This window comes from Streptomyces sp. NPDC050423, from assembly GCF_040655445.1.
Classification (GTDB): domain Bacteria; phylum Actinomycetota; class Actinomycetes; order Streptomycetales; family Streptomycetaceae; genus Streptomyces.
In genome coordinates this window covers 115,344-230,686 of the sequence record NZ_JBFAJY010000001.1, presented here as the reverse complement: position 1 = coordinate 230,686, position 115,343 = coordinate 115,344, and the positions used below count along the sequence as shown (strand labels likewise).

Genomic DNA, 115,343 nt, shown 5'->3' with positions numbered 1-115,343 from the left:
CGTGCCCCTCGGCCTCGATCCGGCGGACGGTGTCGGGGTGCTTCTTCACATGGTTCTTGCCCAGCAGGAAGAAGGTCGCGTGGACCTTCTCCTTCTTGAGGATGTCCAGCAGGTGGGGCGTGTCCTCGGCCGGACCCGCGTCGAACGTCAGGGCTATGCACTTGGCCTTGCGGCAGTCCACCGGGCCGAACGACCCCTTGGAGTCCGAGCCGGCGTCGGCGCGGGCGGAGCCGGGGGCGGTGGTCTCCATCGAGCAGCCGCTGAGCGTCAGGGTGAGGGCTGTCACAAGGGCGACGGCCAACCCCGCACCGATCGACTTCGTCCTACTGGGCAAGGCAGGTCACTCCCTCGTGGCTGAGCGGCGCACACGGCGTGCGTCCGGGAGGACTATACACAGCACGTATACATGCGGTGTATAGAGGGGCTGTCTGTCTCTCCCGAAGGCTTGATGCCTGGTCAGGGGTGTGGAACGGGAAGAACCCGGCGACGGGGTGCGTCACCGGGCTCTCCTGTGGGAACGGCCTGCCGGGCGGCTTCCGGCGAGCCGGCTCAGCCGTTGGCCAGCGCCTGTACGCGGTCGAGGGCGCCGTTGAAGTGACTGTGGTCGCCGACCGTGGGGCCGGTCGAGGTGTACTGCCACATCGTGTAGAAGCCCCAGCCGGCCGGGAGCGCGCCGACCGTGCTGTCGTAGCGGGCCACCCAGAGCGGGTTGGTGGTGCCGAAGCCCGCGTTGTTGCCCGTGCAGGTCTGCCACCAGCTCGTCGCGGTGTAGATGACCGCGTCGCGTCCGGTGCGCGCCTTGTAGGTGTTCACGAAGTCGCGGATCCAGGAGACCATCGCGGCCGGGGTCTTGCCGAAGCACTGGTCGCCGTACGGATTCCACTCGATGTCGAGTGCGCCCGGCAGTGTCTTGCCGTCCCTGGACCAGCCGCCGCCGTGGTCGACGAAGTAGTTGGCCTGGACGGCACCGCTCGTGGTGTTCGGGGTGGCGAAGTGGTACGAGCCGCGGATCATGCCGACGTTGTACGAACCGTTGTACTGCTGGGCGAAGTCCTCGTTGGTGTAGTACGTGCCCTCCGTGGCCTTGACGTAGGCCCACTTGACGCCGCTGCTCCAGAGGGCCGCCCAGTTCACGGCGTTCTGGTGACCGCTGACGTCCACGCCCTCGGTCTGGGCGGCGAGGGTGCCGGCCGGCAGTCCGCCCCGGCCGTCGTGGGCGGCGACGCCCATGCCCATGGTGGCGGAACCCCGGGCGGGCTTCGTGGGACTTCCGGTGGCCGGGTTTCCCGTGGCGCCGGCGGCGCCGGGCAGGGCTATGAGGAGGGAGAGTGCTGCGAGCAGAGTTCCCGCGGCTGCGAGGCGCGAGCGGCGGACTGCTGTGGAGCCGGATCTGTGCACGGGCATTGCGTGCCTCCGAGGCTTCAGTGGGGGGATCTGCTGACTCAGGGACCGGCGAACCCACCCCTGATGGAACGACATGGTGTGAACATGCCATGCATGACGCTACGCACGTAGACCCGCACTGCGGAAGGGGGCCTGGGCGGTGCCGTTGGTCTACTCCTACGAAATACTGGCGGAGCTGCGGCGATGACCAGCGGTGAAAGAAACTTTCAGCGGCAGGAAAGCTCATGAGGGGTGTTGACGTGCACGGGAGCGAAAGAGGGAGTGAACCCGGCGTAGCCGGGGGGAGTGGTGTGGACCACGAATTCCTTGCCCTGGAGCTGGAGTTGGCGGTCTTCCTGCGTCGCGCTCGGGCGAATTCCGGCGAAATGGCGCGCGAGGTGCACCCGGAGCTGGAGGCGGCCGCCTACGGACTCTTCGTGCGCCTGGAGTCGGCGGGCCGGCAGCGGGCCACGGACCTCGCCTCGTACTTCGGGGTCGGCAAGGCCACCATGAGCCGTCAACTGCGCGCCCTGGAGGGTCTCGGGCTGGTGGCGCGCGAGCCCGATCCGGCCGACGGGCGGGCCTTCCTCGTCCATCTCACCGACGAGGGTCTCGACCGCTTCCGGCACGTCCGTGACGCGCGCCGGGACCGGTACGTGCGCAAGCTCGCGGACTGGGACCGGGCCGAGGTGGCGGAACTGGCCCGCCTGCTGCACCACTTGAACGCCCGCGCGGAGGACTGACGGCGGCGCGCCCCCCGGGCGGGCCTCACAGCTCCGCGTAGACCGCCGTCGCGTCGTCGTGCGTCTTGCCCCGGCGCAGCCGCGTGCGGTCCGTGTCCGCGTCCTCCAGGGCCCGGACCCGGTCGATCAGCCCCTGCGGGCCCTCCTTGCGCAGGACCCCGAGGCAGGCCGTCCAGTCGCCCTCGCCGAACATCTCCGTCCAGCGGCTCGCGCCGTCCGTCATCGCGGCCACCGCCCGCACCTCGGCGCGGGGCGTGCGCCCTGTCACCGCCCGGTGCGCCACGGCCGGATCGGCGGCGGCGGTGAAGAAGCCGCCCTCCTTGTTCCGGAACCCGTCGGCGATGGCCTCGGAGGCGAGCGAGCCCGGCGGCAGCCGGTCGAGCCGGTCGTCCAGCAGGGCGCGGACGGTCCCGTCGGGCGATTCGAGAAGCAGGACGGAATCGGAGAGGATCAGGTGTTCGATCCCGGTTCCGTCCCAACGCACCAGGACGACGGTTGCCTGCGGTGTGCGTACGTGAGAAAGGTCACACAGGGAACGGTGCGTGTCGGCGGTGCGCCGGATGGACTCGGCCAGGATCTCCCGCAGGGTCAGATCCCGTCGCGAACCCGACAGTTCGACCAGGGCGCCGCCCAGCCGGGCGGTGAACCACGGGACCGAGTGCACACAACCGTCGTCCCCCGGTGGCGGAGTGACCCCGTCGAGCAGCACCAGCCCCCCGCCCTGGCCGGAAGCGGGCAGCACGGCGGCGGCCCAGTCCTCGTTCGAGCGCCCGGGGATGCCGGCGGCGGTGGCGAGCTCCATACGCATGCAGTCAGTCTGCACGACGCCTTCACGAGGCCTGCACGGGGCGGGGGTCGCCCCGTACCAGCAGGTCAGGAGGGCGGCTGGAGCGGAAGTAATCACTCCGTCAGGTGTGCGGGCGGGCATCCTGCCAAAGCCTGCCCGGAAGTTCCAGCCAGGCGTCCAGGTGTGCCGTCGGGGCCGCGCGGGGAGACTTGTTCGTCAACTCAGGAGTGTTGTTCACTCGTTCGAGTGGCGGAGCGGTTGATGCGCGCCCCCCTCTCAAACGCACTGGAATGGTCAGAAGCCGTACCAGGGGTCGGGGCGCTCCTTCAAGTGGCCGTGCGTCACCTCTGCTTCAAGGCGGACGAGTCAAGATTGCGAGCACCGGTGCAGAAGAAGCGGCCTCGGAGCAAGGGCGGCAAGAACAGCGGTTCCGAGGTGGCGCCTTCGGCGCCGGCTGAAGGCGGGCGCCGCGTGCGCGTACGCAGTCGGCTGGTCGCGGGAGTCGCGGTCGTCGGGATCACCGTCATAGCCGCGGGGGCCCCGGCAGCTCTCAGCGCCTCCTCCGATCTGACCGACTCGCAGCGGCTGGTCACCCTCGCGGAGCTGAACCAGCAGGCCATCGCGCTGGCGCACTCCCTCGCGGACGAGCGCGACGAGGTCACCGCGTACATCGCGGCGGGCCGGAAGGGAAAGCCCGGCGGGACCGGCGCCACCGGGAGCCGGAGCGCCCGCGTCGACCAGCAGGTGGACGAGATCCGGGACGCGGCCCCCGAAGTCCTGCGCCGCGACCTCTCCACCATCCCCTCGCTGCGCCGCGACGCCGTCAGCGGCAAGGGGTCCGCGCTGGAGGCCCATCAGTCGTACTCCGAGGTCATCGCCAAGCTCCACGGCCTCGCCGACGAGCTCGCGGAGAAGACCCCGCCGCGCGCCGCCGGGTCGGGCCGCGCCCCGCTCGCGCTCGGGCAGGCCACCGAGCACGCCTCGGCCACCCGGGGGCTGCTGCTCGCCGCGCTCGCCGTCCCGCGCAAGGAGCCGGTGACGCAGACCGACCCGTTCACCGGGCTGCCCGTCCAGACCCAGGACGAGGGCGCCACCAAGGACGACCGCACCCGTGACGAGCTGAGCGCCGCCGCCCAGCAGTCCCGGGTCGGCGAGCTCTCCTCGCTCGCCGACTTCGACCAGGCGGCCGGGGCCACCGCCCGCGACAAGCTCGCCTCCACCGTCACCGGCCCCGAGGTCAACAGCGCGGAGAAGTACCTCGCCGAGCTCACCGACCGCCCCGAGCTCTCCGACTCCGACCAGAAGGTCGACAGCAAGAAGGCCGGATCGGCGCTCTCCGCCCGGATCGACCGGATGCGAAGCGTCGAGTCCGCGCTCGGCACCGCCCAGGTCCACCGGCTGGAGCAGCTGCGCGACGACGACGTCACCGCGCTCGAACTGCGGATCGCGCTGCTCGGCGGCTGTCTGCTGATCGCCGTCGGCGTCTCCACCGCCGTGGCCCGCACCCTCACCCAGCCGCTCGCCGTGCTGCGGATCGGCGCCGCCCGGCTCGCGGCGGAACCGGACACCGCCGAACCGGTCCGCTACACCGGCCGCAACGACGAGTTCGCCCAGGCCGTACGGTCCATCAACACCCTGCACGGCCGGCTGTACGGACTGCTGCACGAGTTCAACGGACGGTTCGACAGCCTGGAGAGCGAGCGCGCCGAGCTGATCGCAGGCCGCGAGGCACTCACCGTCCAGCGTGCCGAACTCCAGGTCCACACCGCCGATCTGACGGCCCAGCTGGAGAAGCTGAAGAACACCGTCCACCACACCTTCGTCAACCTCTCGCTGCGCAACCTCGGCCTCGTCGAGCGCCAGCTCGGGGTCATCGAGTCGCTGGAGGACCGCGAGCAGGACCCGGACCGGCTCGCCACCCTCTTCAAGCTCGACCACATGGCCACGGTCATGCGCCGCCACAGCGAGAACATGCTCGTCCTCGCGGGCGCCGAGCACGGGCACGCGCACCCGGGACCGATTCCGCTGGTCGACGTCCTGCGCGCGGCGGTCAGCGAGATCGAGCGGTACGAGCGGGTCACCATCCAGTCCCTGCCGCCGCACGCCCAGATCGCCGGATTCGCCGCCGACGACCTCAGCCACCTCGTCGCCGAACTCCTGGAGAACGCCACCTCCTTCTCGCCGCCCGACTCCCATGTCGAGCTCTCCGGCTGGCTGCTGGAGACCGGCGAGGTGATGCTCTCCGTGCAGGACGTGGGCATCGGCATGTCGTCCGTGCGGATGGGTGAGCTCAACACCCGGCTGGGTGACCCGTCGCTCTTCGAGGCGGGCGAACAGAACGCGGACGGAGCCGGTCTCGGCCTCCAGGTGACGTCGCTGCTGGCGGCGCGCCACGCCGTACGGGTCCAGCTGCGCGAGCAGAAGGGCAGCGGGGTGACCGCGGTCGTCGTGCTGCCCAAGGCCCTGCTGCCGAAGGCGCCGCCGGCCGCCACCCCGCCGCCGGTCACCGCACACGGCGACGCACCCGCCCTGAACCTGCCGGGATCCGTCGCCGAGGCCAACTCCAACGCACTGCCGAGCCGCACCCTGGCGCTGCCCGGCGACCCGCTGATCGCGGCGGCCGAACAGACGATCGCCGAGTCCGGGGTCGCCGACGCGCGCTCCGCCGAGAGCCGTCCCCAGGCCGTACCCGACCACGCACCCCCCGCCGCACCCGAGCCGGAGCCGGAGGCCGCACCCGAGCCGGAGCCGGAGGCCGCGCCGGAGCCGGAGGCCGCGCCGGAGCCGGAGGCCTCGCCCGAGCAGCCCGCCCGCCAGGAACAGCCGTCCGGCCCCGGGCAGCCCCCGGAGTCCGAGGCCGAGACCACGATGCAGGTCAGGCTGCCCCGGGTACCCGAGTTCGACGACGTACCCGGGGCCATCCACGCCCCCGCCTCCGAGGACGCCCCCGCGCCCGCGCCGATGGCGTCCGGCCCGTACGCCATCGGCCCCGACCGCCACGAGCGCGCCGCCGACGAGGGCCCGCAGCCGGGGGGCATCCCGTCGCCCACCATTCCGTCGCCGACCACCCCGGCACCCACCTCACCGGCCCCCGCCCCCGTCACCACCTCCGTGGCCGACGCCGTGCCCGGCCCGCGCCACCCGGAGCCCGAGAGGATCACCGACAAGGGACTGCCCAAGCGCACCCCCAAGGTCGTCACGCCCACCGCTGCCCCCGCGGCCGACCGCAAGGGCAGCGTGGACAAGGACGCGCTGCGCCGCCGGCTGGGCGGCTTCCACCAGGGCGCGAGGGACGGGCGCAGGGATGTCGAGGCGGAGATCGCCGAATCGTCCGCCACGCCGGAGTCCGCCGTTCCGGCCGGCCGCACCGCCCGTACAGGCCACACTGAGGCGGCCGACCGTACCGACGGTCGAACCGATGAGACGGGGGACACAGTCGAGGAGGCACGCAGTTGACTGCGCCCAGCACATTCGGGCTGAGCACCGAGGCCCGGAACCTTCAGTGGTTGCTCAGCAATCTGGTGGATGAGGTGCCAGGGGTTCACTCGGTCACCGTCGTCTCGTCCGACGGCCTGATGCTCCTCTCCTCCGACCCCGGCCACCAGAGTGCCCCGACGGCGGCTCGGAAGGAGGGCCCCCGGGGCTCCAGCGCCGACCTGGCGACCATCGTCTCCGGTATCGGCAGCCTCACCATCGGCGCCGCGAAGCTGATGGAGGGCGGCGGCGTCAAGCAGACCATGGTCGCCATGGAGGAAGGCAGCGTCTTCGTCATGTCGATCAGTGACGGCTCACTCCTCGGTGTGCACGCCACCCCCGACTGCGACATGAGCGTCATCGCCTACCACATGGCGCTCTTCGTCGGCCGTGCCGGCCACGTACTCACCCCCGAACTCCGCAGTGAGCTGCGCAAATCGATGGAGAGCGCCCAGTGACCCCAGCCGCCGCAGAACCCGCCCGCAGGCTCCCCGTCCGGGGAGCGGAGAAACGGCCCGCAAGGGTCCGCCCGTACTCGCTCACCGGTGGCCGCACCCGGTTCGGCCACGTCCTGCTCGTCGAGACGTTCGTGGCCGCACTCGAAGCACCCGACGAGCGTCGCGAACTGACCAACGGCAACCTCGCCTCGCGCGTCATGCCGGAGCTCCGGGCCATCGTCGAGATCTGCCGCCGGATGCGTACCGTCGCGGAGATCTCCGCGCTGCTGAAGATGCCGCTCGGCGTGGTCCGGGTGCTGCTCAGCGACTTGGCCGACCAGGGAAAGATCCGCGTCTACGGAACCGGGCACGGCACCGGCCAGCCCGACCGCGCACTGCTCGAAAGGGTTCTCAATGGACTCCGCCGTCTCTGAGTCGCCGCTCTTCGCCCCGCGCCGGCCGGGGCCCAGGGACCAGGCCGACGAAGGCCTGCAGGCCTGGCAGCTGGACCACACCAGGGCCCCGATCGCCACGAAGATAGTGGTCGCGGGCGGCTTCGGCGTGGGCAAGACGACCTTCGTGGGCTCGGTCTCCGAGATCACCCCGCTGAAGACCGAAGCGATGATGACCCGGGCCAGCGAGGAGACCGACGACCTCAGCGCGACGCCGGACAAGCTCACCACGACCGTCGCCATGGACTTCGGCCGTCTCACCCTCGACGACGACCTCGTGCTGTACGTCTTCGGCACACCGGGTCAGCAGCGCTTCTGGTTCATGTGGGACGACCTGGTGCGCGGCGCGATCGGGGCGGTCGTGATGGCCGACACCCGGCGGCTCGCCGACTGCTTCCCGGCCCTCGACTACTTCGAGAGCTGCGGACTGCCGTACATCGTGGCCGTCAACCACTTCGAGGGAACGCCGGGGTTCGAGGCCCAGGACGTCAGGGAGGCCCTGACCGTACCTCCGCACGTGCCGGTTGTGATCATGGACGCGCGTAACAGGATCACCGTCGTCGAGGCGCTGTTGGCCCTGGTGGGCCACGCGCTCGACGCAACCCCGCACTAGGGCGTGTTTCGAGAGTCCCGCCCTGCCCGGCGGCGTCCGGCACGCACGCTCGCCGCGTTGTCGGGATCGCACGCACCAGACACCGCCGGGCCCGCCCTTCGGGCGGACGGCGCTACTTTCGAAACACGCCCTAGCTCGCACGTCACACACAACGGAGAACCGCGATGCGGAAGATACTCATAGTCGGAGCCGGTCAGTCCGGGCTCCAGCTCGCCCTGGGACTGCAGTCCAGAGGGTACGAAGTCACCCTGATGTCCAACCGCACCGCCGACGAGATCCGTTCGGGCCGGGTCATGTCGACCCAGTGCATGTTCCACACCGCGCTCCAGTACGAGCGGGACTACCAGCTCAACTTCTGGGAGTCCCAGGCCCCGCGCATCGAGGGCCTCGGCGTCTCGGTCGCCGCGCCGGACTCCTCGCGCGCCGTCGACTGGGTCGGCAAGCTGGACGGCTTCGCCCAGTCCGTGGACCAGCGCGTGAAGATGGCCGGCTGGATGGACACCTTCGCCCAGCGCGGCGGACAGCTCGTCATCCACGGCGCGGCCGTCTCGGACCTGGACTACTTCTCCCGCACGTACGACCTGGTGATGGTGTCGGCGGGCAAGGGCGAGCTGGTCTCCATGTTCGGCCGGGACGCCTCCCGTTCGCCGTTCGACGCCCCGCAGCGCGCCCTGGCCGTCGCGTACGTCCACGGCATGGGCCCGCGCCCCGAGCACCCGGAGTTCGACGCGGTCCGCTGCAACCTGGTCCCGGGCGTCGGTGAGCTGTTCGTGATGCCGACCCTGACCACGTCCGGCCGCGCCGACATCCTGTTCTGGGAAGGCGTCCCGGGCGGACCGATCGACGCCTTCCAGGGCATCAAGGACCCCTCGGAGCACCTCGCCAAGACGCTGGAGCTGATGGAGCGGTTCACCCCGTGGGAGTACGCACGCGCCACGAAGGTCGAACTGACCGACGCCAACGGCACCCTGGCGGGCCGTTACGCCCCGACCGTGCGCAAGCCGATCGGCCGGCTGCCCGGCGGCGGTCTGGTGCTCGGCGTCGCGGACGTGGTCGTCGCCAACGACCCGGTCACCGGGCAGGGTTCCAACTCGGCCTCCAAGTGCGCGAACGCCTACCTGGACTCGATCGTCGAGCACGGCGACGGCGAGTTCGACGCGGCGTGGATGCAGTCCACGTTCGACCGATACTGGGAGACCGCCCAGCACGTCACGAAGTGGACGAACGCCATGCTCGGCGCCCCGCCGGAGCACGTGCTGAACCTGATCGGTGCCGCCGGCCAGCTCCAGCCGGTCGCCGACCGCTTCGCCAACGGGTTCAACGACCCGGCGGACTTCGACAACTTCTTCTTCGAGCCGGAGAAGACGAACGCGTACCTGGCCTCGGTCGCGGGTCCGGCCGCCTGAGCGCCCCGTACCGCCTGAACGAACCGGCCGGGCCGGGCCCGTCGCCATCGACGGCGGTCCCCGGCCCGGCCGGCGCGCGTGCGGCGGGCCGCTACCCGGTGGGGGCCGTGGAGACGCTGTAGCCCTCGTCGGAGCCCCCGGAGGCCCGCTGGGGGAGCTCCGGCGGCTTGTACGTACGCAGCGGGGGACTCTCCGGGTCCGGCCGGACAGCGCCCAGCAGCGGATTCGACGCGAGCGGGGAGACCTTCACCCGGGACCCCGGCCGGGGCGCCTGCACCACCAGGCCGTTGCCGATGTACAGCGCCACATGCGTGGCCTTCGGGAAGTAGATCACCAGATCACCCGGGCGCAGCGCGTTCACCGGGACCTTCCGGAGCTGCCGCCACTGCTCCTGCGAGGTCCGCGGAATGGGGCGTCCGGCGTTCGCCCAGGCCTGCGAGGTGAGTCCGGAGCAGTCGAACGAGCCGGGCCCCTCGGCGCCCCACACGTACGGCTTGCCGATCTGCCGGACCGCGTACCGGACCGCGTCGCCGCCCTCCTCGGACGGCGGCCGGGTCGAGGACAGGGAGCCCGAGGCGGCCAGCGCGGCCTGGGCCGCGGCCGTGCCCTTCTGTTCGAGGCCGGACAACTCGGCGAGCCGGCCGGCGGAGAGCGTGGCGAGCATCGCCTCGACCCCCTTGAGGCGCTCGTTCACCGCGTCGCGTTCCTTCTTCTGCCGTGCGGCCAGCACCTGTTGCCGGTCGAGCACCTTGCGGGATTCCCTCGCCAGCTCGTCGGCACGCTTCTCGGCGCCGGTGAGCCGCTTCACGGCCGCCACCCGCCCGGCGGCCAGCCGCTGGATGACCTGTCCCTGGTCCAGGGCCTGCCCGGGGTCGCGGGACAGCAGCAGTCGCAGGTACGAGGAGAAGTCGGAACGGCCCTGGTACTGCTCGCGGGCCAGCCGCCCGGCGGCGTCGCGGCCGCGGGAGAGCGAGAGCCGGGCGGTGACGAGGGCGGAGTCCAGCTTCTCCGCCTCCGCCTTCCGCTTCTTCAGCTCGGCCGCCGTCCCGTTGTAGGTCTCGGTGGCCTCCTCGGCCTCCTGGTACAGCTTCTGGAGCTCGCTCAGCAGCGCGGCGGGACTGCCGGCGGCCGCTTCCGGGGCGGCGGCGCCCGCGGTGCCGGGGTCCGCGGGTACGGGGGAGGGGGCGGCCACGGCGGCGGCCGGTGAGGTCACGACGACGGCTGCCAGCGCCGTCGTACAGATGGAGCGCAAGACGCTGCCCGGCACGACATCACCTCCGATAGCGGGGTGAATCGTCGGACTACCCCATAAGTGAGCGCAATTCCTCCATACGCTCACCTGCCGTCAGGTGATTCAAGGACCGAGCGGCGTGGCGGCGGCCCGATCCCCCGGAAGGCGGCGGAGATCCGCCGCCCCCGGCCCTGCGGTCAGTCGACCGGGAACGCGTAGAACACCCGGCCGCGCCGGACGACGGCGCTCTTCCCGGAGGCCAGCACCTGGTACTTGGTGGTGGCCGTCGCGCCCTTCGGGTCCTGCTCCCCGATGTCCTGGAACTTCCACAGCCGCCGCCCGTCGGCCGCCGAGAACGCGGTGACCTGGCCGGAGCTCGCCGCGAGCAGGGTCCCGCCGGTGCCGCTGACGGTGATCGCGGGAGTCACGTCGGTGCGCGGCCCCTCCGTCGACCGCAGCCAGCGCAGCCGCCCGGTCTCCCGGTCGACCGCTCCGACCTCCTGGTTGCTGTTGGTGGTGTGCAGCAGCGCGCCGGCCTCGACCGAGTTCCCGAAGTGGGAGCCGCGGCTGCCGTTGAGCGTCCACTTCGGCTTTCCGTCGGACGTCCCGAAGGCCCGGAGGTCGTCACCGACCGCCGCGTACAGCAGGCCGTCCGCATCGCCCACGGCCGCACCGCCGGGCGTGACGCCGCCGAACGACTCGGTCCACTTCGCCTTTCCGGTCTTCCGGTCGAAGCTGCGGAACCTGCCCTTGCCCTTGGCCGCCTTCACGTCCGCCGGGGTGAGCGACAGCTGGCTCTGCCGTACGACGATGTCGTCCGGCCGCACCGCGATCAGCCGGTACACCGGCGCGGCCGGGCCGCGGCCGTTGGGCACGGAGGTGCGCCACAGCTCCTTGCGCTGCTCGATGTCGTACCCGAACAGGAAGGACGTGACGACCTGCTTGTCCTTCCCGCGCTTCTTGCCCTTCTTCGGCTTGGGGGCCTTCACGGTGGTCCTGGTGGAGCCGGTGAACCAGACGGTCGAACCGGACGCGCCTACGAGCTCGGGCACCGTCAGGTGCGGAGCGCCTTCGAACTCGTCGGCGTACGCCACCCGGTGGGCCATCCGGCCGTCCTTCGCCGACAGCCACAGGAACTCGGCCGGACCCGCGATGAAGCAGAACTCCTTGCCGGCCGGCAGGGCGGCCTGGCCCTTGGCCCCGTCAGGGCTCTCCCAGACCCGGCGGCCGGTGCGCAGGTCGAGCGCGGAGGCATGGGTCTCGTCGGTCACCACCAGCAGCCGGTCGTTCCAGACGGCGGCGGTGAGGGGGAAGGGTTCGGACTCCGGGTGCGTATGGATCCAGCGCGGCTGCGGGGGCAGTCCGGCGATGACGGGCCGGCTGGTGCTCGGGGAGGGCTTGGCGTCGTCCGCGGACTTCGCGTCGTCGCCCGGCCCGAGCGCCAGCACTCCGCCGCCCCCGACGAGGAGTCCGGCGGCCCCGGCCGCGGCCGCGATCAGCACGGTCCGGCGGTCGGCCGCGGCGTGCTTGGGAGGGGCCGGGAGCGGGAGCGGGACGGCGGGAAGGAGCGCCGCGGGAGCGGGCACGGGCAGGGCCCGGGGAGCCGGTGGGCCGGCGGGGAGGGCGGCCGGGGGGCCGGGCAGCTCACGCGGCATCTCACGCGGCATCGAGAGCTGGGCCGTCGCCAGATCGGGCCGCGGGGCGCGGTGGTCGATGATCCCGAACTGGGCGGTCCGGGTGTCCCGGCCGGGCGCGGGGGCCTCGGACCCGGGGCCGGGCACCACGGCGTCCTGCACGTCCGGGGCGTCGGCGGCGGGGGCGCCCGCCGAGTCCTCGACGACGGGCGGTGCGGCCTCCAGCGCCTGGGCGCGTACGCCCTGTCCGGCCACGGCCGCCGACAGCGGAACCGGCAGCCACTGGCCGCCCTTCGCGAGCCCCGCCGCGCCCTCCAGGGCCAGTTCCGCGGCCACCGCACCCGCCGTCGGCCGGCCGGCCGGGTCCTTCGCCAGGCAGCGGGCGACCAGATCGCGCAACGCGTCCGGCACAGCGGTCAGTTCCGGGTCGGTGTGGGCGATCCGCTCGGCGGCCTCCGCCGCCGGGCCGTCCGCCAGCGGGGTACTGCCGGTCGCCGCGTACGCGAGCAGCAGGCCCAGCACGAAGAGGTCGGAGGCCGGACCGGGCTCCCTGCCCTCGACCTGCTCCGGGGTCAGATAGCCGAGCCGGACGGAGAGCTGCCCGCCCGGCCGCGCCTCGGCGTCGGCCGCCGCACCCAGCGGGCCGAAGGCGGTGAGCCGCGGCCCGTCCGCGGCCAGCAGCACCGTCCTGGGGGCGAGACCCTGGAGCACGGCCCCGGTGGCGTGCACCCGGGAGAGGGTCTCGGCGACGCCCGCGCCCAGTATCCGCACGGCACGCTCGGGGAGCGGCCCGGCGGTCTCGATCGCCTCGGCGAGGGTCACCGCCGGCACGTACTCCGAGGCCGTCCACAGCAGGTCGTCGTCCCCGGCCCCGTCCGTACGGGTGTCGAGCCGCGCCGCCACCCAGCCGCCGGCCAGCCGGTCCGCGGTCCGGGCCTCCGCCTGGAAGCGCCGCCGGAAGGCGGGCAGCGCGGCCAGGGCGGGCCTCGCCGCGGTGATCACGGCGAGTTCCCGCGGGGCCGTGCCGCGCGCCAGGTACTGCACCGCCGCGGCTGTCTCACGCAGCCGTGCCAGCGTCGTGTACGGGCCGAAGCGGCGTGGATCGTCCTGACGCAGCGCTTCCATGGCGCACCCCCTGTGTGACCTTCCTCGGACCGGATCGTCGATCTTACGGTCTCCCCCGAGACAGGGAGCATCGCCCCGATTCACCCCATATGCGTCATCCCGGTTTCGACCAGGGCCACTTGGGGCTGTGGCGCTCACGGCCGCCGGGGGCGTACTCGTACACCCAGCCGCGCTGGATCCCCAGCCGCTTGGTGTGTCCGGCCGGGACCCGCCGGTACGCGTACACGGTGGCCGGCCCGCCGTCGGCGTCCGGGACCGGAACCTCGTACCACTTGGGCGGGTGGCCGGTCGCGCCGACGAGTACGGGCAGGACCCGCCCGTCCAGCGGGCCGCCGGTGAAGGGGGTGTTCTCGCTTCTCACCGCCCCAGTCTGACCGATCAGCCCGGGGGCAGCAGATGTGCGGCCTCGCCGACCACCGGGATCAGCCGGTCCGCCAGCCGGCCGGCCGGGCCCGCCGCGGTCTCCAGGGGCAGCAGCTCGGCCACGGCGGCGGCGGTCGCCGGATCCGTGGCCGCGGTGACCGCGAGGAGTCCGATGAACTGGTCGACGAGCCAGTCGCGCAGCTCGGAGGCGGCGGGCTGCTTCTCCTCGTCCAGCCAGATCAGCGAGGCGGCCTCGACGGCCGCGATCCAGGTGCGCACCATCATCCGCAGCCGAGGTCCGGGATCAGTGCCCGCGCCCCGGCCCAGGTGCAGGAGTATCTGGTCGGCCGCCGCCCGCCGTACCTCGTCGACGATCGTGCCCGTACGGGACGTCTCCGCGACACTGCCGCCGCGCAGCAGTGCGCTGAAGCCGGCGTCGTGCTGGTCGACGAAGGCGAGATAGCGGTCCAGGACCCGCGTCACCCGTTCCGTGGGCGGGCCCACGGCCGGTTCCGCGAAGCACAGGATCAGTTCCTCGGCGGCGGACCTGAGCGCCGCCTCGTACAACTGCTGCCGTCCGCCGGGGAAGTAGCGGTAGACCAGCGGCCGGGACACCCCGGCCACCGTCGCGACCTCGTCGAGCGAGACCTCGTCGGGGGCCCGGTGCGCGAAGAGGGTGAGCGCCGCACCGAGGAGCTGGGTGCGCCGCTCCTCGACGCTGAGCCTTCGGTACGCGCGGTTCGGCGGCGCGGCTGCGGCAGGGGTCATACCGGCCAGCGTAACGACCTGGTGCGCGATAGGGAGCCCGCTCTCTGTCGCGCACCAGGTCGTAAGCGCTGGTGCCGTGTCCGGGGCCGTCAGGCGAGCAGGCCCGAGCTCTTCCACAGCCTGCGTCCCACCCCGTTGAGGACCCCGATGTCGTCGAAGAAGTCGGTCAGCCGCTTGGCGCCCGACTGCATGACCTCGGCCCGGTGCCCGCTCGCCCGCACCTGGGCCACGGCCTCCTCGGGGTTCAGGCCGACGTTCCCGTACACCTGCGGATTGACGAAGCAGACGGAGAAGACGCGGGCCGCCTGGCCGCAGCTGACCCGGGTGAGCTCGCGCTCCCAGCGGGGCGCGGTCACCATCTGGCGGCGCAGTTCCTCGCGGGCGTACCGGACGTGCCGGGCCTCCTCGACCACGTGGATGCGGGTCACGCCGCGCACCAGGGTCTGGACGCGCTCGTCGGGAAAGGTGAGCCGCTGCATCCAGTCGAGGATCTCCTCGCCGAGCAGGGTGGCCGCGAACGAACCGGGTGTGGTGGAGACGGTCTTCAGCACCCGGGCGAGGTTGTGGTACCGGCGCGGGACCGGGTAGCAGGGCGCCCCGCCCCAGGTGATCATCCGGCCGAACATCATCGAGTGCCGGCACTCGTCGGCTATCTCGGTGAGCGCGTAGCGGACGTGGTTGCTGGTCACCGGCTTGTCGTAGATGTGCCGCACCAGCAGCTGCATGAGGATGATCTCGAACCAGATGCCGAGCGAGGCCAGCGAGGCCGACTCGTGCCGGGCCAGGTCCTGCCGCTGCTCCTGCGACATCCTCCGCCACATCGGGGTGTCGTAGAGGGAGACCAGCTCGGGCGGCCAGAACCACTTGCCGTCCTCGGCCGCCGCGTCCCAGTCGAGCTCCTTGTCGGGGTCGAAGGAGTGCTTGGCCGAGGCCTCCAGCAGTCGTTCGGCGATCTGCTCGCGGTCCCGGAGCGGGCCGAGTGCGTCGCGGAGCAGCTGTACATCGTGTTCGGTCACGGACGTCATGGCTGGAGGCACCTCGCACATGGGTTACCGGTGGTCATCTCTTATGAGACCGTCTGTCAGTAAGCCCGTCAATCCCCTGCACGCGACTTGTTGACCCGGCGTCTACCAACGTGTGAACCTGCCAACTGAACCAATCGACCGGTGACTTGTCGGAGCATGCGAGGCGAAGGAGCCGTCCATGTCGACCCACGACCTCTACACCACCGCCCCCGACCAGCCGCTGTGGACGGTGCCCGCCTCGGGCGCCGCCCGCTTCAGCTGGGATTACGACGACGGCCGCGAGCGCCTTCTCGCCCTGTACCAGAAGGGCAAGGACAAGCAGTGGGACGGCAACAAGCGCATCGACTGGAGCCTGGAGGTCGACCCCACCGACCCGCTCGGCACCCCCGACGAGGCCCTCACCCTGTACGGCACCCCGCACTGGGCGAAGATGACGGAGAAGGACCGGGGCGAGCTGCGCAAGCACTACACCTCCTGGCAGTTCAGCCAGTTCCTCCACGGTGAGCAGGGCGCGATGGTCTGCGCGGCCCGGATCGTGGAGTCCGTCCCCGATCTGGACGCCAAGTTCTACTCCGCGACCCAGACCATGGACGAGGCCCGGCACGCGGAGATCTACGGCCGGTTCCTGCACGAGAAGATCGGGATGCTGTACCCGGTCAACGACAACCTCCAGGGCCTGCTCGGCGACACCCTGCGCGACTCCCGCTGGGACATGCCCTACCTCGGCATGCAGGTCCTCATCGAGGGCCTGGCCCTGGCCGCCTTCGGCATGATCCGCGACACCACGACCAAGCCGCTGCCCAAGCAGATACTCGCCTATGTCATGCAGGACGAGGCCCGCCACGTGGCCTTCGGCCGGATGGCGCTGCGCGACTACTACAAGCAGCTGAGCGACGTGGAACTGCGCGAGCGCGAGGAGTTCGTCATCGAGGGCTGCTACCTGATGCGTGACCGGCTCAGCGGAGTGGAGGTGCTGGAGAACTTCGGCATCGCCAAGCAGGAGGCCAAGGAGCTCTCCGAGCACTCCGAGTTCCTCCAGCTCTTCCGCAAGCTGCTGTTCAGCCGCATCGTCCCGTGCGTCAAGGACATCGGGCTGTGGGGCGAGCGGCTGCAGAAGGCGTACGTCGACATGGGCGTCCTCGAACTCGGTGACTCCAGCCTGGACCTGCTCATGGCCCAGGACGAGGAGATAGCCGAACAGCTGGACCGGGACCGCTTCGAGGCCGAGGAACAGGCGCGGGTGGCGGAGGTCGCGGAGGCGATCGCGGACGGCGGGGCGGAGCCGCAGGCTTCCTGAGCGGGGGCGACGGGGCGGGGAGCGCTGAGTAGGGTCGGCCGCATGCGTGAGACCGATGATGCCGCCGGTCCGGTCGCCGCCGGGCCGCCGGCGGACCACCCGGACCGGCGGCGGCTCGCCCGCCGGGCCGCCTACAAGTCCGTGTCCACCCACCTGTCGCTGCTGAGCGACCGCGGGCTGGGTGACGCCGTCCGCGCGGCCACCCCGCTCGGATCCGGGATGGGCGGCAGGCCGGCGGAGCTGGAGGTGTGCGGGACCAGGGTCTTCGTCAAACGGGTGCCGCTGACGGACCTCGAACTGCGCCCGGAGAACGTGCGGTCGACGGCCAACCTCTTCGGGCTGCCGACGTTCTACCAGTACGGGGTGGGCTCGGCCGGATTCGGGGCCTGGCGCGAGCTGGCCGCGCACACGATCACCACCGGCTGGGTCCTCGGTGACGCGTACGGGGACTTTCCGCTGATGTACCACTGGCGGGTCCTGCCGGACTCCGCTCCGCAGGGGTTCGCCGACGAGTTCGGGGGCATCGACGGGGCGGTCGCCCACTGGGACGGCTCCCCGGCCGTACGCGCCCGGCTGGACGCGGTCGGCCGGTCCTCGGCGAGCCTGGTGCTCTTCCTGGAACATGTGCCGCGGACCCTCGCGGCCTGGCTGGGCGACCGCCGGGCGGCGGCCAGGGAGGGCGGGGAGGGCCCGCCGTACGCGTGGCTGGACGAGACCCTGGCCCGTGGGGCGGAGTTCATGAGTTCGCGCGGGTTCGTGCACTTCGACGCCCACTTCCGCAACATCCTGACCGACGGCAGCTCGATCCGCTTCGCGGACTTCGGCCTGGCCCTGAGCTCCGCGTTCGAACTCTCCCCGGAGGAGTCCGCGTTCCTGGCCGGGCACCTCGCGTACGACCGCCACTACGTCGCCGGCCATCTGGTCCGCCACCACCTGTTCGACGGCGTGTGCGACGCCGCCTTCCTGCGCGGCTGGATCGCGGGCGACCGCTCCGGGGGCGTCCCGCCCGGGGCCGCCGCGGTCCTCGACCGGCACGCGGCGCCCGCCCTCGTCCTGGACGGCTTCCACCGCCGCCTGCTGACCGTGAGCAAACGGACGCCGTACCCGGCGGCCGGGATCGACGGGGCCGCGGCTGCGTCGGCCGCCGGCGATACCCCACCCCTGCCCCGGAATCCGGGGGCTGTCCACAGGGGCTGATCATTCATGGCGCCAGGATCCCATTCATGCCCGGCGGTCGCGTCCCGGCCCGAAAACGGCTGTACGCCCCGGACCGCCGGCGGAAGGATGGCGCCATGGCCTCAACCACTGTCGAAGCGGATCTCGCCGCCGCCCGCCGCAGTCTCGAAGGACTGGCGCTCGGGGACGCGTTCGGGGAGCGGTGGTTTCCGCTCCTCCGGGAGCCCCGGCAGGCGTACAACGAGGTCAGGGCGCGTCGGATGCCCCCGGAACCCAGGTGGAACTGGACCGATGACACCGCCCTGGCCCGTGCGCTTCAGCGGGCACTCGATGAGCGCGGGGAGGTCGAGCAGGACCGGCTCGCGCTCCTCTTCGCCCTGGCCTTCGACGCCGACCAGGCCCGGGGGTACGGCCACGGCATGCACATGCTCCTGCCCGAGCTGCTGACGTCACCGGGCGACTGGCGGACGCTGGCCCCCCGGCTGTTCGAGGGCGGCAGCCTCGGCAACGGTGCGGCGATGCGGGTCGCACCGCTCGGCGCACGGTTCCACCGGGACGTCGGCCACGCTGCCGGACAGGCCGTGTTGCAGGCGGAGGTCACCCACGCCCACCCCGAGGGGATCGCGGGCGCCGTGGCGGTCGCGGTCGCCGCGGCACTCGCGGTACGGGGCGCGTTCACGCTGGACGCGGTCGTCGCGCTGACCCCCGCGGGGCCGGTGCGCGACGGGCTGGAGCGGGCCGTCGAGGTGCCGTTCGACACCGAGCCGTGGCGGGCCGCCGACCTGCTCGGCAACGGACAGCGCATCCGCGCCGACGACACGGTGCCGTTCGCCCTGTGGACCGCCGCCCGGCACCCGGACGACCTGGAGGCGGCGCTCTGGGCAACGGCCGAGGGGTTCGGGGACGTCGACACCACCTGTGCCATCACCGGCGGGATCGTCGGCGCCGCCGTCGGCGTCGACGGTGTGCCAGCCGAATGGCTCCGGCGCCGTGAGCCGCTGGACTGAACCGGACCGGCCCCGGGGTTCGAATGAGTGGCGCGATCACCAGCACCATCCCGATGTGCGCCTGGGGAGACGGCAACACCGCGTCCTTCGTCGCCGTCGTCACGCCCGAGACCGCGCTCCAGGACCCCGAGAAGGTCGACCTCGAAAAGGCGGCGCTGGACACCGCCCGGGTCCGGGCCGAGTCGCGCAAGCCGATCGGCGCCGCCCAGGCCGGCTGACCAGCTCGTCGCGCCGGGCCCCGGGCACCCGCCCGGAAGCCGTCACGCGCTCAGTCTCCCAGCGCCGCCTCCATGACGGAACGGGCGATCGGCGCGGCACTGCCGCCGCCGCTGATGTCGGCCCGGTCGGCGGCGGCGTCCTCGACGACCACGGCGACCGCGACGGCCGGCCGGGCGGAGTCCTGCGCCTGCGCCCAGGAGATGAACCAGGCATACGGCGTACCGGTGTTGTCGATGCCGTGCTGCGCCGTGCCGGTCTTGCCGCCGACCGTGGCCCCGTCGATGGCGGCGTTGGTGCCGGTGCCGTCCTCCACCACGTCGGTCATCATCCGGCGCAGCCGCATCGCCGTCTGCGGGTTCATCGCCCGGTGGTAGGAGTGCGACCCCGTGGTGCGGACGGTGGAGCCGCTGTGCGTGGTCGTACGGTCCACCAGGTGCGGGTACATGAGTTCGCCGCCGTTCGCCACGGCCGAGGCCACCATCGCCATCTGCAGCGGGGTCGCCGTGGTGTCGAACTGGCCGATCGAGGAGAGGGCCAGCTGATCGTCGCTCATGTCGGTGTCGAAGTTGCTCTTCGCCACCCCGGACGGGATCTTCAGCCCCGTGTCGTTGAAGCCGAACCTGCCGACCGCGTCCACCATGCCGTCCAGGCCGACCTGGACCCCGAGGTGGGCCATCACGGTGTTGCAGGAGACCCGGATCGCCTCGGCCAGGGACGCCTTGGCGCAGCCGCTCGCCTCGTTGGGGAGCGTGGTCGAGGTGCCCGGCAGGACGTAGGGGGATGGGGTGTCGGTCGGGGCGTCCGGGTCGGTGACGACCTCGGCGTCCAGCGCGGCCGCCGCCGTCACGATCTTGAACGTGGAGCCGGGCGGATACGTCTGGCGGATGGCCCGGTTGAGCATCGGCTGACTCCGGTCCGAATTGAGCTGCCGCCAGGCGTCGGTGACGGACGAACCGGTACCGGACAGCCGCCCCGGATCGTACGAGGGGGTCGAGACCAGCGCCAGGATCTTGCCGGTCGTCGGCTCGACGGCCGCGACCGCGCCCCGCCGGCCGCCGAGCCCCTCGTACGCGGCGCGCTGCATGGAGTCCTTGATCGTGGTGACGACGTCGCCGCCGGGCTGCCGGCTGCGGGTGATCTCGTTCCAGAAGGGGAGCGGGGCGAGCATCGGGTCGGTGCCGGAGAGGACCGGGTCCTCGGCGTTCTCGATCAGGGTGGTGCCGTACGTCTGCGAGGCGTATCCGGTCACCGGCGCGTACAGCGCGCCGTGGCGGTAGGTGCGCTCGTACGCGAGCTGCTCGCCGGTGTTCTTGGAGCCGGTGACGGATCTGCCGTCGACCAGGATGTTGCCGCGCGGCTGGTCGTAACGGTCGATCGTGTTCCGGCGGTTGGCGGGGTTGTCGTCGAGGGAGGAGGCATCGAAGACCTGGACGCGGGCGGCGTTCAGCAGCAGCGCCACGAGCAGCAGCAGACAGAACGCGGCGGCGCGCCGGATGTAGCGGATCACGGCCGGGCCTCCCGCGCGGTCGGCGCGTACGGGATCACAGCTCGTCCTCCAGGATGGGGGCGATGACTCCGGTCTCCACCTGGTCGGGGTGGGGTCTGCGGGCCAGGTCGCTGATCCGGATCAGCAGCGCCACGATGATCCAGTTGGTGACCACGGACGAACCACCCTGGGCGAGGAACGGCATCGCCATGCCCGTCAGCGGGATCAGCCCCATCACCCCGCCCGCGATCACGAACACCTGGAGCGCCAGGATCGAGGCGAGGCCGATCGAGAGCAGCCGTCCGAACGAGTCGCGCAGGGCGAGCCCGGCCCGGTAGCCGCGCGCCACCAGCAGCGCGTACAGCATGAAGACCGCCGTCAGCCCGGTCAGGCCGAGTTCCTCGCCCGCCGTCGCCAGGATGAAGTCGGACTTGGCGGCGAAGCCGATGAGGATGGAGTGCCCGAGCCCGAGCCCGGTGCCGAGCATCCCGCCGGCCGCGAAGGCGAACAGCGACTGGGCGAGCTGGCCGGCCCCCCGGCCCGCGTCGATGGAGGCGAACGGGTCGATCCAGTCCCGCACCCGGCTGTGCACATGCGGTTCGAAGGAGCCGACGACGAACGCGCCGACGGCGGCGAGCAGCAGTCCGACGGCGATCCAGCCGGTGCGGCCGGTCGCCACGTACAGCATGATCACGAACAGGCCGAAGAAGAGCAGCGAGGTGCCCAGGTCGCGTTCCAGGACCAGCACTCCGACGCTGAACAGCCAGATCGCCACGATCGGGCCGAGCACCCGGCCGGTGGGGAGCTGGAGCTTCCAGATCTTGCGGCCGGTGTACGCGAGGGCGTTGCGGTTCGCCGCGAGGTAGGCGGCGAAGAACACGGCGAGCAGGATCTTGGCGAACTCGCCCGGCTGGAAGGAGAATCCGCCGACCCTGATCCAGATCTTGGCGCCGTTCACGGCGGGGAAGAAGATCGGCACGATCATCAGGACGAGGGCCGTGGTGACCGAGAGGTACGCGTACCGCTGGAGCACCCGGTGGTCGCGCAGGAACACCACCACCGCGATGAAGAACGCGACGCCGAGCGTGGACCAGACCAACTGGGTGGGGGCGGCCTGGTCCTTCGGGGTCTCCAGGTCGAGCCGGTAGATCAGCACCAGGCCGAGGCCGTTGAGCAGGACGGCGATGGGCAGCAGCAGCGGATCGGCGTACGGGGCGCGGAAGCGGACGGCGAGATGGGCGAGCAGTGCGAGCAGCCCGAGGCCGCCGCCGTACCCGGCGACATCGGGCGGGACCGCGTCGTTCCTGGCCAGACCGACGGCGGCGTAGCCGTAGACGGAGATGAGGACCGCCCCGATGAGGAGCGAGAGTTCCACGCCGCGCCGCTTGGGCAGGCGCAGCTCGGGCGGGGGTGCGTCCGCTGTCGTTGCGGTCATGCCACGCAACGTAGCAAGAGGCGGGGGTTATTTCCCTTATGTGTTAGTGCGGAGGTTCGTGGGGTTCCGGTGGCGGGCCGTCAGGACCGGGGGCCGAGCGGCGGATCCTCCTCGCGGTGTACGTACTCCGGGAGCGTCAGCCGGGCCACCGCCCCGCCGTCCGCCGCGTTCTCGAAGACCAGCCGGGCGCCCATCACCCGGGCCTGCCCGGCGGCGATGGTCAGTCCGAGGCCGTGTCCCCTGCTGCCGCCCTCGGTGCGGAAGCGCTGCGGACCTCCCGCGGTCAGGTACTCCGGGAAGCCCCCGCCGTGATCGCGTACGGTCACCACCGGCCCGTCGACCGTCAGTACGACCGGCGGGCGGCCGTGCCGGTGCGCGTTGCTGATCAGATTGCCGAGCACCCGCTCCAGCCGCCGTCTGTCCGTCTCGACGCGTACCGGCGGCCCGTCCCGGACGACCGACACCTCGGTGCCGGTGCCCGAGGCGGACGCCACTCGCTCGACGAGCGGGGCCAGTTCGTGCACATCCAGATCGACCTGCTCGCTACGGGTGTCGAGCCGGGAGATCTCCAGCAGGTCCTCGGTGAGGGCGCGCATCGTCCGGACCCGGTCCTGCACCAGCTCGGAGGGGCGGCCCGGCGCCAGCAGTTCGGCGGCGGCCGACAGGCCGGTCAGCGGGGTGCGCAGCTCGTGCGCCACATCGGCGGTGAAGCGCTGCTCGGTCAGCAGCTTGCGCTGGAGCGTCGAGGCCATCGTGTCCAGCGCACCGGCGACGATCGCCACCTCGTCCTGCCGGCGCGCGGGCCCGGCCGTACGGGGGTCGTCGACGCGGGCGTCGAGATCGCCGGCCCCGATCCGGCGGGCCACCCGCGCGGTCTGGTGGAGCCGCCGGGTGACCCGGGTGACGGCGAACCCGCCGGCCAGCAGCGTCGCGCCGATCGCCAGCAGCGAGGAGCCGATGATCGCCCCGTCCAGGCCGTTGATCGTGCGGGCGCTCTGGCTGTAGTCGATCCGTGTCGCCAGCGCGTGGCCGTCGGCCGGGGCGGCGGCCCACATCGTCGGCCGGCCGAAGTGGTCGGCGACCATGGTGCCCCGCTCCCCGCCGGCCGCCAGGGCGCGCAGCGACTCGGGCAGCCCCGGCGGGTCGAGCCCGGAGCGCGGCGGGAGTGCCTCGCCCGCCTCGTAGGCGGCGGTGACGTCCGCCAGCCGGGTCAGTGCCTTCTCGCGGGCGTGGCCGACCGTCTGGCGGGTGACCGCGGTGTGCACCAGCACGCCCAGCAGGGCGGCGAGCACGCAGCACATCACGGTGATGAATACCGCGGACTTCCAGGTCAGTGAGGCGGTCCAGACGGGCATCCGCAGCCTGCGCGGGTCCCACGAGGCCCTCGGCGGCCGGCGGCTCACCGGCGATCCGCGGACACGGCGGCCGAGGGCGCCGCGGTGGGTTCGGCGGTCGGCCGTGCGGTGGGCGGCGGCGTCGGCGCGGCGGAGGGCAGTTCGCTGGGCCGCGCGGAGGGCCGCGCGCCCGGCGGCTGCCGCCGGCCGGGCTCCGGCTGTGGGGTCATGCGCAGGATCCCGTCCTGGGTGGGCAGCATGGCGCGCTGCCTGCTGTCCCAGGACCAGGCCGTGCGGTACTCGTACCCGGTGATGGCCGACGGCGCCCGCATGATCAGGTCCCGGCCGGCCAGCTCCACGCTGATCACCGCGTCCGAGGTGGACATGATCCGGGTCAGCCCGCCCGGCTCCGGCATGTAGACCCGTACGGAGAGCTGGCGGTCGGCCAGCTTGACGGCGAGGACCAGTTCGTCCCTGCCGTCGCCCGTCAGGTCGCGGTAGTACGGCGCGAGCACCGGGCAGTCGTCCGGCGCGGTCCGGCAGGCGTTGATCGCGCGGACCGTCGAGGCCGGGAGTTCGTCCGTACCGCTGGAGCGGTCGGGGCGGGCCCTCAGCCCCGCCTGCACCACCGCCACCGGGTCCAGCCGGCGCACATCGCCGCCCGGGACGGTGATGCCGGGGATGTGCGCGGTCTCGCCCTCGCCGTAGTCGTACGGAGCGGCGGAGGCGGGCGGCAGCTCCGGCCAGAGGTGGGCCGGCCCGATGGCGGCCGGGGTCGGTCCGGTGCTCTTCAGCCCGCCACCGGTGCCGCATCCGGCCAGCAGGGCGGCGCCGGCCAGCAGGGCCGCCGCTCGGGGCCCCGCCCGGTGCTGCGGACGCATGGTTCTCTCCGTTCCCGAGGTCCGTCGAGCCGGCGGGCACGGGCTCGCGCAGGCCCCGGCTCCGTAGACCTTATTCGGAAGGAAGTCTCTTATGCGTATTTAGTGCTGATACGGGTTCTGGCCCTGGCCCTGCGCTCCCGGCGTGAAGCCCGGCTGCTGCTGCGACTGCCCGAACGGGTTGCCGTCCTGCGACGCCAGGTGCTGGGCCAGCAGCTGTTCGGCCTGCTCCTTGGGGATCTTCTGCTCACCACCGCAGAACGTGCACTGGGTGGCGTACTTCACCGAGAAGGGGAACAGCGGCACGAAGAACAGCGTGAACTTCGTGACCCGCTTGCGCAGGGTGTGCGCGGAGGGATTCCCGCACCAGCCGCAGACCATCGTCATGACGGCCAGTTGGTAGAGATAGCCTCGCGTGCCGAAAATGATCATGTTGTGGGTCCCTTCCCCGGATTCCCCGTGAGCGCCCGGCGGCAGAGCGCCAGCAGCTTCTCGTCCTCGTATGTGTCATGGCTGCCGTAGCCGCCGTCCATCGCGTTGTGGCGGCGTACGGAGGCGAGCTCGGCGCGCAGCACATGCACCGCGTTCGACCCCGCACCAGCGGCCCCCATCCGCGCCAGGCATCCGGCCACCCGAACCCTGACATGGCGGTTCTGCTCCCAGGCCGCCAGGAGCACCGGAACGGACTCCCCGGCCCGACCGGAAACCTCCCACAGAGCGATCGCCGCGTCCACCCGCAGCCACAGCTCCTCGTGCCCCAGCAGCGCCCGCAGCCGCGGCGCGGTCACCTCCGCCCGCGCACCGAGCCGGCCCAGCGCGCTCGCCGCCGCCCGCCGCTCGTGCGCGTGCTCCGCCTGGAGCCCCTCGATCAGCACGGGCAGCACGGCGTCGGCGTCCCCGTCGACCGCCCAGAGCGCCTCGGCGGCCTCCGTGGCCGCCGCGGTGCCGGGACGCCGGATCAGTGCCCGCAGCTCCGGCACGGCACAGTGCGCCGCGGGCCCGAACGAGCCGAGCGCCCGCAGCGCCGCCGTGCGCAGCCACTCACCGCGGTACTCCGGAGCCCCGCGCAGCACCCGCAGCACCTCCGGCGCCGCCTCGCCCGCCCGCAGCGCGGTCAGCCCGGCCAGCAGCGGGCTCGCCCGGTCGTACGCGCCCTCGTCGAGGCCCACCTCGCCGAGCCTGCGCCGCAGCGCACCGGCCAGTGGACGGGCCGCCGGCCCCAGATAGCCGATGGCGAACCCCACGTCGTGCGGCACCTCGGGCCGCTCCAGCGCCGCGGCCAGTGCGGGCACGGCGCGGGCGTCGCCCAGCCGGGACAGCGCCTTCACCGCGCTGCCGAGCCCCGGCGGCCCGCTCGCCCACTCCTTCACCCAGGCCCCCGGATCCGCCGCGACCCGGGCCGCCAGCGCGTCCGCGGCCGGTGCGGCCAGGCCGAACAGCTCCTCCAGGACGTGCGAGGCGGCCTCGGCCAGCCTCGGCTCGGCCGCGCCGAGCTGCTCCCCGACCAGCCGCACCAGCTCCCCGTAGGAGCCGCGCCAGGCCCGGATCAGCCCGCTGCTCATCCGGACCGCGTCGATGCGCTGCCAGCGGTCGGGGCTGCACAGCTGATCGGTCAGCAGCGCCGTCCGCTCGGCGACCCGGTCGTCGAGGCCGACATGCAGGGTCCGCAGCAGATCGGCCGTCCAGGGTGCCGCGCGACCCGCGCTCTCCTCGGCCGACAGCGCCCGCAGCTGCCCCACCAGGGTCGCCGGCGCGGCCCGCTCCTCGACCCCGGCCGGCTCCGGCTCACTGTGCGCCCCGGCCGGCCGCGGCCCCGGCTCCGCGGCCACGGGCGAGGAGCGCAGCTGCCGCAGCAGCCCCGCCACCACTCGCACCACATCGCCCGGCAACGCCTGCGGGGCGCACCGTGCCAGCTGGGCCAGCGCCGCCAGTCGCAGCCCCGGCGGATACGCCTCGGCGGCCAGCCGGCTCAGCCAGTCGGCGATCTGGTCGGTCAGCGGCCGGTGGCGCAGGGCCACCCGCCCCGCCGCCTCGACCAGCGCGAGCCGCACCTCGTCGTCCCGCTCGACCGCCAGCCGGTCCCGCAGCAGCGTCAGGACCCGTGCGGGGTGGCCGTGCAGGGTGGCCAGCGCCAGCGGGGCGGAGACCCGTACGCCCGGGTCGTCGTCGGCCATCAGGGCGAAGAACACCCCGGCGCCCGCGGTGACGGCGGCCGCCGCCATCGCGTAGTTCGCCGCGCCCTCGATCTCCTCCTCGTCGATCTCGTCCTCGTCGTCCTCGTCGAGGTCGATGCCGCCGATGCTGGTGAGCAGCTCGACGATGCCTCCACGGTCCGGGACCGCCGGATCCACGACGAGCTCGAAGAGGAAGGGAATGCAGGCGAGGGTGCACGCGTAGACGTCACCCTGGTGGTGCACGGCCCCGTACATCCCGTCCAGCGCTCCCTCGCGCTCCGCCGGATCGGCGGACGCGAGGCCCTGGAGCAGGCCGGGCACATCATCGGCAGGCCCGTAGGCATGCTCCATCGAGGCCCAGTCGACCTCGTCGATCCCCGCGAACACGTCATCGCCTCCCCACGCGTCACCACGAAGCAGTGTCTGCGCAGAGTGTGCACCACCGCTCTGACAATCCACCCGCCACATGCGGCCTTTTGCCTTTGGGCATGACAACAAAGGCGGCGGTGAGGTATGCCCCGGGGCGGGAGGGCCCGGCGGCTATGCCGTGTCCGGAATCGGACGCCCCCGGCCCGGTTCGTTGAGCGGCCCGAGCAGATCCCCGTACCGGCCCAGCCGCTCCGCCATGTCACCGGCCAGGAAGACCAGCTCCCCGGGATCGCGGCACTCCCCGATCTCCGCCCAGGTGACCGGCGCGGAGACGGAGGGCTCGGCCCGCGCGCGCAGGGTGTAGGGGGTGGCGGTCGTCTTGGCCGCGGCGTTCTGGCTGAAATCGACAAATACCTTTCCCGGCCGGAGCGCCCGCCTCATCCGGTGCACCACCAGATCCGGAAGCTCCAGCTCCGCCTGAATGGCCAGCCCCTTCGCGTACGCCGACACCCGCTCGGACGCCGCGGGCTCCAGCGGGACGAGCAGATGCAGCCCCTTGGACCCGGACGTCTTCCCGTAGGCCTCCAGCCCGTCCGCCGCCAGGCGTTCCCGCAGCCAGAGGGCGACCTCGCAGCACTCCACGACACTCGCGGGCGGCCCGGGATCCAGGTCGAACACCAGCCGGTCGGCCACCCCCGGCGTACCGGCCCGCCACTGCGGGGTGTGGAACTCCACCACCAGGTTGGCCGCCCACATCAGTGAGGCGAGATCCCCCACGACGATCTGCCGGGCACCCTCGTCCTCGTGGTGCGGCACCGTGGCCGTCCGTACCCAGGACGGCGTACCGGGGGGCGGGTTCTTGGTGAAGAAACGCTGTCCGTCCGGCCCGTCCGGGTAGCGCAGGAAGGACACGGGCCGCTCCCGCAGATGCGCCAGCAGCGCGTCTGCGGCCGTGGCCGCGTAGTAGTGCAGCACCTCGCCCTTGGTGGTGCCGGTGGCCGGATACAGCACCTTGTCCAGATTGCTGAGCGTCAGGCGCCGCCCCTCCACTTCAGTGATCGGCGACATACGATAAGAATCACATGCAAAACGGATCCATAGGCATATAAGGGTTGTAAGGGGTGACCGGTGAGGTCCATCTGGAACGGCGCCATCTCCTTCGGGCTGGTCAGCATCCCGGTCAAGCTGATCAACGCCACCGAGAACCACTCGGTCTCCTTCCGCCAGATCCACGTCACCGACGGCGGCCGGGTCCGCTACCGCAAGGTGTGCGAGCTGGACGGGGAAGAGGTGGCCGCGGCCGAGATCGGCAAGGCCTACGAGGACGCCGACGGCTCGATGATCCCGATCACCGACGAGGACCTCGGCTCACTGCCGCTGCCGACGGCCAGGACGATCGAGATCGTGGCCTTCGTGCCGGCCGATTCGATCGACCCGCTCCAGATGGAAGCGGCCTACTACCTCTCCGCCAACGGGGTCCCGGCCGCCAAGCCGTACACCCTGCTGCGCGAGGCGCTGAAGCGGAGCCGGAAGGTCGCCGTCGCGAAGTACGCGCTGCGCGGGCGCGAGCGCCTCGGGATGCTGCGGGTCGTCGATGACGTGATCGCGATGCACGGCCTGCTCTGGCCGGACGAGATCCGGGCCCCCGAAGGGGTCGCCCCGGACGCCGACGTGAAGGTGCGTGACGCCGAACTCGACCTGGCCGACGCCCTGATGGCCACGCTCGGCGAGGCCGACATGGACTCGCTGCGTGACGACTACCGGGAGGCGGTCGAGGAGCTCGTCGCCGCCAAGGCCGCCGGTGAGGTGCCGCGGACGGCGGAGCCCGAGGACTCCGGCGGGAAGGTGCTCGACCTGGTCGCGGCCCTGGAGAGCAGCGTCCGGGCCGCGAAGGAGGCCCGGGGGGACGAGCCGGAGGGGGACGGCGAGGAGGCGCCGGTCGCCGAGGTCACCTCGATCGCGGACCGCAAGGGTGCCGCCCGCGGCGCCCCGGCCGGCAAGTCCGGCTCGCGTGCGTCGTCCGGATCGGGTTCGGGTTCCGGTTCGGGTTCCGGCTCCGGAGCCCGGAAGCCCACCGGCTCGTCGCCCAGGTCGTCCGGGACGAAGAAGTCCACGGGGGCCGGGAAGACGGCCGCGAAGAAGAGCACACCGAGCGGCGGGACGGGCTCGAAGAAGACGACTGGCTCGAAGAAGACGACTGCGAAGAGCACCGCCGCCGGGAAGAAGACGGCGGCGAAGACGGCGGCGGCGAAGAAGCGGAGTGGCACGAAGAGCGCCGCGCGCAAGCGCGCCTCGGCCTGACCGCCGGCCCCGGCCGCACCCCTGCCCGCGGCCGGACCCGGGCCCCGGCCCCCGTCGGAGCGCCGCGGGACGGTCCGCCGGTCCGCCCGGCTCCGCCGCATCATGCCTGGGTGAGCCCGGGGCCACCGGGCCGGCAGCGGAGCTGAGCGGCTCCGGACCGCCGAACGGCCGCCACGGGGCTCGCGCCCCGGGACGGCCGTTCGGTCCGCTCCCGCGTACCGCGTCACTGGTCCGAGATCAGTGCCTGCGGTAGGAACTCACGTAACCGGGGGCCGGGGTGCCGACACCCGTCACGTCGTCGTAGCCCCGGACCGCCGACAGCGAGGCGTCCTTGCCCAGGCTCCGCACCGAGGTTCGCAGACCGTCCGCCGCGTCGTAGCCATTGGCGAAGTCCACCCGGGCGACGGCCAGATCATGGCCCTTGCCCAGCGGGTGGTCCGTCACGTCGTGGTACGCCTTCGACTGGTAGCGGGCGTAGATCGCCGGGTTGGCGAAGCCGATGGGCCGGCCGTGCTGCGCCTGCTGTGCCAGGGCCTGGACACCGGCGATGACCGGCGCCGCCAGCGACGTGCCGCCGATGCGGTACTCGTCGTAGCCCAGCGATCCGTCGGGCAGCGTCTGGGTCTGGCCGACCAGGAAGCCGGTGTTCGGGTCGGCGACGGCCGCGATGTCCGGAGCCGTACGCATCCGGGTCTTCCCGTTCGCCTTCGCCAGCGAGTCCGGCACGATGCCGCGCTGGTAGGACGGCTGCTTCACGGTGGCGCTGGTGCCGCCGCCCGCGCCCGAGGTGTACGCGCCGGGGAAGCCGGTCCAGCTCTTCCCGTCCGCGGCCAGGGGGGCGTTCGTGGTGCCCCAGCCGGTCTCCCACTTGTAGGTGTCGTGCTTGCCGACGGCCAGCGACGTACCGCCGACCGAGGTCACCCAGGCGGAGTTCGAGGGGACGTCGATCTGCTTGGTACCGGTGGACGCGACGTTGTCGCCGTCGTCGCCGGAGGAGAAGTAGAAGCCGATGCCCTCGATCGCGCCCATCTTGAACACCTGGTCGTAGGCGAGCGCCAGATCAGGGGTCTGGTTGGCCTCGACGTCGCCCCACGAGTTGGAGACGATGTCCGCGAGCCGGTGGTCGACGACCTTGTTCAGCGAGTCCAGCAGATCGTCGTCGTAGCAGGACGCGCCGCCCACGTACACGATGTCCGCGGCGGGCGCGACGGCGTGCACGGCCTCGACGTCGAGGGTCTCCTCGCCGTACCAGCCGGAGGCCCCGCACTCCTCGGTCCTCGTGTAGTCGTCCGGCAGCACCTGGCTGAGCTGCCCGCGCTTGTACCGTGCGTCGCCGTTGCGCTTCGCGTACTCGGCGGCGTCCTTCGCGATGGTGGGGGAGGCGTACGCGTCGGTGATGGCGACGGTCACACCCTTGCCGGTGAAGCTCCCGGCCCCGTAAGCGGCGCGCAGCTGCTTGCCGGTGTAGCCCTTGACCGCGTACGGCACCTTGGAGCCGTACGCGCTCGGCAGGGTGGAGGCGGTCTTCGAGCCGAAGTACGACGAGGACGGGCCGGAGTTGCGGAACACCTCGTCCGGCGGCGGCAGCACCTCGTCGTGGCTGGACTTGTGCGGTGCGTTGTCCAGGCCCGAGACGGCGAGCACGTCGCCGCTCAGCGCGGCCGGCACCGATGCGGTGGAGGCCGGCGCGCGGTAGGTGTGGCCGCCCTTGCGGTAGTTGCGCAGCTGGGTGCCGAACGCCTTCTCGGTACGGGACACTTCACCGGTCGCCGACACATAGTGCTGGTTGGCGCCGGTGACGGTCAGCCCGGCGGCCTTCAGCCACTCGCTGACCCGGTCGATCTGCTGCTGGGTGGCCCCGAACCGCGCCTGCGCCTGCGCGGCGCTCAGGTACTTCCCGTACGAAGGCGACTGCGGGTCGGAGACGGCGGCCGCGTAGGCGGCCAGCCCCTTCGCGTCCCGTCCGGCGAGGTGGACCCGGACGGCGACCTTTCCGCTGTCGGCCGTGGCTCCCTGGTCGGCCGTGGCGGTGGCCCAGGCCGGCTTGGTGCCCTGGAGTGCGTCCCGGCCGGCCGGTGCGGAGTCGGCGCTTGCGTTGGGTATCCCGAGGGCGAGCGCACCGGCGAGCAGTGGCAGTGTCACTGCCATGCTCAGCCCGGCGCGTCGTCCGGCGCGGCTGATTCTCAAAGTAACCCCCTGCGATGTGGGTCTCGCGTGCGGAGCATGTGCCGAATGATGTGCACATGTAATCCGACACTCTGGCGAGAAACGCCTCATGTACGGGGCATGCGTTTCCCAAGAATCTGCCAAGTGGACGCGCGTAGAGGCTGGTTCGCACCGAACCGCCGAGGATCGGGCACCCCGCCCGAAGACTCCCGGTAGATCCGGGAAGCTCCGGATGTCCCTGGACGGGCTGGAGGGGCTGGAGGGGCTGGAGGGGCTGGAGGGGCTGGGCGGGCTGCCCGGCTGTCAGGTGCCCGGTGCGTGCGGTGGAATGCGGCAGAACGGCTTCCGGCTGTGAGATCTTGCCCGTCTCGCAGCCGGAAGCCGTTTCGCTCCGGCCTCATTTCGCTCCGCCTCTCCCGAACGAAATCGAATTCGTGGAGAAAAGTGAGTCCTTTCCCAGGGGTTTTCGGCCGTCCTGGAGAACTCTGATTCGTGATCCGGCGGAATCGTTCGTTCAGGCGGAAGGTGTTTTGCGGGAGAGGAATACGGAAGCCAGCACGGCGGCCGCGAACGATACGCCGGCCACCACCCACAGGCCGGTGTGAATACCGACGGTGAAACCCGAGGCGATGGCATCGGTCACCCCGGGCGGCGAGGGGCGGCCGCTGCCGCTGCTGCCGCTGCGGGCCACGTCCACCACCGCCGTGGCGATCTGCGGCGGGACATGGGCGTCGGCCAGGGTCCGCGGCAGCGCCCCGACGAAGCGGACGGCCAGCACGGCGCCCAGCACCGCCGTCGCCAGCACCGAACCGACCTGCCGGAACGCGGTGACCGCGTTCGACGCGGAACCCATCTGGGCGGGCTCGACCACGGCGAACGCGGCCGCGGTCGACGGTGCGACCACCAGCCCGCTGCCCAGACCCACCAGCGCCAGGCCCACGGCCGTGACCAGGTACGCGCTGTCCGGCTCCTGGCGGACCAGCAGCACCGCCGCGACCGACGCGATCAGCGAACCGGCGGCCAGCAGCCGGCCGGGGCCGATCTTCCCGGAGATCTTCTGGGCCACCAGCGTCGACAGCACGAAGAAGACCATCGCCGGCAGCAGCCGTACGCCCGTGCTCAGCGCCGTGACGTTCTGGACCCGCTGGAGGAAGAGCACCTCGAGGAAGACCACGCCGACGAACGTGAACAGCGCGGACGCCGCCACCAGCAGCGTCGCGGACACCCGGATCGAGCCCATCATCCGTACGTCCAGCATCGGCACGGCCACCTGCCGCTCCACCCGTACCAGGGCGAACAGCGAGACGGCGGCGACCACCAGCGAGGTCAGCACGACCGGGTCGTCGTAGCCGGCCCGGCCGCCCGCCGCGATCCCGTACACCAGCGTCCCGAGACCCAGCACCGAGAGGAACTGGCCACGCAGGTCCAGCGGCCTGTTTGGCACCTTGGACTCGGAGACCGCGTACAGCGTCACCGCCACCGTGACCACGGCGACCGGGGTGTTGACCAGGTAGACCGCCTGCCAGTCGAAGGCGTCCAGCAACGCCCCGCCGAGCAGCGGGCCGACGGCCAGACCGATGCCGGAGACCGACACCCACACCGTGATGTACCGCAGCATGCGCGGCAGATCGACGAAGAACGTGGTGGTGATGATGGCCAGTGAGGTCGGCAGCACCAGCGCGCCGCCGATCCCGCTGACGGCCCGGCCCACGAGCACCTGGGGGAAGGTGCCGGCCGTCGCCACGATCAGCGAGCCGACCGCGAGTGTGACCACGCCGATGACGAACACCCGACGCCGTCCGTACCGTTCGCCCAGGGCCCCGCCCGACAGCACACACGCTGCCACGACCAGGGTGTACGTGCTGGACACCCAGCTCAGGTCCGCCGGGGCGATGTTCATGTCGACCTGGAGGGCGCGCAGCGTCGAGATCGCCGACGTCACCTCGATGAACGACATGAACAGACCGAGGCAGGCGGCGGTCAGGATCAGCTTGCCGTGCGGGATGACCGGCTTCGCTGGCGCGGCGGGGGCCGCGGTCTCCGTCTCCGCGCTCATCACTTGCCCCGCTTCTCGGCGATGCGCCGCGTGGCGTCGTCCCACGACAGCGGGAGCTCGCTCCGGGCGGCGCCGTAGAAGACGAAGGTCGAGCGGTCCATCGTCGGAATCAGCTTCGCGACCACCTTCGCGTGCGGGTCGCTGCGGGAGAAGGTCTCCAGCGACTCCTGGTCCTGCCACGCGGACAGCGTCCAGAACGTCTTCTTGAACGGTTCGGCGCGCAGCGACGCGCCGATGGTGCCGGGCGCGGAACGGACCTGCTTCCACACCACCAGCGACAGCAGGAAGAACCGCGGCACGTGGAGCAGCGACTTCACCTCGAACTTCGATGCCATGACCACGGCCTCGCCGGAGTCGGGGGACTCGGTGGCAGCGGCCCCGGGCATCCAGGGAATGGTGGGCATGGGGGATATCTCCTCTTCGGCGTGGAGCGCGTGATCACAGCAGGGAATACCCGCTACCCACATGAGACACGCGCGACGTCCATCCGGACATGTGGTGGTGCACAACCGCTCGGGAGTGGCGGGGTTGGCCTGTTCGTGCCCCTGGTGTCCGGTACCCGTTGATCCGGACACCCCCTTTGGGGGCCATCGACGCATTCGATGGATCACCCGTGTTCGGCGATGCGGTGATTGACCCTTCCCCATGGCCCGAATTACTTTCCTTGCACGTCGCAGCCAGCCGGCTCAAATCGGAGCGATGCACCAACGACCGAATGCTTTCGGAGGGTTCGCCCTCGCGCTCCAGCGGCCGTCGCCCATAGCGACTCCTTCCCTTTTCCGGAGAACTGCCCGAACCCGAGGGGCCACCCTTCATGACAACTCGTGTCGCCGTGATCGGAGCCGGTATATCCGGCCTTTCCGCCGCCTACCATCTGCCGGACGATGTCGATGTCACCGTGTACGAGAAGGAGAACCGGCCCGGTGGGCACGCCCTGACCGTGGAGGTCGAGGAGGACGGCGGCACCATCGGGATCGACACCGCCTTCGTGGTCTTCAACTCCCGCACGTACCCCCAGCTGACCGCCTTCTTCCAGGAGGTGGGGGCCACCGCGCTGGACCACACCGGCGGCTTCGACTTCTTCGACCTCGACCGGGGACTCGACTACGGCACCGCCGAGTTCGAGCTCGCCGAGGAGGAGATCGCCCGGCGCTACCCGGCCGACTTCATGCCCTTGTGGCGGGACGCCGAACGCTTCCACAAGGAGGCGCCCCGCGACTTCCTGCGCAAGCGCACCGACATGGCGCTCGGGGAGTACCTGGACCGGGGCGGCTACTCCGACGCCTTCAAGTACGGATACGTGGTGCTGCTCGCCACCGCCGTCTGGTCGGTGCCCGCCGAACTGATCTGGGAGATGCCGGCCACCACCGTCATCGCCTTCTTCATGTCGCACGACCCCGGCGGCCTCGGTGGCCGCTCCGTCGCCTGGAAGACCGTCTCCGGCGGCAGCATCGAGTACGTGCGCCGCGTCGTCGGAGCCCTCAACGGCACGGTGCGCACCTCCAGCCCCGTCACCCGCATCCGGGAGGAGGACGGCGAGAACGCCGGAGTCGTCGTCACCACGGCCGACGGCGAGGAGCGTTACGACTACGCCGTCGTCGCCTCGCACGCCGACCAGACACTCGCCCTGCTCGACAGCCCCACCCCGCTCCAGGCCGACATCCTGGGCAAGGTCCGCTACAGCTCCACGAAGGCGGTACTGCACACCGACCCCTCCAGCATGCCGCCGGACCGCTCCCGCTGGCAGAGCTGGAACTACGGTCTCAAGACCGTCGACGGCACCCCGCGCACCTGGGTCGCGTACTACATGAACTCCCTTCAGGGCTTCACCGCCCGGAAGGACTACTTCGTGACCCTCGACTCGCCGATCGTTCCGCGCGAGGAGACGGTCATCCGCGAGATCCCCTTCACCCACCCGATCATCGACCTCGACGTGCGCTCCATGCAGCGCACCATCTACGCGGTCAACGACACGGGGCGGGTCAAGCTCGCCGGATCGTACTTCCACTCCCCGAAGATCGGCCACGACCTGATCGGCTCGCACGAAGCCGGATACGTCTCGGGGCTCAAGGCCGCCGAGTCCATCGCCCGCGACATCAAGAAGTGAGGGAACTCCCATGCAGCGTGTCACCGCTCTGGAAGCACAGGCCTGGCTGGTCGAGAAGCTCGCCGTCCGGCTCGGTGTGGAGAAGGACCTGGTCGACGTCGAGCGTTACTTCGACGAATTCGACCTCGACTCCACCGAGGCACTGATTCTCGCGGGCGAACTGGAGAAGTGGCTCGGCTTCGAACTGGAGGCGACGGCGCTCTGGTACCACCCGACCATCGCCGCCCTGTCCGAGCACATAGCCGAGGAGAACGCCCGCCATGCCGAAGCGGCCTGACCCCTCAGCCGGCCGCCCGGTACTGACCCCGCTGACCTCCCCGGGCACCGGGGCGGCCCGCCGGCTCTACGCCGTCCACCCGGGGGCGCTGGCGCCCGCCGCCTGGCAGCCGCTCGCCGAGCGGCTGCCGGCGGACACCGCACTGTCCCTGCTCGACCTGGGCAACATCCCGGCCTTCTTCACGGCGGCCTTCGACCCCCGGGCCGAACCCGCCACCGTGACCGAACTGGCCGGCCGCTGCCTCGCCGAGATCGACGCGTCGGCACCCGGCGACGCGCCGTTCTCGCTGGTCGGCTGGTCCTTCGGCGGCGTGGTGGCGTTCGAGATCGCCGCCCGGCTCGAAGCCGAGGGCCGCGCCGGGCAGCTGGACGAGCTCGTGCTGCTCGACAGCATCGCACCGGTCCCCGCCTTCAAACGCACCGACGAGGTGCTGGAACCCCGGATGCTGCTCGACTGGTTCGCGATGTACCTCGGTGCCAAGCGGGACCGCCCGTTCACCGTGAGCGTGCCTCCGGTCGCGGCGGCCGAGGACGGGCTGCCCGTCGTACTGGCGGCGGCCACCGCGCAGGGCCTGCTGCCGGCCGACACCGAACTCGCCGGACTGCGGAAGCTGTACACCGCCTACCACGGCGGCCTGACCCGCAACAACCGCTGCACCGCCCCGTACGAACCGGCCGCGCTGGACCGGTCGATCACCCTCGTCAAGCCCGAACGGTCGCTGCTTCCTGACAGCGGCGACCTCGGCTGGAGCCTGCTCAGCAACCGCCCCGTACGACGCCTGGCGGTCGCGGGCGATCACTACACGATGCTCCAGGACCCGCGTACCGCAGCCGTGCTGTCCGGACGGCCGGCCGATTCCGCCGTCGCCTGACCGACCACCGCACCAGCGCTGCCCCGCCACCCGGCGCATCTGACCGAGAGGACCGTCGTGCACTACTCACGTCTGGCCGAAACCCCCATCGCCATCGTCGGGCTGGCCGGCCTGTTCCCCAAGTCCCGTAACGTGCGCGAGTTCTGGCGCAACATCGTGGACGGGAACGACTGCATCGAGGACGTTCCGTCCAGCCACTGGAACACCGACGACTACTACGATCCGGACCCCACCGCCGAGGACAAGACCTATGCCCGGCGCGGTGGCTTCCTCCCGGAGACCCCGTTCAACCCCATGGAGTTCGGCCTGCCGCCGAACACCCTGGAGGTCACGGACATCCTCCAGCTGCTCTCCCTGACCGTCGCCCGCGATGTGCTGCGCGACGCCGGAACCGAGGGCTCGGGCTGGTACGACCCCTCGCGCACCGGTGTCATCCTCGGTGTGACCGGGGCCAACTCGCTCACGCAGCCGCTCTCCGCGCGCCTCCAGACCCCGGTGATCAAGGAGGTCGTGCGCAGCGTCGGACTCAGCGAAGCCGAAGCGGACGAGATCGCGCGCCGCTTCAAGAAGGCGTACATCCCCTGGGAGGAGAACTCCTTCCCCGGGATGCTCGGCAACGTCGTCGCCGGACGCATCGCCAACCGCTTCGACCTCGGCGGCACCAACTGCACCGTCGACGCCGCGTGCGCCAGCTCGCTCGCCGCGACCAAGCTCGCCGTCAGCGAGCTCATCGAGGGCCGTGCCGACCTCATGCTCACCGGCGGCTGCGACGCCGAGAACACGATCCTCATGTACATGTGCTTCAGTAAGACCCCGGCGTTCTCGAAGACCCAGGTCATCCGGCCCTTCGACGCCTCGGCGGACGGCACCCTGATCGGCGAGGGCATCGGCATGCTCGCCCTCAAGCGGCTCGCCGACGCGGAGCGCGACGGCGACCGCATCTACTCCGTACTGCGGGGCATCGGAACCTCCAGCGACGGCCGCTTCAAGAGCATCTACGCCCCGCGCGCCGAAGGACAGCAGCTCGCGCTGCGCCGCGCGTACGAGGACGCGGCCCTGCCCGTCGGCGCCATCGAACTGTTCGAGGCCCACGGCACGGGCACCGCGGTCGGCGACCACACCGAGCTGTCCGCGCTCGGCTCCTTCGTCACCGGTGACCAGGCCGAGGACGCCCCCGCGGACCTGGGCTACGCGGCCGTCGGCAGCGTGAAGTCGCAGATCGGCCACACCAAGGCGGCCGCCGGCGCGGCCGGGCTGATCAAGCTGTCCCTCGCCCTGCACCAGAAGGTCCTGCCGCCCACCATCAACGTCGACAAGCCCAGCGAGGCCGTCGACCCGGCGAGCACCCCCTTCTACGTGAGCTCCGAGGCCCGCCCCTGGGTCCTCGACCCGGCCCGCGACCGGCGCCGCGCCGCCGTCTCCTCGTTCGGCTTCGGCGGCACCAACTTCCACATGGTGCTGGAGGAGCACGACGGCGCCGAGCCGCCCAAGGTGCTCGGCCCGACCGCCCGCACCGGCATCTGGCACGCCGCCGACCCCGAGGCCCTCGCCCGCTCCCTTGAGCGCGGCGCCGCGGCCGACCCGGTCGGCTGGGTCCCGGCGGGCGACGCCCGCATCGGCATCGTGGCCCGTGACGACGAGGAGTTCGAGGAGCTGCGCACCGTGGCCGTCGGGCTGCTGCGCGCCAAGCCGGACGCCGCGTCCTGGCAGCACCCCAAGGGCATCACCTACCGCCGCGCCGCCCTGCCCCCGGGCGTGAAGACGGCTGCCGTCTTCGCCGGCCAGGGCAGCCAGTACGTCGGCATGGGCCGCCGCGCCGCCCTGACGCTCCCCTCGGTACTCGCGGCCTACGACAAGGCCAACCAGCTCACCGGGGGCGCCGAGACACTCGGCAGGACCGTCTTCCCGCCGCCCGCCTTCACCGACGAGGTGCGCAAGGAGCAGGAGGAGCGGCTGCGCCGCACGGAGTTCGCGCAGCCCGCGATCGGCGCGCTGTCGGCGGGCCAGTTCGCCTGGTTCAAGGAGCTCGGCTTCACCCCCGACGGCACGATCGGCCACTCCTTCGGCGAACTCACCGCCCTCTGGGCGGCGGGCGCGCTGGACGACGACCGGTTCGCCGAGCTCGCCCGCGCCCGCGGCCTCGCCATGGCGCCGCCGGCCGGCGCCACCGGCTTCGACCCGGGCGCCATGGCCGCGGTCCGTGCCGAACAGGCCGCCGTCCAGGAGCTCGTCGCCGGCTACCGCGACGTGAGCGTCTGCAACGTCAACGCCCCCGGCCAGATCGTGGTCGGCGGCCCCACCGCCGAGATCGACCGCCTGGTGGCCGACGCCTCGGGCCGCGGCGTCCACGCGAAGCGCCTTCCGGTCTCCGCCGCGTTCCACACCCGCTTCGTCGCCCACGCCGCGGACGCCTTCCGCGAGGCCGTCGACCGCGTCGGACTCGGCACCCCGACCGTCCCCGTGTACGCCAACACCGCGGGCGCGACGTACGGCACCGACCCGGCCGCCAACGGCCGCACCCTCGTCGACCAGCTCCTCCAGCCCGTCGACTTCGCCGCCCGCATCGAGCAGATGTACGCCGACGGGTACCGCGTCTTCGTCGAGTTCGGGCCCAAGCGGGTGCTGTCGGACCTCATCGGCCACATCCTGGAGGGCCGTGACGACGTCGTGTCGCTCGCGGTCGACGGCGGCCCCGCCAAGGACAGCGAGGTGGCCCTCAAGCGGGCGGTCGTCGAGCTCGCCGTGCTCGGCCTGCCGGTCACGGGCATCGACGACCACACGGAGCCCGAGCTGGTCGTACCGGCCCGCAAGGGCCTGACGATTCCGCTGCGCGGCATCAACTACGTGACGGAAGCGCGCCGTTCGGCATACGAGGAGGCCCTGGCCGAGCCCGCGGTGACACAGCGGGCCGCGGCTCCGGTCCCGGCTCCGGCGGCCGTCGCCCCCGCCGATGCCGAGCTGAGCGACGTGGTGCGGGAGGGGCTCGGCCTTCAGGCGGAGATCCTCGACTCGCACGTCACGACGATCCGGCAGGCGGTCCAGTCCCTGGAGGACTCGGTCCGCTCCGGGGCCCACCCCGACACGGACGCCGCCCTGCGCCTGATCCAGGAGCACGGCACGTCCATCACCTCAAGCCACGAGCGCGCCACCCGGCTGCTGATCGACGCCCTGCGAGGCACCGAGGCGCCCCCGGCGGAGGCCGCGCCGGCGCCGGTGGAGGTTGCTGCGGTGGCTCAGGTGGCTCCGGTCGAGGTGGCTCCGGTGGCTGAGGTTGCTCCGGTTGTGGCTGCTCCGGCCGCTCCGGTTGCTCCGGTTGTGGTCGAGGAGCCCGCGCCTGCTGCGGTGGTCGTTGACAGCGCGGTGATGGAGGCGCTGTTGGGTGTGGTGGCGGAGAAGACGGGTTATCCGGCGGAGATGCTGGAGCCGGGTATGGATCTTGAGGCGGATTTGGGGATCGACTCGATCAAGCGGGTTCAGATTCTCGGTGCGTTGCAGGAGCGGTTCCCGGTGTCGGGTGACGTTGACCCGGAGCGGTTGGGTGAGCTGCGGACGCTGGATGACGTGGCCGGTTTCCTGAGCTCGGCTGCCGCGCCTGCTGTTGCCGCCGCGCCTGCTGTTCCCGTTGCTTCTGCTCCGGTTGTGGTCGAGGAGCCTGTCGCAGTTCCTGCCGCCGCTGCTGTCGATGGCGCGGTGATGGAGGCGCTGTTGGGTGTGGTGGCGGAGAAGACGGGTTATCCGGCGGAGATGCTGGAGCCGGGTATGGATCTTGAGGCGGATTTGGGGATCGACTCGATCAAGCGGGTCCAGATTCTCGGTGCGTTGCAGGAGCGGTTCCCGGTGTCGGGTGACGTTGACCCGGAGCGGTTGGGTGAGCTGCGGACGCTCGATGACGTGGCCGGTTTCCTGAGCTCGGCTGCCGCGCCTGCTGTTGCTGCCGCGCCTGCTGTTCCCGTTGCTTCTGCTCCGGTTGTGGTCGAGGAGCCTGCCGCCGCTGCTGTCGATGGCGCGGTGATGGAGGCGCTGTTGGGTGTGGTGGCGGAGAAGACGGGTTATCCGGCGGAGATGCTGGAGCCGGGTATGGATCTTGAGGCGGATTTGGGGATCGACTCGATCAAGCGGGTCCAGATTCTCGGTGCGTTGCAGGAGCGGTTCCCGGTGTCGGGTGACGTTGACCCGGAGCGGTTGGGTGAGCTGCGGACGCTCGATGACGTGGCCGGTTTCCTGAGCTCGGCTGCCGCGCCTGCTGCTCCCGTTGCTTCTGCTCCGGTTGTGGTCGAGGAGCCTGCCGCCGCTGCTGTCGATGGCGCGGTGATGGAGGCGCTCCTGGGCGTCGTGGCGGAGAAGACGGGTTATCCGGCGGAGATGCTGGAGCCCGGCATGGATCTTGAGGCGGATCTTGGCATCGACTCGATCAAGCGGGTCCAGATCCTCGGCGCGTTGCAGGAGCGGTTCCCCGTCTCGGGTGACGTCGACCCGGAGCGGTTGGGTGAGCTGCGCACCCTCGACGACGTCGCCGGTTTCCTGAGCGCTGCCGCCGCACCCGTTCCCGCTGCTGCCACCGCGAGCGCACCCGCCTCCGTCCCCGCCGCTTCCCAGGCGCCCCTGGTGGTGGACTACCCGAGTGCTCCCGGAGTCGGGCGGACCTTCGCCTCGGTGCGGGAACTGCCCGCGCCCTACCGGGTCGTGGAGGCCTACGCGGACCACCGGACCGCGCTCGTCGTGGACGACGGGTCGGCGCTGGCCAGGCCGGTGATCGGTGCGCTGCGTGCCGACGGCTGGCGGGTCGAGGTCGTGGGGCTGCCCGGTGAGGTGGCGACCACGGAGGCCGTCGACGCGGTTCAGCAGCTGCGGACATGGGACGCGGCCGAGCTGGCCCGTGCGGTGACCACCACGCGCATCGACCTGGTCGTGCAGCTGGTGGCCGCCACCGGACAGGAGTGGGCCGACGCGGCACAGCGGCTGGCGCACACCGTACTCGTGGCGAAGCAGACACAGCCCGCACTGAAGGCGGCCGCCGCGGCCGGCAACAGAGCCGGCTTCGTGGCCCTGACCCAGCTCGACGGGGCCAACGGATACCGCGGGAGCGAGTCCGGGTCGGCGCTGCTGGGCGGGGTCTCCGGACTGGTGAAGACCCTGGGCATCGAGGTGCCGGAACTCTTCACCCGTACCGTCGACTTCGCACCGGGTCTGGACGACCGGACGGTCGCCGACCGCTTCCTGGGCGAGATCGGCGACCTGGCCACGGACCTCGCGGACGTCGCCCATGACGCCCACGGGCGCCGCACGGTCGTCCCCTCGGCCGAGGCCCCCGCCGGGCACCTGGCCGTCGTACCCGAGATCGATGCCAGCGACCTGCTCGTGGTCACCGGCGGGGCCCGCGGCATCACGGCGGACTGCCTCCAGGCGCTGGTCGACGCACGGCCGGCGGGGCTGCTGCTCCTGGGCCGCAGCGAGGTGGCGCCGGAGCCCGAGTGGGCGGCCGGACTGGAAGGCGCCGGGCTCAAGGGCGCGATCGCCAAGCGGATCGCCGCCACCGGCGAGAAGCCCACCCCGCGCGGGGTCGAGGCGGTCTACCGGGAGGTGGCCGGCAGCCGGGAGATCACCGAGAACCTGCGGCGGCTGCGGGCGAGCGGCGCCACCGTCGAGTACGTCGTCGTCGACATCACCGACGCCGCCGCCGTACGGGCCGCGCTGGCACCGTACGCGGGCCGGGTCACCGGAGTGGTGCACGGTGCCGGTGTGCTGGCCGACCGGCTGATCGTGGAGAAGACCGCGGAGGAGGTGCACCGCGTCCTGGGGACGAAGATCCTCGGCCTCGGCCATGTGCTGGACGCGCTGCGCGGCACCGCGAACCTGCGTCACCTGGTGTTCTTCTCGTCCGTCGCCGGCTTCTTCGGCAACCGGGGCCAGTCGGACTACGCGGTCGCCAACGAGGCGCTCAACCGGCTCGCCGTCCGGCTGAAGCACGAACTGCCCTCGGCACGGGTGACCTCGGTCAACTGGGGTGCCTGGGACGGCGGGATGGTCACCGACGACCTGCGCAGGATGTTCGCCTCGCGCGGTGTGGAGCTCGTCCCGGTACGGACCGGGGCCGGTATCTTCGCCGAGCAGTTCACCGCGGCGCGCGGCCACGACACGGTCATCGTCGCCGGTCCGCTGAAGCCGCTGTCCGCCCCGCCCGCCGCGGGACCGGGCACCCCGGTCTCGCTGCTCGCGGACCGCGATCTGGCGGAGCTGGCGGCGGACGCCCTGCTGAGCGACCACACGATCGACGGTAAGAAGGTGCTGCCCGCCACCGCGGCGCTCGGCGCCCTGATCGGTGCGGCCGAGACGGCGCGCGGGAAGACGGTCACCGAGGTGAGCGGCTTCCGGGTCTTCAAGGGAGTCGTCCTGGACGGAGAGGGCGAGGCCCCCTCGCGGCTGCGGCTGTTCCTGGAGCCCGGCCGGGACTCCCGGCCGGACACGGTGGACGTCCTGGCGTCCGCGGTGGACGGTGCCGGGCAGAGCCGGCCCGCGTACGGCGCCAACCTGGTCACGAGCGACGCCGGAGCCGGCCTCGCGGACCGTACGGACCTGGCCGGTACCGCCCGCGGGGCGAGCGGCACGGACGCGGGACCGCTGTACCGCAACGGCACGCTCTTCCACGGACCGAGCCTGCGCGGCATCCGCCGCGTCCTGTCATCGGACGCGCGGGGCCTGCTGCTGAGCGCCCGGCTCACCGACGGCCGCCCGGCGCGCGGTGCGTACCACGGAACGCTCCACAGCCCGGTGCTGGCCGATCTGCTGCTCCAGGCCGCGCTGGTCTGGGTCCGGCAGCACCGGAGCCGGGCGTGCCTGCCGATGGAGATCGCCCGGACCCGCTTCTTCGCCGAGATCCCCAGCGACCAGGAGTTCCTGATCGCCGTGGAGAACATCGAGGAGGTCAGTACCGGCATCACCTGCTCGGTCACCGCACTCGACCGGGAGGGTCGTGTGCTCCAGGTCATGGACGGGGTGTCGGTGGTGGAGGACCCGCAACTGGAGGGCAAGTTCGGGCAGCCCGTGCAGGTCGCTGCCGGCACCGTCTCGGTCTGACACCCCGGCCGGTGCTCCCTCTCCCCCCGCCCCTCACCGGGCGCCCGGCCGGGACGCCCCTCACGGGGCTCCCGACCGGCCCCATTCGGACAATCGGAGGCTGACCCCTCATGGGCAAGTACGCGATCGTCGGCCTGGCCTGCCTCTTCCCCGGCGCCGGGACCCCCGACGACTACTGGCGGAACCTGATCGGCGGCGTGGACTCACGCACCGACGGAGGCAGCCGGATCTTCGGGCACTCCCCACAGGCAAGGGAGACCGACCCCGAGGACAGGCACCGCATCTACTGCCTCCGGGGCGGATTCCTCGACGAGCACGACGCGAGCTCCGCGTCCGCGGGTTCTCCGTCCGCGGAGACCGGCGGACCGTCCGCCGGGACTGCCGGGAGCGGCGGCCCGGGGGTCCTCCGTGAACCGAATGGATACCTTCTCCCGCCCGACTACCTGGCCGGTCTCGACCGCTCGTTCCACTGGGCGCTCGGAGTGGCCAGGGACGCTCTGGCCGACGCAGGCCAATCCCCCGTGGCCGCGGACGGTCGGAGCGGGCGGAGGACCGGGGTGGTGTTCGGGAACTACCCGTTCCCCACCCCGGCCTCCGGCCGGCTCGTGGGAGAACTGTGGGACACGGCGGTCGCCGAGGGGCTCGTGGACGCGGGCTTCCCGGACGGCGCCGGTACCGCCCCGCCGGCCGGCGGCGACAGCGCCGCCGGTCAGGGGGACGGCTCAGCAGACGGCACGGCCGCCGCCCACAACCTGTGGGCGGGCGGCATGCCCGCCCAGGTGGTGGCAGCGGCGCTCGGTCTGGAGGGGCCGCGGCTCACCCTGGACGCGGCCTGCTCGTCCGCGCTGTACGCGCTCAAGCTGGCCTGCCTCCACCTGGAGACCGGCCGCGCGGACGTGATGCTCGCCGGAGGCGTCTGCGCCCCCGACCCCACCGTCGTCCACCTGTCCTTCTCCGATCTGCGGGCCTACCCGCAGGACGGGTTCAGCCAGCCCTTCGACGCCCGCTCCCGGGGCATCGTCACCGGCCAGGGCGCCGCGATGATCGCCGTGAAGCGGCTGGCAGACGCCGAGCGCGACGGCGACCGGGTGTACGCGGTCATCGACGCGGTCGCCCTGACCAACGACGGCCCCGGCAAGCACATGCTGGCGCCGAACGCCGCCGGCCAGCAGGCCGCGTACGAGCTGGCCTACCGCGAGGCGGGCGTCGACCCGTCCGCGATCCAGTACCTGGAGTGCCACGCCACCGGCACCCCGCTCGGCGACAGCACCGAACTCGGCAGTGTGGAGGAGTTCTTCGGGCGCGGTCCGCTGCTGGGGTCGGTGAAGGCCAACCTCGGCCACCTGCTGACGGTGGCCGGCATGAGCAGCCTCATCAAGGTGGTCCTGTCGCTCGCGCACGGCACCATCCCTCCCACCATCGGCGTCGAGGAACCGCTGCCCGGCACGGTCGCCGACCGTGTCGTACGCGAACTGCGGCCCTGGCCCGAACCGGCAGCCGGAAACCCGCGCCGCGCCGGCGTATCGGCCTTCGGCTTCGGCGGTACGAACGCACACGTGGTGCTCTCCGCACCGGACGGCACGGACGGCGCGGACGACAGCGCGAAGGCGCAGCCCCCGGCCGACACCCCGCCCCCCACCGACCCGCCCCCCACCGACCCGCCCGCCCTCGCCGTCATCGGCATGGGTGCCCACTTCGGCTCCTTCACCACCCTGGACGCCTTCGAACGCGCCGGATACGAGGGGCTCGACGCCGTACGCGAGCTGCCCGAGCAGCGGTGGCGCGGCTTCGAGACCGTCACCGGCGGGCCGCTCGACCGGGCCGGGCTCGCCAAGGACGGGGTGCCCCGGGCCGCGTACATCGAGGAGTTCGAGGTCGACGCGACCTCGTACCGCATTCCGCCCAAGGAACTGGACCACTTCAACCAGCAGCACCTGCTGATGATGCGGGTAGCCGAGGAGGCACTGCTCGACGCTGGTTACGCACGGCCCCGCCCCGGCCGCGGAGCCGGCGGGAGCCCGCGCCGGGTCGGCGTGGTCCTCGGCATGGAGATGGAGCCCAGCGCGCACGGCCACGGCTCCCGGTACGAACTGGGCCGCAAGCTCACCGAGTGGTGCGCGAGCGCCGGTGTGCGGCCCTCGCCCGAGCAACTGGCCGCGCTCACCCGCGCCGCCCGCAACGGCATCCACGACTCCATCGAGCCCAACGAGGTCCTCAGCTACATCGGCAACATCATGGCCAGCCGGGTCTCCTCGCTGTGGAACCTCAACGGCCCCTCCTTCACCCTCTCCTCCGACAGCGCGGTCGGCGTCGACGCCCTCGACGTCGCCCGGCTCCTGCTGATGGACCCCACGGTCGAGGCGGTCCTCGTCGGAGCCGTCGACCTGGCCGCCGGACCGGAGAGCACCCTCGCCCGCGAACTGCTGGAACCCGGCACCGTCACCGGCGGACTCCGCGTCCTCGGCGAGGGCGCCGGAGCGGTCGTCGTGACCCGGCCCGAATCGGTGCCGGAGGAACGGACCGTGTACGCCACGGTCTCGGCCCTCGCCGTCCGCCACTCGGCGGGCGTCGCCCCGGGTGTGGACGCCGAGCTGGTCACCGCCGCCGCCGAGGACGCGCTCACCGCCGCCGGGCTCACCCCCGGCGAGGTCGAACTCGTCGAGACGGGGGCGGCGGACCCCGCCACCCTCGAAGGACTCGCCCGCACCTGGACCGCCGACCGGTCCGGCGGTGAGCTGCGGACCGCCGTGTCCGGTGTCCACGGCTCCATCGGTGACAGCGGCTGCGCCTCGGCGCTCGCCTCCGTCATCCGGGCCGCCCTCTGCCTGCACCACGGCTACTTCCCGGTCGCGCCCGCGGGCGTCGACACCGAACGGCTCGGCGGCTCCGCGTTCTTCCTCGCCGCCGACTCCCGGCCCTGGCTGCGGGCCCGCCGCGACGGACGGCGGGCGGCCTCCGTCAGCGTCACCGGTACGTCAGGCAGCCACGCGCACGTCGTCCTCACCGGCGGCCAGGTGCGCGGCGAGGTCGCCGAGACGGACTGGGCCAGGTCCGGCGGCGGACTCGTCGTTCCCGTCGGCGCGGACGACATCGCCGGGCTGCTGCGCCGGCTCGGTGAGCTGCGCACGGCCCTGGACGGCGACTGGGCGGCCCTCGCCGAGGACCGGCCCGCGCCCCTCAAGGCGGTGCTCGTCGCGGAGAACACCGAGGGACTGGCCCGGCAGATCGACCAGGCACTCAAGGACCTGCCCGGTGTGTGGGAGTCCGGCGGCGAGTGGCTCTCCCCGTCCGGCAGCTACTTCACCGCCCGGCCGCTGGGCGCGGAGGGGAAGGTGGCCCTGGTCTTCCCGGGGGCGTTCAACTCGTACCTGGGGCTCGGACATTCGCTCTTCCGCTCGTTCCCCGGCCTGCTGCCGCGCTTCGAGGCCCAGGCCGAGCTCCCCGCCGAACTGCTGCGCAGCGCCTCCCTGTACCCGCGCTCGCTCGCCCCGATGGGGCGCCGGGACCTGATGCGGCGGGAGGCCGAACTCGTCGAGGACATCCCGCTGATGCTGGCGGCCGGCACGAGTTACGCGCTGCTCTCGACGGACCTGGTGCGCGAGGTGCTGGGCATCGCGGTGGACGGCGCGTTCGGCTACAGCCTCGGTGAGAGCAGCATGCTCTTCGCCACCGGCGGCTGGATCAAGAGCGCGCGCGGCGACGAGAAGATCAGCGCCTCGCCGCTCTTCGACGACATGCTGCGCGGCCCCAAGCGGACCGTGCGCGAACTGTGGGGACTCGGCGACGACGTGCCCGACAGCGCGGTCTGGTCCACCCATGTGCTCCTCGCCCCGGCGGCGGACGTACGGGCTGTCGTCCAGCGCTTCGAGCGGGTCTTCATCACGCACGTCAACACCCCGCTGGAGGTGGTCGTCGCCGGTGACCCGGGCCAGTGCAAGGAGGTCATCGCCGAACTGGCCTGCCGCAGCGCCCGCTCCCCGGCCAACCACGTCATGCACTGCTCCGTGGTCGACGGGGTGCTGACCGACCTCGCCGACCTCAACCGCTATCCGACGGGCGACGTCGGGGACCTGGTGCTCTACAGCAGCCGGCACTACGCACCGGTGACCGACTTCGACGCGGACACCGTCGCCGGGAACATCGCCGTGACGCTGCGCGAGACGGTGGACTTCCCGAGGCTGGTGCGACGCGCCTACGAGGACGGCTTCCGCTGCTTCATCGAGGTCGGGCCCAGCAGTACGTGTGCGCGCTGGATCCACGAGACGCTCGGGGACGAGCCCCATCTCGCGGTCTCCGTCGACCGGCGGGGCGCCCGCGGCGCGACGGACATCGCCCGCCTGGTGGCCCGGCTCGCCTCCCACGGCGTCCCGGTCGACCTCGCCCCGTTCGCACCGCCCGCCGCGCCCTCGGGCACCCGGGGCACTCTGGGGCTGCGCACCTTCACCGTCGGCGGGGCCCCCGTCCCGCCGCTGGTCGCCGAGGGCGCGGCGGCCACGATCGCCGGACTGCCCGAAGAACCGGCCGGCCCCGTCGCCGCCGATCCCGTCGCTGCCGTCACCGTGGCGCCCGTCGCGACCGCGACCGTGACCGTCACCGCGACGCCCACCGCCTCCGCCACCGCGACGGCCACCGTCACCACCGCCGAGGTGCCCGTCGCCGCACTCGGCGCCTCCTTCGCCGCGGGCGCGTCGACCGCAGCCGCTCCCGCCGGATCCGGGCTGCCCCTGGCTCCCGCCACTCCCGCCCCCGCAACTGCAGGGGGCGCCGAAACCGCCACGGAATGGGACTCCGCGATGTCGATCCGCCCCGCCGCCCCACCGTCCGCATCAGCAATCGAGCTGGAGCGGGAGCCCATCACGATGATCCCGGCCACCGCCGCGACCGCGCCGCCGGCCTCGCCGTCGCAGGAGCCACCGCGCCCGGCCATCTTCGGGACGCCGCTGCCCGCCCGTCCCGCCCGGACCGCCGAGGAGACGACCCTCACCCTGGTACGCGGGCTCCGCAGCGAGATGCTGGAGGCGCACCAGGAGGTGCTGGACGCCCAGCAGGCCCTGCGCGAACAGCTCGCGGCACTGCTGGCCGTCTCGACCCCCGCCGCGCCCGCCGCCGCCGCCCCCGCCGCACCCCGGCCGCCCAAGCCCGAAGGGGTCATCTGGGACGAGCACGACCTGCTGGAGTTCGCCACCGGCAGGATCGGCAACGTCTTCGGGGAGCGGTACGCCGAGATCGACGCCTTCCGCCGCCGGGTGCGGCTCCCCGCGCCCCCGTACCACTTCGCGACACGGGTCACCGCGCTGGAGGCCGAACCCGGGGAGTTCAAGCCCTCGTTCATCCGTACCGAGTACGACGTGCCGGTCGACGCCTGGTACGCCGTGGACGGACAGGTCCCGCCCGCGGTCACCATCGAGGCCGGACAGTGCGACCTGCTCCTGATCAGCTATCTCGGAGCGGACTTCACCAACCGCGGCGACCGCGTGTACCGCCTCCTCGACAGCAGCCTCAGCTTCGTCGGCGACCTCCCCCAGGTCGGTCAGACCCTGCGCTACGACATCTGGATCGACCAGTTCGTGCGGCAGGGCGACACGATGCTGTTCTTCTTCCACTACGACTGCTACGCCGACGGCGAGCTGATCCTCAAGCTGAACAACGCCTGCGCCGGGTTCTTCACCGACGAGGAGCTGGAGAGTTCCCTCGGGATCATCCAGGGCAAGGCCGTACCGCCCGCGAAGAACGCCGCCTTCTCCGGATCCAGCTCCTTCAAGCCGCTGGCGCCCACCGCCCGTACCTCACTCACCTCCCAGGACCTGGCGCTGCTCGCCGAGGGACGGCTCGACGAGGTCTTCGGCCCCGGCCACCGCAAGCCCGAGGGGACCAACAGCTCGCTCCGGCTGCCCACCGAGCAACTGCGCATGGCCGACGAGGTGACCCTGCTCGACCGCAAGGGCGGTGCGCACGGCCTCGGACGGATCGAGGCGGTCAAGCACCTCGTGCCGGACGGCTGGTACTTCACCTCCCACTTCCCGGACGACCCGGTCCTGGCCGGCTCGCTGGTCGCGGAGGGCGCCGTACAGCTGCTGGAGACGTACGCGTTCTCCCTGGGCCTGCACCTGTCCCTGCCCGACGCCCGGTTCCAGCCCGTTCCCGGGCTGAAGACCGAGGTGAAGGTGCGCGGCCAGATCACTCCGGACACCGAGCGCATCGAGTACCGGATCGACATCACCGACCTGACCCTGCTGCCCCGCCCCGCGATCACCGCTGACGTGATCGTGCTGCGCGACGGCAAGCCGTCGATCAGCGTCACCGGACTCGGTATCCGGCTGGTGGAGAAGGCGGGCACGCCCTACCGCCCGGAGGCCGGCGGCAAGGTGCCGCACTTCCTGGGACGGCTGAGCCCCGCCACCGGTGAGCGGGCCCTGCTCAGCGAGTTCCACATGGCGCACGCGGCCAAGGGCGACCTGGCCACCGCGATGGGACCGGAGTTCGAGGTCTACGCCGACAGCCGGGCCCCGTACATCCCCAACGGCGACTTCCTCTTCGTCGACCGGGTGATGGCACTCGAAGGCACCCGCGGGGTGCTCAAGCGCGGGGCCGTCATGGTCACCGAGTACGACTCCCCGCAGGACGCCTGGTACTACGGCGACAACGGCTCGCCCTCCATGCCCAACTGCATATACATGGAGTCCAGCCTCCAGGCGGCCATCCTGCTCGGCTACTACCTGGGCGCCACGCTGCCCTTCCCCGAGGAGCAGTTCAGCATCCGCAACCTCGACGGCCGCGCCACCCTCGTCAAGGACATCGACCTGCGGGGCAAGACCATCCAGCACCGCTCGACGCTGCTCTCCAGCGACCAGATGCCCGGGTCGATCCTGCAGAACTACCGCTACGAACTCTCCGCCGACGGCGAGGTGTTCTACACCGGGGAATCGCTCTTCGGCTACTTCAACGCCAAGGCCCTGGAGAACCAGGTCGGCCTGGACAAGGGCAAGCACGTCCTGCCGTGGCTCGACCAGCAGCCGGCCAGGCCCGCCGGGATCCGCCGGGTCGAACTCGCCGCCCACCGGGCCGCCGAGGACGCACGCGGCGGACCCCGGCTGGCCGGCGGCCACCTCGACCTCGCCGAGTGGGTCGACATCCTGCCCGGCGGCGGCAAGCACGGCCAGGGCTATCTGCGGGGCCACCGCTCCATCGAAGCCGACGAGTGGTACTTCTCCTGCCACTTCCACCGCGACCCGGTGATGCCCGGCTCCCTGGGCGTCGAGGCCCTGCTCCAGGGGCTCCAGGTCTACGCGGTCGAGACGGGGCTCACCGACGGGCTCGTCAACCCCCGCTTCGCGATGCTGTCCGGCACCGAGACGACCTGGTCCTACCGCGGCCAGATCCTGCGCGACGACCCCGACATGGAGTTCGACGTGCACGTCAAGGAGGTGCGCCGTACCCCGGGCCGGATCGTGCTGCTCGGCGACGCGAACGTCTGGAAGTCCACCCTGCGGATCTACCAGCTGGGCGGCATCGGCATCGAGATCCACCACGACGGGGCCTGAGCCCGCCGGGTGGCCGCCGACCGGGCGGCCACCCGACAGCCTCTGAGCCCCCGCCCGAGGAATCGAGATCCACCACGACCGGGCCCGAGGCCTCGTCCGACCCGACAGGAGACCCAGCATGACCAGCGACCACCAACGGCCCAGGTGGACCGGGACCGCGGCGCCCGCGGTCGGTGACACCGGGGTGCACGAAGCCCTGATGCGGCTCGGGGAACCCGTCTACATCGTGCGCGGGCCCTACGGGCTGGGCGCGGTGACCGGCGGCGCGGTCGTGGCCGGCGGCGAGCACGAGATCGTCGCCACCGCGCCCCCGCTCGGGCCCGAACGGCTCGGCAGCGCCGCGTTCCTGGCCGCGCACGGCCTGCGCCAGGCCTACATGAGCGGGGCCATGGCCAACGGCATCGCCTCCGCCGACATGGTCATCGCGATGGCGCGGGCCGGGCTGCTCGGCTCGTACGGCGCGGCCGGGCTCCTCCCGGAGGCGATCGAGAAGGCGCTGATCCGCTTCCGGGACGAGATCCCCGGACTTCCGTACGCCTGCAACCTCATCCACAGCCCCAGCGAGGAACGGCTGGAGCGCACGGCCGTCGACCTCTTCCTGAAGTACCGGGTGCCCTGTGTGGAGGCGTCCGCCTTCCTCACGCTCACCCCGCACATCGTGCGCTACCGGCTCGCCGGTCTCCGCGCCGGCGGCCCGCACGGTGTCATCGCCGAGCACAAGGTCATCGCCAAGGTGTCCCGGCCCGAGCTGGCCGAGCTCTTCATGCGCCCGGCGCCCGAGGCGATGGTGCGTGCCCTGGTCGAGGAGGGCGCCGTCACCGAGGAGCAGGCCCGGCTCTCGAAGCTCGTCCCGGTCGCCGGCGACATCACCGTCGAGGCCGACTCCGGCGGGCACACCGACCGCCGTCCGCTGCCCGCGCTGCTGCCCGTCATCATGCGCCAGCGCGACGCGGTCATGCAGGAGCACGGCTACCCGGAGCGCGTCCGGGTCGGCGCCGCGGGCGGCATCGGCTCGCCCGAGGCGGCGGCCGGCGCCTTCGCGATGGGCGCGGACTACATCGTCACCGGATCGGTCAACCAGTCCTGCCTGGAGGCGGGCACCTCGCCGCGGGTCAAGCAGATGCTCGCGCAGGCGGGCATCGCCGACTTCGAGATGGCGCCCGCGGCCGACATGTTCGAGATGGGCGTCGAGCTCCAGGTGCTCAAGCACGGCACGTTCTTCCCGATGCGGGCCAAGCAGCTGTACGAGCTCTACCGCGCCCACGACGGCATCGAGGAGATCCCGGCGGCGGTGCGCGAACGCGTCGAGAAACAGATCTTCCGCCGCCCCCTGGACAGCGTCTGGGAGGAGACCGTCGAGTACTTCACGCGCCGCGACCCCGACCAGCTCGCCCGCGCCGCCGACCACCCCAAGCGGCGGGCCGCGCTGATCTTCCGCTGGTACCTCGGGATGGCGTCGCGCTGGGCGAAGACCGGCGAGGCGGACCGGGCCGTCGACTACCAGATCTGGTGCGGCCCCGCGATGGGCAGCTTCAACGCCTGGGTCCGCGGCACGTACCTGGCGGCGCCCGAGCACCGCCGGGTCGCGGACGTGGCACGGCAGATCATGACGGGCGCCGCCTTCCACCAGCGGCTCTCCGCGCTGCGCGGTGCGGGCGTCACCTTCCCGACGGGCCTCGGCACCCGCCCGTCCCCCGAGGACACGGCGGCTGTCGGCCCGGTGGCCGGGGCACGCCCATGACCACCACGCCACTGGCCGCCGGAGAAGGACCGGCACCCTCGCGCGACACCGCCGCCCCCACGCACCGGCTGAGGGTGCTGCCCGGCGGCGGCGAGGGCGCGGTCCCCTACCCGCGGGCCGAACGGCTGGACGCCGCGCTGGGCGACCCGTGGCTCACGGACAACCCGTACGGGTTCGCCGCCGGCGTCGCACGGGACGCCGCCGAGGAGTACCCGGCCGAGGCCGAGGCCCGGCTGCGCGCGGCCGGTCTCCACCTCGGCTACCTGCCCAGAGCGCTGGGCGGGACGCTCCACTCGCTGGAGGACACCCAGATCCTGGTCCGGGTCGCCGCCCGCCGCGACGTCAACGTCATGCCGGCCACGATGTTCAGCATCTCCGCCGTCATGACGGTGCTGGCCGCGGGCACGCCCGAACAGCACCGGACCGTCGCCGGCTGGGTGCGCGACGGGCGCACCGTCGCGTTCGGGCTCTCGGAGGAGCAGGCCGGCAGCGACGTGCTGGCCAACACCTGCCGCCTGGACGACGACCGCAGGCTCACCGGCACCAAGTGGCTGGTGGGCCGCGGCTCCAGCGCCGAGGCGGCGGTCGTCGTGGCCCGCACTGCGGAGCGGGGGCCCGCGGCCTTCACCGCCGTGCTGCTCGGCCCCGAGGAGCTGGCGCACAGCGGTGTGCGGCGGCTGCCGCCGAGGCGGACGACCGGCATGCGCGGCATGGACTTCGCGGACCTGGAGTTCACCGGCGTCCCGGTGCCCCCGAGCGCCGTCGTCGGCACGGTCGGCAGCGGCCTCGCCGGGGCGATGCGGGCCCAGCAGGTGGTCCGGCTGATGAGCACCGCGGGCTGCCTGGCCACCGCCGACACGGCGCTGCGCACCGCCCTGCGCTTCGCCCGCACCCACCGCACCGGCGGGGTGCCGGTCGCCGACACTCCGTACGGCTCCCGTGAAATCGCCCTGGCCGCAGCGGAGTTGTGCACCGCCGACCTCACCGCCCTCGTCGCCGCCCGCGCCATCCATGTGGCGCCCGGCGCGTTCGCGCTGGCCTCCTCCGTCGTCAAGCACGTCGCCACCCGGCTCACCGCCGCCTCCACCGCCCGCTGCCGCGCCATGGCGGGGGCGCGGGCCGTCCTGCGGGAGGGACCCGGAGCCGTCCTGGACAAGGCGGTCCGGGACAACGGGATGGTCGAGGTCATCGACACCAGCCTGCTCGGCAACCTCCGTGCCATCGCGATGCACCTGCCGTCCTACGCGGCCGCGTACGGCGACGGCACACCCCCGGAGCCCGGCGGACGCGAGTCCGCGGAACGCCGGCGACGGCTCGACGCGGTCCTCGCCCTCGGTGACGACTCCTGCCTGCCGCCGCTCGACCCGGCCGCGCTCGACCTCGGCGTGCGGGCCAAGGACGACATCCTGCTGGGCTTCGCCGAGTACGCCGGGGAGATCGCCGCCGAGCTGGGCCGACGGGGCGACACGGCCGCCGCCGCCTCGGTGACCGGGCTGCGGGCGGACCTGGCGGCCACCCTCGGGACCGCGGTGGAGGTGCAGCGGGACCGGGCACGCTCGCCGAAGGCGGCTCCCGACAGCCTCGATCTCGCGGACCGCCTCTGCCTGCTGTACGCGGCCGGCACGGCGGCCCTGACCTGGTGGTTCCACCGCGACCTGCCCGGCCTCTACGGCGACCAGGACCGGGGCGGCACCGCCTGGCTCAACCCCGTGCTCACGCTGGCCCGTTCGCTGGCCGCAGGACACGACCCCCGCCGGGCCGGCCCGGACCTCGCACCCCTCGGCCGTCTGGTCACCGCGCTCGACACCGAGCGGCGGCTCTTCACCGCACTGCCGGTCCGGCTGTGCGACAGCTCCCCGAACGGGGAACCACGGCTTCCGGAGGATGACAGGACATGACTGATCTCCATGCGCTGATGGCCGATCTGGAACGCCACCTCGGCGATCCCCACGACCCCTCCGGCCCCATGCCGTTCTCCCGCGTCCTCGAACTCGACGAACGCCAGGAGTACCCGCACGAGTTCGTCAACACGGTCGCCTGCTGGGGCCTGTACGACTGGATGGTGCCCGCCGCCCACGGCGGAAAGGCGGTCAACGTCGAGGACGGCTTCAACCTCTACCGGCTCGTCGCCCGGCGCGATCCGACCTCGGCCACCGCGATGGTCCTGGCCAGCATCAGCTACATGCCGGTGTGGATCGGCGGCACCCCGCGCCAGCGGCAGCACTTCGCCGATGTGATCAGGGGCGGCGGAAAGCTCGCCTGGGGCCTCTCCGAGCGGAACCACGGCAGCGACATCCTCGCCAACGAGACCACCGCCCGGCGCACCGAGGGCGGCTGGCTGCTCAACGGCGAGAAGTGGACCATCGGCAACGCCACCGTCGCGGACGCCGTGATGGTCTTCGCCCGCACCTCGGAGAAGGGCGGGCCCGGCGGATACTCCATCTTCGCGGTGGAGAAGGCGGGCCTCGCGGCAGGCCAGCTGGAGCACCTCCCGGACGAGCCGCTGCACGGGCTGCGGGGCCTGGACATGAGCGGTGTCAGGCTGCGCGACTGCTTCGTACCGGACTCGGCCCTCATCGGCGGCCGGGGCAAGGGCCTCGAAGTGTCCCTGAAGAGCGGTCAGCTGGTGCGGATCGCGATCTCCGGTATCGCGATGAGCTGTGTCGACACCGCCCTGCGCACCACACTGGACTTCGCCGTGGAGCGGAAGATCTTCGGCGGACCGGTCTCCGAGATCCCGTACTCGCAGCGCCAGCTCGTGGAGAGCTACGCGGACCTGCTGATCGCCGACGCGCTGACCCTCGGTGCCGTACGGAGCCTCCAGCTGAGTCCGGACCAGGCCAGCGTCTGGTCGTCCGTGGTGAAGTACTTCATCCCCACCTTCCTCTCGCAGTCGATCGGCCGGCTCGCCGTCGTCCTGGGGGCCCGCCACTATCTGCGGTCCCACCCCCGGCACGGGATCTTCCAGAAGGTCATGCGGGACTTCGTGATCTCCGACTTCGCCGACGGCAACACCGTGGTGAACCTGAAGAACATCGCCCTGCAACTGGAACGGCTGCTCGCCAACGCCGTCGAGCAGGTCCCCGAGGTGGTGGCCGGTGCGACCGCACGGACCGCGCCCCTCTTCGACCCGGCCCACCCCATGGAGCCGTACCGGCCGTCCGAGCAGCAGCTGTTCAGCCGGGGCGTGGACGACCCGGTGGTCGCGCTGCGCCCGGCGGTCGGCGAACTGCGCCTGGCGGCGGCCGTCGCCTCCGGACCCGACGCGGCCCGGCTGGCCGGCGCGGCCGACGCGGCCGGGCTGATCGTCGGGGAACTGGACCGGCTCGCCGAGGAGCACCGCAAGCTCAGCGCCGAGCTCGGCAAGGCCGTCGCCCAGTCGGCCGAGCTCTTCGACCTGGCCAAGCAGTACACGACGGTGTCCGCCGCGGCGGCCGTCGTCCACCTCTACCTCAACGGGCGGGACAGCATCGCCCCGGAACTGCGCTCCCCGGCCGTACTGCTGGTCTGCCTGGAGCGGCTGCTCAAGCAGTTCCGGCCCACCGAGCGGGCCGCGGGCCCCGCGGAGATCGCCGAGGTCGCGGACGCGATGCTGCACGCGCACCGCGAGGGCCGGCTCTTCTCCTTCCGCGCCTTCCCCGTGAACGGGTGAACCCACGATGGAGACAGCACCCATGGCCCCCGGGGGACAGCATCCCGATCCGCTCGCGGACAGCGCCGAGGTATGGCTGCTCGCGGAGGAGGACGTGGAGCGGTTCGCCGCCGCGACGGGCGGCGCCGAACTCCTCACCGACGAAGAACGCGCCCGGCACGACCGGCTGCTGTTCCCGGCCGCCCGGCTCCGCTTCCTGGGCGCCAGGCTGCTGTCCCGCCAGGTCCTGTCGCTGTACACGGACGCGCCGCCCGGCTCCTGGCGGTTCCGCACCGGCAAGTACGGCCGGCCGCAGGTCGAGGGCGCCAGCTGGGGACTCGACTTCAACATCACCCACACCAACGGGCTGATCGCCGCCATCGTCGTACGCGGCCGGATCGCCGGAGTGGACGCGGAGACCACCCCGGCCCGGCCCGAGGCGATGCAGTTCGCCCCCAAGGTCTTCACCCCGCTGGAGAACGAGGTGCTGCGCCGCAACCGGGAGGACCAGCGCGGCCACGCCTTCGCGGACTCCTGGGTGGCGAAGGAGGCCTACACCAAGGCCACCGGCATGGGCATGTGCCGCGGCTTCGACGCCTTCTCCGTGCACCGGCTGCGCGACGGCGGCCTCGCCGTCGTCGACGACGAGATCCCCGAACCCGAACGCCCGCTCTGGCAGGTCCACGTGCTCCAGGTGTGGGACCGGTTCGCACTCGGCGTGGCCATCCGCGGCAGCGAGGACGACGCCGGGCCACTGCCGGTACGGCTGCGCTCGGCCATGGCCGAACTCCTGCCGCCGGGGACACCGGCATGACCCCGCGCGCCCGGACCGGATCCGGGTACGCGGGCGGTGGTGTCCACCTCCGGCCAGTCCGCTATCTGACACCCGGAGAACTTGCCCCCGGCAGTCGGGGAAGGGTTGCATGGAATGCACATCCGTCGAAAGACAGATCAATTCCACACGGAGGACTCCCAAATGGCCCTTAAAGGGAATGCGGAGATTCTGGCGGGGTGTGAACGCGGTGAACAGGCCGCATGGGACGAGATGATCGACCGGTTCGGCAGGCTCATCTGGTCCGTTATTCGCGGATACCGGATGAACGAAGTGGATGCCGAGGACGTGCGGCAGCTCACCTGGTTCCGGCTCGTCCAGAACGTAAGCCGTATTCGTGATCCGGAAAGGGTCGGCGACTGGCTCGCGACCGTCGCCCGACGCGAGTCGATCAAGGTGGTCACCCGCGGAAAGCGACTGGTGATGGTCGGCGACAGCGAGACCCTCGAAGGGCTGTCCGGACACCACGAGAGCCCCGAGCAGATCACCTTGCGGGCACACCGCAAGGAGGAGGTCCTGCGGGCCATCTCCACGCTGTCCGAGCAGTGCCGCGGCGTCCTGCTGCTGGCCCTGGAGGACCCGCCGGCCTCCTACGAGGAGATCTCCTCCTCGCTGTCCATGACCGTCGGCTCGGTCGGCCCGATCCGGACCCGCTGCCTGCGCAGGCTGCGCCGCGCGCTGGCCGCGGCCGAGGACGGCGAGTGGCTGCCGCCGACCGCCTGCGTCCGCTGCCCGGCGGAGCGCACGGGTGCGGAGGTGTCCGTTCCGCGGCGGCCCGCGGATCTGGTTGGCGAAGGCCACGAAGCCGCAGCCGGACAGGAGTGACGCACATGTCTGAATACGACGTCGAAGGAGTGGTGCGGTCCGTCATCGTGGAGGCGATGGGACTCGCCCCGGAGAAATACACCGAGGATCTCTCGTTCTCCGCCGATCTCGGCCTGGATTCACTGGACCTGCTGGATGTCTTCTTCCGTATCGAATGCTGTGTACCACTCATCATCACGGTCGAGCGGTGCGGCCAATATCTGCAGGGGGAGGTGCCCGACGCGGAATTCTGCGACGAGAACGGCGTCATCAGCCGGCGCGGTCTGGAAAGGCTGCACATCGTCATGCCGCAGCTCGACCCGGACATCTGGGCGGGCCGGCTCACCCTCGACCGGATGCTCGACCGGCTGACCGTCGGGAACCTGGTCGCGATGGTCGAGCACATGCTCGGCAAGGGGCGGCCGGTCCATGCCTGACGGGGAGCGGACCGTGGTGCGGGTGGGCAGCTACGACATGCGCGTCGAATCCTTCGAGCGCCTGGTGGCCTGGCACGGCACCGAGGCGCTGCGGCTGCCCGCCGGACGCACCTCGGCCGTCGGCTGGACGCTGCGCCAGGCGGCGCTGCGGGCGCTGGCCGCACCGCCCAGGGTCGGCTGCCACTGGGGCGACATCGATGTGCGGGGGCCGGACGACGGGCCCTACACGCTGCTCTTCAGGGGCGAGGTGGCCCGCTTCGCCGGGGCGGTGCTGCACGGCGACGTCCAGGTGTCCGTCACCACCGGCCGGGGGCGGGTCACCGCACACGCCGTACTGACCCGGGACGCGGCCCCCACCGCCCCGGCCGACCGCACCGAATCCGCCGCCGACGGCGCCGACGACGAAACAGAGGTACGCAGGTGAGCACAGCCACCGAAACCGCGCTGCTGACCAGCCGGGAGATCACCACGGGCGAGGAGCTGGGCACGGTCCCGCTCTCCGGCGCCGGCGCGGTCGCGGCCGCCGCCCGCCGCGCGGCCGCCGCCGCGACCGGCTGGGCCCGGCTGCCCGCCGCCGACCGGGCGGCGGTCCTCACCCGGGCCGCCGACCTGATGCGGGAACGCGCGCCGGAGATCCAGGAGCTGCTGGTCCGCGAGGGCGGCTCGATCCCCGGCAAGGCCTTCTTCGAAGTGGGCGCGGGCGTCGCCGAGCTGCGGCACGGCGCCGAGCTCGCCACCGCCCCCGAGACCCCGCACGGCCCCGGCTCCGACCCCGGCCGCCAGGACGAGGTACGGCGGGTGCCGCTCGGCGTCGTCGGCGTCATCGTCCCCTGGAACTTCCCGCTGCTGCTCGCCATGCGTTCGGTCGCCCCGGCGCTGGGCCTCGGCAACGCGGTGCTGCTCAAGCCCGATCCGCGCACCCCGCTCTCCGGCGGCCGGGTCATCGCCGAGGTGCTGGCCGCCGCCGGCCTCCCGCCGGGCGTGCTGGAGGTGGTGCACGGGGACGCGGAGACCGGCCGGGCCCTCGTCGAGGCGCCCGACGTCGCGATGGTGTCGTTCACCGGCTCCACCGAGGTGGGCCGGGAGATCGGCGCCCTGGCCGGGCGGTTGCTCAAGCGCGTCGTCCTCGAACTCGGCGGGCAGAACGCCTTCGTGGTGCTGCCCGACGCCGATGTCGAGCAGGCCGCGTCCGCCGGCTCCTGGGGCTCCTTCCTCCACCAGGGCCAGATCTGCATGGCGGCCCGCCGCCACCTCGTCCACCGGGACCGGGCCGAGGAGTACACCGAGACCCTCGCCCGGCACGCCGCCGCGCTGCGGATCGGCGACCCGTTCCGCGAGGACGCCCAGATCGGGCCGGTCATCAACCGCTCGCAGCTCGTCAGGATCGCCGCCGCTGTGGAGGGCGCCGTCGCCCAGGGCGCCCGGCTGGTCACCGGCGGACGGGCCGACGGAACCTACTTCCCGCCGACCGTACTGGCGGGCGTCACACCGCAGATGGACATCTTCCGCCGCGAGGTCTTCGGCCCCGTCGCGACCGTCACCGAGTTCGCCGACGATGCCGAGGCCGTCTCGCTGGCCAACGCGTCCGACCACGGACTGACCGCCGCCGTCTACACCTTGGACGCCGACCGCGGCCGGCACGTCGCCGGGCAACTGCGCTGCGGGGTCGTCCACATCGGCGACCAGCCCGTCAACCACGATCCCAGGCTGCCCTTCGGCGGTGTCGGCGCCTCCGGCAACGGCTCCGGATTCGGCGGCCGTGCCGCCCTGGAGGCCTTCACCCGCTGGCACACCCTCACCGTCAGCAGCCCCGCCCGCAGCTACCCGTTCTGAGAGAGGAGAGCCCCGTGGCCAACAAGGTCGAGACCGTACCGCAGGTGGCGGATCCGCCGGAGGGAACGGTCGTGTTCCTCATAGGCATGAGGATCAACAGCTTCTGGAAGGTGCACCGCTGGCTGCCCTCCTTCATCGCCATGGTCCCGATGCTCATGGAGCTCAACAAGAACAAGGAGCACGGATTCCTGGGCTCCCGCACCTGGATCAACCGCACCGTGATCGTGCTCCAGTACTGGCGCAGCATGGACGAGCTGATGACGTACTCCCGCACCATGGACGCGTCCCACCGCCCCGCCTGGGCCCGGTTCAACCGCCGCATCGGCAACAACGGCGCCGTCGGCATATACCACGAGGCGTACGTCGTCGACCCCGACCGGATGCACACCGTCTACCGCAACATGCCGCCGTTCGGCATGGCCAAGGCCACCGCCGGCCGGCCGCAGCGGACGGCCACGCCCGTGGCGGACCACGAATAAGAGGGGAGAGGGACCCATGGCGCAACAACAAGGACCGGTGCGGGCCGGACAGGACGTCCAGTGGCGCAAGTGCGGGGCGTGCGGAGCCTTCGTCTACGGCAAACGGCTCGACCGCAACCGAAAAGTCTGCCCGGAATGCCAGTTCCACTTCCGGATACCCGCGCAGGTGCGCATCGACCAGCTCGCGGATCCCGGCAGCTTCGAGCCGCTGCCCGACGCGTACCGGCCGCGCGACCTGCTCTCCTTCACCGACAGCAAGCCCTATCCGGACCGGCTCCGCGACGCCCAGGCCAGGACCGGGCGCAACGACGCGCTCCTCTGCGGCCGGATGACGATCGAGGGCTGCCCCCTGGTGGTCGCCGTCCTCGACTTCACCTTCATGGGCGGCTCCATGGGCTCGGTCGTCGGTGAGGGCATCGCCGCCTCGGCCCGCCACGCGCTCGCCGAACGGCTCCCGCTGCTGCTGATCGCCGCCTCCGGCGGCGCCCGTATGCAGGAGGGCGCACTGTCCCTGATGCAGATGGCCAAGACCTCGCAGTGGATCGCCGCCCTGCGCGAGGCGGCGCTGCCGGTGATCAACCTCAACACCGACCCCACCTTCGGCGGCGCCAGCGCGTCCTTCGCGATGCTGGGCGACGTCATCCTGGCCGAGCCCGGCAGCCTGATCGGCTTCGCCGGCCCCCAGGTCATCCGCAACACCATCCGGGAGGAGCTGCCGGCCGGCTTCCAGAGCGCCGAGTTCCTGCTGGAGCACGGCATGATCGACGCCGTCGTGCCCCGCGAGAACCAGCGCGAGTACCTGGCCCGGCTGCTGACCCTGCTCGGCCCCTCCGTGCCCGAACTGCCCGAGGGCACCGGGTCCGCCCCGCTCACCGAGCCGTTCCCGGCGGTCCGCACCACCCGCGAGACCGTGGCGCTGGCCCGTAACATCCAACGGCCCACCGTCCAGGAGTACATCGGCTTCGTCTTCGACGACTTCGTCAGCCTGCACGGCGACCGGGCCTTCGCCGACGACCGCGCGCTGACCGGCGGCATCGCCAGGATCGGCGGCCAGAGCGTCGTGGTCCTCGGCCACCAGAAGGGCCACGACACCACCGAGCTCGTCCGCAGCAACTTCGGCATGCCGAACCCCGAGGGCTACCGCAAGGCGCTGCGCCTGATGCGGCTGGCGGACCGGTTCGGCCTGCCCATCGTCGCGTTCATCGACACCCCCGGCGCCTTCCCCGGCATCGGCGCGGAGGAACGCGGCCAGAGCCTGGCCATCGCGGAGTGCATCCTCGAACTCTCCCGGGTGCGGGTGCCGGTGGTCTCCATCGTGACGGGCGAGGGCGGCAGCGGCGGGGCCCTCGCGCTGGGCGTCGCCAACTCGGTGCTGATGCTCCAGAACGCCTACTACTCGGTGATCAGCCCGGAGGGCTGCTCGACCATCCTCTTCGGCACCGCCGAACAGGCCGGCCGGGCCGCCGACGCCCTCCGGCTGACCGCGTCCGACCTGCTGCGCCTCGGTGTGGTGGACGCGATCGTGCCGGAGCCCGTGGACGGCGCGCACACCGCTCCGTACCCCACGGCGCTCAATGTCAGAACAGCCCTCGTACAGACCATGGCCCCGCTGCTCGAACTGGCGGGCGATCGGCTCGTCGAGATCCGCCGGGACAGGTTCGACCGCTTCGGAGACCCCGAACGGCAGCCGACAGTCGACTGGGAGAAGAGTGATGAGTACTGAGACCAGGCCCGCCACGGAGCCCATGTCCGTGGAGGAGCTGCGGGCACAGACCCGGCTGCTCGCGGACGAACTGCCCGGTACCCTGCGGCGGATCACGCTGCGGGCCGGCGGGATCAGCGTGGACGTCGAGTGGGAGAACGCCCCGGCCGCCGCCCCCGTCGCCGCCCCGCCCGTCGCCGCCGCGCCCGCCGCCCCGGGACCCGCCCCGGCGGCCCCGGCCACGTCCGACGCCCCGGCCCAGGACGCGCCGCCCGCCGGTCTGGTGACGGTCACCGCCCCCCTGGTCGGCACCTTCTACCAGGCGTCCTCGCCCGGCTCGGAGCCGTTCGTGAAGGTCGGGGACATCGTCGAGTCCGGAGCCCAGCTGGCCATCATCGAGGCCATGAAGCTGCTCAACTCCATCACCGCCGAGGTCAGGGGACGGGTCCACGCGATCCACCCCCAGGACGGTGAGGTCGTCGAGTACGCCCAGCCGCTCTTCGATCTCGTTCCCGTCGACTGAGAGCGTCCGAGACACCGGACCCACACAGGAGGACCGAGACGTGTTCGACAAGGTACTCATCGCCAACCGCGGCGAGATCGCGCTGCGGATCATCCGGACCTGCCGCGACCTGGGAGTGCGTACGGTCGCGGTGTACTCCACCCCCGACGCGGACGCCCAGTTCGTCAAGGCGGCGGACGAGGCCGTGCACATCGGCCCCGGCGCTCCCGCCCGGAGCTATCTGCACATCCCCAACATCATCGGCGCCGCCGTCAGGACCGGCGCCCAGGCCATCCACCCCGGCTACGGATTCCTCTCCGAGGACCCGTACTTCGCGGAGATCTGCGCCGACGACGGCATCACCTTCATCGGTCCGCCGCCGGACGTGATGGAGAACGTCGGCGACAAGGCCACCGCCCGCCGGCTGATGACGGAGGCCGGCCTTCCGCTACTGCCCGGCACCGTCGAACCGGTCGACTCCGTGGAAGCGGCCGAGGCCGTCGCCGCCGAGATCGGCTACCCGGTGATCATCAAGGCCGCGGCGGGCGGGGGAGGCCGCGGCATCACCGTCGTACGCCGTCCGCAGGACCTGCACGACGCCTACGTCTCCACCCGGGCGAGCGCCCAGGCCGTCTTCCGCAACAGCGCCGTCTACATGGAGCGCTATCTGGAGAAGACCCGGCACATCGAGATCCAGGTGGTCTGCGACGACTTCGGCGGCGCCGTCCACCTGGGCGAGCGCGACTGCTCCGTGCAGCGGCGCCACCAGAAGCTCATCGAGGAGTCGCCCTCCGCCGCCGTCTCGCCCGAGCTGCGCGCCCGGCTCGGCGAAGCGGCACTGGCCGGAGCGCGCGCGGTGGGCTACCGGGGCGCGGGAACCGTGGAGTTCCTCCTGGAGACCGGCCCGGACGCGGCCGAGGACACGTTCTGGTTCATGGAGATGAACGCCCGCATCCAGGTGGAGCACCCGGTCACCGAACTCGTCACCGGGGTCGACCTGGTGAGCGAGCAGCTGCGGGTCGCCTCCGGCAGCCCGCTCTCCGTCAAGCAGGAGGACATCGACATCCGCGGGCACGCCATCGAGTGCCGCATCAACGCCGAGGACCCGGCCCGCGGCTTCGCCCCCACCCCCGGAACGCTGGAGACCTACCGTGTCCCCGGCGGCCCCTGGGTCCGTGTCGACACCGACTACGTGCCCGGCGCCCGGGTCAGCCCCTACTACGACTCGATGATCGGCAAGCTCATCGTCTGGGGGCCGGACCGCGGCAGCTGCATCGAGCGCACCCAGCGGGCCCTGTCCGAGTTCGAGGTCTCCGGACCGGGCATGCACACCACGATTCCGATGCACCAGGAGATCCTCGGGCACCCCGAATTCATCAAGGGGGATGTGTCGACCGACTTCCTGGAGCGCTGCTTCGCGCTGTGAGCCGCGCACGACCACGAGGACCCGACGTGTCGGAAGACGAACTCAGACCCGAGGACATCGATGTGTACCGCCGGCTGCTGGAGGCGCCGGTCGCCGCGGACGCGGCGACCGGCGGACCCGGGCCGGGAACAGAGCTGTCCGCCGAGTCCGTCAACCGGCTGCTGGCGCACCGCCTGCTCCAGGAGGACGGCCCCCACCGGTACGAGGCGGTCTCGCCGAGCCTGGCCGCGGCCGAGCTCACCGCCTCCCTCCAGGTGCAGGTGCACCGGCTGATGCGGCGCATCGACACCGCCCGGCGCGACCTGCGCCCGCTCGGCCCGCTGTACGAGGAACACCAGCGGCGGCGGCTCGCCGACACCACCACGGAGCTGCTCACCGACGGCGAAGCCGTACGTGAGCGGCTCGCCGACCTGTCGCTGCGCGTCCAGCACAGCGTGCTCACCGCACACCCGACCCTGGGCAGCGGGCCGACCCTGCGGGCCGCGATCGACCTGGACCGCGACCTGCTCGACCGCGGTGTCGTCTACCGGACCGTGGTGCCGCACACCGCGCGCCGCCAGCGGGAGGCACTCGCGCACGTGCGGCATCTGGGCGATCTGGGCGCCCAGGTCCGTACCGCCGTGGTCATTCCCGGGCGGATGATTCTGCTCGACAGCGCCTACGCGCTCGTTCCCGCCGGAGAGGACGGCGGCGGCGCGCTGTTCCGCGACCCGGCCGTGGTGGGCTTCCTGGAATTGATATTCGAGCACATCTGGGACCATGCCAAGCCGGTCGACGGGGCGGGCTACGCCGCCGATGTGTTCGAGGACATCGAGCTGGCCATCCTGCGCCATCTGGAGCGCGGCCGGTCCGACGAATTCATGTCCAGACGGCTGGGCATTTCCACCCGTACGCTCCGCCGCTACCTCGCCGGTATCTGCGAGAAGCTCGATGTCGAGACCCGTTTCCAGCTGGGTGTGGCGGCCGCCCGGCTGGACCTGTTCGGGGACGGCGACGATCCGGACAGTACGGGATAGACAATCCCGATTGCCGCGTTCGGCTATCTCCAACCGTTCACCCTGGACCACTCGGTGATGCGCCACGGATGATTTCTACCGCCCCACACCACATTTCTACCGAGGAAATCCATGAATGGAATCGCCGCCGCCGGGAGGCGCGTCACCGTCTCCGGCGCATCCTCCGACGCGCACCCGTGGAACCTCGTCTCCCACCAGCTGCTCCTGGCGGGCCTCGGCCACCGGGTGCGGAACCCGGGCGGCCCGGCGCCCGGAACGGTGATCATGCCGGCCGGTGTCTCATGACCGCCGCGGCACGCCCCACCCTGACAGCCGTACGGTCCCGGGGGGCCGTACGCGCCGCCGTCTCCCAGGGCATCCGGGGGCTCTCCCTGCGCACCGCCGACGGCCGCTGGACCGGAATGGACGCCGACATCGCCCGCGCGGTGGCGGCCGCCGTGCTCCACGACCCCGAGGCGGTCGACTGGCGCCCGGTGCCCGCCACCGAACGCCTCGCCGTACTCGCCTCGGACCAGGCCGACCTGACGGTGTGCAACCTGAGCTGGACCATGGGACGGGAGGCCGCCCACCCCGTGCTCTTCGCCGGAATCACCTGCTACGACGGCGAGGGCTTCCTCGTCCGCACCGCCGACCGCGTCGAGGACCCGGCGGATCTGGCGGGGCGGCGCCTGGCCGTCCACACCGGCACCACCACCCCGGTCAACCTGGCCGCCTGGTACGGCTCCCGGGGCCTGGCCGTCGAACCGGCCGGCTTCGCGGACCCGGCCGAGGCCGTGGCCGCGTACACCACCGGCGACTGCGCCGCGTACGTGCTGGACCGCACCGCGCTCGCCGGGATCCGGGCGGGCCTGCCGGCCCCGGAGGCACACCGCATCCTGCTGGCCTCGATCTCCCGCGAGCCCATGGCGGCGGCCGTCCGGGACTCCGACCCGCACTGGTTCCGGCTGGTGCGCTGGGTGCTCCAACTGCTGGTCTCCGCGGAACACCTGGAGGCGTCGGGAGCGGACCGGCGGTCCGCGGCGGAACTCGCGGGGCCGCACGGCCCGTCCGCCGGGGTGGACGAGGGCTGGGCGGCCAGGGTGCTGGCAGCCGTCGGCACCTACGCGGACGTCTACGCACGCAATCTGGGCGCCGCCTCCGGTCTCGATGTGCCGCGGGGTCCGAACGAACTCTGGACCCGTGGCGGGCTCCACTACGCCGTCCCCCTGAACTGACCCGACAGCAACAGAGGAAGGAGCCGCGAGGCACATGAGCACCGATGCCGTATCCACCACCCGCGGCCCCGGCCCCGGGCCGACGGGACGTGCGCCGACGACGCCGCCGCGCCCCGCCCGGCACCCGCCGGCCCGTCGGTGGAGACCGCCCCGCGTACCCGGCGACGGACACCCCCGTCGCGCCCTGCCGAGGAACCGCCCGGCAGGACCGGTTCACGCACCCGCAACCGTGCCCCTCCGGATCGGAGAACCCTGATGACGCTCGTCACCGACCCCACCGCCCCACGCATCGCAGTCGTCGGTGCGACAGGAGCGGTGGGCAGCACCCTCATCGAACTGATCGAGGAGCGGGCGCTGGCCTACCGCGAGATCCACCTCGTCGCCTCGACCCGCAGCGCGGGCCGGCGGCTCGCGGTCGACGGCCGCTCCTACGCGGTCCAGGCCCTGGAGGAGTTCGACTTCGGCCGGGCCGACATCGCCTTCTTCTCGGCCGGCACCTCGGTCAGCCGGGAGTGGGCCGGAACCGCGGCCGCCCAGGGCGCCCTGGTGATCGACAACACCAACGCCTTCCGGATGGATCCCAAGACACCGCTCGTCGTACCGCAGGTCAACGGGCAGGTCCTGGACACCCGTCCGGTCGACGGCCTGATCGCCAACCCCAACTGCTCGACCATTCCGCTGGTGCGGCTGCTCCAGACGGTCGAGCACCGGTGGGGTATCCGGCAGGTGGTCACCAGCACCTACCAGTCCGCCTCCGGCAAGGGCCACCGCGGCATCGAGGAACTCCTCGAAGGCAGCGAGGTCGCGCTGCGCGACCCGGACGCCGAGCTCCCGGCGGAGAGCTTCCGGCCCGCCCTCGCCTTCAACGTCGTCCCCTTCATCGACGAGCTCCTGGACAGCGGATTCACCCTGGAGGAGCAGAAGATGCTCCAGGAGTCCCGCAAGATCCTCGGGATTCCGCATCTGGACCTGACCGCCACCTGCGTGCGCGTCCCGGTCGTCAACTGTCACGCCGAGTCCGTCTGGGTCGAGGCGACCTCGCCGGTGGCCCGCGAGGAACTGATCACGCTGCTGAGCGCACTGCCCGAGGTCACCGTGCACGACGCGGAGGACCGGGCGGCCTTCCCCACCCCGCTCACCGCGGGCAACCCCGACCATGTGCACGTCGGCCGGGTCCGGGTGGCCCCGCACAATCCACGCGGCTTCTGGATGTGGCTGGTCTCGGACAACCTCCGGGTGGGCGCCGCCCTCAACGCCGTCCAGATCGCCGAGTACGTCCTGCGGCAGGGCTTCATGTCAGGAGGCACCCGATGAACACCCGGACGAGGGCGAGCGCCCCGGTCACCGTGCTGAAGTTCGGCGGCTCCACGTTCCGTTCCCCCGCCGCGTACGGGGATCTGGCGGCCGGCCTCGACGCCCGGATCCGGGCCGAGGGCCGCTCGCTGGTCGTCGTGGTCAGCGCGATGCAGGGGGAGACGGAGGGGCTGCGCGAGCGCCTGCACGCGGTCAATCCGCACCCGGAGGACCCCACCACGGCCGGCCTGCTCACCACCGCTGACCTGCTCAGCGCCCATCTGCTGGCCACCGCCCTGCACCGCACGGGCCGCAGCGCGACGGTGCTCGCGGGCCACCAGGTCGGACTGACCACCAACTCCTCCTTCCTCTGGGCCCGGGTGACCGGCACGGACCCGGCCCCGCTGCTCAAGGCCCTGGAGAGCCACGAGATCGTCGTGGTGCCCGGCGGCCAGGCGGCGGACGCCCAGGGGCGGCCGACCTGGCTGGGCAAGAACAGCTCGGACCTGTCCGCGCTCGCGGTCGCCGCCGCGGTCCGCAGCGACACCTGCGAGATCCACTCGGACGTCGACGGCATCTACACCTCCGATCCGCACCTGGTCACCGGGGCACGGCTGCTGCCGCACGTCTCGTACAACATGGCGGCCCTGATGTCCCTGCACGGTGCGCGGGTACTGCACCGCCGGGCCGTGCAACTCGCCCTGCGCCACCGCATCGAGATCGTGCTGCGCTACAACAGGGCCCCGTACACGGTGGGCACCAGGATCGGCACCGGCGGCGACCAGATGTCCGCGGTGGTCTTCAACCAGCGCTCCGCGGTGCTCGGTTACGCCGATGACGCCCTGGCCGACGCCGCGCACCACGCCTTTCACCTGGCGGGGATCGGCACGGTGCGCCAGAACGGCGGGCCACGGGTCGCGGTGGTCGGCGGCTACGTGGACCTGGAGGCCGTCCAGCGCGCGTACGGCGTCGAGCCGGGCCGCTACCTGGGGGTGCCGGTCGCCGAGGTGCGGGGCAGCAAGGTCACCGCACACCTCGCGGAGAGCGGGGAGGACGCGCTGCACCTCGCGCAACGGCTCCATGACTGGATGGACTTCCCGACCGCCGCCCACGGACCCGAGCCCCGTCTCGTAGGAGTGTGACCGAGTGACCACCGAAATCCTGCGGCCCGTGGACCGGGACGCGGCGCCGACCTTCGCGGAGCTGGTACTGCCCGACCCGGTGCGCGACGCGATCGGCGCCGCACTGTCGGTGCTGCCGGACCCGGCCGCCGACATCGACCGGTCCATGACCCGGTACCACCGGATCTTCGCGGGACTGCCCCTCGAACCGCTCCAGCGGATACTGGACTTCGGCCGGCACATCGACACCCCGGGGGCCACCCTCGTGCGCAACCTCCCGGTCGAGGAGAGCCTGCCGCTCACTCCGGTGGACGGCGGGCCCGCCCGTGACAAGCGGGGATTCGTCGCCGAGGGCGTCCTGCTCGGCCTGGCCGGGCTGCTGGGTGAGCCCATCGGCGTCCTCACCGAGAAGGACGGCCGGCTCGTCCACGACGTCGTCCCGGTGGCCGGGGGCGAGCGGACCCAGACCAACCAGGGATCAGCGGTCTTCCTCAACTTCCACAGCGACATCACCTACGACTCCACCGGGCGCTACGACATCGCCAACCCGGACTTCCTGGTGCTCAACTGCCTGCGTGGCGACCGCTCGGGAGCGGCCGCCACGCACTACGCGGACGCCCGCGACATCTGCGGGCAGCTGACGGACGGCGCGCTGGAGACGCTGCGAGGTCCGTTCTTCCGGCTCAATGCGCCGGGAAGCTATACCCGTAGTGCCGCGGGCGGAGGACAGGTGCTGTCCGATCCCGTGCCGGTCATCAGTGGCGCGGCGGATCACCCGGAGATCGCGATTTCGGCCAACGGCGTACACCCGCTCACCCGGGGGGCCGCGACGGCGTTCGGGGAGCTACAGGACGTGTGCCGGGCGACGGCGCACACCGTGTGCCTCGAACCCGGCCAGGCGCTCCTGATCAACAACCGCAAAGGGGTGCACGCACGCTCGGAGTTCGTGGCCCGGCACGACGGCCGGGATCGCTGGCTGCAACGCGCCTACGTGCGCAGGAGCCTGTGGAACATACGGTACCGGGTGACCCCCGGAGACCGTCGTGTCCACTACTGACGCGGAGAGCGGAGACATTGATTCCGCTCTTTTCACGGCCAGTGCAGAGTGTCGGAAACCGCTTTCGGAGCACCGGTCAGGACCGCGGGACGATTTGATGTCATGATGTGCCCTTCTGTGATATGCGCGAATGAGATCAAGAGATTTCTCTGTTGAAGGATGAACCGGGGTGGGCCGGGACGGTGTCCCATTTGTCGTCGGCCACCGTGTTTATTTGTGCGGTTTCGTGGCCGGAACCGACCGCTGCCGAGGCCATGGCGGAGTGCAGAACTCCGAAGGCCAGAGTGGTTGCCGCGATGTTCCGGACAAGTGAATGACGGGTGTTCATCATTGCGTATCCCCCTGCGCTGCTTGGCTGATGTATTTTTTGGCCGCAAGAGAACCGTGCCATTTATGGAGATCCACTTCGAGTGCCACGAACTGTCCTAGGATGGACCGGCAGCTAGTGGACAGGCGGACGGACCGAATGCGGCGGGGGAGGGTCAGTGGGGGAGCAGTTACTGCTGGACGGTGTGGCCGTGGACGCCTACGCGTGGGCGCTGCGCGTGGGGGTCTTCGACGACAAGGAGATCGCGGCCGGTCTGGAGGTCGATGCCGAGCTGGTCGCGCAGGCCCGTGAGACCCTGCAGGAGCTGCGACTTCTCGGCCCCACGGGGTCCGGGACCACGATGGTGCCGCTCAATCCCGACGTGGCCGAGGCCGAGCTCGTCACGCCGCTGGAGGTGTCGATCGCCCAGCGAAGACAGCGGATCGCCGGTATCCACCGGCAGTTGAGGGTCCTGGCGGAGGTCTACCGCTCCCACGAGAGGGCGGCCACGGACGATCTGCCGCCGATCCGGGTGCTGGACGACTTCGAAGAGGTACGCCGCGAGATCGACCTCGCACGCCGCCGCTGCACCGAGGAGCGGATCAGCCTCCAGCCGGGCGGCGGCCGCAGCGCCGAAATGCTGGAACAGGACCTGATGCAGACCCTGGAGATGCGCCGACGAGGCATCCGCATCCGCACGCTCTACCAGCACACCGCCCGGTCCAGCCTGGCCACGCGCACCTACGTGCGGCAGATCTGCCAGGAGGGCGCCGAGGTCCGTACCGCCGAGGAACTCGCCGAGCGCCTGATCATCTACGACCGCAAACTGGCGTTCATACCCAAGGAGCGGACGGGAAAAGAACCCCCCGGTGCGGCCATTGTCTCCGACCCCACGCTCGTCGCGTACCTGTGTCGCTCATTCGAGTCCGTATGGCAGGGAAGTCAGCCCTTCGACGTGGGGCGGACCATTGAATACCAACAGGTCGCCGAGGATCTTCGGATGTCAATTCTCCGCCTCATGGCCATGGGGGTGAAGGACGAAGTGATCGCCCGGCGCCTGGGTATGGCCACACGAACCTGCCGCCGTCATATTTCCGCAATCATGGAAGAAATTGGCGCGACCAGTCGTTTCCAGGCCGGGCTCCTGATCGGCCGTCAGGGATTGATCCCCGACGATCAGGCGGATCTTCCCGCATTCGCCGGCATCGACGTGTCCGAATCATGACGACCGCTGTCCTGGATCAGACACCCCCATGTCCTGGCCTCCCCCTGCCCGACTTGATTTCCTGGGAAAGCAGTATTGAGTACGGCGTCAGCCGAACCCAGGAGGGGCTATGGACATCCGACAGTTGGTCACGTTCCACAAGGTGGCGACGCTGCTCAGCTTCACTAGGGCCGCATCCGAACTGAAGTACGCGCAGTCCAGCGTCACCGCTCAGATCAAGTCCCTGGAGCTGTCGCTCGGAGTGGATCTCTTCGACCGCCTCGGAGGCCGTATACAGCTCACCGAGGCCGGCCAGCGACTCCTGCCGTACGCCGAACAGATGGTCACCCTCGCCGGGGAGGCGCGCGGCGCGACGCGGGCGTCGGAGGAGCCCTCCGGCGTCCTCACGGTCGGCTCGATGGAGAGCATCACCTCCTACCGGATGCCCCCGCTGCTGGAGTTCTTCCACCACCGCTACCCCTCCCTCCAGATCGTCCTGCGCCCCAGCCTGTGCGCCGAGACCTGCCACGCACTGCGCCAGGGCATGTTCGACATGGGCTTCCTGATGGAGGCCGAGACCCAGCACCCCGGCGTCCAGACGGAGGTGCTCGGCTCGGAACCCCTCACCGTGGTCGCCGCCCCGGAACACCCCCTGACCCGGGCCGAGAAGATCACCACCGACGTGCTGCGCCAGACCCAAGTCATCTCCGCCGAGGCGGGCTGCGCCTACCGGGAACTGTTCGAGGCCGAACTCAACGACGGCACGGGGGAGCCGCTGCCCTTCCTGGAGTTCGGCACGACCGAGTCCATCAAGCGCGGCGTCGCCGCGGGCCTGGGCGTCAGCCTGCTCCCGACAGCCACCGTGGCGGACGCCCTGGAGGCGGGCACACTGGTCAGCCTCCCCTGGAGCATCCCGTTCGAGGTGCACACCCAGATCGCGTGGCGGCGCGGCAAGAACCTTTCACGCGAGATGCGGGTCTTCGTCGACCAGACGATCCGCTTCCTCGCGGAGGAGTACGCGGGCGCGGCAGCCTGAGACGGCTGCCGGCCCTCCGGTTCCACGTGGCCGCCCTCCGTACCTACCGCGGACGTACGGTGTAACTGAGATGCGTCGTCCTCGGCGAAGGCTCCGCCCGGACCAGGTCAAGCGCCACACGGCTCGCGTCGACACCCTCGAACAGGCGGATTCCGGAGCCGAACAGCACGGGCGAGAGCGCGATCGTGAACTCGTCGATCAGGCCGGCGTTCACGTACTGCAGGATCGTCGCGCCGCCGCCCGCGATGCGGACGTCCCGGCCGCCGGCGGACTCGCGGGCCTGATCGAGCGCGGACTCGATGCCGTCGTTGACGAAATGGAAGGTGGTCCCGCCCTGCCGCACCCAGGGGTCACGCTTCTCGTGGGTCACGACGAACACCGGCATGTGGAACGGTGGATCCTCGGGCCACGCCTCCTCGCCGGCGTCGAACATGCGCTTGCCCATCACGCTCGCGCCGGTGCGCTCGAACGTCTCCCGCACGATGTCGTTGTCGCGCCCTTCCTCGCCGCCCTGCCCGAGCTTCAGGTTCTCCCGGAAGAACCGCTGTGGGAACACCCACTGCTGCAGCTCCATCCACTGTCGCCCCATCAGTTCTTCGGGGGACGCGGGCGCGATGAACCCGTCGAGCGACATCGACACGCTGAAGAACACTTTGCCGGCCATCAGTCCTCAACTCCCTTCCGTGCGATCTCCGCGACGTAGGCGGCCAGGTTGCCGAGGGTCTGCTGACCGCCCTCGATCGCGCCGTGCTTCTTGACCGCCTCGTCGCGCAGCTCCTTGGTGGGGAACACCGTGAGCATCTCGATCCGGGTCGCCTCTCCGTCCGGCGCGAACGTGAGGACCGACTCGAACGCATCCGGGTCGCCGCGGTACTCGCCGTGGAGCATCGCGATCCGCTCCGGCGGGACGATCCCGGTCCAGGTGATCCACTCGCTGTAGTCGGTGCCGTCCGGCCCGTGCATCACGAACTCCCAGACCCCGCCGACGCGGAACTCGAAGGCCCGCGTGGTGGTGGTGAACCCCTGCGGCCCCCACCAGCGCGACAGGTGCCGCACTTCGGTGAACGCCTTGAACACCAGTTCTCGTGGGGCGTCGATGTCCCGGGAGATCACGATCTCCCGATCGGCCGTCGCGGACTGCGCCGGCGCTTCTCGTCCAGTCGGATTCATCAGCTACTCCTGTTGCCCGTCCTGCTTGAGTTCCTGTACGTATGCGTCCAGCCGGTCGAAGCTCTCGTTCCAGAACTGTTCGAACCCGCCGGTCCACTCGTGAACCGCTCGCAGCCCACGTGCGTCCAGGTCGTACAGGCGCTGCTTGCCCGCCTTGCGGTCCCGCACCAGGCCTACTTCGCGGAGCACCCGCAGGTGCTTGGACGCCCCGGGCTGCGTCATCCCCAGCTCCTCGGCGACCTCCGTCACCGGCCGTTCGCCTGCCCGCAGCAGCGCCAGTATGTTTCGGCGCTGCGGCTCGGCTATGGCGTTGAAGACGTCTGACGTCGTCGCTGCTCGTGCCATGGCAGCAATCATATGCCCATATCGGAAAGTGTTTCAAGGATCGCCTGTGAGTACTGGATCGCCGGTGCCTACGTCTTCGCTCTCGGCTCCACCCTGTCCGGGGGCCGGACCCTACGGGCCGATTGCGGTCGGCGGGTCGGCGAGATCTTGCTCCACGGACCGTCAACGCCGGCGCGCCTCCCTGCCAGTGACGCGCGCAGTGGCCCGGGTTTGGCCAGCCTGTCGGCCAGGTAGGCGTCGAACGCCTCCGCGACCTGATCGTCGATCTCGTCCCGCATCCGGGCATCCAGTGATTCAGACATGGACTGAAGCTGACGGCCGACGAGCGCGAGGCCGCGGTGAAGATCGGCGCCCTCAAGATGACCCATGACCTGAACCTGGTCGTGAGCGCCCACACCGGGTACGACTCCTCCGCGGGCTGGAACCAGATCTACCGCCTCGTACTCCGCCTCCCGCCAGGACGAGTTGTGGTCCGCGTGCTCGACGAAGCCGCATGCCTTGCACGCGAAGCGGGCCTGGGCAGGCCGGTTCGCGCGTGCGGTGTGGTGGCACTGGGAGCATTCCTGGCTGGTGTACGCCGGGTCGATGTAGATCACCGGCACTCCGGCCTTCTTCGCCCGCCGCTTCGCGGACTTCGTACCCTTCTTCTGGAGCTTGGAGCTTGGAGCTTGGAGCGCAGTGCCCGGTCGTTCGTACGCTTGTTTGCCCGGCCTGCCCGGTGAACGCCATGCCCGTCGAGACCGTGCGGTCCTGGTGCCGCCAGGACAGCATGCGGCGGGGAGACGAGCTGGACCTGTCCGACCGCGGTGAAGTAGTTCAGGGGTTCAGCCGAGGTACGCGCCAGAGGGGCAACGGGATGATCTTGGGGGCCGACCCGTCGCGGTAAATGCCGGACTTACTGCGACGGAGGCCCGACCGTGCTCGGCGCGACCTGCGGCGGACCGATCCGGCCGCCAGGGCGAGGTGTACTCATCTACTGCGGCACGCCGGGCCAAGCCCATGTAACGAGATCGATTCTCAACCACCTGGGTTATCGGCTCTGGCCGGGTCGGTGGGCTGATCCGGCTCGGGGCGACCGGTCATCCAGCGCAGCAGGCGGAAGGCGCGTTCGCTGGTGGTGGCCGGGGCGAAGACGGCAGTGAGGAGAACCGTGAGCAGGAGAGCAAGTTCGGCACTGGCCAAGACCGCGGCCAGGGTGGGGCTGGCGAACGCGATGCCCGAAGGAGTGGCCACGATGGTTGTGGCCAGGCCGAAGGAGACCCGTCGGCCTGGCAGGCGACTGGTGGGGGGGCTCGACGGCGGAGCCAGACGTCATCATCGGCGCCCCTGGGAGGAGCCGGCGCCACGCATGCGGTGCTGCAGGGTGGCGATCCAGGCCCAGACGACAACGGCCGGGGCGTGAAGAAGGAAGTCGCGTAGCAGCTTGGCGTGCTGGTCATCCTCGTAGTCGTAGCGGGCCTCGTTGAAGTCGTCCCGCCACCGTCGTCCGGCCTCAGGGGGCATGAGGGCCGCGGCCGTTCGAATCGGCCAGGGGTCGCACGCGCCGTCGATCAGGTCCGCTGGCACCGACTCCGGTCGCTTACGGGCCGAGCGGATAAACCCGGCCGAGACCCGGCCCAGGACAACGACGGCCAGGGAAAACCCGACGAGCAGACCGACGATGAGGCCGAGTGCGATACCCGCGTCGATCCCATAGGCGACTCCACAGGTGATCAGCAGAGTGATACGGCTGCCGAGGCTCAGGGCGGGGTCATTCCAGGGATCATTTACCAGGAACATGTAGACGTTGACGGGAGTCAAACAGACGCCTAGGACCGCGAGGAAGTTAAGACATCGGCCGACGCGCTCGGTGGCCGCAAGCAGTTTCCGGCGGAAGCCTTTGAAGAAGGCACTGATGGCCAGTGTGCTGCTGCCGACAACACCCCCCGCCGTAGGGCCGATCAGGCTGCCGAGGACGATGGGTTCGAAGTCGCTCGCGCCGACGTCGACATGGAACATGCCAAGTTCCCTACCGGTTAAACCGGTCAAGGCACCGACCAGCATGCCGGTGACGGTGATCGCGACCACGGTACCGAGGCTGTGCGCTGCGGTTTTGAGGGACTGTTGACGTCGCTTACGGAGAAGAGAGGCCATCAGGAGGTCGCGCCTTCCTCAGCCAGGCCACGCAGGGCGGTGCTGCGAGGGCGGCGGGCAGTGGCCATGGCGGCGCTGGCCTGGGCTGCGCCGTTCGCCGTGAACCGGTAGTAGCGGCGGGCGGGCCGCTTTTCCAGGTGGGGGTCGATGTCCTCCTTCCGAGAGGTGAGCCACCCCTCGGTCTCCAGCCGCAGCAGGATTGGGTGGGTGGTGCCGGGCATGAGTCCGGTCAGTTCTGACAGTTCCCGCCCATAGAGTTCGCGGGCGGGGTCACGTAGCAGCGCCTGCAGCACCAGCTGGGTCTGTAGCGTCATACGAAAGCCCATGCTCTAACTCTAACTAGGGATAGAGCTCGTGTCCATGCTCTAACTCTAACTAGGTTGATGCGTGTGATGCTCTACGTCCGGCCCGCGGCTCCCGGGAAAGACATGCGGCTCGTCCGAGCGGCGGTTCGGCCTCCAAGATCACGTCGTTGCCCCTTTGACGCGTATCTCGGTCACGCCCCGTTTACGTCCGCGCCGAAGACCGGCGCGTGCCACTCCATGTCGTCGCCGGCCCACGCGGCACTTCGGAGTAGCGGTCAAGGTGATGCACCTGTTGGTCATCTTGTTACCGCCCGCCTTGAACCCATGGTCTCACCACGCCTCCTGATCGCATCGGCAGCCGGAGAGGACACCCGTGAACCAGTGAACCTTCCCGGTCGCAGCACAATCGTGTTGACCGTCCCCGGCGGCCAGTGCTTGAGTCGGCGCGTGGACAGCATTTCTGCCAACCGGCGGTTCTGGAACGGGATCAGCAGCGCCTACCAGCACGAGCACGACCCGCAGATCGGTGCAACGCCCCGGCTGTGGGGCACGTACTCCATCCCCGACGCGCACCTGCACGCCCTGGGTGACGTCACCGGCAAGCGCGTCCTCGAACTCGGCTGCGGCGCCGGCCAGTGGTCCAGGGCGCTCGCCGCCGAGGGCGCCACCGTGGTCGGGCTCGACCTGTCCGAAGCCCAGCTCGCCGCGGCGGCTCGCGCGATGGGAGCGGCCCGCTACCCGCTGGTGCAAGGCGCCGCCGAACACCTCCCGTTCGCCGCCGACAGCTTCGACCTGGTGTTCTGTGACTACGGCGGGCTCAGCTGGGCGCCCCCGCACCTGGCCGTCCCGCAGGCCGCACGCGTCCTGCGCCGCGGCGGGCGCCTGGTGTTCAACGTCGCCAGCCCATGGTTCGAAGCGTGCTACGACGAAGCCGCCGGCCGCGCAACCGCGACGCTGCACCAGGACTACTTCGGGCTGGACGCCATCGCCGAGGACCAGGGCGCGGTCAGCTATCAGCTCACCTACGGCGACTGGATCAGGGTCCTGCGCGGCGCAGGTCTCGTCATCGACGACCTCATCGAGCCGCGGCCCGGACCCGCAACAGCCAACGGCTACAACCAGACCGACCCGCCTGACTGGGCACACCGCTGGCCGGCGGAAATGATCTGGGTGACCCACAAACCGTAAGCACCGCCGCACCGAGACGTGAAGGTATCCAGGCTTGGCGTGCTCTGGCGCCCGCTGTTCGTGCTGCCGCCGTTGGTGAGAGTTCCCTTGCCTACAGGTTGTCGAAGTCTCCGGCGGTCATGCCTGACTTGAAGGCGCGCCATTCGCCGGGGGTGAAGCACAGGAGGCCAGCTCGAAGCATTGGCCGTTGTTGGCCGTGAAGCTGCTCTTCTGCCAGGGGAGTGTGGACGGGTCGATCGAGTAGAGGTCTGCTTTCTCCATGACCTCAGTCTTCCTCGTTTCGGATGCCGGCAATCAGATCACCTGCTCCGGCGCGGGCGGCGGGAATTCTGGCCGATGTCGCCCTTCTTGGAGCTGCCATGGCTACACGGAACCAAGTGACCTTCAGACTCTCTCGCTGTCGTAGCAGCGTTCCCAAGGCGCGGGCGGTGCTCCGCGCCCAAGCTCGGGGAGTGGCGGGCCACCCATGTAGCGGCGGAGGACGGCGAGCTGGTCCTCTCCGAGCTGCTGACCAACGCACGTACGCGTACCCGTGCCCGGTGACCGCCTGGTGGGCGTACGCATCGAGTGCCGGGGGAGGGGCGAACTCCTGCGCCTGGAGGTGAACGACGCGGGTGCGGGCCGGCCGGAGGTGCGGCGGCCCGGTGAACTGGACAAGGGAGGGCGCGGGCTCCTGCTCGTAGCGGCTCTGGCCCACCGGTGGGGCGTGGACGAGCGCCGGGCCGGGATCGGCAAGACGGTCTGGGCGGAGCTGCTGGCCCCTGGTGCCGATCCCAGCGACGCCCCCGCCCCCGGGGAGGCGCGGATCGCGGCGGTATCCGTCCGGCCCGGTCAACGCGTACGCGCGTGGGGCACCTGGCGCACGGTCCGCGCGGTCCGGAGCGAGCGGTTCGCGTCGGGAGGGCCGGTAGTCGTCATCGCCCTGTGCGACGGAGGCCCGGCTCTGCGGTCGCACGCGGCCGAGCCGCTGACCGTACGTACAACACCGGCCGCCGAGAGCCGGGTTCAGGCCCCGGCCGGTCCGGTGATCTCATCGTGAGGGCGCTGTGGAAGAGGTTGCTCCGCCGTCACGTGCACAGCGCGGAGCCGCGATTCCTGGGCACGCTGACGCTGCTGACCGGCGGTCGGCCGGTCGTGATCAGCCGGGCGGGCCGGCCGGTGGAGAGGACGCTGCCGCCTCGGCCTCAGGTGCGACGGCCGGGACGGGGCTCGCTCCGGGGCCGTATCCGCATCCCCGCCGACTTCGACCATGCGCCGGCCTCGGTGGCTGACGCCCTGGGGATGCGCTGATGCGACTTCTCCTCGATACGTCCGTCGTGACGTGGTGGATCGCCGACTCGCCGCAGCTGTCCGCACCGTTCAAGGAACTCCTGGACACCGAACCTGCCGTGTACGTCAGCGCGGTGTCCCCGTGGGAGATCACCGTCAAACAGTTCCTCGGGAGCGTCGAAGGCCCCGGGGACCTGGCCGAGCAGGTGCGGGATCTCCCGTTCAGGAGCCTGCCCGTCACCGCCGCGCACGGGGTGCGGGCAGGCCGGCTGCCGATGGTGCACACCGATCCGTTCGACCGGATGCTGATCGCGCAGGCGCAGGCCGAGGGGATGGTGCTGGTCACCCGGAACCGCTGGATTCCGCAGTACGACGTGCGGGTCGTACCGGCCTGACGCGGCCGCCCGACAGCCCGCCCGCCCGCGGCACCGCACGGCTGCCCGCTGCCGCTCACCTCGACCGGGTACTCAGTCGCTCGCGATGCCGAGCGCCGCGCGGATCTCCCTTGCCAGCCGCCCGTCCAGACCGTGCACGGTCATCCGGTTCTTGACCAGAGCGAAGGAGAACCGGTGCGCGGGGTCGGCGAAGGCCGTGCTGCCGCCCGAGCCGCTGTGGCCGAAGCCGCCCGCCGGGCGTATCGGCTTCGCTCCGCTGTCCCCGATCACGAAGCCCGCGCCCATGGCGGAGGTGGTGCCCATGATCCTGTCCACCCCGCTGACCCGCTCCGTGGTCGCCTCCTTCAATGTCGCCGCCGACAGCAGCCGTACGCCCTCCAGCTCACCGCCACAGGCCAGTACCGCGTACAGGAAGGCGGCCCCGCGCGCGGTCATGATCCCGTTGGCCGGCAGAGCCGTACGCCGGAAGTCCGCACGGTTGCCCAACTCGGCCACCGGCAGCACCCCGTGGGGAACGCAGTCGAAGAACGGGGCCCCGGGCGGCATCCGCTCCAGCCGCGCGGCCCAGCCGCCGTCGTAACAAGTGGCCACCCGGGACGCCAGGTGCGCAGGGGCGTGGAACAGCAGCTCGTCACCGATCCCGAGCGGACCGGCCAGCTCTTCGCGCAGGAGTTGGTCGCAGGTCCGGCCGGTGGCGCGGTGCAGGATCTCGGCCAGCAGCACCCCGTAGGTCCAGGCGTGGTAGCCGAACGCGCTGCCGGGCTCCCACTGCGGCCGCTGCCCGGCCGTCCAGTCGGCCACGGCCGGCAGGTCGAGCAGTCGCTCCGGGGTCAGGTCCGCCGGCAGCCGGGCCAGGCCGGCCATGTGGCCGAGGACCTGCCCCAGGGTGATCCGCTCCTTGCCCGCCGCGCCGAACTGCGGCCAGTAGCGCGCCACGGGGGCGTCGTACGCCAGTACCCCCTGGTCCACCAGTACCGCGACCAGGGCCGCCGCCACACCCTTGCCTGTCGACCAGGCCGGCACCAGGGTGTCCGGCTCCATCGGCCGCCCCTCGGCGACATCGGCCGTCCCCGCCCACGCGTCGACCACCAACTCGCCGTCGTGCCAGGCCGCCACCTGCACCCCGGTCTCGACGCCCGATCCCGTCAACTCCGCCAGGACCTCTTCGACGCGCCGCTGCGCCGGATGGTCCGGCACCGTGCTGGTGTGCACAGTCCCTCCCCTTCCGCCCCGGGGGCCGCGAGCAGGCCGCCCTTCGGCTTCAACGCGGTTCCGGCCGGAACCGTTCCGGAGGAACTACGCCTCGCGGAAGCGCCGCACCACCTCGCGCGCGCCCCCTGCCAGGACCACCAGGACCACCACGGTCCAGAAGGCGTCCGGGGCCTGCCAGCCGCCGTTGACGTCGGACAGGAAGTCCGGGTTGAAGAACTCCCGCCGGTACAGGATCCAGGCCATCGGCAGGGTGAACGCCGCCTGGGCGGCGATGTTCCAGAGCGCGAGCGAGCGCGTCGGCGCCCGCAGGGCCCGGATCGCGTCGAGTGTCACGAGCCCGACGAGGCCGGCCAGGATCGGCCAGATCCAGCCCGACCACAGGCCCGGGTCGAGTACGTCGAGGTGGGTGCCGGCGTCGGTCCGGTACGGCTGCGCGGTGTGCTGCCAGACGATCAGGGCGAGCAGCAGCCCGTGCCACGCCATCCCGGCACCGGCCGTGGCGCCGCGCTTCTTCTGTGCGCGGCGGTCGGGCAGGTCGTCGGGCGTCCACGCCCCGCCGGACGCGGCGGACCGCTTACCGGACCGCTCGATCAGGACGAACACCACGGTGAGCCAGGCGACCATCGGGACGCCGACGGTGAGCACCGCCCCGGCGGCCCCGCCGATCACCCTTGCGGCCCCCTGGCCGTCCACGATGTCGAGCGCCGCGCTGACGGCGATGACCACGGGCAGCACGGAAAGCAGCAGGGCCGCGAGGAGTCGTATGTACGTCGGGTAGAACCCGGGGCCGATCAGTACCGGCGGCCGGTCCGCGTACTGAGCGGCGAGCCGGATCGGGTCGCCCATCTCGGTGAGCACCTCGCGCTCGGCGGCCCCCGGGTCGGCAGGACCGCGGGCCTCGACGGTGTCAGCGATCGTCGCGCGCAGCTCGTCGGCCACGTCGCCGCGCCGGGCGGCCGGGATGTGCCGGACGGCCTCCGCCACGTAACGGTCGGTCAGCGTGCCGGTGTCGGACGCTTGGAACATACTCAACGTTCCCCCTTGGTCAGTCGTGATATCGCGGCGTCCAGGGTCTGCCACTCGCGCAGCAGCCCGGTGCGGACCCGGGCGCCCTCGGGGCTGATCCGATAGAACTTGCGCGGCCTGGACCGGTCGGTGTTCCACTCGCTGATGAGCAGCCCCTGCTTCTCCAGGCGGCGCAGCAGCGGGTAGAGGGTGTTGCCGTCGACGGCGATGCCGGCGCCGCCGAGCGTCTCCAGGAGTGCGTAGCCGTACTGCGGCTCGTCCAGCAGCGCCAGGCAGGCCAGGACGACCGTGCCGCGGCGTAGCTCCTGGGCCTGGCTGAGGATCAGTTCTTCGGTGCCCACGCGCGAGACGATACTGTGCGCCGCACACTAATGTCGGTCATCGGGGAAACGAGGCCCCCGCCGGGGCCGGATCGTGTCGCTGCGGAACGTGAAGTGCGGCGGCCCCTGCCGCATGGCCCCAAACCGGCATGAAAAAGACCCCCTGTTCAACGTTTCCGCTGATCAGAGGGTCTATTCGGCACCTTCTGCAAGGTGCCCCCGGCAGGATTCGAACCTGCGCTCCCGGCTCCGGAGGCCGATGCTCTATCCCCTGAGCTACGGGGGCGTATCGCTGTGCTGCTCTGCGACGGGTGAAACACTACCAGCTTCCGCCCGGTGCCCGTGAACAGGTATTTCCGCGCCCCCGTCGAGCGCCCCCCGCCCTGCCGGGCAGGTCGCACACACATCCGGCCAACCTTCGCCGCCATCCGTCCGGGGACGGAAGTGGGCAAATCCCGGACGCAGCCCCTCCGCCCCGCCTACTCTCGAAGGGTGTCAGGGGCTTGCGGCCGCGTGCTTGTTGTCGATGACAACAAGGTCATCCGGCAGTTGATCAGGGTCAATCTCGAGCTGGAGGGCTTCGAGGTCGTGACCGCGGCCGATGGTGTCGAGTGTCTGGATCTGGTGCATCGGGTCAGTCCCGATGTGATCACGCTCGATGTCGTCATGCCCCGGCTGGACGGTCTGCAGACGGCCACCAGGCTGCGCTCCGATCCGCGGACCCGGCATCTGCCCGTGGCGATCGTCAGCGCCTGCACGCCGTACGAGGTGGACAACGGGGTCGCGGCGGGAGTCGACGCCTTCCTCGCCAAGCCCTTCGAGCCGAGCGAGCTGGTGCGGGTCGTACGGCAGTTGATGGAGCGCGGCCGGCCACCGGTACTCGACGGCAGACAGGGTGCCGGGCGGGCGGAGAGCGCCGCCGGTTGACCGGATGGCGAAACCGGTTCGCGAAAGGCCCCCCTCCCTCCCATACGCTTGTCCCGTGACCCCCGCCGATCTCTCCACGACCGTGCTGCGCGCCGTGCGCCGCGCGGTCGACGAGGACGCCTTGCGCGCGCCCGTGCCCGCGCGCGTGCGAGTGGAGAGGACCAGGCCGGGCGGACGCGGCGACTACGCCAGCGCCGTCGCCCTCCAGCTCGCCGGACCCGCCGCGCGGTCCGCGCGGGAGGTGGCCGAGATCCTGCGGGAGCGAATGGCCGGTGCGCCCGGGATCGGACGGGTCGAGATCACCGGACCCGGCTTCCTGAACTTCACCCTCGACGCCTCCGCCGACGCGCACTGCGCGCTCCTGCGACGGGTGCGGGAGCAGGGGCTGCGCTACGGACACGGCGACGCGCTCGCCGGGGCACCGCTGCAATTCAGCCACGCCCGCGAGGTCCGGGCCGCGGTCACCGCCGACGCGGTGCGCCGGCTCGTACGCGCGCAGGGCGCGCCCGTACGCGTCAGCTGCGACGAGGCCTCCGACCCGGACTGGGCACGGCTGGGCATCACCCTCGACGCCCACGGACGGCCCCCCACACCGCTGACGGCGATACGGCCGGTCCCGGTCGGCGCCACCGCCGGCGAACTGCTCGGCCGGCTCGGGCCCGACGCCACCCGCTGGGGACTGCTCCGGCCCGCCGGTCACGACCGCGCCCGGCTCGGCGACGACCTCCTCGTCCAGGGCGAGGGCAACCCCCTGTTCCTGGTCCGTTACGCCCACTCCCGCTCCCACGCGCTCAGCCGCGGCGCGGAGCGGCTCGGATTCACGAGCGCCCCCGGCCAGGACACCGGCGACACGCAGGACACCGGCGACACGCAGGACACCCGCGACACGCAGGACACCAGCGACACGGCGGGCGCCGAGGCGCTCGCGCTGCTCGCCGTAATCGCGGACCACCCCGCCGTCCTCGCCGCCGCCGCGCACCACCGCGCACCCGACCGGCTCGCCCGCCACCTCGAAGCGGTCGCGCACGCGTTCCTCGACTTCCACGACGCCGCGTCGCCGCTCCCCGCCGGGGACGAGAAACCCTCGGCCGCCCACCGCACCCGGCTCGCCCTCGCCGAAGCCGCCGGGACGGTGCTGGCAGGCGGCCTGTCCCTGCTCGGCATCAGCGCGCCCCCTTACCTCTGAGAGACCCGAGAGAGCAGAGCAACACGATGAGCCGATCCGCACACCCCGCCGGCCCCCGTCACGCCGACGTCATGACCGAGGGCCACTACACCGCCCCGGCCGAGGACCTCAACGTCCTCGACGAGAAGGTCTGGTCCCGCACCGTCACCCGGGACGAACACGGCGCACTGACCGTGGGCGGGATCGAAGTCGCCCGGCTGGCCGAGGAATTCGGCACCCCGGCCTACTTCCTCGACGAAGCCGACTTCCGGGCCCGCTGCCGCGCCTGGTCCGACGCCTTCGGCCCCGGCGCCGACGTCTTCTACGCCGGCAAGGCCTTCCTCTCCCGCGCGGTCGTGCGCTGGCTCCAGGAGGAGGGGCTCAACCTCGACGTCTGCTCCGGCGGCGAGCTGACCACCGCACTGGACGCCGGGATGCCCGCCGAGCGCATCGCCTTCCACGGCAACAACAAGACGGTCGACGAAATCGAGCGGGCCGTCACGGCGGGCGTCGGGCGGATCGTGCTCGACTCCTTCCAGGAGATCGCCCGGGTCGCGCACATCGCGCAGCGGCTCGGCCGGCGCCAGCCCGTGCAGATCCGGGTGACCGTGGGCGTCGAGGCACACACCCACGAGTTCATCGCCACCGCGCACGAGGACCAGAAGTTCGGCATCGCACTGGCCGGCGGACAGGCCGCGGAGGCCGTCCGGCGGGCGCTGACCCTCGACGGCCTCGAACTGATCGGCATCCACTCGCACATCGGCTCGCAGATCTTCGACATGGCCGGCTTCGAGGTCTCCGCCCGGCGCGTGGTGCAGCTCCTGGCCGAGGTGCGCGACGAGCACGGCGTCGAACTGCCCGAGATCGACCTCGGCGGCGGCCTCGGCATCGCGTACACCCCTGAGGACGACCCGCGCGAACCGTACGAGATCGCCAAGGCGCTCGGCGACATCGTGACCCGTGAGTGCGAGTCCGCCGGGCTCGCCACCCCGCGCATCTCCGTGGAGCCGGGCCGCGCCATCGTCGGACCGACCGCCTTCACCCTGTACGAGGTCGGCACGATCAAGCCCCTGGAGGGGCTGCGCACCTACGTCAGCGTCGACGGCGGCATGTCGGACAACATCCGCACCGCGCTGTACGACGCCGAGTACAGCGTCGCGCTCGTCTCGCGTTCCTCCGACGCCGAGCCGATGCTCGTCCGGGTCGTCGGAAAGCACTGCGAGAGCGGCGACATCGTGGTCAAGGACGCCTTCCTGCCCTCCGACCTGGCCCCCGGCGACCTGATCGCGGTCCCCGCCACCGGCGCGTACTGCCGTTCCATGGCGAGCAACTACAACCACGCCCTGCGCCCGCCCGTCGTCGCCGTGCGCGACGGGCGGGCGCGGGTCATCGTCCGGCGCGAGACGGAGGAGGATCTCCTGCGTCTCGATGTCGGCTGATGCCGTATTTCCCGGGGTACACCCCCGGTCCCCCGTAAACATCTCAGGATCCGGACGGGTGGCAGGAACGCCCGTCCGGTGAGTGAGACTGGTCCATACATCAGATGTAAAGGAAACGAGGTCGGATGATGCGTACGCGTCCGCTGAAGGTGGCGCTGCTGGGCTGTGGAGTGGTCGGCTCAGAGGTGGCCCGCATCATGACGACGCACGCCGACGACCTCGCCGCGCGCATCGGCGCGCCGGTGGAGCTCGCCGGTGTCGCCGTGCGCCGGCCCTCGAAGGTGCGTGAGGGCATCGACCCCGCACTGATCACCACCGACGCGACCGCCCTGGTCAAACGGGGTGACATCGACGTCGTCATCGAGGTCATCGGTGGCATCGAGCCCGCCCGCACGCTCATCACCACCGCCTTCGAGCACGGCGCGAGCGTCGTCTCCGCCAACAAGGCGCTGCTCGCCGAGGACGGCGCCGCCCTGCACGCCGCCGCCGAGCAGCACGGCCGGGACCTCTACTACGAGGCCGCCGTGGCCGGCGCCATCCCGCTCGTCCGCCCGCTGCGCGAGTCCCTCGCCGGCGACAAGGTCAACCGGGTCCTTGGCATCGTCAACGGCACCACGAACTTCATCCTCGACAAGATGGACACGAGCGGCGCCGGGTACTCCGAGGCACTCGACGAGGCCACCGCCCTCGGATACGCCGAGGCCGACCCGACCGCCGACGTCGAGGGATTCGACGCCGCCGCCAAGGCCGCGATCCTCGCCGGAATCGCCTTCCACACCCGGGTGCGGATCGGTGACGTGCACCGCGAGGGCATCACCGAGGTCACCGCCGCCGACATCGCCTCCGCCCGCCGCATGGGCTGCACCGTCAAGCTCCTCGCCATCTGCGAGCGCGCCGCCGACGGGCAGTCCGTCACGGCCCGCGTGCATCCCGCGATGATCCCGCTCAGCCACCCGCTGGCCTCGGTCCGCGAGGCGTACAACGCGGTGTTCGTCGAGGCCGAGGCGGCCGGGCAGCTGATGTTCTACGGCCCCGGCGCCGGTGGCGCGCCGACCGCGTCCGCGGTCCTCGGCGACCTCGTCGCGGTCTGCCGCAACAAGCTCAACGAGGCCCCCGGCCCCGGCGAGTCCGCGTACACGCGCCTGCCGGTCAGTCCCATGGGCGACGTCGTCACGCGCTACCACATCAGTCTCGACGTGGCCGACAAGCCTGGCGTACTCGCCCAGGTCGCGACGGTCTTCGCCGAACAGGGCGTATCCATCGATACGGTCCGCCAGAAAGGCCGAAATTCAGGCAGCGGCGACGAAGTCGGTATCGAGCAGGGTGGCGGCGGGCGACGGGTGGGCAAGAGCGGCGAGGCTTCGCTCGTCGTCGTCACCCACCGCGCGCCCGACGCCGCCCTCTCCGGGACCGTCGAGGCGCTGCGCAAGCTCGACACCGTACGCGGTGTCGCCGGCATCATGCGTGTTGAAGGGGAGTAAGGACCCATGACCACCAAGGGCACCCACCAGTGGCGCGGCATCATCGAGGAGTACCGGGACCGTCTCCCGGTCACGAGCACGACGCAGGTCGTCACGCTCCGTGAGGGCGGCACGCCGCTCGTCCCCGCTCAGGTCCTCTCCGAGCGCACGGGCTGCGAGGTGCACCTCAAGGTCGAGGGCGCCAACCCCACCGGGTCCTTCAAGGACCGCGGCATGACCATGGCGATCACCCGGGCCAAGGAGGAGGGTGCGCAGGCCGTCATCTGCGCGTCCACCGGCAACACCTCCGCCTCCGCCGCCGCCTACGCGGTCCGCGCCGGGATGGTCTGCGCCGTCCTGGTGCCGCAGGGCAAGATCGCGCTCGGCAAGATGGGGCAGGCGCTCGTGCACGGCGCCAAGATCCTCCAGGTCGACGGCAACTTCGACGACTGCCTGACGCTGGCCCGCTCGCTCTCGGACAACTACCCGGTGGCGCTGGTCAATTCGGTCAACCCGGTCCGTATCGAGGGCCAGAAGACCGCGGCCTTCGAGATCGTCGACGCGCTCGGCGACGCCCCGGACATCCACGTCCTCCCGGTCGGCAACGCGGGCAACATCACCGCGTACTGGAAGGGCTACACGGAGTACGCCCGGGACGGCCTGTCCACGCACAAGCCGCGGATGTGGGGCTTCCAGGCCTCCGGCTCCGCGCCCATCGTGCGCGGCGAGGTCGTCAAGGACCCGTCCACCATCGCCACCGCCATCCGGATCGGCAACCCGGCCTCCTGGCAGTTCGCGCTCAACGCGCGGGACGAGTCGGGCGGCTTCATCGACGAGGTGACGGACCGACAGATCCTTTCCGCCTACCGGCTGTTGGCCTCCCAGGAGGGCGTCTTCGTGGAGCCCGCCTCGGCCGCGTCGGTCGCCGGCCTGCTCAAGGCCGCCGAAGAGGGCAAGGTCGACCGGGGTCAGCGCATCGTCTGCACGGTCACCGGCAACGGCCTGAAGGACCCGGACTGGGCCGTCGCCGGCGCCCCCCAGCCGGTCACGGTGCCGGTCGACGCGGTCGCCGCCGCCGAGAAGCTGGGCCTCGCGTAGTACCCGCCGCCGCGCCGCACGGCGGCGCGGCGGCGGATTCGTCGGGAAGGCGGCGCAACGGCCGTTTCCGGGGCGGAGAGCGCACCGGCAGCTTGCGACACGCATCGTGCGCCTCCTGTGCGCCCTATGTCGCCACAGAACCTTCCTTCGATAAGCTGTACCCAACCCACCCCGCCGCATATGCCCGGGGTGCGCAGGTCGTTGCGGCCGTCGGTCCCATCCCGGACTTACGCAATACCCGCCGCCGCAATCGCCCTGACGAATCCCCGAAAACCCCGAAGAAGTCCGCAAGAAGCCCAGAAGAACCCGAAGAGCCGCAGAGAGACCCCAAATATCTCGCGGCACTCCGAAATTCCCCGCCGCCTCACAAGGAGAGTCGTCAGAGCGATGGCCGGTCCCGCCTTCCGAGCCGCCGCCGTACGGGTGCGCGTCCCCGCAACCAGCGCCAACCTCGGTCCGGGCTTCGACGCCCTCGGCCTGTCGCTGGGGCTGTACGACGACGTCGTCGTCCGCGTCGCCGACGCCGGACTGCACATCGACATCGCCGGTGAGGGCGCGGACACGCTGCCCCGCGACGAGGACCACCTGCTCGTACGGTCCCTGCGCACCGCCTTCGACCTGCTCGGCGGACAGCCCCGCGGCCTGGAGATCGTCTGCGCCAACCGCATCCCGCACGGACGCGGCCTCGGCTCGTCCTCCGCCGCCATCTGCGCCGGAATCGTCGCCGCCCGTGCCGTGACGACCGGCGGTGACGCCCGGCTCGACGACGCGGCCCTGCTGGAGCTCGCCACCGAGATCGAGGGTCACCCGGACAACGTCGCGGCCTGTCTCCTCGGCGGGTTCACGCTCGCCTGGATGGACGGCGGATCGGCCCGCGCCATCAGGATGGACCCCGCGGATTCCATCGTTCCGGTGGTTTTCGTCCCCGGCAACCCGGTGCTCACCGAGACCGCCCGCGGACTGCTGCCGCGTTCGGTCCCGCATGTCGACGCCGCCTTCAACGCGGGCCGTGCCGCCCTCCTCGTCGAGGCCCTGACCAGGCGCCCCGAGCTGCTGCTCACCGCCACCGAGGACCGGCTGCACCAGGAATACCGCTCCCCGGCGATGCCGCAGAGCGTGGAACTCGTGAACCGACTGCGCGCGGACGGCGTCCCCGCGGTCATCTCCGGTGCCGGGCCGACCGTGCTGGCACTGGCCGAGGACGGTGCGGCCGACAAGGTCGCACGGCTGGCGGGCGAGGGTTGGGCGGCCAACCGGCTGACTCTCGACGTCCAGGGTGCGAGTGTGCTGCCGCTCGCCCCGTAGCCGAGAAGTGATTGCCGGTGCGTGAGAGGGGGAATGTTGTTGGAGCCGGTAGTGTTAACCTCAAGTCTGCAATCGACGTCTATGAGGCGCGTTGCTTCGTGTCCCTTTCCGGGACCACCATTTCTTCCGGGAGCCTCCCCAACTGCCTGAGCAGCCTGCCTGAGCAGTTTCGAGCACGCTCCGGAACCGGCACGACACCCTCTCGCTCGTCCAGGAGTGGGCCGAGCAGGGGGATGCTCGCGCCGAGCCCATGCACACGTTCATCTCTCCGCCGTACCTACCCGGCGGACCACCGCCCCGGCACGGTCCGCACAACCAAAGACCGCAGTCGGACAGCACAACCGGTCGCCGAGCCAGAAGGCCGACGTCCGCTCCAGGGAAGGACCCTTCGTGAGCGACACCACCGATCTGATGGGCGTGACTGCCGACAAGAACGTCGACAGCGCCGCGCCCGCCGAAGGTGCTGCCACTGGCACCACCGCACGGCGCCGCCGCTCCGGCACCGGCCTTGACGGCATGGTCCTGGCCGAGCTGCAGCAGGTCGCGTCCGGCCTCGGCATCAAGGGCACTGCGCGGATGCGCAAGAGCCAGCTGATCGAGGTCATCAAGGAGGCCCAGGCCGGCGGCTCCTCCGCGCCCAAGGCCAAGGCCGCCGCCGCGGCCCCCGCCGAAGAGGCCGAGACCAAGCCGAAGCGCCGGGCCACCTCCAAGGCGCGCACCGGCGCCGGGGACGAGACCCCGGCCGCCGCTCCCGCCGACAAGGCCGCGGACCAGCAGCAGATCGACATCCCCGGCCAGCCGGCCAGCGACGAGCAGCCCGCGGGCGAACGCCGCCGGCGCCGCGCGACCGCTCAGGCGGGCAGCCCGGAGACCAAGACGGAGACGAAGACGGAGACCAAGGCGCAGGCCAAGGACCGTACGCAGGACGAGCCGAAGCGCGAGACGCCCGCCGAGGACCGCTCCGAGCCCAAGGCCGAGGCCGCCGCGGACAACGCCGAGGGCCGCCGGGGCGACCGCCAGGACCGTGGCCAGCGCGGCGAGCGTGGTGACCGCGGCGACCGCGGTGACCGTCGTGAGCGCCAGCGCGACCGCCGCGGCAAGGGCGGCGACGAGCAGGGCGGTGGCCAGGGCGGCCAGCGTCAGCAGCGCCAGGGCCAGGGCCAGGGGCAGAACCAGAGCCAGAGCCAGAGCCAGGGTCAGCAGGGTGGCGGCGGACCGCAGGACGACTTCGACGACGAGGGCGGCCGTCGCGGCCGTCGTGGCCGTTACCGCGACCGCCGTGGCCGCCGTGGCCGCGACGACTTCGCGAGTGACGCACCGCCGGTCACCGACGACGACGTCCTGATCCCCGTCGCGGGCATCCTGGACATCCTCGACAACTACGCGTTCATCCGGACCTCCGGCTACCTGCCGGGCCCGAACGACGTGTACGTATCGCTCGCCCAGGTCCGCAAGAACGGCCTGCGCAAGGGTGACCACGTCACCGGTGCGGTGCGCCAGCCCAAGGACGGCGAGCGCCGCGAGAAGTTCAACGCGCTGGTCCGCCTCGACACGGTCAACGGCATGGCGCCCGAAACCGGCCGCGGCCGCCCGGAGTTCCAGAAGCTGACGCCGCTGTACCCGCAGGACCGGCTCCGTCTGGAGACCGACTCCAACATCCTGACGACGCGCATCGTCGACCTGGTCGCCCCCATCGGCAAGGGCCAGCGAGGCCTGATCGTGGCCCCGCCGAAGACCGGTAAGACCATGATCCTCCAGGCGATCGCCAACGCGATCACGGTCAACAGCCCCGAGTGCCACCTGATGGTCGTCCTGGTCGACGAGCGTCCGGAAGAGGTCACCGACATGCAGCGGTCGGTGAAGGGCGAGGTCATCTCCTCGACCTTCGACCGTCCCGCCGAGGACCACACCACCGTCGCCGAGCTGGCCATCGAGCGCGCCAAGCGTCTCGTCGAGCTGGGTCACGACGTGGTCGTCCTGCTGGACTCGATCACCCGCCTGGGCCGCGCGTACAACCTCGCGGCCCCCGCCTCCGGCCGCATCCTGTCCGGTGGTGTCGACTCGACCGCGCTGTACCCGCCGAAGCGCTTCTTCGGTGCCGCGCGGAACATCGAGGACGGCGGTTCGCTGACCATCCTGGCCACCGCGCTGGTCGAGACCGGCTCGCGCATGGACGAGGTGATCTTCGAGGAGTTCAAGGGCACCGGCAACATGGAGCTCAAGCTCGACCGCAAGCTCTCCGACAAGCGCATCTTCCCGGCGGTGGACGTCGACGCGTCCAGCACCCGTAAGGAAGAAATCCTGCTCGGCAGTGACGAGTTGGCGATTGTCTGGAAGCTGCGCCGGGTGCTCCACGCGCTGGACCAGCAGCAGGCGATCGAGCTCCTCCTGGACCGGATGAAGAAGACCCAGTCCAACGCGGAGTTCCTGCTCCAGATCCAGAAGACGACGCCGGCCCCGGGCAACAACGACTAGTCGTACCCGCTCGGCAGCCGTACCCAGGGCCGCCCCCGCCACTTCGGTGCCGGGGGCGGCCCTGCGTCGTTGCCGATCCGAGACCTTCGCCACACGGCCACCGGGCGTCGCCCCCGCCCCGCATTGCCTGTATCGGGCAAGAAACCGCAGGTGAGCGCCGGAACACCGGTTGTTCCCGCACTCCGCGAGGCCGCTCTGCGCTTACCCGGAGGCCACGGCGCCCTGTGCAACCCTTCTTGTCGCCGTGGCGTCGTACCCAAAGAGCGACAAAGCGGCGCACGGACACCCGCACACCGAGCAGGGGGTAGCCGGGCGCAGCCGAGGGAACGAGGAGACGGATGACCGGACAGAGCGGGAGCGACAGCCGAATACGGGCCACCGGCAAACGCCGGAGGAAGCCGTCCCGCCGCCGCAGGGCGACCGTCATAGCCGCATGGAGTCTGGCCGGCCTCGTCCTCGTGGGCGGGGGAGGGCTCGGTTACGCCTACTTCCAGCTCGACGGCAATCTCAAGGCCGTCGACATCAACAACGCCCTCGGCAAGAACCGCCCCCAGAACGTCGACAACGGCTCCGAGGACATCCTCGTCCTGGGCTCCGACTCCCGCTCCGGTGCGAACCAGCAGTACGGCGTCGACGAGGGCGGCGCCCGTTCGGACACCGCGATGGTCGTCCACGTCAACAAGGGCCACAAGACGGCGAGCGTCGTCTCCATCCCCCGCGACACCCTCGTGACCCGGCCCGAGTGCAAGAGCGACGAGAGCGGCGCCGACGTCCCGGGCCAACAGCGCGCGATGTTCAACACCGCGTACGAGGTCGGCGGACCGGCCTGCGCGGTCAAGACCGTCGAGTCGATGTCCGGGATCCGGATGGACCACTACCTCGAAGTCGACTTCACCGGCTTCAAGAAGCTGATCGACAAGCTCGGCGGGGTCAAGATCACCACCAAGCAGGCGATCAACGACTCCAAGAGCCATCTGAACCTGGAGCCGGGCACCCACACCCTGGACGGTGAGCAGTCGCTCGGCCTGGTCCGCACCCGCAAGAGCGTCGGCGACGGCAGCGACCTCGGCCGCATCCAGCTCCAGCAGGCCTTCATCAAGGCGCTGATGGTGCAGGCGAAGAGCGTAGGCGTCCTCGACGGAACCAAGCTGTACGGCCTCGCGGACACGGCGACCAAGGCCATCACGACCGACTCCGACCTGGGCTCGGTCAAGCAGCTCGCGGGCTTCGCCAACGGACTCAAGGGGCTCGGCGCCGACGACGTCCACATGGTGACCCTGCCGGTCGAGTACGACCCGGCCGACCCGAACCGCGTCATACCGCAGGAGAAGGCCGGACAGCAGGTCTGGACGGCGCTCCGGCACGACGCGCCGATCCCCGCCTCGGCCACCGAGAAGTCGGCGGGCGACAAGGGTGACGCGGGCGGCATCGTTCAGTGACCGGGAGTGCCCGGGAATAGTTCCGGGCAGACCCCGGTTTTGGGAGATACGGCCGGTCCTGGCAGACTGGTACGTCGGCCCCGGTTCACGGACACGCAATCAGCGTGTACGACCCGGCGCCCTCCCGAAACTAGGAGTCACCCTTGAAGCGCGAGATTCACCCCGAGTACGTCGAGACCCAGGTCAGCTGCACCTGTGGCGCGTCGTTCACCACCCGGTCCACCCTGGACAGCGGCGCCATCCGTGCGGACGTCTGCTCCGAGTGCCACCCGTTCTACACGGGCAAGCAGAAGATCCTCGACACCGGTGGCCGTGTGGCCCGCTTCGAGGCCCGCTTCGGCAAGGCCGCCGGCTCCGCCAGCAAGTAGCGAGCCAACTGCGCCGGTTCTCGGCGCCCTCTTCCCGGGGGCGTCGAGACCGGCGTTTTTTCCGGCCGGGACACGGCATCCCCGCATCCCGCCCGGCAGGCATCCCGCCGGCCGGCAGTACGCAGTACGTCGAGCGAAGAAACCAGGAGCCCGAAGATGTTCGAGGCGGTCGAGGACCTGATCGGCGAACAGTCCGATCTTGAGAAGAAGCTCGCGGACCCGTCGGTCCACGCCGACCAGGCCAACGCGCGCAAGCTCAACAAGCGCTACGCCGAGCTGACCCCGATCGTCGCCACGTACCGCTCCTGGAAGCAGACCGGCGACGACATCGAGACGGCCCGCGAGTTCGCCGCCGCCGACCCGGACTTCGCCGCCGAGGTCAAGGACCTGGAGAAGGAGCGCGAGGAGCTCACCGAGAAGCTCCGCCTCCTGCTCGTACCCCGTGACCCCAGTGACGACAAGGACGTGCTCCTGGAGATCAAGGCGGGCGCGGGCGGCGACGAGTCCGCCCTGTTCGCCGGGGACCTGCTGCGCATGTACCTGCGCTACGCCGAGCGGGTCGGCTGGAAGACCGAGATCATCGACTCCACCGAGTCCGAGCTCGGCGGCTACAAGGACGTCCAGGTCGCCGTGAAGACCAAGGGCGGCAACGGGGCCACCGAACCCGGCCAGGGCGTCTGGGCCCGGATGAAGTACGAGGGCGGCGTGCACCGTGTGCAGCGGGTGCCCTCCACCGAGTCCCAGGGCCGCATCCACACCTCCGCCGCCGGTGTGCTGGTCACGCCCGAGGCGGAGGAGGTCGAAGTCGAGATCCACGCCAACGACCTGCGGGTCGACGTCTACCGCTCGTCAGGACCCGGCGGCCAGTCCGTCAACACCACGGACTCCGCCGTCCGCATCACGCACCTGCCCACCGGCGTCGTGGCCTCCTGCCAGAACGAGAAGAGCCAGCTCCAGAACAAGGAGCAGGCCATGCGCATCCTGCGCTCCAGGCTCCTCGCCGCCGCCCAGGAGGCCGCCGAGCAGGAAGCCTCGGACGTACGGCGCAGCCAGGTGCGCACGGTCGACCGTTCCGAGAAGATCCGTACCTACAACTTCCCGGAAAACCGCATCTCGGACCACCGCGTCGGCTTCAAGGCGTACAACTTGGACCAGGTGCTCGACGGCGATCTGGGCGCCGTGATCCAGGCGTGTGTCGACGCCGACTCCGCCGCCAAGCTCGCCGCCGCGTAAGCTCCACCACCCGCACCGCTCGTGAACCTGTACGGAGAACCGCGATGAACCTGCTGCTCGCCGAGGTGGCCCAGGCCACCCAGCGGCTGGCCGACGCCGGTGTGCCTTCGCCGAGATTCGACGCGGAGGAACTCGCCGCGTTCGTGCACGGCGTCAAGCGGGGCGAGCTGCACAATGTGCCGGACGCCGACTTCGACGCCCGTTACTGGGAGACCATCGCCCGGCGCGAGGCCCGCGAACCGCTCCAGCACATCACCGGACGCGCCTTCTTCCGCTATCTGGAGCTCCAGGTGGGACCCGGTGTCTTCGTGCCCCGCCCGGAGACCGAATCGGTGGTCGGCTGGGCGATAGACGCCGTCCGCGCGATGGACGTGGTCGAGCCGCTGATCGTCGACCTGTGCACGGGATCGGGTGCCATCGCCCTCGCCATGGCCCAGGAGGTGCCGCGCTCGCGCGTGCACGGCGTGGAGCTGTCCGAGGACGCCCTCAAATGGACCAGGAAGAACGCCGAGGACTCCAGGGTCACCGTGCACCGCGGAGACGCTCTGACGGCCCTTCCCGAGCTCGACGGACAGGTCGACCTGGTCATCTCCAACCCGCCGTACATCCCGCTCACCGAATGGGAGTACGTGGCCCCGGAGGCCCGCGACCACGACCCCCAGATGGCCCTCTTCTCCGGTGAGGACGGCCTCGACACCATCCGCGGCATCGAGCGCACCGCGCACCGCCTGCTGCGCCCCGGCGGACTCGTCGTCATCGAGCACGCCGACACCCAGGGCGGCCAGGTGCCGTGGATCTTCACCGAGGAGCGGGGCTGGGCCGACGCGGCCGACCACCCCGACCTGAACAACCGCCCCCGGTTCGCCACGGCCCGCAAGGCGATGCCGTGACCGGCGGCCACCACCGGCCCGACCCGTACCAGCCCTACCCGAACATGCTTGAGGAGGCCGGCTGATGGCACGGCGATACGACTGCAACGACGCGACGGACCGTACGACGGGTCTGCGCGAGGCCGCGTCCGCCGTCCGCCGCGGCGAACTGGTCGTGCTGCCCACCGACACGGTGTACGGGATCGGTGCGGACGCCTTCAGTTCCGAGGGCGTCGCCGACCTGCTGGACGCCAAGGGCCGCGGCCGCAACATGCCGACGCCCGTCCTGATCGGTTCCCCGAACACCCTGCACGGCCTGGTGACCGATTTCTCCGAGCAGGCGTGGGAGCTCGTGGACGCCTTCTGGCCCGGCGCCCTCACGCTCGTCGCCAAGCACCAGCCGTCCCTCCAGTGGAACCTCGGCGACACCCGCGGCACCGTCGCCATCCGGATGCCGCTGCACCCGGTCGCCATCGAGCTGCTCACGGAGGTCGGCCCGATGGCCGTCTCCAGCGCCAACCTCACCGGACACCCCTCGCCCGAGGACTGCGACGCCGCCCAGGAGATGCTCGGTGACTCCGTCTCCGTCTACCTCGACGGCGGTCCGACGCCGGGCATCGTCCCGTCCTCGATCATCGACGTCACCGGCAAGGTGCCGGTCCTGCTGCGCGCCGGCGCGCTCTCCGCGGAGGAGCTGCGCAAGGTGGTACCCGACCTCGAGGTGGCCAATTGACCGCCCCTGAGGGGCGTGGCATAGCGGGGCAGAGCGACACTTTCCGCATCCTCCACGTCAGCACCGGCAATGTCTGCCGCTCACCGATCACCGAGCGGCTGACCCGCCATGCCCTCGTGGACCGACTCGGTGACCCGCTCCAGGGCGGCCTGATCGTGGAGAGTGCCGGCACCTGGGGGCACGAGGGCGCCCCGATGGAGGCCAACGCCGAGGTGGTCCTCGCCGACTTCGGCGCCGACGCCACCGGGTTCGTCGGCCGTGAGCTGCTGGACGAGCACGTGATCCGCGCCGACCTGGTGCTCACCGCCACCCGCGACCACCGGGCCCAGGTGATCTCGATGGGTCACTCGGCCGGTCTGCGGACCTTCACGCTCAAGGAGTTCACCCGGCTGGTCCGGGCGATAGACCACGCGACGCTGCCCGACGCGAAGGACGAGGGCGTCGTCGAGCGCGCCCGCGCGCTGGTGCGCGCCGCCGCCGCGCTGCGCGGCTGGCTGCTGGCCCCGACCGCCGAGGCCGACGAGGTGTACGACCCGTACGGTGCCCCGATCACGTTCTTCCGGTCCATCGGCGACGAGATCAACCAGGCCCTGGAGCCGGTCGTCACCGCGCTGACCGGCGTATCGACTCCGCGCTGACCGGCGCGGGGTCCGGACGGGTGCACCGCGGGCCGTGACAGCGGGCAGCGGGCCCGCCGCGGGCCTACATTGGAGCTGACGTCAGCGCACTTCTCCCAGGCCCGGAGCCCCCCGATGCCGGTCACCGCTTCCGCCGCACCCCCGGCCACCCTGCCGCAGGACTTCGGCGCCCTGCTCCGGGAGGACCCGGAGATCGCCGATGTGCTGCTGGCGGAGCTGCGCCGGCAGTCGGGCACACTTCAGCTGACCGCCGCCGAGAACTTCACCTCGCCCGCGGTCCTGGCGGCCCTCGGTTCGCCGCTCGCCAACAAGTACGCCGAGGGCTACCCCGGCAAGCGGCACCACGGCGGCTGCGAACAGGCGGACGCCGCCGAACGCATCGCCGTCCGCCGGGCCACCGCGCTCTTCGGCGCCGAGCACGCCAACGTCCAGCCGCACTCCGGCTCCTCGGCCGTCCTCGCGGCGTACGCGGCCCTCCTGAAGCCCGGTGACACGGTCCTCGCGATGGGCCTCCCGTACGGCGGACACCTCACCCACGGCTCACCCGCCAACTTCTCCGGCCGCTGGTTCGACTTCGTCGGCTACGGGGTGGACTCCGAGAGCGGACTGATCGACTACCACCAGGTCCGCGCACTGGCCCGCACCCACCGCCCCAAGGCGATCGTCAGCGGTTCCATCTCCTATCCGCGCCACCCGGACCACGAGCGGTTCCGGGAGATCGCCGACGAGGTGGGCGCCTACCTCATCGCCGACGCCGCGCACCCGATGGGACTGATCGCCGGGGGAGCGGCGCCGAACCCCGTTCCGTACGCGGACGTCGTCTGCGCCACCACGCACAAGGTGCTGCGCGGGCCGCGCGGCGGAATGATCCTGTGCGGCGCGGAGCTGGCGGAGCGGATCGACCGGGCGGTCTTCCCCTTCACCCAGGGCGGCGCCCAGCTGCACACGGTGGCCGCGAAGGCCGTCGCGTTCCACGAGGCGGCGACCCCGGCCTTCGCCGCGTACGCCCACCGTGTGGTGTCCCACGCCCGGGTGCTGGCCGCCGGCCTGGAGGCCGAGGGCTTCGACGTCACCACCGGCGGCACGGACACCCACCTGATCGTCGCGGACCCGGCCCCGCTCGGTGCGGACGGTCACACCGCCCGCGCCCGGCTGGCGGCGGCCGGCCTGGTGCTGGACACCTGCGCGCTTCCGTACGGGGACGCCCGCGGCATCAGGCTGGGCACCGCGGCCGTCACCACCCAGGGCATGGGGGACGCCGCCATGGCACGGCTCGCGGCGCTGTTCGGCGCGGCGGTGCGCGAGGAGGGCGACGTCCTGGCGGAGGTACGGGAACTGGCGGCGAAATTCCCGCCGTACCCGGGGTGACATGGGCCCTATGCCCTGAATGAGGGTGGCCCGTGCAACCATCGCGGGTACCTCTGTGTCCTCAACCATGAGGCCGACGTAGTTAAGGTGTGGGCTGAGATGGCCGGCGACATTTGTGGGGCAGCCCGTGCGTGATTACTTGCTGACGCTCTGTGTCACGGCGGCGGTGACGTATCTGCTCACCGGCCCGGTGCGGAAATTCGCCATCGCGGTCGGGGCGATGCCCGCGATCCGTGCGCGTGACGTCCACCGGGAACCGACCCCGAGGCTCGGCGGCATCGCCATGTTCGGCGGGCTGTGCGCCGGTCTGATCGTCGCCGATCACCTGGCCAACCTCGACGGCGTCTTCGACCTCTCCAGCGAACCGCGAGCACTGCTCTCCGGGGCCGCGCTGATCTGGCTGATCGGCGTCCTGGACGACAAGTTCGAGATCGACGCCCTGATCAAGCTGGGCGGACAGATGATCGCCGCGGCGGTCATGGTCCTCCAGGGCCTGACGATCCTGTGGCTGCCGATCCCGGGCGTCGGCACCGTCGCGCTCACCCAGTGGCAGGGCACGCTGCTCACGGTCGCCCTGGTCGTCATCACGATCAACGCGGTGAACTTCGTCGACGGCCTGGACGGCCTGGCGGCCGGCATGGTCCTCATCGCGTCCGCCGCGTTCTTCCTGTACACCTACCGGCTCTGGTACGGACACACGATCGAGGCGGCCGCCCCCGCGACGCTCTTCACGGTGATCCTGATGGGCATGTGCCTCGGCTTCCTGCCGCACAACATGCACCCGGCGCGGATCTTCATGGGCGACTCCGGCTCGATGCTGATCGGCCTCGTCCTGGCCGCCGGCGCGATCTCGGTGACCGGTCAGGTCGACCCGGACACCATGAAGATCTTCGAGGGCAGTGAGCGCCAGGCGACCCACGCGATGCTGCCGGTCTTCATCCCGCTGCTGCTGCCGCTCACCATCATCGCGATCCCGGCGGCGGACCTGGTGCTGGCGATCGTGCGCCGCACGTGGAACGGCCAGTCGCCGTTCGCCGCCGACCGTGGCCACCTGCACCACCGGCTGCTGGAGATCGGCCACTCGCACAGCCGGTCGGTGCTGATCATGTACTTCTGGTCGGCCCTGATCGCCTTCGGCGCGGTCGGCTACTCCGTGCACTCGGCGTCGATGTGGATCGTCCTGGTGATCGTGGGCCTGAGCGCGCTCGGCCTGATCCTGCTGCTGATGCCCCGCTTCACCCCGCGCGCCCCGCTGTGGGCGCAGCGCATCGTGCCGCCCCGCTACCGCCGGCGGCGCCGTCAGGACGCGGAGCACGGCGCAGGGGCGACGGACGGCCAACAGGCGCCCCCGGATGCCCAGATGGGACAGGACGGACCCGAGCCCGCCCCACGGGCCCCGGTCGCCGCAGGAGTCTCCGGCGTCAACGGGGCGACCGCCGTCGGCCCCCGTTCGCGTTTCACGGACCGACGCAAGGCCGGCTCGACGCGTCGATGATTCGGTCAGCAAGGGGCATTACCAGACAGCTGGTTGAGTTGCCCCGCTCACACGCGACGAGTAACTCTCACGTGTGACAGCGACCACACATTGTAGGTAAAGACCTCATCAAATAGTTTGTGATACCGTTCACGAAGCCCGGTGACGGAGTCGAAGGACCTGAGTAGCACGGTCCCTTGGCCCGAGGCATCGACTCGGACCGGGCCTACGCTCGTCCATGACGACACACTGCCAACCCCCAGCAAGCGGAGCTGCCGCCATGCCGTCCAACGACGTCCGGACTCTCCTCCAGACCGCCGTCCCCACCGTTGCCGCCGGCGCTGTCGCCGCCGCGGTCAGCGCTGGCGTCGCCGGTGGAAAGGGAGCCCTGGGCGCGATCGTTGCGACGATCGTGGTCATCCTCTTCATGGGTATCGGACTGGTGGTCCTGCAACGGACCGCCAGGTCCCTGCCCCACCTGTTCCAGGCGATGGGGCTGATGCTGTACACGGCTCAGCTGCTCCTGCTGGTCATCTTCGTAGCCGTATTCAAGAACACCACGATGTTCAACCCGAAGGCCTTCGCGATCACACTGGTCGCGGGGACTCTCGTGTGGATCGGCGCACAGGCGCGTGCACACATGAAGGCCAAGATCCTTTACGTCGAACCCGAGTCCGGCAAGGGCGAGAAGCCCCAGAACACGGGGTCCCGGTCGTGAAGGGTAGGGGCGGGATAAGTGCGAGTTCAGGACCCTGCTATCGTCCGGTTCCAACTGCGGCACTGCGGGCGCGGGCATGTGAGCTGACGCCTGCTCGATCGCGAGGCTCATTGCCTGACTGCCGCTCACACATCCGTAACACCAGTCCAGTGCCGAACCGCGGCTGCGCGCCGCGCCGACACATCGAGGTTGCCGTACCTATGCGCCACGCTGAAGGAGCCCGCGGTGAGTGCTGACCCAACACAGGTGCTCGCCTTCGAGACCGATTGCCACATCTTCTCCGGTTGTGGTTTCCCGGCACCCGGCCTGCACTCGTTCCTGTTCGAACCCCTCTGGGGCGACGCGGACAGCAACCTGTACTTCAACAAGCCGATGCTGCTGGCCCTGCTCGGCTCGATCGTCATCGTCGGCTTCTTCTGGGCCGCCTTCCGCAAGCCGAAGGTCGTCCCGGGCAAGCTGCAGATGGTTGCCGAGACCGGATACGACTTCATCCGCCGGGGGATCGTCTACGAGACGCTCGGCAAGCGCGAGGGCGAAAAGTACGTCCCGCTCGTCGTCTCGCTGTTCTTCTTCGTCTGGATGATGAACCTCTGGTCGATCATCCCGGTCGCCCAGTTCCCGGTGACGGCGATCATCGCCTACCCCGCCGTGCTGGCAATCATCGTCTATGTCCTGTGGGTCAGCCTGACCTTCAAGCGGCACGGCTTTGTCGGCGCCTTCAAGAACTTCACCGGGTACGACAAGTCGCTCGGCCCGGTGTTGCCTCTGGCCATGTTGATCGAGTTCTTCTCGAACCTGCTCATCCGGCCTTTCACCCACGCGGTGCGACTCTTCGCGAACATGTTTGCAGGCCACACGCTGCTGCTGCTGTTCACGATCGCCAGCTGGTACCTGCTCAACGGCATCGGCTTCGCCTACGCGGGCGTCTCCTTCGTGATGACCATCGTGATGACCGCCTTCGAGCTCTTCATCCAGGCGCTGCAGGCATACGTCTTCGTACTCCTGACCTGCACCTACATCCAGGGCGCGCTCGCCAAGCACCACTGAGCACCTCGCGCGCCGACCGTTATTCGTCCGGTGGCCAACCCCCACCGGTCCGTGAAAGAGAAGGAAGAACTGGCATGTCCCAGACCCTTGCCGCCGTCACCGGCTCCATCGGCTCCATCGGTTACGGCCTCGCCGCCATCGGTCCCGGCGTCGGCGTCGGCATCATCTTCGGTAACGGCACCCAGGCACTGGCCCGTCAGCCCGAGGCTGCCGGTCTCATTCGCGCCAACCAGATCCTCGGCTTCGCCTTCTGTGAGGCGCTCGCCCTCATCGGTCTGGTCATGCCGTTCGTCTACGGCATCAAGTAGATCTTCGGATCCACGACCAGCCACCTAGACGAAAGGCACTGACGTGAGCCAGTTGCTTACGATCGCGGCTGAGACGGAAAACCCTCTCATCCCGCCGATCCCTGAGCTCGTCATCGGCCTCATCGCCTTCCTGATCGTCTTCGGCTTCCTCGCCAAGAAGCTCCTCCCGAACATCAACAAGGTTCTGGACGAGCGTCGCGAGGCCATCGAAGGCGGCATCGAAAAGGCCGATGCGGCTCAGACCGAGGCCCAGAGTGTTCTTGAGCAGTACAAGGCTCAGCTCGCCGAGGCCCGCCACGAAGCCGCTCGTATGCGCCAGGAGGCGCAGGAGCAGGGCGCCGTGATCCTGCAGGAAATGCGGGCGGAAGGCCAGCGGCAGCGCGAGGAGATCGTCGCTGCGGGCCACGCCCAGATCGAGGCCGACCGCAAGGCCGCGGCGTCCGCGCTGCGCCAGGACGTGGGCAAGCTCGCCACCGACCTGGCCGGCAAGCTCGTCGGCGAGTCCCTTGAGGACCACGCCCGGCAGAGCGGCACCGTCGACCGCTTCCTCGACGAGCTCGAGGCGAAGGCCGAGGCCGTCCGATGAACGGCGCGAGCCGCGAGGCACTGGCTGCCGCACGCGAGCGTCTCGACGCACTGGCCGACAGCACGTCGGTCGATGTGGCGAAGCTCGCCGAGGACCTGGCCGGAGTCACGGCGCTGCTGCACCGCGAGGTGTCGCTGCGCCGGGTCCTGACCGACCCGGCCCAGGCCGGCGAGGCCAGGGCCGAGCTGGCCGGACGTCTGCTGCGCGGCCAGGTGGGCGGCGAAGCCGTCGATCTGGTCTCCGGCATGGTCCGCTCGCGCTGGTCGCAGTCGCGTGACCTGGTCGACTCGGTCGAGGAACTGGCGAACACCGCGGACCTCACCGCCGCCCAGCGCAACGGAGACCTCGACGACGTCGAGGACGAGATGTTCCGGTTCGGCCGGATCGTCGCCTCCGACCCGGAGCTGCGCGCCGCGCTCACCAGCCGGACCGCGACCTCCGCCGCCAAGGGCGAGCTGCTGCGCAGCCTGCTCGGCGGAAAGGCGCGGCCCGTCACCGAGCGCCTCATCGTGCGGCTTGTCACCCAGCCCCGGGGACGTAGCCTGGAGGAGGGACTCGACTCCCTCTCCAAGCTCGCCGCGGAGCGCCGTGACCGCATGGTCGCGATCGTCACCTCGGCAGTGCCGCTGAGCGATCGGCAGAAGCAGCGCCTCGGCGCCGTTCTGGCGAAGATCTACGGCCGCCAGATGCACCTGAATCTCGACGTGGACCCCGAGGTCCTCGGCGGAGTCACGGTGCGGGTCGGTGACGAGGTCGTCAACGGCACCATCGCGGAGCGCCTCGACGAGGCGACCCGGCGGATGGCCGGCTGACCCTGCCCGGCGCAGTAACAGAGACAGAGCAAGACCAGCGGCCCGGTTGGGCCGTGCAGAAATTGCAGAAGATTCCTGGGGGTCGGCCCCCAGACCCCCTTAAGAAACTTCGGGCCCAACAAGGAGAGCAGGGAACCCAGATGGCGGAGCTCACGATCCGGCCGGAGGAGATCCGGGATGCGCTGGAGAACTTTGTCCAGTCGTACAAGCCGGACGCGGCCTCGCGCGAGGAGGTCGGTACGGTCAGCGTTGCCGGCGACGGCATCGCGAAGGTGGAGGGCCTGCCCTCCGCCATGGCGAACGAGCTGCTGAAGTTCGAGGACGGCACCCTCGGTCTCGCCCTCAACCTCGAGGAGCGCGAGATCGGTGCGATCGTCCTCGGCGAGTTCAGCGGAATCGAGGAGGGCCAGCCGGTGCAGCGCACCGGTGAGGTGCTCTCCGTCGGCGTCGGCGAGGGCTACCTCGGCCGCGTCGTCGACCCGCTCGGCACCCCGATCGACGGTCTCGGCGAGATCGCGACCGATGGCCGGCGCGCCCTCGAGCTGCAGGCCCCTGGCGTCATGGTCCGTAAGTCGGTGCACGAGCCGATGCAGACCGGCTACAAGGCCGTCGACGCCATGGTGCCGATCGGCCGCGGCCAGCGTCAGCTGATCATCGGTGACCGTCAGACGGGTAAGACCGCGCTGGCTGTCGACACGATCATCAACCAGCGTGACAACTGGCGCTCGGGCGACGTGAACAAGCAGGTGCGCTGCATCTACGTCGCCATCGGTCAGAAGGGCTCCACCATCGCCTCCGTGCGCGGTGCCCTCGAAGAGGCCGGCGCGCTTGAGTACACGACCATCGTCGCCGCCCCGGCGTCCGACCCGGCCGGCTTCAAGTACCTGGCGCCGTACACCGGTTCGGCCATCGGCCAGCACTGGATGTACCAGGGCAAGCACGTCCTGATCATCTTCGACGACCTTTCGAAGCAGGCCGACGCGTACCGCGCCGTGTCGCTTCTGCTGCGCCGTCCGCCGGGCCGTGAGGCCTACCCGGGCGACGTCTTCTACCTCCACTCGCGTCTGCTGGAGCGCTGCGCCAAGCTCTCCGACGAGATGGGTGCCGGTTCGATGACGGGCCTCCCGATCGTCGAGACCAAGGCGAACGACGTGTCGGCGTTCATCCCGACCAACGTCATCTCCATCACCGACGGCCAGTGCTTCCTGGAGTCCGACCTGTTCAACGCCGGCCAGCGTCCGGCCCTGAACGTCGGTATCTCGGTCTCGCGAGTCGGTGGCTCCGCCCAGCACAAGGCCATGCGTCAGGTCTCCGGCCGACTCCGCGTGGACCTCGCCCAGTACCGCGAGCTGGAGGCGTTCGCCGCCTTCGGTTCCGACCTGGACGCGGCCTCGAAGGCCTCGCTGGAGCGCGGTAAGCGCATGGTCGAGCTGCTGAAGCAGCCGCAGTACGCCCCGTTCCCGGTCGAGGAGCAGGTCGTCTCGGTCTGGGCCGGCACCACGGGCAGGATGGACGACGTCCCGGTCGAGGACATCCGCCGCTTCGAGAGCGAGCTGCTGGAGTACCTGCGCCGTGAGCGCAAGGACCTCCTGACCAGCATCGCCGAGGGCGCCAAGATGTCCGACGACACGCTGCAGTCGGTTGCCGACGCGATCGCCGCCTTCAAGCAGCAGTTCGAGACCTCGGACGGCAAGCTTCTGGGCGAGGGCTGATCGATGGGCGCTCAGCTTCGCGTTTACAAGCGCCGCATCCAAGCCGTCACCGCGACCAAGAAGATCACCAAGGCGATGGAGATGATCGCCGCCTCGCGCATCGTCAAGGCGCAGCGCAAGGTGTCGGCGTCGATGCCGTACGCGGCCGAGCTCACCCGTGCGGTGACCGCGGTCGCGACCGGCTCCACCACCAATCACCCGCTCACCACCGAGGCCGAGGCCCCGGCCCGCGCCGCGGTTCTGCTCATCACGAGCGACCGCGGTCTGGCCGGCGGCTACTCCGCCAACGCCCTCAAGGCGGCGGAGCGGCTCCGGGAGCGGCTCGCGGCGGAGGGCAAGGAGGTCGACGCGTACATCGTCGGCCGTAAGGGTGTCGCTTACTACGGCTTCCGCGAGCGCAAGGTCGCGGAGTCCTGGACGGGCTTCACCGACAGCCCGGAGTACTCGGATGCCAAGAGGGTCGCCGCGCCGCTGATCGAGGCCATTCAGAAGGACACGGCCGAGGGCGGCGTCGACGAGCTGCACATCGTCTTCACCGAGTTCGTGTCGATGATGACGCAGAACGCGGTCGACGACCGCATGCTGCCGCTCTCGCTCGACAAGGCCGCACAGGAGAGCACGGCGAAGGGCGAGATCCTTCCGCTGTTCGACTTCGAGCCGTCGGCGGAGGACGTCCTCGACGCCCTCCTGCCGCGCTACGTCGAGAGTCGTATCTACAACGCACTGCTGCAGGCAGCCGCTTCCGAGCACGCTGCCCGCCGCCGCGCGATGAAGTCGGCGACCGACAACGCCGGGGATCTCATCAAGAGCCTCTCCCGGCTTGCCAACGCGGCCCGCCAGGCCGAAATCACCCAGGAAATCAGCGAGATCGTCGGCGGTGCAGGTGCTCTGTCCGACGCGTCCGCGGGGAGTGACAAGTAATGACGACGACAGTTGAGACGGCCGCTGCCACGGGCCGCGTCGCCCGGGTCATCGGCCCGGTCGTCGACGTGGAGTTCCCCGTCGACGCCATGCCGGAGATCTACAACGCCCTGCACGTAGAGGTGGCGGACCCGGCCGAGGACGGTGCCCGCAAGACACTGACCCTCGAAGTCGCCCAGCACCTGGGTGACGGCGTGGTCCGTGCGATCTCGATGCAGCCCACCGACGGTCTGGTCCGCCAGGCCCAGGTGACCAACACCGGCGCCGGCATCCTGGTGCCGGTCGGCGACATCACCAAGGGCAAGGTGTTCAACACCCTTGGTCAGATCCTGAACGACCCGGACGCCGAGGCTCAGATCACCGAGCGCTGGCCGATCCACCGCAAGGCCCCGGCCTTCGACCAGCTCGAGTCCAAGACCGAGATGTTCGAGACCGGCCTGAAGGTCGTCGACCTGCTGACCCCGTACGTCAAGGGCGGCAAGATCGGTCTGTTCGGTGGTGCGGGCGTCGGCAAGACGGTCCTCATCCAGGAAATGATCATGCGTGTGGCGAAGCTGCACGACGGTGTGTCGGTGTTCGCCGGTGTCGGCGAGCGCACCCGTGAGGGCAACGACCTCATCGACGAGATGACCGAGTCGGGCGTCCTGGAGAAGACCGCGCTGGTCTTCGGCCAGATGGACGAGCCGCCGGGCACCCGTCTGCGGGTCGCACTGTCCGCCCTGACCATGGCGGAGTACTTCCGCGATGTGCAGAAGCAGGACGTGCTGCTCTTCATCGACAACATCTTCCGCTTCACGCAGGCCGGCTCCGAGGTCTCCACGCTGCTCGGCCGTATGCCGTCCGCGGTGGGTTACCAGCCGACGCTGGCCGACGAGATGGGTGTGCTCCAGGAGCGCATCACCTCGACGCGTGGTCACTCGATCACCTCGATGCAGGCGATCTACGTCCCCGCGGACGACCTGACCGACCCGGCCCCGGCCACCACGTTCGCCCACCTCGACGCGACGACGGTTCTTTCCCGTCCGATCTCCGAGAAGGGCATCTACCCGGCCGTGGACCCGCTGGACTCCACGTCCCGCATCCTGGACCCGCGCTACATCGCGCAGGACCACTACGACACGGCCAGCCGTGTCAAGGGGATCCTGCAGAAGTACAAGGACCTCCAGGACATCATCGCGATCCTCGGTATCGACGAGCTGGGCGAGGAGGACAAGCTCGTTGTCCACCGTGCCCGTCGCGTCGAGCGCTTCCTGTCGCAGAACACCCACGCCGCCAAGCAGTTCACCGGCCTGGACGGTTCCGACGTGCCGCTCGACGAGTCGATCGCCGCGTTCAACTCGATCTGCGACGGTGAGTACGACCACTTCCCCGAGCAGGCGTTCTTCATGTGCGGTGGCATCGAGGACCTCAAGGCCAACGCCAAGGAGCTCGGCGTCTCCTGAGCCTCCGGCTCACCGAGGGGGGCGGGTGCGTCCCGTCCCCCTCACCACGCCCCGTAGAATTGACCCAACACCCGGCATGACCGCCGGGTGGTGACCCGAGGAGCCACCCTTGGCTGCTGAGCTGCACGTCGAGCTGGTCGCGGCGGACCGTAGTGTCTGGTCCGGCGAGGCCACCCTGGTCGTCGCGCGCACCACGTCCGGCGACATCGGCGTCATGCCCGGTCACCAGCCGCTTCTGGGTGTGCTGGAATCGGGCCCGGTGACGATCCGTACGAGCGATGGCTCCACTGTCATCGCCGCTGTGCACGGCGGTTTCATCTCGTTCGCCGACGACAAGCTGTCGCTGCTGGCGGAGATCGCCGAGCTGGCGGACGAGATCGATGTCCAGCGCGCTGAGCGTGCGCTGGAGCGTGCGAAGTCGGACACGGACGGCGCCGCCGAGCGTCGCGCCGATGTGCGACTGCGTGCGGTGGCGGTGCACTAGCCACCCCGCGAAACGTCTTTACCCTCAGCCGCGGCCCGAGCTGGAGACCTCTCCAGACCGTGTCGCGGCTGAGGCGATGCAGGTGCAGGTGAAGTTCGGGCGGTATCCGTTTACTCGATGACGCGAGGAGGTCGGTGGAGATGTTCCTCGCGCTGTGGGTGGGCGGGCTGGTCGTCGCACTGGTCCTGGTTGGTCTCTTCGTCTTCGGTCTGCGCCGGCGGCTGATTCAGCGCTCCGGCGGGACCTTCGACTGCAGCCTGCGCTGGAATGTGCCGGTGGAGCCCGATCTCTCGGGCAAGGGCTGGGTGTACGGGGTCGCCCGTTACCACGGGGACAAGGTCGACTGGTTCCGGGTCTTCAGCTACTCCCCGCGCCCGCGCCGGGTGCTGGAGCGGTCCTCGATCGAGGTGGTCGCCCGTCGGCTGCCCGAGGGCGAGGAGGAGCTCGCACTGCTCTCCGACGCCGTCGTGCTCGGCTGTCTCCACCGGGAGACCCGCCTGGAGCTGGCGATGAGCGAGGACGCCCTGACCGGGTTCCTCGCCTGGCTGGAGGCGGCACCGCCCGGCCAGAGGGTCAACGTGGCCTGAGGCCTCGCACCACACATACGGAAAACCGGGGAGACAGGGGGCGGACCTGTCTCCCCGGTGCTTTCGGGGTTACGCGGGATGCGGTGCGGCGGTGACTACTTGAGGCCGCTGTTCATCGCGCTCACGAGTTCACCGTTGCTGGTGTCCCCGCTGAACTCCCAGAAGAACGCGCCTCCCAGGCCCTGGTTCTTCGCCCAGGCCATCTTGGACGAGATGGTGGCCGGGGTGTCGTAGCTCCACCAGTTGGTGCCGCAGTGCGCGTAGGCGGTGCCGGCGACGGTACCGGTGGTGGGGCAGGTGTTCTTGAGGACCTTGTAGTCCTCGATGCCCGCCTCGTAGGTACCCGGGGCGGCGCCGGTGGCGGTGCCGCCGGGCGCGTCCTGGGTGACGCCGGTCCAGCCGCGGCCGTAGAAGCCGATGCCGAGCAGCAGCTTCGACGCGGGAACGCCCTGGGCCTTCAGCTTGGCGATGGCCTCGGAGGAGCTGAAGCCGGCCTTCGGGATGCCGGTGTACGGGGTGAGCGGGGAGTGCGGAGCCGTCGGGCCCTTCGCGTCCCAGGCGCCGAAGAAGTCGTACGTCATCACGTTGTACCAGTCCAGCGACTGCGCGGCGCCCGCGTAGTCGGCGGCGTCTATCTTGCCGCCCGCGGAGCCGTCGGCCGTGATGGCGGCGGTCACCAGGTTGTTGCTGCCGAACTTGGTGCGCAGCGCGGACGTGAGGGACTTCAGCGCGGCCGGGCCGCTGGTGTCACAGGTCAGACCGCAGGCGTTGGGGTACTCCCAGTCGATGTCGATGCCGTCGAAGACATCGGCCCAGCGAGGGTCCTCCACCAGGTCGTAGCAGGACTGGGCGAACGCGGCCGGGTTCTGTGCCGCCTGGCCGAAGCCGCCGGACCAGGTCCAGCCGCCGAACGACCAAAGGATCTTGATGTGGGGGTACTTCGCCTTGAGCTTGCGCAGCTGGTTGAAGCTGCCGCGCAGGGGCTGGTCCCAGGTGTCGGCGACGCCGTCGACCGACTGGTCGGCGGTGTACGCCTTGTCGTAGTCGGCGTAGGAGTCACCGATCGCGCACTTGCCGCCGGTCACGTTGCCGAAGGCGTAGTTGATGTGGGTGATCTTCGCGGCCGAACCGGAGGTGTCCATGTTCTTGACGTGGTAGTTCCGGCCGTAGACGCCCCACTCGGCGAAGTAGCCGAGGTTGACCTTGCCGCCGGTACCCGGGCCGCCGGGGTCGGTGCCCCCGCCGCCGGTGGTGTGCACCTTGACCGCGCCGCCGGCCGGACCGGTCTGGCCGGCGGTGTCGCGGGCCTGCACGGCGTACGAGTAGTCGGTGCCGGCGGTGAGGCCGGTGTCGGTGTACGTGGTGCCGGTGACCGTGGCGACGACCGCGCCGTCCCGCAGGACGTCGTAGTTCTTGATGCCGTGGTCGTCGGTGGCCGCGCTCCAGCTCAGCTTCGCCGAGGTGTCGGTGACGGAGCTCGCGGTGGGGGTGCCGGGCGCGGAGGGGGCGTTGTCACCCGGGACGCTGCCGCCGTCGCAGGAGGCGCCGTTCAGCGTGCAGCCCGTGGGGGAGCCGGCGCCGGTGCCGTTGAAGCCGAAGGAGACGCTGGCGCCCGGTGCGACCGAGCCGTTCCAGCCGACGTTCTTGGCGGTCCAGTGGGTGCCCGAGCTGGTGACGGTGGCGTCCCAGGCGGAACCGACAGCGGTGCCGGAGGGGAAGTCCCACTCGATGGTCCAGGAGCTGAGGGCGGTGGTGCCGGTGTTCTTCACCGTCCACTGGCCCTCGAAGCCGCTGCCCCAGTCGGATTTCTTGAGGTACGTGGCGGTTGCCGAGGTCGCTGCTTCGGCCGGGGAGGCCATGCCGACCATCGCGGCGAGCGGCAGGAGCAGTGCGGTGAGGCCCGCGACGGCTCGTGATCTGGTGGCTTTCCCGGCCCCGAATCTGAATCGGGTCCGGCGGGGGGTCTCAGTGCTCAACGGTGCTCCTCGGGTGAGGTCCGGACAAACGGGGGTGGTCCGTGAACTGCAACCCTGCGCCGCCCTGAGCCCGTCTTGTCATGGCGGGCTCACCGCAGTGTGTTCGGTGAGATTAGGAAGGTCTGGACCAATCGTCAAGAGGTCCAGACCAAAGATCGGAGTGCGGTCTCCCCAAACCTCAGACACCCAACTCCTGTGCCAGCACCGCCGCCTGGACCCGGCTGCGCAGACCGAGCTTCCCCAGCAGCCTGCTGACGTGCGTCTTCACCGTCGCCTCCGCCATCGAAAGCCGCACCGCGACCTCGGCGTTCGACAGGCCCTCGCCCAGGCAGCCCAGCACTTCGCGCTCGCGCCGGGTGAGGGAGTCCAGCACGGCTCTGTCCGGAGCGTCCGGCGGTACGGGGACGGCCCCGGCGAACTCCGCGATCAGCCGGCGCGTCACCGCCGGGGCGATCAGGCCCTCGCCGCGCGCCACCGTGCGTACCGCTTCGAGCAGACCGTGCGCCTCGGTGTCCTTCAGCAGAAAGCCCGACGCCCCGGCCCGCAGCGCGCCGAAGACGTACTCGTCCAGGTCGAACGTCGTCAGCACCAGCACATCCGCCAGCCGCTCCGCGACCACCTGCTTCGTCGCCGACACCCCGTCCAGCCTGGGCATCTGGACATCCATCAGCACCAGGTCGGGGCGCAGCTCGCGGGCCAGCCGCACCGCCGCCTCCCCGTCGCCGGCCTCCCCGACGACCTCGATGTCCGGTGCGCTGCCCAGGATGAGCACCAGCCCCGCACGCACCGCCGACTGGTCCTCGGCCACCAGAACCCGGATGGTCATGCCCTCACGCTCCCTTCCCCGACGGGCAGTTCAGCCCGTACGCGCCAGATCTTCGTCCCGCTCCCGGTGGACACCGGGCCCGCCTCGATCTCCCCGCCGAGCAGCGCCACCCGCTCCTGCATCCCGATCAGTCCGGCCCCCGAACCGGGCGCACGCGGTCCCGGCCGGTTCCCGAGGACGCTGGTGACCTCCACCGTCAGCCGCCGCCCCGACTGCCCCAGCCGGACCGTGACCGGGCCGGGCCCGGCATGCTTGAGCGCGTTCGTGAGGGACTCCTGCACGATGCGGTACGCGGCCAGCTCGACCGGCGCGGGCAGCGGACCGGGCTCGCTGCGGGAGTCCTCCAGCACGCACGTCAGCCCGCTGGACGCGGCGTTCGTGCGGTGCTGCTCGACCAGGGCGTCCAGCGAGCCGAGAGTCGGGGAGCTGCTGGGGCCGGGATCCGGTCCGTTCGTGCGTAACAGTCCGATCAGACGGCGCATTTCGGCCAGACCGTCGACGCTGTTCTCCCGGATGACTCCCAGGGCGTTCCGGGACGTCTCCGGGTTGTCGATGGAGAGCGCCGCGGTGGAGTGGATGGCGATCGCGGAGAGATGGTTGGCCACCATGTCGTGCAGCTCGCGCGCCATCCGGGCCCGTTCGGCGGCCACCGCCTGCGCCCGGTCCATCTCGGCCAGCAGAGCCGTCTGATCGGCCCGCAGCCGCTCGGTCTCGGCGGCGTCGCGGTGGTTGCGCACACTGACCCCGGTGAGGGCGGGCACGAACGAGACCAGTCCGGTGACGATGCCGATGAGCAGCGCCTCGGCACTGCGGAACCAGGCCAGGAACCCGATCGTGACCGTGACCGTGATCAGGAAGGTGGTCACCGGGATCCGCCGGGCGGCCGCCGGAGTGCCGTACAGCACGGCGGCGTACATGACGTCGGTGTACAGCAGTACGGTCGCCAGGTTCCCGGCCGTGAACTGGTCCATGACCAGCGCGAGGGTGCCGACGATCAGGGCGGCCTGCGGCGCGCTCCTGCGCAGCAGCGCCAGCGCCGACATCACGGCGAGCGGGACCAGCTCGATCCCGGGGGCGTCGAGGGGCCGGCCGTTCTGCATGTGCAGACCGAGCAGCCACAGCACCACTCCGCCGAGCAGACCGCTGACCGCGATGAGGACGTCGTCCCGGTGGGGGCGGGGATGAGAGAACACCCTCCCATCCAACACGGCGGGCCGTCGCCGGACGTCCGTACCGGGGGTGAGCCGCGACTACATCGAAGGATGCAGCGCCGGTTCGTCACTGCGGTCGACGACCGGGCGCGCCCCGGCGGGGACGCTGGAGGGGAGAGACAAGGAGCCGGACCATGATCGTCACACTGATCGTTCTCTGCGAGATCGCCTTCTGGGTGCTGCTGGCCGGGGGACTCGCGCTGCGGTACGTGGCGAAGAAGCCGCGGCTCGGTGGCGCGGTGCTGCTGTGCGAGCCGCTGCTGGAGGTGATCCTGCTGGTGGTGACGGCCGTGGACCTGAAGAACGGTGCCGCTCCGGACTGGAAGCACGGCCTCGCCGCCGTGTACATCGGCTTCACGGTGGGCCTCGGGCACTCCACGATCCGCTGGGTCGACGCCCGGGTCGCCCACCGCTTCGCAGGCGGCCCGCCACCGGTGCGGCCGCCGAAGTACGGGATGGCGCGGGCGGTGCACGAGTGGCGGGTGGCCGGGCGGTGGACGCTGGCCGCGGTGACGGCGCTGGCGCTGCTCCAGGGGGCGGTCTGGTACGTGGGGGGCGACGGGGACGTGGCGTCACTGCGGTCCTGGCAGCAGACGATGCTGTTCGTGATCGGGATCAACCTGGTGATCGCGGCGAGCTACACGGTGTTCCCGAAGCGGGGCCCCGGGCGGGACGCGGAGTAGGTGCGGGGCCCGCCCGGCTGACGGCTTGTCCTCAGTCGCCGGACGGGCTTGAGGGGGTGCCGGACGGGCTTGTCTTCTACCGCTCGCCGCCCGGTACCCACAGCACGTCGCCGACCTCCTTGTTCGCCACCCGGGCGAGGATGAACAGCAGATCGGAGAGCCGGTTGAGATACGTCGCCGTGGTGGCGTTCATCACCTCGCCGTGCACCTCGAACGCCGCCCAGGTGGACCGCTCCGCGCGCCGGACCACCGTGCACGCCTGGTGCAGCAGCGCCGCACCCGGTGTGCCGCCCGGCAGGATGAAGCTGCGGAGCTTCTCCGTCTGCTCCAGGAAGTGGTCGCAGTCCGCCTCCAGCTTGTCGACGTAGGACTGCTCCACCCGCAGCGGGGGGTACTTCGGTTCCTCGACGACCGGCGTCGACAGGTCCGCGCCCACGTCGAACAGGTCGTTCTGCACCCGGACGAGGACCTTCACGACATCATCGGTGAGCTGCCCGAGCGCGATCGCCGTCCCGATGACCGCGTTGGCCTCGTTGGTGTCGGCGTACGCGGAGATCCGGAGATCGGTCTTGGCGGTCCGGCTCATGTCGCCGAGGGCGGTGGTGCCCTGGTCGCCGGTGCGGGTGTAGATACGTGTCAGATTGACCATGAGGTCAGCCTAGGGCGTGTTTCGAAAGCAGCGCCGTCCGCCCGAAGGGCGGGCCCGGCGGTGTCCGGTGCGTGCGATCGCAAGGCGGAGGGTCGCCCCAATACCGGTTGTACCGGGGCGATCCCGACAACGCGGCGAGCGTGCGTGCCGGACGCCGCCGGGCAGGCGGGACTTTCGAAACACGCCCTAGTTACGTGCCCGCTCCGCGGAAGGGACCAGGGCCCGGAGACCGGCGCGGCTCCCGGGGCCGGGCGAAAAGGTCCTCAACTACGCCCGGCGCGCCCCCGAATGGGGCTCACCGGTGTGATGTCCGTCATTTGAGACGTGACGCGCATCTCTTAGCGGCCCCAGCGCCCCTCACGGGTACTAACCTCCGCCGGAGAGCATGGACGAGAACCGTATGGAAAGCAGGGGTGCCAACGTGGCCAGGAAGCTCGCCGTCATCGGAGCCGGACTCATGGGGTCCGGCATCGCGCAGGTGTCCGCCCAGGCGGGCTGGGACGTCGTGCTGCGCGATGTCACCGACGAGGCCCTGACCCGTGGCCGTGACGGCATCAAGGCCTCCTACGACAGGTTCGTCGCCAAGGGCAAGCTCGCGGCGTCCGACGCCGAGTCCGCGCTCGCCCGCATCACCACGACCACCGATCTCGACGCGGTCGCCGACGCGGATGTCGTCGTCGAGGCGGTCTTCGAGAAGCTGGAGGTGAAGCACGAGATCTTCCGGGCCCTCGACCGGATCGTCCGGGACGACGCCGTGCTCGCCTCCAACACCTCCGCCATCCCGATCACCAAGATCGCGGCCGTGACGGAGCGCCCGGAACGCGTCGTCGGCGTGCACTTCTTCTCGCCGGTCCCGATGATGCAGCTCTGCGAGCTCGTACGCGGCTACAAGACGAGCGACGAAACCCTAGCCACCGCGCGGGAGTTCGCCGAGTCGGTCGGCAAGACCTGCATCGTGGTCAACCGGGACGTGGCCGGCTTCGTCACCACCCGGCTGATCTCGGCGCTGGTCGTCGAGGCCGCCAAGCTGTACGAATCGGGCGTCGCCTCGGCCGAGGACATCGATATCGCGTGCAAGCTGGGATTCGGCCACGCCATGGGCCCGCTCGCGACCGCGGACCTGACGGGCGTCGACATCCTGCTGCACGCCACCGGCAACATCTACACCGAGTCCCAGGACGAG

100 protein-coding genes and 1 tRNA gene (2 of these 101 cut by a window edge) are annotated in these 115,343 nt (G+C 71.1%); 67 read left to right on the top strand and 34 right to left on the bottom strand.

Annotated elements, in window-relative coordinates; all coding sequences use genetic code 11:
- Positions 1 to 250: the 5' end (the start) of a polysaccharide deacetylase family protein gene (locus AB0I52_RS00920; protein ID WP_363067813.1), read on the bottom strand. It extends 431 nt beyond the left edge of the window; the window shows 250 of its 681 coding nt (coding positions 1–250); its start codon is at positions 248 to 250; its stop codon lies beyond the left edge, outside the window.
- A gap of 299 nt (positions 251 to 549) precedes the next feature.
- Positions 550 to 1,404, bottom strand: a complete 855-nt coding sequence (locus AB0I52_RS00915) for a lysozyme (protein ID WP_363067631.1) — start codon at positions 1,402 to 1,404, stop codon at positions 550 to 552.
- A gap of 224 nt (positions 1,405 to 1,628) precedes the next feature.
- On the opposite strand from AB0I52_RS00915, the gene AB0I52_RS00910 reads away from it, so the two are divergent.
- Positions 1,629 to 2,126: a MarR family transcriptional regulator gene (locus AB0I52_RS00910; RefSeq protein ID WP_363067629.1), complete on the top strand. Its 498-nt coding sequence runs from the start codon at positions 1,629 to 1,631 to the stop codon at positions 2,124 to 2,126.
- A 25-nt stretch (positions 2,127 to 2,151) separates the two neighbouring features.
- Here AB0I52_RS00910 and AB0I52_RS00905 read toward each other — a convergent pair whose 3' ends face one another.
- Positions 2,152 to 2,934, bottom strand: a complete 783-nt coding sequence (locus AB0I52_RS00905) for a hypothetical protein (protein WP_363067627.1) — start codon at positions 2,932 to 2,934, stop codon at positions 2,152 to 2,154.
- A 363-nt stretch (positions 2,935 to 3,297) separates the two neighbouring features.
- On the opposite strand from AB0I52_RS00905, the gene AB0I52_RS00900 reads away from it, so the two are divergent.
- From AB0I52_RS00900 to AB0I52_RS00880, 5 genes are all read left to right on the top strand, one after another.
- Positions 3,298 to 6,369, top strand: coding sequence for a nitrate- and nitrite sensing domain-containing protein (locus tag AB0I52_RS00900; protein WP_363067625.1), 3,072 nt, complete (start codon positions 3,298 to 3,300; stop codon positions 6,367 to 6,369).
- Positions 6,366 to 6,845: a roadblock/LC7 domain-containing protein gene (locus tag AB0I52_RS00895; RefSeq protein WP_363067623.1), complete on the top strand. Its 480-nt coding sequence runs from the start codon at positions 6,366 to 6,368 to the stop codon at positions 6,843 to 6,845. Before AB0I52_RS00900 ends, AB0I52_RS00895 begins: the two co-directional genes overlap by 4 nt.
- Positions 6,842 to 7,258 carry a DUF742 domain-containing protein gene (locus AB0I52_RS00890; RefSeq protein ID WP_363067621.1) on the top strand — a complete coding sequence of 139 codons (417 nt, stop codon included), beginning with the start codon at positions 6,842 to 6,844 and terminating at the stop codon, positions 7,256 to 7,258. Before AB0I52_RS00895 ends, AB0I52_RS00890 begins: the two co-directional genes overlap by 4 nt.
- Positions 7,239 to 7,889 (top strand): ATP/GTP-binding protein, encoded by a 651-nt coding sequence (locus tag AB0I52_RS00885; RefSeq protein WP_363067619.1) that lies wholly within the window; start codon positions 7,239 to 7,241, stop codon positions 7,887 to 7,889. Before AB0I52_RS00890 ends, AB0I52_RS00885 begins: the two co-directional genes overlap by 20 nt.
- Positions 7,890 to 8,053: 164 nt before the next feature.
- Entirely contained in the window at positions 8,054 to 9,295 is a 1,242-nt protein-coding gene (locus AB0I52_RS00880) for a styrene monooxygenase/indole monooxygenase family protein (RefSeq protein ID WP_363067617.1), read from the top strand.
- Positions 9,296 to 9,386: 91 nt separating this feature from the next.
- On the opposite strand, the gene AB0I52_RS00875 is transcribed toward AB0I52_RS00880, so the two are convergent.
- The 5 genes from AB0I52_RS00875 to AB0I52_RS00855 form a co-directional block, all read right to left on the bottom strand.
- Positions 9,387 to 10,562: an NlpC/P60 family protein gene (locus AB0I52_RS00875; protein WP_363067615.1), complete on the bottom strand. Its 1,176-nt coding sequence runs from the start codon at positions 10,560 to 10,562 to the stop codon at positions 9,387 to 9,389.
- Positions 10,563 to 10,723: 161 nt separating this feature from the next.
- The gene (locus AB0I52_RS00870; RefSeq protein WP_363067613.1) at positions 10,724 to 13,285 is read right to left on the bottom strand and encodes a PQQ-binding-like beta-propeller repeat protein; all 2,562 of its coding nucleotides are present in this window, start codon (positions 13,283 to 13,285) and stop codon (positions 10,724 to 10,726) included.
- Positions 13,286 to 13,379: 94 nt separating this feature from the next.
- Positions 13,380 to 13,646: a hypothetical protein gene (locus tag AB0I52_RS00865; protein ID WP_363067611.1), complete on the bottom strand. Its 267-nt coding sequence runs from the start codon at positions 13,644 to 13,646 to the stop codon at positions 13,380 to 13,382.
- Between the two features lie 17 nt (positions 13,647 to 13,663).
- Entirely contained in the window at positions 13,664 to 14,416 is a 753-nt protein-coding gene (locus AB0I52_RS00860) for a TetR/AcrR family transcriptional regulator (RefSeq protein WP_363067609.1), read from the bottom strand.
- A gap of 89 nt (positions 14,417 to 14,505) precedes the next feature.
- Entirely contained in the window at positions 14,506 to 15,441 is a 936-nt protein-coding gene (locus AB0I52_RS00855) for a diiron oxygenase (RefSeq protein WP_363067607.1), read from the bottom strand.
- A gap of 178 nt (positions 15,442 to 15,619) precedes the next feature.
- Between AB0I52_RS00855 and AB0I52_RS00850 the strand changes: the two genes are divergently transcribed.
- The 4 genes from AB0I52_RS00850 (at position 15,620) to AB0I52_RS00835 (ending at position 19,139) form a co-directional block, all read left to right on the top strand.
- A complete protein-coding gene (locus AB0I52_RS00850; RefSeq protein WP_363067605.1) occupies positions 15,620 to 16,738 on the top strand; it encodes a ferritin-like domain-containing protein in 1,119 nt (372 codons plus the stop codon).
- A 42-nt stretch (positions 16,739 to 16,780) separates the two neighbouring features.
- Positions 16,781 to 17,935 (top strand): protein kinase family protein, encoded by a 1,155-nt coding sequence (locus AB0I52_RS00845; RefSeq protein ID WP_363067603.1) that lies wholly within the window; start codon positions 16,781 to 16,783, stop codon positions 17,933 to 17,935.
- Between the two features lie 95 nt (positions 17,936 to 18,030).
- Positions 18,031 to 18,921, top strand: coding sequence for an ADP-ribosylglycohydrolase family protein (locus tag AB0I52_RS00840; RefSeq protein WP_363067602.1), 891 nt, complete (start codon positions 18,031 to 18,033; stop codon positions 18,919 to 18,921).
- Between the two features lie 23 nt (positions 18,922 to 18,944).
- Complete coding sequence (locus tag AB0I52_RS00835; RefSeq protein ID WP_363067600.1) at positions 18,945 to 19,139, top strand: hypothetical protein; 195 nt, start codon at positions 18,945 to 18,947, stop codon at positions 19,137 to 19,139.
- A gap of 50 nt (positions 19,140 to 19,189) precedes the next feature.
- On the opposite strand, the gene AB0I52_RS00830 is transcribed toward AB0I52_RS00835, so the two are convergent.
- From AB0I52_RS00830 to ligD, 7 genes are all read right to left on the bottom strand, one after another.
- Entirely contained in the window at positions 19,190 to 20,647 is a 1,458-nt protein-coding gene (locus AB0I52_RS00830) for a penicillin-binding protein 2 (RefSeq protein WP_363067598.1), read from the bottom strand.
- A 34-nt stretch (positions 20,648 to 20,681) separates the two neighbouring features.
- Positions 20,682 to 22,061, bottom strand: a complete 1,380-nt coding sequence (locus AB0I52_RS00825) for an FtsW/RodA/SpoVE family cell cycle protein (RefSeq protein ID WP_363067596.1) — start codon at positions 22,059 to 22,061, stop codon at positions 20,682 to 20,684.
- 80 nt (positions 22,062 to 22,141) lie between these two features.
- Positions 22,142 to 23,416, bottom strand: a complete 1,275-nt coding sequence (locus AB0I52_RS00820) for a HAMP domain-containing sensor histidine kinase (protein ID WP_363067594.1) — start codon at positions 23,414 to 23,416, stop codon at positions 22,142 to 22,144.
- A 44-nt stretch (positions 23,417 to 23,460) separates the two neighbouring features.
- Positions 23,461 to 24,276 carry a hypothetical protein gene (locus tag AB0I52_RS00815; RefSeq protein WP_363067592.1) on the bottom strand — a complete coding sequence of 272 codons (816 nt, stop codon included), beginning with the start codon at positions 24,274 to 24,276 and terminating at the stop codon, positions 23,461 to 23,463.
- 99 nt (positions 24,277 to 24,375) lie between these two features.
- Positions 24,376 to 24,705, bottom strand: a complete 330-nt coding sequence (locus AB0I52_RS00810; RefSeq protein ID WP_363067590.1) for a zinc-ribbon domain-containing protein — start codon at positions 24,703 to 24,705, stop codon at positions 24,376 to 24,378.
- A complete protein-coding gene (locus AB0I52_RS00805; RefSeq protein WP_363067588.1) occupies positions 24,702 to 26,834 on the bottom strand; it encodes a PBS lyase in 2,133 nt (710 codons plus the stop codon). Before AB0I52_RS00805 ends, AB0I52_RS00810 begins: the two co-directional genes overlap by 4 nt.
- A gap of 153 nt (positions 26,835 to 26,987) precedes the next feature.
- A complete protein-coding gene (gene ligD / locus AB0I52_RS00800) occupies positions 26,988 to 27,884 on the bottom strand; it encodes a non-homologous end-joining DNA ligase (protein WP_363067586.1) in 897 nt (298 codons plus the stop codon).
- A 60-nt stretch (positions 27,885 to 27,944) separates the two neighbouring features.
- On the opposite strand from ligD, the gene AB0I52_RS00795 reads away from it, so the two are divergent.
- Complete coding sequence (locus AB0I52_RS00795; RefSeq protein WP_363067584.1) at positions 27,945 to 29,117, top strand: Ku protein; 1,173 nt, start codon at positions 27,945 to 27,947, stop codon at positions 29,115 to 29,117.
- A gap of 237 nt (positions 29,118 to 29,354) precedes the next feature.
- On the opposite strand, the gene AB0I52_RS00790 is transcribed toward AB0I52_RS00795, so the two are convergent.
- Positions 29,355 to 31,265: a S53 family peptidase gene (locus AB0I52_RS00790; RefSeq protein ID WP_363067582.1), complete on the bottom strand. Its 1,911-nt coding sequence runs from the start codon at positions 31,263 to 31,265 to the stop codon at positions 29,355 to 29,357.
- A 250-nt stretch (positions 31,266 to 31,515) separates the two neighbouring features.
- On the opposite strand from AB0I52_RS00790, the gene AB0I52_RS00785 reads away from it, so the two are divergent.
- The gene (locus tag AB0I52_RS00785; protein ID WP_363067580.1) at positions 31,516 to 31,638 is read left to right on the top strand and encodes a hypothetical protein; all 123 of its coding nucleotides are present in this window, start codon (positions 31,516 to 31,518) and stop codon (positions 31,636 to 31,638) included.
- A gap of 159 nt (positions 31,639 to 31,797) precedes the next feature.
- Here the strand turns inward: AB0I52_RS00785 and AB0I52_RS00780 are convergent, their stop codons facing one another.
- The gene (locus AB0I52_RS00780; protein WP_363067578.1) at positions 31,798 to 33,339 is read right to left on the bottom strand and encodes an MFS transporter; all 1,542 of its coding nucleotides are present in this window, start codon (positions 33,337 to 33,339) and stop codon (positions 31,798 to 31,800) included.
- Positions 33,339 to 33,743, bottom strand: coding sequence for a DUF3291 domain-containing protein (locus AB0I52_RS00775; RefSeq protein WP_363067576.1), 405 nt, complete (start codon positions 33,741 to 33,743; stop codon positions 33,339 to 33,341). The genes AB0I52_RS00780 and AB0I52_RS00775 overlap by 1 nt, the downstream gene beginning before the upstream one ends.
- A gap of 410 nt (positions 33,744 to 34,153) precedes the next feature.
- Here AB0I52_RS00775 and AB0I52_RS00770 point away from each other — a divergent pair, with 410 nt between their 5' ends.
- From AB0I52_RS00770 to AB0I52_RS00660, 23 genes are all read left to right on the top strand, one after another.
- Complete coding sequence (locus AB0I52_RS00770) at positions 34,154 to 35,446, top strand: FAD-dependent oxidoreductase (RefSeq protein WP_363067574.1); 1,293 nt, start codon at positions 34,154 to 34,156, stop codon at positions 35,444 to 35,446.
- 10 nt (positions 35,447 to 35,456) lie between these two features.
- Entirely contained in the window at positions 35,457 to 35,723 is a 267-nt protein-coding gene (locus AB0I52_RS00765) for an acyl carrier protein (RefSeq protein WP_363028674.1), read from the top strand.
- Complete coding sequence (locus tag AB0I52_RS00760) at positions 35,707 to 36,594, top strand: thioesterase domain-containing protein (RefSeq protein WP_363067572.1); 888 nt, start codon at positions 35,707 to 35,709, stop codon at positions 36,592 to 36,594. Before AB0I52_RS00765 ends, AB0I52_RS00760 begins: the two co-directional genes overlap by 17 nt.
- A 57-nt stretch (positions 36,595 to 36,651) precedes the next feature.
- Positions 36,652 to 43,668, top strand: coding sequence for an SDR family NAD(P)-dependent oxidoreductase (locus AB0I52_RS00755; protein WP_363067570.1), 7,017 nt, complete (start codon positions 36,652 to 36,654; stop codon positions 43,666 to 43,668).
- Between the two features lie 110 nt (positions 43,669 to 43,778).
- Positions 43,779 to 51,209 (top strand): beta-ketoacyl synthase N-terminal-like domain-containing protein, encoded by a 7,431-nt coding sequence (locus tag AB0I52_RS00750; protein ID WP_363067568.1) that lies wholly within the window; start codon positions 43,779 to 43,781, stop codon positions 51,207 to 51,209.
- A 118-nt stretch (positions 51,210 to 51,327) separates the two neighbouring features.
- A complete protein-coding gene (locus AB0I52_RS00745; protein WP_363067566.1) occupies positions 51,328 to 52,950 on the top strand; it encodes a PfaD family polyunsaturated fatty acid/polyketide biosynthesis protein in 1,623 nt (540 codons plus the stop codon).
- Complete coding sequence (locus AB0I52_RS00740; protein WP_363067564.1) at positions 52,947 to 54,848, top strand: acyl-CoA dehydrogenase; 1,902 nt, start codon at positions 52,947 to 52,949, stop codon at positions 54,846 to 54,848. The genes AB0I52_RS00745 and AB0I52_RS00740 overlap by 4 nt, the downstream gene beginning before the upstream one ends.
- Complete coding sequence (locus AB0I52_RS00735) at positions 54,845 to 56,602, top strand: acyl-CoA dehydrogenase (protein ID WP_363067562.1); 1,758 nt, start codon at positions 54,845 to 54,847, stop codon at positions 56,600 to 56,602. Before AB0I52_RS00740 ends, AB0I52_RS00735 begins: the two co-directional genes overlap by 4 nt.
- A gap of 7 nt (positions 56,603 to 56,609) precedes the next feature.
- Complete coding sequence (locus tag AB0I52_RS00730; protein WP_363067560.1) at positions 56,610 to 57,395, top strand: 4'-phosphopantetheinyl transferase superfamily protein; 786 nt, start codon at positions 56,610 to 56,612, stop codon at positions 57,393 to 57,395.
- 114 nt (positions 57,396 to 57,509) lie between these two features.
- On the top strand, positions 57,510 to 58,238 hold the full coding sequence (locus AB0I52_RS00725; RefSeq protein WP_363067558.1) for a sigma-70 family RNA polymerase sigma factor: 729 nt from the start codon (positions 57,510 to 57,512) through the stop codon (positions 58,236 to 58,238).
- Between the two features lie 5 nt (positions 58,239 to 58,243).
- Positions 58,244 to 58,654 (top strand): phosphopantetheine-binding protein, encoded by a 411-nt coding sequence (locus AB0I52_RS00720; RefSeq protein ID WP_363067556.1) that lies wholly within the window; start codon positions 58,244 to 58,246, stop codon positions 58,652 to 58,654.
- Entirely contained in the window at positions 58,647 to 59,078 is a 432-nt protein-coding gene (locus AB0I52_RS00715) for a hypothetical protein (RefSeq protein WP_363067554.1), read from the top strand. Before AB0I52_RS00720 ends, AB0I52_RS00715 begins: the two co-directional genes overlap by 8 nt.
- Complete coding sequence (locus tag AB0I52_RS00710; RefSeq protein ID WP_363067552.1) at positions 59,075 to 60,487, top strand: aldehyde dehydrogenase family protein; 1,413 nt, start codon at positions 59,075 to 59,077, stop codon at positions 60,485 to 60,487. Before AB0I52_RS00715 ends, AB0I52_RS00710 begins: the two co-directional genes overlap by 4 nt.
- A gap of 14 nt (positions 60,488 to 60,501) precedes the next feature.
- The gene (locus tag AB0I52_RS00705; protein ID WP_363067550.1) at positions 60,502 to 60,966 is read left to right on the top strand and encodes a DUF4188 domain-containing protein; all 465 of its coding nucleotides are present in this window, start codon (positions 60,502 to 60,504) and stop codon (positions 60,964 to 60,966) included.
- A 16-nt stretch (positions 60,967 to 60,982) separates the two neighbouring features.
- On the top strand, positions 60,983 to 62,689 hold the full coding sequence (locus AB0I52_RS00700; protein WP_363067548.1) for an acetyl-CoA carboxylase carboxyltransferase subunit alpha: 1,707 nt from the start codon (positions 60,983 to 60,985) through the stop codon (positions 62,687 to 62,689).
- Positions 62,679 to 63,191, top strand: coding sequence for a biotin/lipoyl-containing protein (locus AB0I52_RS00695; RefSeq protein ID WP_363067546.1), 513 nt, complete (start codon positions 62,679 to 62,681; stop codon positions 63,189 to 63,191). Before AB0I52_RS00700 ends, AB0I52_RS00695 begins: the two co-directional genes overlap by 11 nt.
- A gap of 40 nt (positions 63,192 to 63,231) precedes the next feature.
- Entirely contained in the window at positions 63,232 to 64,596 is a 1,365-nt protein-coding gene (gene accC / locus AB0I52_RS00690; protein ID WP_363067544.1) for an acetyl-CoA carboxylase biotin carboxylase subunit, read from the top strand.
- A 26-nt stretch (positions 64,597 to 64,622) separates the two neighbouring features.
- Positions 64,623 to 65,612 (top strand): hypothetical protein, encoded by a 990-nt coding sequence (locus AB0I52_RS00685; RefSeq protein WP_363067542.1) that lies wholly within the window; start codon positions 64,623 to 64,625, stop codon positions 65,610 to 65,612.
- 111 nt (positions 65,613 to 65,723) lie between these two features.
- Entirely contained in the window at positions 65,724 to 65,897 is a 174-nt protein-coding gene (locus AB0I52_RS00680) for a hypothetical protein (RefSeq protein ID WP_363067540.1), read from the top strand.
- Positions 65,894 to 66,826 (top strand): transporter substrate-binding domain-containing protein, encoded by a 933-nt coding sequence (locus tag AB0I52_RS00675; protein WP_363067538.1) that lies wholly within the window; start codon positions 65,894 to 65,896, stop codon positions 66,824 to 66,826. Before AB0I52_RS00680 ends, AB0I52_RS00675 begins: the two co-directional genes overlap by 4 nt.
- A 255-nt stretch (positions 66,827 to 67,081) precedes the next feature.
- Positions 67,082 to 68,140, top strand: coding sequence for an aspartate-semialdehyde dehydrogenase (locus AB0I52_RS00670; RefSeq protein ID WP_363067536.1), 1,059 nt, complete (start codon positions 67,082 to 67,084; stop codon positions 68,138 to 68,140).
- On the top strand, positions 68,137 to 69,261 hold the full coding sequence (locus tag AB0I52_RS00665) for an aspartate kinase (RefSeq protein ID WP_363067534.1): 1,125 nt from the start codon (positions 68,137 to 68,139) through the stop codon (positions 69,259 to 69,261). The genes AB0I52_RS00670 and AB0I52_RS00665 overlap by 4 nt, the downstream gene beginning before the upstream one ends.
- Positions 69,262 to 69,265: 4 nt before the next feature.
- Positions 69,266 to 70,297, top strand: coding sequence for an oxygenase (locus tag AB0I52_RS00660; RefSeq protein WP_363067532.1), 1,032 nt, complete (start codon positions 69,266 to 69,268; stop codon positions 70,295 to 70,297).
- A 136-nt stretch (positions 70,298 to 70,433) separates the two neighbouring features.
- On the opposite strand, the gene AB0I52_RS00655 is transcribed toward AB0I52_RS00660, so the two are convergent.
- The gene (locus AB0I52_RS00655; RefSeq protein WP_363067530.1) at positions 70,434 to 70,628 is read right to left on the bottom strand and encodes a hypothetical protein; all 195 of its coding nucleotides are present in this window, start codon (positions 70,626 to 70,628) and stop codon (positions 70,434 to 70,436) included.
- Between the two features lie 154 nt (positions 70,629 to 70,782).
- Here AB0I52_RS00655 and AB0I52_RS00650 point away from each other — a divergent pair, with 154 nt between their 5' ends.
- Both AB0I52_RS00650 and AB0I52_RS00645 read left to right on the top strand, forming a co-directional pair.
- A complete protein-coding gene (locus AB0I52_RS00650; protein ID WP_363067528.1) occupies positions 70,783 to 71,829 on the top strand; it encodes a LuxR C-terminal-related transcriptional regulator in 1,047 nt (348 codons plus the stop codon).
- A 109-nt stretch (positions 71,830 to 71,938) separates the two neighbouring features.
- Entirely contained in the window at positions 71,939 to 72,844 is a 906-nt protein-coding gene (locus AB0I52_RS00645) for a LysR family transcriptional regulator (protein WP_363067526.1), read from the top strand.
- Positions 72,845 to 72,887: 43 nt separating this feature from the next.
- Here the strand turns inward: AB0I52_RS00645 and AB0I52_RS00640 are convergent, their stop codons facing one another.
- The 7 genes from AB0I52_RS00640 to AB0I52_RS00610 form a co-directional block, all read right to left on the bottom strand.
- Complete coding sequence (locus AB0I52_RS00640; protein WP_363067524.1) at positions 72,888 to 73,508, bottom strand: dihydrofolate reductase family protein; 621 nt, start codon at positions 73,506 to 73,508, stop codon at positions 72,888 to 72,890.
- On the bottom strand, positions 73,508 to 74,014 hold the full coding sequence (locus AB0I52_RS00635) for an SRPBCC family protein (protein WP_363067522.1): 507 nt from the start codon (positions 74,012 to 74,014) through the stop codon (positions 73,508 to 73,510). Before AB0I52_RS00635 ends, AB0I52_RS00640 begins: the two co-directional genes overlap by 1 nt.
- 3 nt (positions 74,015 to 74,017) lie before the next feature.
- The gene (locus tag AB0I52_RS00630; RefSeq protein ID WP_363067520.1) at positions 74,018 to 74,359 is read right to left on the bottom strand and encodes a metalloregulator ArsR/SmtB family transcription factor; all 342 of its coding nucleotides are present in this window, start codon (positions 74,357 to 74,359) and stop codon (positions 74,018 to 74,020) included.
- 68 nt (positions 74,360 to 74,427) lie between these two features.
- Complete coding sequence (locus AB0I52_RS00625; RefSeq protein WP_363067518.1) at positions 74,428 to 74,961, bottom strand: zinc ribbon domain-containing protein; 534 nt, start codon at positions 74,959 to 74,961, stop codon at positions 74,428 to 74,430.
- A 415-nt stretch (positions 74,962 to 75,376) separates the two neighbouring features.
- Complete coding sequence (locus AB0I52_RS00620; RefSeq protein ID WP_363067516.1) at positions 75,377 to 75,592, bottom strand: hypothetical protein; 216 nt, start codon at positions 75,590 to 75,592, stop codon at positions 75,377 to 75,379.
- Positions 75,593 to 75,673: 81 nt separating this feature from the next.
- Positions 75,674 to 76,426: a hypothetical protein gene (locus AB0I52_RS00615; RefSeq protein ID WP_363067514.1), complete on the bottom strand. Its 753-nt coding sequence runs from the start codon at positions 76,424 to 76,426 to the stop codon at positions 75,674 to 75,676.
- Positions 76,427 to 76,491: 65 nt separating this feature from the next.
- Positions 76,492 to 76,818 (bottom strand): helix-turn-helix transcriptional regulator, encoded by a 327-nt coding sequence (locus AB0I52_RS00610; protein ID WP_363067512.1) that lies wholly within the window; start codon positions 76,816 to 76,818, stop codon positions 76,492 to 76,494.
- Between the two features lie 426 nt (positions 76,819 to 77,244).
- Between AB0I52_RS00610 and AB0I52_RS00605 the strand changes: the two genes are divergently transcribed.
- The 3 genes from AB0I52_RS00605 to AB0I52_RS00595 all read left to right on the top strand — a co-directional run bounded on the left by AB0I52_RS00605 (position 77,245) and on the right by AB0I52_RS00595 (position 79,649).
- Positions 77,245 to 77,985, top strand: coding sequence for a class I SAM-dependent methyltransferase (locus AB0I52_RS00605; protein ID WP_363067510.1), 741 nt, complete (start codon positions 77,245 to 77,247; stop codon positions 77,983 to 77,985).
- A gap of 532 nt (positions 77,986 to 78,517) precedes the next feature.
- Complete coding sequence (locus AB0I52_RS00600; protein ID WP_363067508.1) at positions 78,518 to 79,024, top strand: ATP-binding protein; 507 nt, start codon at positions 78,518 to 78,520, stop codon at positions 79,022 to 79,024.
- 250 nt (positions 79,025 to 79,274) lie between these two features.
- Positions 79,275 to 79,649, top strand: a complete 375-nt coding sequence (locus tag AB0I52_RS00595; RefSeq protein WP_363067506.1) for a type II toxin-antitoxin system VapC family toxin — start codon at positions 79,275 to 79,277, stop codon at positions 79,647 to 79,649.
- 72 nt (positions 79,650 to 79,721) lie between these two features.
- Here AB0I52_RS00595 and AB0I52_RS00590 read toward each other — a convergent pair whose 3' ends face one another.
- The 4 genes from AB0I52_RS00590 to AB0I52_RS00575 all read right to left on the bottom strand — a co-directional run bounded on the left by AB0I52_RS00590 (position 79,722) and on the right by AB0I52_RS00575 (position 82,493).
- On the bottom strand, positions 79,722 to 80,861 hold the full coding sequence (locus tag AB0I52_RS00590) for a serine hydrolase domain-containing protein (protein WP_363067504.1): 1,140 nt from the start codon (positions 80,859 to 80,861) through the stop codon (positions 79,722 to 79,724).
- Between the two features lie 84 nt (positions 80,862 to 80,945).
- The gene (locus tag AB0I52_RS00585) at positions 80,946 to 81,887 is read right to left on the bottom strand and encodes a hypothetical protein (protein WP_363067502.1); all 942 of its coding nucleotides are present in this window, start codon (positions 81,885 to 81,887) and stop codon (positions 80,946 to 80,948) included.
- Positions 81,888 to 81,889: 2 nt separating this feature from the next.
- On the bottom strand, positions 81,890 to 82,228 hold the full coding sequence (locus AB0I52_RS00580) for a PadR family transcriptional regulator (protein WP_363067500.1): 339 nt from the start codon (positions 82,226 to 82,228) through the stop codon (positions 81,890 to 81,892).
- A 193-nt stretch (positions 82,229 to 82,421) separates the two neighbouring features.
- Positions 82,422 to 82,493 (bottom strand) — tRNA-Arg (locus tag AB0I52_RS00575).
- 227 nt (positions 82,494 to 82,720) lie between these two features.
- Here AB0I52_RS00575 and AB0I52_RS00570 point away from each other — a divergent pair.
- From AB0I52_RS00570 to AB0I52_RS00450, 25 genes are all read left to right on the top strand, one after another.
- Complete coding sequence (locus tag AB0I52_RS00570; RefSeq protein WP_362963116.1) at positions 82,721 to 83,134, top strand: response regulator; 414 nt, start codon at positions 82,721 to 82,723, stop codon at positions 83,132 to 83,134.
- 55 nt (positions 83,135 to 83,189) lie between these two features.
- The gene (gene nrtL, locus AB0I52_RS00565; protein WP_363067498.1) at positions 83,190 to 84,320 is read left to right on the top strand and encodes an ArgS-related anticodon-binding protein NrtL; all 1,131 of its coding nucleotides are present in this window, start codon (positions 83,190 to 83,192) and stop codon (positions 84,318 to 84,320) included.
- Positions 84,321 to 84,346: 26 nt separating this feature from the next.
- Positions 84,347 to 85,738 carry a diaminopimelate decarboxylase gene (gene lysA, locus AB0I52_RS00560; protein WP_363067496.1) on the top strand — a complete coding sequence of 464 codons (1,392 nt, stop codon included), beginning with the start codon at positions 84,347 to 84,349 and terminating at the stop codon, positions 85,736 to 85,738.
- A gap of 125 nt (positions 85,739 to 85,863) precedes the next feature.
- Positions 85,864 to 87,219: a homoserine dehydrogenase gene (locus tag AB0I52_RS00555; RefSeq protein WP_363067494.1), complete on the top strand. Its 1,356-nt coding sequence runs from the start codon at positions 85,864 to 85,866 to the stop codon at positions 87,217 to 87,219.
- 6 nt (positions 87,220 to 87,225) lie between these two features.
- The gene (gene thrC / locus AB0I52_RS00550; protein ID WP_363067492.1) at positions 87,226 to 88,296 is read left to right on the top strand and encodes a threonine synthase; all 1,071 of its coding nucleotides are present in this window, start codon (positions 87,226 to 87,228) and stop codon (positions 88,294 to 88,296) included.
- A 387-nt stretch (positions 88,297 to 88,683) separates the two neighbouring features.
- Positions 88,684 to 89,601, top strand: coding sequence for a homoserine kinase (gene thrB / locus AB0I52_RS00545; RefSeq protein ID WP_363067490.1), 918 nt, complete (start codon positions 88,684 to 88,686; stop codon positions 89,599 to 89,601).
- Positions 89,602 to 89,991: 390 nt separating this feature from the next.
- Positions 89,992 to 92,076, top strand: coding sequence for a transcription termination factor Rho (rho, locus tag AB0I52_RS00540; RefSeq protein ID WP_363067488.1), 2,085 nt, complete (start codon positions 89,992 to 89,994; stop codon positions 92,074 to 92,076).
- Between the two features lie 338 nt (positions 92,077 to 92,414).
- A complete protein-coding gene (locus AB0I52_RS00535) occupies positions 92,415 to 93,515 on the top strand; it encodes an LCP family protein (RefSeq protein ID WP_363067486.1) in 1,101 nt (366 codons plus the stop codon).
- A gap of 143 nt (positions 93,516 to 93,658) precedes the next feature.
- A complete protein-coding gene (gene rpmE / locus AB0I52_RS00530) occupies positions 93,659 to 93,883 on the top strand; it encodes a 50S ribosomal protein L31 (protein WP_362963132.1) in 225 nt (74 codons plus the stop codon).
- 156 nt (positions 93,884 to 94,039) lie between these two features.
- On the top strand, positions 94,040 to 95,116 hold the full coding sequence (gene prfA / locus AB0I52_RS00525) for a peptide chain release factor 1 (protein ID WP_363067484.1): 1,077 nt from the start codon (positions 94,040 to 94,042) through the stop codon (positions 95,114 to 95,116).
- 44 nt (positions 95,117 to 95,160) lie between these two features.
- Positions 95,161 to 96,006 carry a peptide chain release factor N(5)-glutamine methyltransferase gene (gene prmC / locus AB0I52_RS00520; protein WP_363067482.1) on the top strand — a complete coding sequence of 282 codons (846 nt, stop codon included), beginning with the start codon at positions 95,161 to 95,163 and terminating at the stop codon, positions 96,004 to 96,006.
- Between the two features lie 64 nt (positions 96,007 to 96,070).
- Positions 96,071 to 96,718 carry an L-threonylcarbamoyladenylate synthase gene (locus AB0I52_RS00515; protein WP_363067479.1) on the top strand — a complete coding sequence of 216 codons (648 nt, stop codon included), beginning with the start codon at positions 96,071 to 96,073 and terminating at the stop codon, positions 96,716 to 96,718.
- A complete protein-coding gene (locus AB0I52_RS00510) occupies positions 96,715 to 97,356 on the top strand; it encodes a protein-tyrosine-phosphatase (protein WP_363067477.1) in 642 nt (213 codons plus the stop codon). Before AB0I52_RS00515 ends, AB0I52_RS00510 begins: the two co-directional genes overlap by 4 nt.
- Before the next feature lie 114 nt (positions 97,357 to 97,470).
- Entirely contained in the window at positions 97,471 to 98,724 is a 1,254-nt protein-coding gene (gene glyA / locus AB0I52_RS00505; protein WP_363067475.1) for a serine hydroxymethyltransferase, read from the top strand.
- A 115-nt stretch (positions 98,725 to 98,839) separates the two neighbouring features.
- Positions 98,840 to 100,219, top strand: coding sequence for an MraY family glycosyltransferase (locus tag AB0I52_RS00500; RefSeq protein ID WP_363067473.1), 1,380 nt, complete (start codon positions 98,840 to 98,842; stop codon positions 100,217 to 100,219).
- 259 nt (positions 100,220 to 100,478) lie between these two features.
- Positions 100,479 to 100,916 carry a hypothetical protein gene (locus tag AB0I52_RS00495; protein ID WP_363067471.1) on the top strand — a complete coding sequence of 146 codons (438 nt, stop codon included), beginning with the start codon at positions 100,479 to 100,481 and terminating at the stop codon, positions 100,914 to 100,916.
- Positions 100,917 to 101,126: 210 nt separating this feature from the next.
- Positions 101,127 to 101,963: a F0F1 ATP synthase subunit A gene (gene atpB / locus AB0I52_RS00490; RefSeq protein WP_363067811.1), complete on the top strand. Its 837-nt coding sequence runs from the start codon at positions 101,127 to 101,129 to the stop codon at positions 101,961 to 101,963.
- Between the two features lie 74 nt (positions 101,964 to 102,037).
- The gene (gene atpE / locus AB0I52_RS00485) at positions 102,038 to 102,271 is read left to right on the top strand and encodes an ATP synthase F0 subunit C (protein WP_100568043.1); all 234 of its coding nucleotides are present in this window, start codon (positions 102,038 to 102,040) and stop codon (positions 102,269 to 102,271) included.
- 43 nt (positions 102,272 to 102,314) lie between these two features.
- Entirely contained in the window at positions 102,315 to 102,857 is a 543-nt protein-coding gene (locus tag AB0I52_RS00480; protein WP_362963148.1) for a F0F1 ATP synthase subunit B, read from the top strand.
- On the top strand, positions 102,854 to 103,669 hold the full coding sequence (locus AB0I52_RS00475) for a F0F1 ATP synthase subunit delta (protein ID WP_363067469.1): 816 nt from the start codon (positions 102,854 to 102,856) through the stop codon (positions 103,667 to 103,669). The genes AB0I52_RS00480 and AB0I52_RS00475 overlap by 4 nt, the downstream gene beginning before the upstream one ends.
- A gap of 140 nt (positions 103,670 to 103,809) precedes the next feature.
- A complete protein-coding gene (atpA, locus tag AB0I52_RS00470; protein ID WP_363067467.1) occupies positions 103,810 to 105,381 on the top strand; it encodes a F0F1 ATP synthase subunit alpha in 1,572 nt (523 codons plus the stop codon).
- A gap of 3 nt (positions 105,382 to 105,384) precedes the next feature.
- The gene (locus AB0I52_RS00465; protein WP_363067465.1) at positions 105,385 to 106,302 is read left to right on the top strand and encodes a F0F1 ATP synthase subunit gamma; all 918 of its coding nucleotides are present in this window, start codon (positions 105,385 to 105,387) and stop codon (positions 106,300 to 106,302) included.
- A complete protein-coding gene (gene atpD, locus AB0I52_RS00460; protein WP_363067463.1) occupies positions 106,302 to 107,744 on the top strand; it encodes a F0F1 ATP synthase subunit beta in 1,443 nt (480 codons plus the stop codon). Before AB0I52_RS00465 ends, atpD begins: the two co-directional genes overlap by 1 nt.
- A 109-nt stretch (positions 107,745 to 107,853) precedes the next feature.
- A complete protein-coding gene (locus AB0I52_RS00455; RefSeq protein ID WP_123461680.1) occupies positions 107,854 to 108,228 on the top strand; it encodes a F0F1 ATP synthase subunit epsilon in 375 nt (124 codons plus the stop codon).
- A 140-nt stretch (positions 108,229 to 108,368) separates the two neighbouring features.
- Positions 108,369 to 108,815, top strand: coding sequence for a DUF2550 domain-containing protein (locus AB0I52_RS00450; protein WP_363067809.1), 447 nt, complete (start codon positions 108,369 to 108,371; stop codon positions 108,813 to 108,815).
- A 95-nt stretch (positions 108,816 to 108,910) separates the two neighbouring features.
- On the opposite strand, the gene AB0I52_RS00445 is transcribed toward AB0I52_RS00450, so the two are convergent.
- From AB0I52_RS00445 to AB0I52_RS00435, 3 genes are all read right to left on the bottom strand, one after another.
- Complete coding sequence (locus AB0I52_RS00445) at positions 108,911 to 110,791, bottom strand: glycoside hydrolase family 18 chitinase (RefSeq protein ID WP_363067461.1); 1,881 nt, start codon at positions 110,789 to 110,791, stop codon at positions 108,911 to 108,913.
- A 178-nt stretch (positions 110,792 to 110,969) separates the two neighbouring features.
- Entirely contained in the window at positions 110,970 to 111,617 is a 648-nt protein-coding gene (locus tag AB0I52_RS00440) for a response regulator transcription factor (protein ID WP_363067459.1), read from the bottom strand.
- Positions 111,614 to 112,810: a histidine kinase gene (locus AB0I52_RS00435; protein WP_363067457.1), complete on the bottom strand. Its 1,197-nt coding sequence runs from the start codon at positions 112,808 to 112,810 to the stop codon at positions 111,614 to 111,616. Before AB0I52_RS00435 ends, AB0I52_RS00440 begins: the two co-directional genes overlap by 4 nt.
- Positions 112,811 to 112,962: 152 nt before the next feature.
- Here AB0I52_RS00435 and AB0I52_RS00430 point away from each other — a divergent pair, with 152 nt between their 5' ends.
- Complete coding sequence (locus AB0I52_RS00430; protein WP_363067455.1) at positions 112,963 to 113,511, top strand: hypothetical protein; 549 nt, start codon at positions 112,963 to 112,965, stop codon at positions 113,509 to 113,511.
- A 76-nt stretch (positions 113,512 to 113,587) separates the two neighbouring features.
- On the opposite strand, the gene AB0I52_RS00425 is transcribed toward AB0I52_RS00430, so the two are convergent.
- Positions 113,588 to 114,160, bottom strand: coding sequence for a cob(I)yrinic acid a,c-diamide adenosyltransferase (locus AB0I52_RS00425; RefSeq protein ID WP_363067453.1), 573 nt, complete (start codon positions 114,158 to 114,160; stop codon positions 113,588 to 113,590).
- A 421-nt stretch (positions 114,161 to 114,581) separates the two neighbouring features.
- Between AB0I52_RS00425 and AB0I52_RS00420 the strand changes: the two genes are divergently transcribed.
- Positions 114,582 to 115,343, top strand: the 5' portion of a protein-coding gene (locus AB0I52_RS00420) for a 3-hydroxyacyl-CoA dehydrogenase family protein (RefSeq protein ID WP_363067807.1). It continues 87 nt past the right edge of the window; 762 of the gene's 849 nt are visible here — the first part of the coding sequence; it begins with the start codon at positions 114,582 to 114,584; its stop codon lies off the right edge, out of view.

Bases quoted from the DNA above. Each gene is read 5' to 3' on its own strand.
- AB0I52_RS00915 (WP_363067631.1), bottom strand. From the start codon at position 1,404: ATGCCCGTGCACAGATCCGGCTCCACAGCAGTCCGCCGCTCGCGCCTC.
- AB0I52_RS00910 (WP_363067629.1), top strand. From the start codon at position 1,629: ATGAGGGGTGTTGACGTGCACGGGAGCGAAAGAGGGAGTGAACCCGGC.
- AB0I52_RS00905 (WP_363067627.1), bottom strand. From the start codon at position 2,934: ATGCGTATGGAGCTCGCCACCGCCGCCGGCATCCCCGGGCGCTCGAAC.
- AB0I52_RS00885 (WP_363067619.1), top strand. From the start codon at position 7,239: ATGGACTCCGCCGTCTCTGAGTCGCCGCTCTTCGCCCCGCGCCGGCCG.
- AB0I52_RS00880 (WP_363067617.1), top strand. From the start codon at position 8,054: ATGCGGAAGATACTCATAGTCGGAGCCGGTCAGTCCGGGCTCCAGCTC.
- AB0I52_RS00870 (WP_363067613.1), bottom strand. From the start codon at position 13,285: ATGGAAGCGCTGCGTCAGGACGATCCACGCCGCTTCGGCCCGTACACG.
- AB0I52_RS00860 (WP_363067609.1), bottom strand. From the start codon at position 14,416: ATGACCCCTGCCGCAGCCGCGCCGCCGAACCGCGCGTACCGAAGGCTC.
- AB0I52_RS00855 (WP_363067607.1), bottom strand. From the start codon at position 15,441: ATGACGTCCGTGACCGAACACGATGTACAGCTGCTCCGCGACGCACTC.
- AB0I52_RS00850 (WP_363067605.1), top strand. From the start codon at position 15,620: ATGTCGACCCACGACCTCTACACCACCGCCCCCGACCAGCCGCTGTGG.
- AB0I52_RS00845 (WP_363067603.1), top strand. From the start codon at position 16,781: ATGCGTGAGACCGATGATGCCGCCGGTCCGGTCGCCGCCGGGCCGCCG.
- AB0I52_RS00840 (WP_363067602.1), top strand. From the start codon at position 18,031: ATGGCCTCAACCACTGTCGAAGCGGATCTCGCCGCCGCCCGCCGCAGT.
- AB0I52_RS00835 (WP_363067600.1), top strand. From the start codon at position 18,945: ATGAGTGGCGCGATCACCAGCACCATCCCGATGTGCGCCTGGGGAGAC.
- AB0I52_RS00825 (WP_363067596.1), bottom strand. From the start codon at position 22,061: ATGACCGCAACGACAGCGGACGCACCCCCGCCCGAGCTGCGCCTGCCC.
- AB0I52_RS00820 (WP_363067594.1), bottom strand. From the start codon at position 23,416: ATGCCCGTCTGGACCGCCTCACTGACCTGGAAGTCCGCGGTATTCATC.
- AB0I52_RS00815 (WP_363067592.1), bottom strand. From the start codon at position 24,276: ATGCGTCCGCAGCACCGGGCGGGGCCCCGAGCGGCGGCCCTGCTGGCC.
- AB0I52_RS00810 (WP_363067590.1), bottom strand. From the start codon at position 24,705: ATGATCATTTTCGGCACGCGAGGCTATCTCTACCAACTGGCCGTCATG.
- ligD (WP_363067586.1), bottom strand. From the start codon at position 27,884: ATGTCGCCGATCACTGAAGTGGAGGGGCGGCGCCTGACGCTCAGCAAT.
- AB0I52_RS00790 (WP_363067582.1), bottom strand. From the start codon at position 31,265: ATGGCAGTGACACTGCCACTGCTCGCCGGTGCGCTCGCCCTCGGGATA.
- AB0I52_RS00785 (WP_363067580.1), top strand. From the start codon at position 31,516: ATGTCCCTGGACGGGCTGGAGGGGCTGGAGGGGCTGGAGGGGCTGGAG.
- AB0I52_RS00780 (WP_363067578.1), bottom strand. From the start codon at position 33,339: ATGAGCGCGGAGACGGAGACCGCGGCCCCCGCCGCGCCAGCGAAGCCG.
- AB0I52_RS00775 (WP_363067576.1), bottom strand. From the start codon at position 33,743: ATGCCCACCATTCCCTGGATGCCCGGGGCCGCTGCCACCGAGTCCCCC.
- AB0I52_RS00770 (WP_363067574.1), top strand. From the start codon at position 34,154: ATGACAACTCGTGTCGCCGTGATCGGAGCCGGTATATCCGGCCTTTCC.
- AB0I52_RS00765 (WP_363028674.1), top strand. From the start codon at position 35,457: ATGCAGCGTGTCACCGCTCTGGAAGCACAGGCCTGGCTGGTCGAGAAG.
- AB0I52_RS00760 (WP_363067572.1), top strand. From the start codon at position 35,707: ATGCCGAAGCGGCCTGACCCCTCAGCCGGCCGCCCGGTACTGACCCCG.
- AB0I52_RS00750 (WP_363067568.1), top strand. From the start codon at position 43,779: ATGGGCAAGTACGCGATCGTCGGCCTGGCCTGCCTCTTCCCCGGCGCC.
- AB0I52_RS00745 (WP_363067566.1), top strand. From the start codon at position 51,328: ATGACCAGCGACCACCAACGGCCCAGGTGGACCGGGACCGCGGCGCCC.
- AB0I52_RS00740 (WP_363067564.1), top strand. From the start codon at position 52,947: ATGACCACCACGCCACTGGCCGCCGGAGAAGGACCGGCACCCTCGCGC.
- AB0I52_RS00735 (WP_363067562.1), top strand. From the start codon at position 54,845: ATGACTGATCTCCATGCGCTGATGGCCGATCTGGAACGCCACCTCGGC.
- AB0I52_RS00730 (WP_363067560.1), top strand. From the start codon at position 56,610: ATGGAGACAGCACCCATGGCCCCCGGGGGACAGCATCCCGATCCGCTC.
- AB0I52_RS00725 (WP_363067558.1), top strand. From the start codon at position 57,510: ATGCACATCCGTCGAAAGACAGATCAATTCCACACGGAGGACTCCCAA.
- AB0I52_RS00720 (WP_363067556.1), top strand. From the start codon at position 58,244: ATGTCTGAATACGACGTCGAAGGAGTGGTGCGGTCCGTCATCGTGGAG.
- AB0I52_RS00715 (WP_363067554.1), top strand. From the start codon at position 58,647: ATGCCTGACGGGGAGCGGACCGTGGTGCGGGTGGGCAGCTACGACATG.
- AB0I52_RS00700 (WP_363067548.1), top strand. From the start codon at position 60,983: ATGGCGCAACAACAAGGACCGGTGCGGGCCGGACAGGACGTCCAGTGG.
- AB0I52_RS00695 (WP_363067546.1), top strand. From the start codon at position 62,679: ATGAGTACTGAGACCAGGCCCGCCACGGAGCCCATGTCCGTGGAGGAG.
- AB0I52_RS00680 (WP_363067540.1), top strand. From the start codon at position 65,724: ATGAATGGAATCGCCGCCGCCGGGAGGCGCGTCACCGTCTCCGGCGCA.
- AB0I52_RS00675 (WP_363067538.1), top strand. From the start codon at position 65,894: ATGACCGCCGCGGCACGCCCCACCCTGACAGCCGTACGGTCCCGGGGG.
- AB0I52_RS00670 (WP_363067536.1), top strand. From the start codon at position 67,082: ATGACGCTCGTCACCGACCCCACCGCCCCACGCATCGCAGTCGTCGGT.
- AB0I52_RS00665 (WP_363067534.1), top strand. From the start codon at position 68,137: ATGAACACCCGGACGAGGGCGAGCGCCCCGGTCACCGTGCTGAAGTTC.
- AB0I52_RS00655 (WP_363067530.1), bottom strand. From the start codon at position 70,628: ATGATGAACACCCGTCATTCACTTGTCCGGAACATCGCGGCAACCACT.
- AB0I52_RS00645 (WP_363067526.1), top strand. From the start codon at position 71,939: ATGGACATCCGACAGTTGGTCACGTTCCACAAGGTGGCGACGCTGCTC.
- AB0I52_RS00640 (WP_363067524.1), bottom strand. From the start codon at position 73,508: ATGGCCGGCAAAGTGTTCTTCAGCGTGTCGATGTCGCTCGACGGGTTC.
- AB0I52_RS00635 (WP_363067522.1), bottom strand. From the start codon at position 74,014: ATGAATCCGACTGGACGAGAAGCGCCGGCGCAGTCCGCGACGGCCGAT.
- AB0I52_RS00630 (WP_363067520.1), bottom strand. From the start codon at position 74,359: ATGGCACGAGCAGCGACGACGTCAGACGTCTTCAACGCCATAGCCGAG.
- AB0I52_RS00610 (WP_363067512.1), bottom strand. From the start codon at position 76,818: ATGGGCTTTCGTATGACGCTACAGACCCAGCTGGTGCTGCAGGCGCTG.
- AB0I52_RS00595 (WP_363067506.1), top strand. From the start codon at position 79,275: ATGCGACTTCTCCTCGATACGTCCGTCGTGACGTGGTGGATCGCCGAC.
- AB0I52_RS00585 (WP_363067502.1), bottom strand. From the start codon at position 81,887: ATGTTCCAAGCGTCCGACACCGGCACGCTGACCGACCGTTACGTGGCG.
- lysA (WP_363067496.1), top strand. From the start codon at position 84,347: ATGAGCCGATCCGCACACCCCGCCGGCCCCCGTCACGCCGACGTCATG.
- AB0I52_RS00555 (WP_363067494.1), top strand. From the start codon at position 85,864: ATGATGCGTACGCGTCCGCTGAAGGTGGCGCTGCTGGGCTGTGGAGTG.
- thrC (WP_363067492.1), top strand. From the start codon at position 87,226: ATGACCACCAAGGGCACCCACCAGTGGCGCGGCATCATCGAGGAGTAC.
- thrB (WP_363067490.1), top strand. From the start codon at position 88,684: ATGGCCGGTCCCGCCTTCCGAGCCGCCGCCGTACGGGTGCGCGTCCCC.
- AB0I52_RS00535 (WP_363067486.1), top strand. From the start codon at position 92,415: ATGACCGGACAGAGCGGGAGCGACAGCCGAATACGGGCCACCGGCAAA.
- prfA (WP_363067484.1), top strand. From the start codon at position 94,040: ATGTTCGAGGCGGTCGAGGACCTGATCGGCGAACAGTCCGATCTTGAG.
- prmC (WP_363067482.1), top strand. From the start codon at position 95,161: ATGAACCTGCTGCTCGCCGAGGTGGCCCAGGCCACCCAGCGGCTGGCC.
- AB0I52_RS00515 (WP_363067479.1), top strand. From the start codon at position 96,071: ATGGCACGGCGATACGACTGCAACGACGCGACGGACCGTACGACGGGT.
- glyA (WP_363067475.1), top strand. From the start codon at position 97,471: ATGCCGGTCACCGCTTCCGCCGCACCCCCGGCCACCCTGCCGCAGGAC.
- AB0I52_RS00495 (WP_363067471.1), top strand. From the start codon at position 100,479: ATGCCGTCCAACGACGTCCGGACTCTCCTCCAGACCGCCGTCCCCACC.
- atpE (WP_100568043.1), top strand. From the start codon at position 102,038: ATGTCCCAGACCCTTGCCGCCGTCACCGGCTCCATCGGCTCCATCGGT.
- AB0I52_RS00475 (WP_363067469.1), top strand. From the start codon at position 102,854: ATGAACGGCGCGAGCCGCGAGGCACTGGCTGCCGCACGCGAGCGTCTC.
- atpA (WP_363067467.1), top strand. From the start codon at position 103,810: ATGGCGGAGCTCACGATCCGGCCGGAGGAGATCCGGGATGCGCTGGAG.
- AB0I52_RS00465 (WP_363067465.1), top strand. From the start codon at position 105,385: ATGGGCGCTCAGCTTCGCGTTTACAAGCGCCGCATCCAAGCCGTCACC.
- atpD (WP_363067463.1), top strand. From the start codon at position 106,302: ATGACGACGACAGTTGAGACGGCCGCTGCCACGGGCCGCGTCGCCCGG.
- AB0I52_RS00450 (WP_363067809.1), top strand. From the start codon at position 108,369: ATGTTCCTCGCGCTGTGGGTGGGCGGGCTGGTCGTCGCACTGGTCCTG.
- AB0I52_RS00440 (WP_363067459.1), bottom strand. From the start codon at position 111,617: ATGACCATCCGGGTTCTGGTGGCCGAGGACCAGTCGGCGGTGCGTGCG.
- AB0I52_RS00430 (WP_363067455.1), top strand. From the start codon at position 112,963: ATGATCGTCACACTGATCGTTCTCTGCGAGATCGCCTTCTGGGTGCTG.
- AB0I52_RS00425 (WP_363067453.1), bottom strand. From the start codon at position 114,160: ATGGTCAATCTGACACGTATCTACACCCGCACCGGCGACCAGGGCACC.